This window comes from Membranihabitans marinus (genome assembly GCF_021729155.1).
Taxonomy (GTDB): domain Bacteria; phylum Bacteroidota; class Bacteroidia; order Chitinophagales; family Saprospiraceae; genus Membranihabitans; species Membranihabitans marinus.
In genome coordinates this window covers 1-115,343 of sequence record NZ_JAJQYA010000011.1, presented here as the reverse complement: position 1 = coordinate 115,343, position 115,343 = coordinate 1, and the positions used below count along the sequence as shown (strand labels likewise).

80 protein-coding genes (1 of these 80 running past the window's edge) are annotated in these 115,343 nt (G+C 38.0%); 43 read left to right on the top strand and 37 right to left on the bottom strand.

Features of this window, described 5'->3' with window-relative positions; translation table 11 throughout:
• The 5 genes from rseP to queG form a co-directional block, all read left to right on the top strand.
• Positions 1–968, top strand: the 3' portion of a protein-coding gene (rseP, locus tag LVD51_RS09210; RefSeq protein WP_236970933.1) for an RIP metalloprotease RseP. The gene continues 355 nt to the left of window position 1, outside the view; 968 of the gene's 1,323 nt are visible here — the last part of the coding sequence; its start codon lies beyond the left edge, outside the window; its stop codon occupies positions 966–968.
• A 57-nt stretch (positions 969–1,025) separates the two neighbouring features.
• Positions 1,026–2,897 (top strand): T9SS type B sorting domain-containing protein, encoded by a 1,872-nt coding sequence (locus LVD51_RS09205; RefSeq protein WP_236970932.1) that lies wholly within the window; start codon positions 1,026–1,028, stop codon positions 2,895–2,897.
• A gap of 379 nt (positions 2,898–3,276) precedes the next feature.
• Positions 3,277–3,843: a DNA-3-methyladenine glycosylase I gene (locus LVD51_RS09200; RefSeq protein WP_236970931.1), complete on the top strand. Its 567-nt coding sequence runs from the start codon at positions 3,277–3,279 to the stop codon at positions 3,841–3,843.
• Between the two features lie 17 nt (positions 3,844–3,860).
• Positions 3,861–4,844 (top strand): YheT family hydrolase, encoded by a 984-nt coding sequence (locus LVD51_RS09195; RefSeq protein WP_236970930.1) that lies wholly within the window; start codon positions 3,861–3,863, stop codon positions 4,842–4,844.
• Positions 4,845–4,862: 18 nt separating this feature from the next.
• Positions 4,863–5,786, top strand: coding sequence for a tRNA epoxyqueuosine(34) reductase QueG (gene queG / locus LVD51_RS09190; protein WP_236970929.1), 924 nt, complete (start codon positions 4,863–4,865; stop codon positions 5,784–5,786).
• Positions 5,787–5,850: 64 nt separating this feature from the next.
• On the opposite strand, the gene LVD51_RS09185 is transcribed toward queG, so the two are convergent.
• Complete coding sequence (locus LVD51_RS09185) at positions 5,851–6,582, bottom strand: DUF4197 domain-containing protein (RefSeq protein WP_236970928.1); 732 nt, start codon at positions 6,580–6,582, stop codon at positions 5,851–5,853.
• A gap of 153 nt (positions 6,583–6,735) precedes the next feature.
• On the opposite strand from LVD51_RS09185, the gene asnS reads away from it, so the two are divergent.
• Positions 6,736–8,169 (top strand): asparagine--tRNA ligase, encoded by a 1,434-nt coding sequence (asnS, locus tag LVD51_RS09180; RefSeq protein ID WP_236970927.1) that lies wholly within the window; start codon positions 6,736–6,738, stop codon positions 8,167–8,169.
• Between the two features lie 7 nt (positions 8,170–8,176).
• Here the strand turns inward: asnS and LVD51_RS09175 are convergent, their stop codons facing one another.
• From LVD51_RS09175 to LVD51_RS09160, 4 genes are all read right to left on the bottom strand, one after another.
• Positions 8,177–8,359: a hypothetical protein gene (locus LVD51_RS09175; protein WP_236970926.1), complete on the bottom strand. Its 183-nt coding sequence runs from the start codon at positions 8,357–8,359 to the stop codon at positions 8,177–8,179.
• A gap of 348 nt (positions 8,360–8,707) precedes the next feature.
• Positions 8,708–9,463 (bottom strand): succinate dehydrogenase/fumarate reductase iron-sulfur subunit, encoded by a 756-nt coding sequence (locus LVD51_RS09170; RefSeq protein ID WP_236970925.1) that lies wholly within the window; start codon positions 9,461–9,463, stop codon positions 8,708–8,710.
• A 106-nt stretch (positions 9,464–9,569) separates the two neighbouring features.
• Positions 9,570–11,570 carry a fumarate reductase/succinate dehydrogenase flavoprotein subunit gene (locus LVD51_RS09165; protein ID WP_236970924.1) on the bottom strand — a complete coding sequence of 667 codons (2,001 nt, stop codon included), beginning with the start codon at positions 11,568–11,570 and terminating at the stop codon, positions 9,570–9,572.
• 12 nt (positions 11,571–11,582) lie between these two features.
• Entirely contained in the window at positions 11,583–12,266 is a 684-nt protein-coding gene (locus LVD51_RS09160; RefSeq protein ID WP_236970923.1) for a succinate dehydrogenase cytochrome b subunit, read from the bottom strand.
• Positions 12,267–12,413: 147 nt separating this feature from the next.
• Between LVD51_RS09160 and LVD51_RS09155 the strand changes: the two genes are divergently transcribed.
• Positions 12,414–12,917: a hypothetical protein gene (locus LVD51_RS09155; RefSeq protein ID WP_236970922.1), complete on the top strand. Its 504-nt coding sequence runs from the start codon at positions 12,414–12,416 to the stop codon at positions 12,915–12,917.
• Positions 12,918–12,925: 8 nt separating this feature from the next.
• Positions 12,926–15,076, top strand: coding sequence for a ribonuclease R (rnr, locus tag LVD51_RS09150; RefSeq protein WP_236970921.1), 2,151 nt, complete (start codon positions 12,926–12,928; stop codon positions 15,074–15,076).
• A gap of 99 nt (positions 15,077–15,175) precedes the next feature.
• On the opposite strand, the gene LVD51_RS09145 is transcribed toward rnr, so the two are convergent.
• The 6 genes from LVD51_RS09145 to LVD51_RS09120 all read right to left on the bottom strand — a co-directional run bounded on the left by LVD51_RS09145 (position 15,176) and on the right by LVD51_RS09120 (position 20,775).
• Entirely contained in the window at positions 15,176–15,568 is a 393-nt protein-coding gene (locus LVD51_RS09145) for a hypothetical protein (RefSeq protein ID WP_236970920.1), read from the bottom strand.
• Positions 15,569–15,855: 287 nt separating this feature from the next.
• The gene (locus LVD51_RS09140; RefSeq protein WP_236970919.1) at positions 15,856–16,257 is read right to left on the bottom strand and encodes a hypothetical protein; all 402 of its coding nucleotides are present in this window, start codon (positions 16,255–16,257) and stop codon (positions 15,856–15,858) included.
• 12 nt (positions 16,258–16,269) lie between these two features.
• A complete protein-coding gene (locus LVD51_RS09135; RefSeq protein ID WP_236970918.1) occupies positions 16,270–17,016 on the bottom strand; it encodes a hypothetical protein in 747 nt (248 codons plus the stop codon).
• Between the two features lie 603 nt (positions 17,017–17,619).
• Positions 17,620–18,015 carry a hypothetical protein gene (locus tag LVD51_RS09130; protein ID WP_236970917.1) on the bottom strand — a complete coding sequence of 132 codons (396 nt, stop codon included), beginning with the start codon at positions 18,013–18,015 and terminating at the stop codon, positions 17,620–17,622.
• A 754-nt stretch (positions 18,016–18,769) separates the two neighbouring features.
• Positions 18,770–19,633 (bottom strand): lipoyl synthase, encoded by an 864-nt coding sequence (gene lipA, locus LVD51_RS09125; RefSeq protein WP_236970916.1) that lies wholly within the window; start codon positions 19,631–19,633, stop codon positions 18,770–18,772.
• A 347-nt stretch (positions 19,634–19,980) separates the two neighbouring features.
• Positions 19,981–20,775, bottom strand: a complete 795-nt coding sequence (locus LVD51_RS09120; RefSeq protein WP_236970915.1) for a hypothetical protein — start codon at positions 20,773–20,775, stop codon at positions 19,981–19,983.
• A 123-nt stretch (positions 20,776–20,898) separates the two neighbouring features.
• On the opposite strand from LVD51_RS09120, the gene LVD51_RS09115 reads away from it, so the two are divergent.
• Entirely contained in the window at positions 20,899–22,380 is a 1,482-nt protein-coding gene (locus tag LVD51_RS09115) for a sodium:solute symporter (protein WP_236970914.1), read from the top strand.
• Positions 22,381–22,383: 3 nt separating this feature from the next.
• Here LVD51_RS09115 and LVD51_RS09110 read toward each other — a convergent pair whose 3' ends face one another.
• The gene (locus LVD51_RS09110) at positions 22,384–23,205 is read right to left on the bottom strand and encodes a mevalonate kinase family protein (RefSeq protein WP_236970913.1); all 822 of its coding nucleotides are present in this window, start codon (positions 23,203–23,205) and stop codon (positions 22,384–22,386) included.
• A gap of 171 nt (positions 23,206–23,376) precedes the next feature.
• Here LVD51_RS09110 and mfd point away from each other — a divergent pair, with 171 nt between their 5' ends.
• The gene (gene mfd / locus LVD51_RS09105) at positions 23,377–26,781 is read left to right on the top strand and encodes a transcription-repair coupling factor (RefSeq protein WP_236970912.1); all 3,405 of its coding nucleotides are present in this window, start codon (positions 23,377–23,379) and stop codon (positions 26,779–26,781) included.
• A 49-nt stretch (positions 26,782–26,830) separates the two neighbouring features.
• On the opposite strand, the gene LVD51_RS09100 is transcribed toward mfd, so the two are convergent.
• The 3 genes from LVD51_RS09100 to dnaX are packed head-to-tail and all read right to left on the bottom strand — an operon-like array spanning position 26,831 to position 29,430.
• The gene (locus tag LVD51_RS09100; protein WP_236970911.1) at positions 26,831–27,553 is read right to left on the bottom strand and encodes a DUF6962 family protein; all 723 of its coding nucleotides are present in this window, start codon (positions 27,551–27,553) and stop codon (positions 26,831–26,833) included.
• Between the two features lie 48 nt (positions 27,554–27,601).
• Complete coding sequence (locus LVD51_RS09095; RefSeq protein ID WP_236970910.1) at positions 27,602–28,234, bottom strand: hypothetical protein; 633 nt, start codon at positions 28,232–28,234, stop codon at positions 27,602–27,604.
• 35 nt (positions 28,235–28,269) lie between these two features.
• Positions 28,270–29,430 (bottom strand): DNA polymerase III subunit gamma/tau, encoded by a 1,161-nt coding sequence (dnaX, locus tag LVD51_RS09090; protein ID WP_236970909.1) that lies wholly within the window; start codon positions 29,428–29,430, stop codon positions 28,270–28,272.
• 120 nt (positions 29,431–29,550) lie between these two features.
• On the opposite strand from dnaX, the gene LVD51_RS09085 reads away from it, so the two are divergent.
• From LVD51_RS09085 to murA, 6 genes are all read left to right on the top strand, one after another.
• Positions 29,551–30,273 (top strand): DUF4412 domain-containing protein, encoded by a 723-nt coding sequence (locus LVD51_RS09085; RefSeq protein ID WP_236970908.1) that lies wholly within the window; start codon positions 29,551–29,553, stop codon positions 30,271–30,273.
• 32 nt (positions 30,274–30,305) lie between these two features.
• Positions 30,306–31,556: a DUF819 family protein gene (locus LVD51_RS09080; RefSeq protein WP_236970907.1), complete on the top strand. Its 1,251-nt coding sequence runs from the start codon at positions 30,306–30,308 to the stop codon at positions 31,554–31,556.
• A gap of 188 nt (positions 31,557–31,744) precedes the next feature.
• Positions 31,745–32,572, top strand: a complete 828-nt coding sequence (locus LVD51_RS09075; protein ID WP_236970906.1) for a glycogen/starch synthase — start codon at positions 31,745–31,747, stop codon at positions 32,570–32,572.
• Between the two features lie 16 nt (positions 32,573–32,588).
• Entirely contained in the window at positions 32,589–33,923 is a 1,335-nt protein-coding gene (locus tag LVD51_RS09070; RefSeq protein ID WP_236970905.1) for a DUF4270 domain-containing protein, read from the top strand.
• Between the two features lie 20 nt (positions 33,924–33,943).
• Positions 33,944–34,588, top strand: coding sequence for a DUF4290 domain-containing protein (locus LVD51_RS09065; RefSeq protein ID WP_236970904.1), 645 nt, complete (start codon positions 33,944–33,946; stop codon positions 34,586–34,588).
• Positions 34,589–35,019: 431 nt separating this feature from the next.
• Complete coding sequence (murA, locus tag LVD51_RS09060) at positions 35,020–36,336, top strand: UDP-N-acetylglucosamine 1-carboxyvinyltransferase (protein WP_236970903.1); 1,317 nt, start codon at positions 35,020–35,022, stop codon at positions 36,334–36,336.
• A 9-nt stretch (positions 36,337–36,345) separates the two neighbouring features.
• Here murA and LVD51_RS09055 read toward each other — a convergent pair whose 3' ends face one another.
• The gene (locus tag LVD51_RS09055) at positions 36,346–37,320 is read right to left on the bottom strand and encodes a polyprenyl synthetase family protein (protein WP_236970902.1); all 975 of its coding nucleotides are present in this window, start codon (positions 37,318–37,320) and stop codon (positions 36,346–36,348) included.
• 324 nt (positions 37,321–37,644) lie between these two features.
• Here LVD51_RS09055 and LVD51_RS09050 point away from each other — a divergent pair, with 324 nt between their 5' ends.
• The 3 genes from LVD51_RS09050 (at position 37,645) to LVD51_RS09040 (ending at position 42,113) form a co-directional block, all read left to right on the top strand.
• Positions 37,645–38,619, top strand: a complete 975-nt coding sequence (locus LVD51_RS09050) for a hypothetical protein (RefSeq protein ID WP_236970901.1) — start codon at positions 37,645–37,647, stop codon at positions 38,617–38,619.
• Between the two features lie 119 nt (positions 38,620–38,738).
• On the top strand, positions 38,739–39,449 hold the full coding sequence (gene purQ / locus LVD51_RS09045; RefSeq protein ID WP_236970900.1) for a phosphoribosylformylglycinamidine synthase subunit PurQ: 711 nt from the start codon (positions 38,739–38,741) through the stop codon (positions 39,447–39,449).
• A 174-nt stretch (positions 39,450–39,623) separates the two neighbouring features.
• Positions 39,624–42,113, top strand: coding sequence for a protein-disulfide reductase DsbD family protein (locus tag LVD51_RS09040; RefSeq protein WP_236970899.1), 2,490 nt, complete (start codon positions 39,624–39,626; stop codon positions 42,111–42,113).
• 750 nt (positions 42,114–42,863) lie between these two features.
• Here the strand turns inward: LVD51_RS09040 and LVD51_RS09035 are convergent.
• Complete coding sequence (locus tag LVD51_RS09035) at positions 42,864–44,870, bottom strand: S46 family peptidase (protein ID WP_236970898.1); 2,007 nt, start codon at positions 44,868–44,870, stop codon at positions 42,864–42,866.
• 204 nt (positions 44,871–45,074) lie between these two features.
• Complete coding sequence (locus tag LVD51_RS09030; protein ID WP_236970897.1) at positions 45,075–46,157, bottom strand: formylglycine-generating enzyme family protein; 1,083 nt, start codon at positions 46,155–46,157, stop codon at positions 45,075–45,077.
• Positions 46,158–46,730: 573 nt separating this feature from the next.
• Here LVD51_RS09030 and LVD51_RS09025 point away from each other — a divergent pair.
• Positions 46,731–47,102, top strand: coding sequence for a DUF805 domain-containing protein (locus LVD51_RS09025; RefSeq protein ID WP_236970896.1), 372 nt, complete (start codon positions 46,731–46,733; stop codon positions 47,100–47,102).
• Positions 47,103–47,254: 152 nt separating this feature from the next.
• On the opposite strand, the gene LVD51_RS09020 is transcribed toward LVD51_RS09025, so the two are convergent.
• The 6 genes from LVD51_RS09020 to LVD51_RS08995 form a co-directional block, all read right to left on the bottom strand.
• Positions 47,255–48,352 carry a TraB/GumN family protein gene (locus LVD51_RS09020; RefSeq protein ID WP_236970895.1) on the bottom strand — a complete coding sequence of 366 codons (1,098 nt, stop codon included), beginning with the start codon at positions 48,350–48,352 and terminating at the stop codon, positions 47,255–47,257.
• A gap of 118 nt (positions 48,353–48,470) precedes the next feature.
• Positions 48,471–49,910, bottom strand: coding sequence for a TlpA family protein disulfide reductase (locus LVD51_RS09015; RefSeq protein WP_236970894.1), 1,440 nt, complete (start codon positions 49,908–49,910; stop codon positions 48,471–48,473).
• Positions 49,911–49,955: 45 nt separating this feature from the next.
• Complete coding sequence (locus tag LVD51_RS09010) at positions 49,956–51,425, bottom strand: RagB/SusD family nutrient uptake outer membrane protein (RefSeq protein WP_236970893.1); 1,470 nt, start codon at positions 51,423–51,425, stop codon at positions 49,956–49,958.
• A 34-nt stretch (positions 51,426–51,459) separates the two neighbouring features.
• A complete protein-coding gene (locus tag LVD51_RS09005; protein WP_236970892.1) occupies positions 51,460–55,092 on the bottom strand; it encodes a SusC/RagA family TonB-linked outer membrane protein in 3,633 nt (1,210 codons plus the stop codon).
• 175 nt (positions 55,093–55,267) lie between these two features.
• Complete coding sequence (locus LVD51_RS09000; protein WP_236970891.1) at positions 55,268–56,458, bottom strand: FecR family protein; 1,191 nt, start codon at positions 56,456–56,458, stop codon at positions 55,268–55,270.
• 210 nt (positions 56,459–56,668) lie between these two features.
• Positions 56,669–57,262, bottom strand: coding sequence for an RNA polymerase sigma-70 factor (locus LVD51_RS08995; RefSeq protein ID WP_236970890.1), 594 nt, complete (start codon positions 57,260–57,262; stop codon positions 56,669–56,671).
• A 929-nt stretch (positions 57,263–58,191) separates the two neighbouring features.
• Between LVD51_RS08995 and LVD51_RS08990 the strand changes: the two genes are divergently transcribed.
• The 6 genes from LVD51_RS08990 (at position 58,192) to LVD51_RS08965 (ending at position 62,162) form a co-directional block, all read left to right on the top strand.
• Positions 58,192–59,448: an NAD(P)/FAD-dependent oxidoreductase gene (locus tag LVD51_RS08990; protein ID WP_236970889.1), complete on the top strand. Its 1,257-nt coding sequence runs from the start codon at positions 58,192–58,194 to the stop codon at positions 59,446–59,448.
• A gap of 53 nt (positions 59,449–59,501) precedes the next feature.
• A complete protein-coding gene (locus tag LVD51_RS08985) occupies positions 59,502–60,059 on the top strand; it encodes a YeeE/YedE family protein (protein WP_236970888.1) in 558 nt (185 codons plus the stop codon).
• Between the two features lie 5 nt (positions 60,060–60,064).
• Entirely contained in the window at positions 60,065–60,391 is a 327-nt protein-coding gene (locus LVD51_RS08980; RefSeq protein WP_236970887.1) for a hypothetical protein, read from the top strand.
• A gap of 293 nt (positions 60,392–60,684) precedes the next feature.
• Positions 60,685–61,425 (top strand): hypothetical protein, encoded by a 741-nt coding sequence (locus LVD51_RS08975; protein ID WP_236970886.1) that lies wholly within the window; start codon positions 60,685–60,687, stop codon positions 61,423–61,425.
• Between the two features lie 24 nt (positions 61,426–61,449).
• The gene (locus LVD51_RS08970; RefSeq protein WP_236970885.1) at positions 61,450–61,737 is read left to right on the top strand and encodes a hypothetical protein; all 288 of its coding nucleotides are present in this window, start codon (positions 61,450–61,452) and stop codon (positions 61,735–61,737) included.
• An 11-nt stretch (positions 61,738–61,748) separates the two neighbouring features.
• Positions 61,749–62,162: a DUF6691 family protein gene (locus tag LVD51_RS08965; protein ID WP_236970884.1), complete on the top strand. Its 414-nt coding sequence runs from the start codon at positions 61,749–61,751 to the stop codon at positions 62,160–62,162.
• A 1,127-nt stretch (positions 62,163–63,289) separates the two neighbouring features.
• On the opposite strand, the gene LVD51_RS08960 is transcribed toward LVD51_RS08965, so the two are convergent.
• From LVD51_RS08960 to LVD51_RS08950, 3 genes are all read right to left on the bottom strand, one after another.
• Positions 63,290–64,096, bottom strand: a complete 807-nt coding sequence (locus LVD51_RS08960; RefSeq protein WP_236970883.1) for a sulfite exporter TauE/SafE family protein — start codon at positions 64,094–64,096, stop codon at positions 63,290–63,292.
• Positions 64,097–64,376: 280 nt separating this feature from the next.
• The gene (locus tag LVD51_RS08955) at positions 64,377–65,279 is read right to left on the bottom strand and encodes a class I SAM-dependent methyltransferase (RefSeq protein ID WP_236970882.1); all 903 of its coding nucleotides are present in this window, start codon (positions 65,277–65,279) and stop codon (positions 64,377–64,379) included.
• 161 nt (positions 65,280–65,440) lie between these two features.
• A complete protein-coding gene (locus tag LVD51_RS08950; protein WP_236970881.1) occupies positions 65,441–66,013 on the bottom strand; it encodes a uracil-DNA glycosylase family protein in 573 nt (190 codons plus the stop codon).
• Positions 66,014–66,397: 384 nt separating this feature from the next.
• Between LVD51_RS08950 and LVD51_RS08945 the strand changes: the two genes are divergently transcribed.
• The 4 genes from LVD51_RS08945 (at position 66,398) to LVD51_RS08930 (ending at position 70,183) form a co-directional block, all read left to right on the top strand.
• Positions 66,398–67,054, top strand: coding sequence for a porin family protein (locus LVD51_RS08945; protein WP_236970880.1), 657 nt, complete (start codon positions 66,398–66,400; stop codon positions 67,052–67,054).
• Between the two features lie 254 nt (positions 67,055–67,308).
• Positions 67,309–68,397 (top strand): serine hydrolase domain-containing protein, encoded by a 1,089-nt coding sequence (locus LVD51_RS08940; RefSeq protein ID WP_236970879.1) that lies wholly within the window; start codon positions 67,309–67,311, stop codon positions 68,395–68,397.
• Positions 68,398–68,679: 282 nt separating this feature from the next.
• Entirely contained in the window at positions 68,680–69,309 is a 630-nt protein-coding gene (locus LVD51_RS08935) for a CatB-related O-acetyltransferase (protein ID WP_236970878.1), read from the top strand.
• 190 nt (positions 69,310–69,499) lie between these two features.
• Positions 69,500–70,183, top strand: a complete 684-nt coding sequence (locus LVD51_RS08930) for a DUF4386 domain-containing protein (protein ID WP_236970877.1) — start codon at positions 69,500–69,502, stop codon at positions 70,181–70,183.
• Here the strand turns inward: LVD51_RS08930 and LVD51_RS08925 are convergent.
• Positions 70,180–70,770: a Crp/Fnr family transcriptional regulator gene (locus tag LVD51_RS08925; protein ID WP_236970876.1), complete on the bottom strand. Its 591-nt coding sequence runs from the start codon at positions 70,768–70,770 to the stop codon at positions 70,180–70,182. The genes LVD51_RS08930 and LVD51_RS08925 overlap by 4 nt on opposite strands.
• Positions 70,771–71,408: 638 nt before the next feature.
• Here LVD51_RS08925 and LVD51_RS08920 point away from each other — a divergent pair.
• Positions 71,409–72,353, top strand: coding sequence for a transposase (locus LVD51_RS08920; protein ID WP_236970875.1), 945 nt, complete (start codon positions 71,409–71,411; stop codon positions 72,351–72,353).
• A 275-nt stretch (positions 72,354–72,628) separates the two neighbouring features.
• On the opposite strand, the gene LVD51_RS08915 is transcribed toward LVD51_RS08920, so the two are convergent.
• From LVD51_RS08915 to LVD51_RS08900, 4 genes are all read right to left on the bottom strand, one after another.
• On the bottom strand, positions 72,629–74,083 hold the full coding sequence (locus LVD51_RS08915) for a Gfo/Idh/MocA family protein (RefSeq protein ID WP_236970874.1): 1,455 nt from the start codon (positions 74,081–74,083) through the stop codon (positions 72,629–72,631).
• 39 nt (positions 74,084–74,122) lie between these two features.
• On the bottom strand, positions 74,123–75,271 hold the full coding sequence (locus LVD51_RS08910) for an acyltransferase family protein (RefSeq protein ID WP_236970873.1): 1,149 nt from the start codon (positions 75,269–75,271) through the stop codon (positions 74,123–74,125).
• Between the two features lie 464 nt (positions 75,272–75,735).
• Positions 75,736–77,352: an FAD-dependent oxidoreductase gene (locus LVD51_RS08905; protein WP_394803165.1), complete on the bottom strand. Its 1,617-nt coding sequence runs from the start codon at positions 77,350–77,352 to the stop codon at positions 75,736–75,738.
• Positions 77,353–77,432: 80 nt separating this feature from the next.
• Positions 77,433–79,118, bottom strand: coding sequence for an FAD-dependent oxidoreductase (locus LVD51_RS08900; RefSeq protein ID WP_394803164.1), 1,686 nt, complete (start codon positions 79,116–79,118; stop codon positions 77,433–77,435).
• Positions 79,119–79,964: 846 nt separating this feature from the next.
• On the opposite strand from LVD51_RS08900, the gene LVD51_RS08895 reads away from it, so the two are divergent.
• The 5 genes from LVD51_RS08895 to LVD51_RS08875 all read left to right on the top strand — a co-directional run bounded on the left by LVD51_RS08895 (position 79,965) and on the right by LVD51_RS08875 (position 87,023).
• Complete coding sequence (locus tag LVD51_RS08895) at positions 79,965–80,408, top strand: hypothetical protein (protein ID WP_236970870.1); 444 nt, start codon at positions 79,965–79,967, stop codon at positions 80,406–80,408.
• A 466-nt stretch (positions 80,409–80,874) separates the two neighbouring features.
• Positions 80,875–82,056, top strand: coding sequence for an efflux RND transporter periplasmic adaptor subunit (locus tag LVD51_RS08890; RefSeq protein WP_236970869.1), 1,182 nt, complete (start codon positions 80,875–80,877; stop codon positions 82,054–82,056).
• 10 nt (positions 82,057–82,066) lie between these two features.
• Positions 82,067–85,228, top strand: coding sequence for an efflux RND transporter permease subunit (locus LVD51_RS08885; protein ID WP_236970868.1), 3,162 nt, complete (start codon positions 82,067–82,069; stop codon positions 85,226–85,228).
• Positions 85,229–85,233: 5 nt separating this feature from the next.
• Positions 85,234–86,625, top strand: coding sequence for an efflux transporter outer membrane subunit (locus LVD51_RS08880; protein ID WP_236970867.1), 1,392 nt, complete (start codon positions 85,234–85,236; stop codon positions 86,623–86,625).
• A 131-nt stretch (positions 86,626–86,756) separates the two neighbouring features.
• On the top strand, positions 86,757–87,023 hold the full coding sequence (locus tag LVD51_RS08875) for a hypothetical protein (RefSeq protein ID WP_236970866.1): 267 nt from the start codon (positions 86,757–86,759) through the stop codon (positions 87,021–87,023).
• A 152-nt stretch (positions 87,024–87,175) separates the two neighbouring features.
• Here the strand turns inward: LVD51_RS08875 and LVD51_RS08870 are convergent, their stop codons facing one another.
• Entirely contained in the window at positions 87,176–89,992 is a 2,817-nt protein-coding gene (locus tag LVD51_RS08870) for a glycoside hydrolase family 2 protein (protein WP_236970865.1), read from the bottom strand.
• A gap of 654 nt (positions 89,993–90,646) precedes the next feature.
• On the opposite strand from LVD51_RS08870, the gene LVD51_RS08865 reads away from it, so the two are divergent.
• The 4 genes from LVD51_RS08865 to LVD51_RS08850 all read left to right on the top strand — a co-directional run bounded on the left by LVD51_RS08865 (position 90,647) and on the right by LVD51_RS08850 (position 101,838).
• Complete coding sequence (locus LVD51_RS08865; RefSeq protein WP_236970864.1) at positions 90,647–93,610, top strand: SusC/RagA family TonB-linked outer membrane protein; 2,964 nt, start codon at positions 90,647–90,649, stop codon at positions 93,608–93,610.
• An 11-nt stretch (positions 93,611–93,621) separates the two neighbouring features.
• Positions 93,622–95,133, top strand: coding sequence for a RagB/SusD family nutrient uptake outer membrane protein (locus LVD51_RS08860; RefSeq protein WP_236970863.1), 1,512 nt, complete (start codon positions 93,622–93,624; stop codon positions 95,131–95,133).
• A 196-nt stretch (positions 95,134–95,329) separates the two neighbouring features.
• A complete protein-coding gene (locus LVD51_RS08855) occupies positions 95,330–98,521 on the top strand; it encodes a VCBS repeat-containing protein (protein WP_449566874.1) in 3,192 nt (1,063 codons plus the stop codon).
• Positions 98,522–98,550: 29 nt separating this feature from the next.
• Positions 98,551–101,838, top strand: coding sequence for a VCBS repeat-containing protein (locus tag LVD51_RS08850; protein ID WP_236970861.1), 3,288 nt, complete (start codon positions 98,551–98,553; stop codon positions 101,836–101,838).
• Positions 101,839–102,033: 195 nt separating this feature from the next.
• Here the strand turns inward: LVD51_RS08850 and LVD51_RS08845 are convergent, their stop codons facing one another.
• The 3 genes from LVD51_RS08845 to LVD51_RS08835 all read right to left on the bottom strand — a co-directional run bounded on the left by LVD51_RS08845 (position 102,034) and on the right by LVD51_RS08835 (position 107,812).
• Positions 102,034–103,671, bottom strand: coding sequence for a glycoside hydrolase family 32 protein (locus tag LVD51_RS08845; protein ID WP_236970860.1), 1,638 nt, complete (start codon positions 103,669–103,671; stop codon positions 102,034–102,036).
• A 63-nt stretch (positions 103,672–103,734) separates the two neighbouring features.
• The gene (locus LVD51_RS08840) at positions 103,735–105,741 is read right to left on the bottom strand and encodes an FG-GAP repeat domain-containing protein (RefSeq protein ID WP_236970859.1); all 2,007 of its coding nucleotides are present in this window, start codon (positions 105,739–105,741) and stop codon (positions 103,735–103,737) included.
• 52 nt (positions 105,742–105,793) lie between these two features.
• Complete coding sequence (locus LVD51_RS08835; protein ID WP_236970858.1) at positions 105,794–107,812, bottom strand: FG-GAP repeat domain-containing protein; 2,019 nt, start codon at positions 107,810–107,812, stop codon at positions 105,794–105,796.
• A gap of 381 nt (positions 107,813–108,193) precedes the next feature.
• On the opposite strand from LVD51_RS08835, the gene LVD51_RS08830 reads away from it, so the two are divergent.
• Complete coding sequence (locus LVD51_RS08830) at positions 108,194–108,670, top strand: hypothetical protein (RefSeq protein WP_236970857.1); 477 nt, start codon at positions 108,194–108,196, stop codon at positions 108,668–108,670.
• A gap of 223 nt (positions 108,671–108,893) precedes the next feature.
• Here LVD51_RS08830 and LVD51_RS08825 read toward each other — a convergent pair whose 3' ends face one another.
• Positions 108,894–109,988 carry an amidohydrolase family protein gene (locus LVD51_RS08825; protein WP_236970856.1) on the bottom strand — a complete coding sequence of 365 codons (1,095 nt, stop codon included), beginning with the start codon at positions 109,986–109,988 and terminating at the stop codon, positions 108,894–108,896.
• A gap of 442 nt (positions 109,989–110,430) precedes the next feature.
• On the opposite strand from LVD51_RS08825, the gene LVD51_RS08820 reads away from it, so the two are divergent.
• Together LVD51_RS08820 and LVD51_RS08815 are read left to right on the top strand one after the other, a co-directional pair.
• Positions 110,431–112,650 (top strand): ligand-binding sensor domain-containing protein, encoded by a 2,220-nt coding sequence (locus LVD51_RS08820; protein ID WP_236970855.1) that lies wholly within the window; start codon positions 110,431–110,433, stop codon positions 112,648–112,650.
• Between the two features lie 131 nt (positions 112,651–112,781).
• The gene (locus LVD51_RS08815; protein WP_236970854.1) at positions 112,782–115,208 is read left to right on the top strand and encodes a hypothetical protein; all 2,427 of its coding nucleotides are present in this window, start codon (positions 112,782–112,784) and stop codon (positions 115,206–115,208) included.
• Positions 115,209–115,343 lie beyond the last annotated feature (135 nt).

Here is a 115,343-nt window from a genome sequence, read left to right as displayed (position 1 = left end):
TGCTATGGCAGTACGGTTCTGAATATTTGCCGACAAGTGAGTTGAAATACGGTCTTCAGGTAGATAGTATAGGGATGGAAATGGGATTGCAAAATGGAGACAATATTATAGCAATAGGAGACAAGGAATTTGACAAATTTAATCCTGGAATTATTCGTTCTGAGATTGCCATCAATAATGCCTCTTCACTAAAAATATTGAGAAATGGGGAGGAGACTATCTTGCCCATCGATCCCAAATTTACAACCATTTTAACCAGTTACGACTACAAGGACGCCTATATAGTAGCGCCGAGATTCCCCGTAAAGATTGGAAAGGTAATTGAAGGATCTAATGCTGAAAAAGCAGGATTGAAGGTCGACGATGAAATTTTGGCCATCAACGGAGAGGAAACAGAGTTTTTCGATTCTTTTGCGAAAATCATTCGAAATCACAAAGACTCCAAAATTGATTTAACGGTTAGACGCGACAATGCTACTCAAACCATCACCGCTCAAGTAACTCCAGAAGGAACTGTAGGCTTTCAAAATTATGGATTGGACTACTTTTACAATTTCCAAACCGAAGAATATAGTTTGGGCCAGGCCCTACCTATGGGCGTAGTTCAAGGTTGGGATTTTCTTATGACCCAAGTCAAAGCATTTGGCCAAATGTTCCGAGGCAATATCAAAGCTTCTGATAGTTTGGGGGGGTTTGCCACGATATCAAAATTGTTCCCAAATGCATGGGATTGGCAAATTTTTTGGAGAAATACTGCCATTCTATCTCTTATTCTTGGATTTATGAACTTACTACCCATTCCAGCATTGGATGGTGGTCATGTAATGTTCCTACTCTTTGAGATGGTTACAGGGAGAAAGCCTAGTGACAAGGTGATGGAATACGCCACCATTGTGGGCTTTGTATTGGTATTGGGATTGGTATTATATGCCAATGGATTAGATGTTTGGCGCTGGTTAAAAGGATAAAGTATCGTTTTATAAAAAATATTCAGTATTTTTCACAGGAATATTTAAAATCATCCTGTGAAACCAAACATCGCCCTATTCTCAATGGTAATATTTACATTGCTGGATTGGACTATGGTATCTGCACAACAATTGTGCAATGGGACTTTGGGTGAGAATATTTTTATTGGTGGTGATTTTGGCAGTGGTCGAGAAAATATTATCCAGATCGATCCTCGCATTGCTCCGGGTTACAATTACACTACTTCCACTCCACCCCCTGACGGATCCTATACCATCACCAACAATATGGCCAATTGGATTAACAATTACGGTACATGGATCGCTATTCCAGACAACAGTGCCGATCCATATGGCTATATGATGATAGTCAATGCATCCTATACTCCCGGAATATTTTATGAAGAAACCATCGATGGCTTATGCGAAAACACCATTTATGAATTCTCCGCCGATATCATCAACATTGTAAAGCGGTCTGCGACTGGGCATTCACTGCCAGAATTAGAGTTTTTAATCAACGGGGAATTGCAATATTCAACAGGACCTATTGCCCAAGATGAAAAATGGAAGAAATACGGTTTCACTTTTGCCCTCAAGCCCGGGGAAAGTTCATTAAAACTAACCTTGGTGAATAAAGCTCCCGGGGGCACGGGAAATGATCTCGCCCTAGACAATATCACATTCAGACCTTGTGGAGGTTCTGCAAATATATCTGTGGATATTCCCTCGCCATACATCACTTGTGAAAACAGGACATCTCCGATCAACCTTTCGACAGATATCGATGATAGCGACTTGGTATTTCAATGGCAGTGGACCGAAGACCAAGGTCTGAATTGGAAGGATATCGGGAGCCTCAATCAAAAGATCCTAAACCACCAAAACAATCTTCCTGGAAAATACAAATACAGATTTATAACCTCTGGGTCTGAAGCAAACTTAGCCAACGAAAAATGTAGGACAGTTTCCGAACTACTTGAAATATCAGTCCATCCAGTATATTATACCCAGCTCGATACTTTTTGTGAAGGCAGTATTTACCCATTCAAAGATCAACTTATTAGCCAACCGGGGAATTATATAGACACCTTTACTTCAGGTGCAGGATGTGACTCCATTGTCCATCTCTCCTTGACCCAGGTTCCCCGTCGTTCGATTTCCAGTCAGTGGAATGCCATCGATCCCCTTTGTCACGACAGTTCAGATGGAAGTATCGTCATTCAGTCGGCCATGGGTGGATACCCTCCCTATAATTATTTTCTCAATCAACTCGAAGAGGATAACAATGGACGTTTTGAGGGATTAACATCAGGCAGCTATACGACTGAGATCATAGATCGATTTGGTTGCAGTCAACAAATAAACCACGACTTATCCCAACCCCTTGCCATGGAATTATACATTCCCCGTGATACGACGATTACTTTAGGGCAATCTCTACCTATTTATTTGAGGAGTAATTATGATTTGGGTGAAACCACATGGACTCCTGACATCTCTCCCATATGTAATCTATGTATTGACGACAGCATTGTCCCCACTGCCTCTACCACATTTACGGTTACCGCAGCCAATCACAATCAATGTGAAGTGACCAAGGAGTTTTCTGTAGAAATAGACAAAGACCATTTACCCATAAGCATTCCCAATGCATTTAGTCCCAACCGCGATGGCCATAATGATATATTCCACATAATTTCTGGACATCATCTCCTTCAAGGGCAAGTTGGCCTCAGTGTTTATGATCGTTGGGGCGATCAAATCTTTCATTCTCAAGTTCCGGTTTCAAATATAGACAGTGGAGGTTGGAATGGGAATATCGTAGATCAACCCGCGGATTCGGGAGTATATATATACAAGATTGAGCTAGAATTGATAGATGGCCAGGACTATATTCACACAGGGACAGTACAGTTGATTCGGTAGGGGCATTCATCTTATACGGAATACTTTTATAATTGATAAGCTCACCCACCTACGACACCGTGGACGTCTTCCTTCCCTTTTATTATCTTATTATTGAAAAATGTAATTTAATACTTATCAATTTAAATGCACTCTAGTCGCAGCACAGTGGCTAGCCCATCCGAACCCAGTGGTATCGGTTCCTTCACTACCCACGACACGGAGATCGTGGATCCTTCACCCGATGGACATTTAGTCGATTTGCCTATCGGCAACTTTATTCGGTTATCTCTACCCCAGCTTCCATACTTTCAAATATTTATTAAACTCCAATAGGAATAAACTAACTTTACTCCTTCTACCGGATAAAATATTTCATCCACCAAACATCTATTGTCCTATGAAAAACAGATGCCGATGGGCCCAAAAAAGTGAATTAGAAATCAAATATCACGATACCGAATGGGGTGTGCCCTTACACGACGATCAGTTATTATTTGAATTCCTAATCCTAGAAGGAGCTCAAGCTGGCCTGAGTTGGTCAACCATCCTTCAAAAAAGAGAGGCCTATAGATTGGCCTTTGACCATTTTGATCCTGTCCTTGTGGCCCAATACGATGAAGCAAAAATTAAATCCCTGATCCACAATACCGGTATTGTAAGAAATCGTTTAAAAATAAATGCTGCTGTGACCAATGCCCAAGCCTTCCTCAAGATCCAAAAAGAATACGGAAGTTTCGATCATTACATCTGGTCTTTTACCAATGGCACAACCATTCAGAACCACCGGCGTTCTATTACTGATGTACCAGCAACAAGTGTAGAATCTGAACAAATGAGTAAAGATTTGAAGAAAAAAGGGTTTAAATTTGTTGGACCAACGATATGTTATGCCTTGATGCAAGCAACTGGTATGGTTAATGATCACACCATCGATTGTTTTCGATATAGTGAATTACAAAACTAAAATTTTAAGATAATACAATGCCCATCCTTTCGAATAGCTATATACCCAAATACAATATTTTCCGTCACAACCACTTTTCTACCATTTACCCCAATTTGTTTAGAAAAGGTGAAATTCCCAAATATAGACGAGAAAGAATTACCACTCCTGATCAAGATTTTATCGACCTCGACATCGTCGACCAAGCCAGTCAAAAAGCCGCCATCATCTTGCACGGATTCGAAGGCAATTCCAAAAGACCCTATATGAAAGGTATGGTCAGTGCCTTGACCCAAGATCGTTGGAATTGCATAGCCATCAACTATAGGGGTTGTAGTGGTGAACCTAATAAGACAGAAAAAGCCTATCACGCAGGTGAATTAGAGGATTTATCCACTGTTTTACAACACGTGTTAAAGAAATATTCATTTACCGATATCATTCTGATTGGATTTAGTCTGGGAGGCAATATCGTACTCAACTATATAGGTAGACAACCACTAGACATTATCAAAGGTGGCATAGCCATATCAGCACCCATCGATATGGTAGGCTCACCAGGTCAGTTGGCTAAATGGAAAAACAGAGTATATCACAATCGCTTTATGCAAAATTTAAGGCAAAAAATGAAAGCCAAAAGAAAGATATACCCGGATTTGATGGACTACGACAAAGTATTGCGAGCCAAAGATTTAATAGAAATTGACGATCAATATACTGCACCAACCTATGGGTTTTCCGGTGCTGAAGAATATTACAACTCCGTGGGATCATTACCCTATCTGGAAAACATTAACATTCCCACCCTACTCATCAATGCGAGTAACGATAGCTTTCTATCGGACAATTGTTATCCCCATGATTTGGCCAGAGAAATGGATAAATTCTATTTACTCAATCCTCGATCTGGAGGCCATGTTGGATTTTGGCAGGCCAATAATACCTATTGGCATGAAGAACAATCAATGTACTTTATTCGCCAATATATAAGCAGTAATTGTCAGCAACCCTCTCTAATATAAAAGAGGAAAATTGAACATATGGATGTCAGCATAAGAACTCAAAAAATAAGAGAAAAAGCCTTGGACTTGGGCTTTTCTCTGGTTGGGTTTGTCCAGGCAGAACCATTGACTTATGAAAAAATTCGCTTACAAAATTGGTTGGATAAAGGCTACCATGGGGAAATGACTTACATGGAAAACTATTTTGACAAAAGGACTGATCCCACCCTCTTAGTTCCAGGTTGCAAGTCCATCATAGTTTTGGCTTATAACTATCACAATCCTCAAAAACAAATAGATCCAACCGCTCCTAAGATATCTCAATACGCCTATGGCAAAGATTATCACTATGTAGTCAAGGACAAACTCAAAATCTTAGAACAATATATTCATACTGAAATCCACCCCATTGAGGCAAGAGTATTTGTAGATTCTGCTCCAGTTATGGAAAGAGAATGGGCAAAAAAAGCGGGCATTGGTTGGATGGGTAAAAACACCCTCATCATCAATCCCAAAAAAGGATCCTACTTTTTTTTAGGCGAAATTCTACTCAATATTGATTTGGAATATGACCAAGCTATAGGCGATTATTGCGGCACTTGCACAAGGTGTATTGATGCATGCCCTACCGATGCGATTCAAGAACAGGGATATGAAATGGATGGCAGTCGATGTATATCCTACGCCACTATTGAATTAAAAGGAGAAATACCCAAACTATTTGAAGGGAAAATGGAAAATTGGGCCTTTGGATGTGATATTTGTCAAGATGTCTGTCCTTGGAATAGATTTGCACAAGCACACGGTGAACAAGCATTTCTGCCCTCTGAAGAAGTTCTCAATATGACTCAGGAAGATTGGAATGAATTAACAGAAACAGAGTTCAATAAACTGTTTAAAAAATCACCACTCAAAAGAACAAAATTCAAGGGAATAAAAAGGAATCTTGAATTTTTAAAGTGATTTCATCACAAAATTTATTGAACTCCGCCCAGATTATTAGTGCCTCACAGACACTCTTATATTATTACAATCCCAATTGTTTACCAATGCTACTTCCTCCCTCGTCTTGCTTGGCAAACACCTTCTTCATTATATCGGTGGTACGCATGGACACATTGTTTCTAATTCCCTCTTCCTCAACTTGAATTCTTTCAAAAATTGATTTCAAAGCCAATTCAGATATAAAACCATTGAAATCTGGATTTACTTTTTGTTTAAAGGGCAACTTATTGTACACATCAGCAATCTTATCCCATTCCTTTAAGGCTCCCACTCCTTGAAGATTTTCTTCGACAATAGGGCTAAACTCTCCCATCAATGGAGTATAAGTTTTTTCCTTTAAATAGGTAGTGGCCGCATCGTCTTGACCTCCCATCAAAATATTGTAGGCATCGGTAAAGGAAAGATCTGTAATAGCCGATTTGAATATTGGTAGAGAGGCTGCAACCGCTTGTTTGGTAGCTGTTTCTACTTTATCGGTGAATTGTTTGGTATACTCCTTTACCACAGGAACACTGCTCAAACTTTTGATAATATCCAAAGCTTCAGGTGGAATATTGATATCGCTACCGCCAGTCAAAAAACTGGGATCTTTCGAAAATTCTCGGACAGCTTTTTCCGCACCTTGAAACAAAGCATCTTTCAGACCTTGTCCTATATCGGCATTGGTCAATCCAGTCGATCCAGCCATTTCTTGCAATACATCACAAGATGCCAATTGCAGTACTAAACAAACCATGAGTATCTTCTTAATCATCTTTTCTTTATTTTATTTAATGTTAATACGTCTTATGTTAACGAAAATTACAACATTAATATATAATTTATTGAAAATATATATGAATCTCCCTCCTTTATTTCCCTAGCATTTCTGTATTTTTGCCGGACTAAAATCAACAAATTCTTTATTATGCAAAGAACGCGCATCGACGTTTTATTATCGGAACAATCTGTTGGACAAACAGTTGTAGTTAAGGGTTGGGTAAAATCATTTAGAAATAATCAATTTATTTCTATTAATGATGGTAGTTGTTTTGATAATATTCAAGCCGTACTGAATAGAGAAAATTATGATATTGACTTCCTAAAAACCATTACTCCAGGCACAGCTCTTAAGGTTGTGGGTACAATTGTAGCCTCTCAGGGAAGTGGACAAGCCATCGAAATCGATGTAACAGAGATAGAAATCTATGGCACGGCCAATGCGGAAACCTATCCATTGCAGCCCAAAAAACACAGCAAAGAATTTTTAAGAGAAATAGCGCATTTGAGATTTAGAACCAACACCTTTGGTGCGGTTTTCAGAATCAGACATGCCGTTTCTTTCGCGATACACAGTTTTTTCAATGATCGCAAATTTTACTACCTACACACTCCTATCATCACAGCTTCGGATGCCGAAGGTGCCGGTGAAATGTTTAGAGTAAGTACTTTGGATCTGGCGCAACCGCCCAAAACAGAATCGGGAGATATCGATTTTAAAGCAGATTTTTTTGAAAGAGAAACCCACCTTACTGTATCGGGTCAACTCGAAGCCGAACTGGGAGCCTTGGCCTTGGGACAGGTATATACCTTTGGACCCACTTTTAGAGCTGAAAATAGCAATACCAGTCGTCACCTCGCCGAGTTTTGGATGGTAGAACCAGAAGTGGCCTTTGCAGATCTACACGACAACATGGATTTGGCCGAAGCGATGCTAAAACATATTATTTCATACGTCCTTGAACACTGCCAAAGAGATTTGCAATTCCTCAATGACGAACAAATAAAAGAAGAGAGTCAGAAGCCTAAAAACCAGCGCTCTGAACTCAGCCTTATCGAGCGCTTACAATCTTGTATCGCCGACGATTTTGTACGCATATCTTACACTGAGGCCATCGAAATCTTAAAGAATTCTAAACCCAATAAGAAGAAAAAATTTAACTATATCATCGAAGAATGGGGAGCTGATCTCCAGTCAGAACACGAACGGTATTTAGTTGAAAAACACTTCAAAAAACCTGTAATCTTATTCGATTATCCCAAGGATATCAAAGCCTTTTACATGAAGGTCAACGAAGACAATAAAACCGTCAGAGCCATGGACATATTATTCCCTGGTATTGGTGAAATTATTGGAGGATCTCAAAGAGAAGAAAATTTAGATGTCTTATTGGCCCGAATGGAAGAAATGGATGTTCCTGCTGAAGAATTGTATTGGTATTTGGACATTCGAAAATACGGATCATGTCCCCACAGTGGATACGGTTTAGGATTTGAAAGAATGGTCCAATTTGTAACCGGAATGGGTAACATTAGAGATGTAATACCTTTCCCACGTACACCGGGAAACGCAGCTTTCTAAAAAGAAATTAAATCTTCTTTTTCTTGCCGGGACAGCTACCACAGTGCTTACCCGTTCGTTTGTATTTTTTACAACACTTCTTTTTCTTGCCACAGCAAGATGTAGACATGGCATTGCTTGACACTATGGTTAATGCAAAAAATCCCTCAGTGGTCTGAACGCCAAGATTTTGTCTTTTAGATTGCATCATAATTTTGAATTATTTATTTACGGTGCAAATCTAATCAAATAATTCTTATTTAGACTTTTTAAAGATAAATAATTAAAATTATCACCTTCAAAGGGTAATAAACACCACAATCCATCAACGATAGAAGGAAGGCAAAAATATTATAAGGAAGTAAAAGAGGTATGGATAGAGGAAATAAAAAGCCCTCCGAGTAGTTTTGGATAAATGAGATTAATTGAGAATAATATCATTTTCTCTCAGAGGACTCCGGTTCCATGGGATAAGAACAAATCTAAATAAATCTAACTATTCTTTTCCTAATAGAAATTATATTAACATAAGAAATTCCAATAATAGACGAAATATCTATTATTCATTGATTTCACTACTGGCAATAGAACTCTTTAAATACTGACGATTTAACCGCGCAATATTGGAGATACTAATTTCTTTTGGACATTCGATTTCGCAAGCTCCGGTATTGGAACAGAATCCAAAGCCTTCTTTGTCCATCTGTGCAACCATAGATTGAGCTCTGCGCTCCCCTTCTACCGCACCTTGTGGCAATAGGGCCAAATGCGAAACCTTGGCTGAGGTAAACAACATGGCACTGGCATTGGGACAAGCAGCTACACAGGCTCCACAACCTATACAGGCTGCAGCGTCAAAGGCAGTCGCTGAAATACCTTTTTCGATCGGAATATCATTGCCATCTGGAGCTTGTCCTGTATTGACAGAAATATACCCCCCTGACTGAATAATACGATCAAAAGCAGATCTATCCACTACCAAGTCCTTAACTACGGGAAAAGCATTGGCTCTAAACGGCTCGATCACAATAGTATCACCGTCTTTGAAATGCCTCATATGGAGTTGACAAGTCGTAGTAGCCTTTTGAGGTCCATGTGGACGACCATTGATGACCATACTACAAGCTCCACAAATACCTTCTCTACAATCATGGTCAAAAGCAACAGGATCCTTCTTCTCTTCGATTAACTGTTGATTTAAAACATCTAACATCTCTAAGAAAGACATCTCTTCGGTTGCATCTACTTGATAGTTTTCTATTTTCCCCTTGTCTTGTGGGCCATTTTGACGCCAGATTTGCAATGTTAACTTCATTTGATATTATTTGATCGTAAAGACAATTTTCATATTTATTATAGTACCATTCACACCAGATCAGTCAGCCTAGACGGAAGCAATAATCCATCCAGCCATCCTATATCTATTTATAGCTACGCACCTTCAATTCAACATTTTCAAATTGAAGTTCTTCCACGTGTCTTATCGGTCCAGATTCTTCATTCCATTCCCATGCTGCAACGTGAGTAAAGTCTTCATCATTTCGCATAGCCTCTCCTTCAGCCGTTTGATATTCTTCTCTAAAGTGACCTCCAGCTGATTCTTCTCTATTCAGTGCATCGAGAACCATCACTTCACCCAACTCCATGAAATCAGCTACGCGCAGCGCTTTTTCCAATTCGGGATTGTATTCATTCTTGTCGCCAGGGATGAATACATCTCTGTGGAATTCGGCTCTTAAATCTTGAATGAGTTTCTGAGCTTTTTTCAATCCTTCTGCATTTCTAGACATACCGCAGTACTCCCACATGATCAATCCCAACTCTCGATGGAAGGATTCTACAGATTTATTTCCATTTACCGCAAATATTCCATCAATGCGCTCGACTACCGCTTTCTCTGCCTCTAAGAATGCTGGACTGTCATTTTTCAATTTGGGCACTCGAATTTCATGAGACAAAAATTGACCTATGGTATATGGCAATACAAAATAACCATCAGCCAGTCCCTGCATCAATGCAGACGCTCCCAATCTATTGGCACCGTGGTCTGAAAAATTACACTCTCCTATGGCAAATAACCCAGGGACATTGGTCTCCAAATTGTAATCTACCCACAATCCTCCCATGGTATAGTGAACGGCAGGATATATCTTCATCGGAGTTTTGTATGGATCGTCACCAGTGATTTTCTCATACATCTCGAAAAGATTACCATATTTTTGTTCCACCACTTGCTCACCATATTTCAATATGGTCTCCTGATCTGGATCGGTAATACCGTGCTTAAAGGCTTCTGATTTACCATAGCGCTGTATCGCCGAAGCAAAATCAAGGAATACCGCAAGTCCAGTTTTATTTACACCATGACCACTGTCACAAGCCTGCTTTGCCGCTCGACTCGCAACGTCTCGAGGTACGAGGTTTCCAAATGCAGGATATCTTCTTTCTAAGTAATAATCTCTATCTTCTTCAGCAATATCTTTGGCCTTAAGCGAGCCATTGCGTATGGCTTCTACATCGGACTTTTTCTTTGGCACCCATACCCGACCGTCGTTCCGTAAAGACTCCGACATTAGGGTTAATTTGGACTGATAAGATCCAGATACAGGGATACATGTTGGATGTATTTGCGTATAACAAGGATTGGCCATCAATGCACCTTTCTTCACTGCACGCCATGCAGCAGTAACATTACAGCCCATAGCATTGGTTGAAAGATAAAATACATTTCCATAACCTCCAGTACCCAAAACTACACAGTGGGCGGCATGTCTTTCGATCTCACCGGTCACCAAGTTTCGAGTAATGATTCCTCTTGCTTTGCCTTCTTCTAATACCAAATCCAACATTTCGTGTCTGGTATGAAGCTCTACTTGACCAGTAGCTACCTGTCGAGATAAGGCTTGATAAGCCCCGATCAACAATTGTTGTCCAGTCTGTCCTCTGGCATAAAAGGTTCGAGAAACCTGAACCCCACCAAAAGATCTGTTGGCCAATAGTCCACCGTACTCTCTTGCAAAAGGAACACCTTGAGCTACACATTGGTCAATGATATTGGCACTGACTTCTGCCAAACGATGTACATTGGCTTCCCGAGATCTATAATCTCCTCCTTTTATAGTATCGTAAAACAGTCGATAGATACTATCACCGTCATTTTGATAATTTTTAGCAGCATTGATACCTCCTTGAGCAGCAATACTATGGGCTCTTCTAGGAGAATCGTGAAAAGTAAATACTTTCACTTTATATCCCAATTCACCTAAAGTAGCCGCAGCTGATGCGCCTGCCAAACCGGTACCTACTACGATTACTTCTATATTTCTCTTATTATTAGGAGCCACCAAATTCATGGTGCCTTTATAATCTGTCCATTTATCCGCCAATCGGCCTTCAGGAACTTTTGGATCTAATTTTTTCATTTCTTCCAATTGTTATTTTACGAAATAAATGTAAAGCGGTATCAAGGCAAAACCCAAGGGAATTAATATTGCGTATACCAAACCTACTGACTTAATCAATGGAGTATACTTAGGATGATTCCACCCCAAGGTTTGAAAAGCACTGGCGAATCCATGCTTTAAGTGTAAATAAAGCGCGATCTGCCCAATCACATAAATTGCTACGATCCACAATTGATTAAAGGCGATAGATACACGGCCATATAAATCCTTGACGGGATGATCATAACCATCGTATTTCACCATATCTAATTGCCCCATTTTCATTTTCAACCAAAAATCCCCCATATGCATCAATAAAAAAGCAAAAATTAATATACCTAAGATGGCCATATTGCGGGATTCCCAATTGGCAACTTGACCTTGATTACTTACATATCTATTTTTTCGGGAACTTTTATTTACTTTTGCAATTAATATTCCTTGAAATGCATGTAATAGGATAAAGAGATACAATCCATAGGATACCGTCTTTATTAGGCCATTGGTGGTCATAAAATAAGCGTAGGTATTGAACGAAAGTCCATTGTCATCGTTTAACAATTGTAAGTTGCCTATCAAATGAATGACTAAGAACACGATCAAAAACAAACCAGTTAAGCTCATAATTAGCTTTCGACCGATCGATGAAGTAAAAAATCGTAAAAACCAGTTCATATTACTATTTTAAATTATATTTATTTTCTGCAGCATAAAATTAAAAATTTGAACCTCTAAAGATTAAGAAAATAAAAACTATTCCACTATTTAGAACGCATCTAAATTTTTTTAACAAAAAACATTTACATTTAAACAAAGAAAATTATGGCTCAACCTACTCAAGTTAAAAAGTTTAGTCTCTTTTTAAATCTATTTAAACCAATAGAGCTACCTTTTACACTTCATTCAGAAGCCCATCACGATTTCAGCAATCAAAATAAAAGCATTCATCCTGAGTTATTAACAGAGTATATATCACCTTATATCGGGCAAAATGACGACGAATACACAGAATATATCCCATGCTTTTTATTGGACCAGCAAAAAAACTATATCGCAGTCGTTGTATGGAAAGCTGGATTACTGGAGTACGGTTACTACGTATTGACCTATAATAACGCTGGAGATTTAATACACAAACAAGTTATTGGAGGCATGAAATCTGATGGACAGCGATTATTGAGTAGAATAGCAATGATAGACGACGAAAAAAATATCCACATGGTGGAAGGCGAATTAAAAGACAATCAAAAAGATTACAATCCTCAAAAAACTAAAGAATATACTTTTAGTTTAAATGAAAAAGGCTTTTTAGAGCTGGAACATTAATACAACATATGAATAACAAAAAATATAAACGCAAACCCAAAAAGTTAACTACTGCAGATTTGCAAGACAGATTAAAGCGCAAGTTTTACAAAAACCCAACAAAGTCGTTTACGGCTAAGCAATTGATACACCTCGAAAAGTTATCCAACAACATCGATTCTGTGAATCACGCCTTAAGGCACATCAGTACAGAAGGCTATATTTCTGAACTCCGACCCGGCAAATACCAATTCAATAAAAACAGTGTGAAAGATAGTAGAGTTTTTGAAGGCGTAGTAGATATGACTAAATACGGTACGGCCTATATCATTACCGAAGAATTGGATTCAGACATTTTTGTACCGAAGAAAAAGGTTAAAAATGCTATGCACAATGACAGAGTAGAAGTCATGGTCATATCAAAATTGAAAGATAAATACACCGGTGAAATACTTAAAGTCATCGAACGCAATACCACACATTTCGTTGGGACATATCAGTCGGGACAATCATTCGGATTTGTCATTCCACAATCGACCTCAATACCGTTCGACATCTACATTCATCCCAATGACAATTTAAATGCCGTAGATGGAGATCACGTCATTGTCAAGATAGATCGTTGGCCTTCTAGCAGTAGAAAAAGCCCCATCGGCCATATTGAAAGAATACTGTCAGAAGACGATCGCAACGAAATTAGGATGCAGGCCATCTTGGCCGAACAAGGCTTTAGTGAAATATTTCCCGAAGAAGTAGAAGCAGAAGTATCGCAACTAAAACTAGATAGATCCCCCAAAGAAATGTCCAAACGTCGTGATATGAGGGCAGTGACTACATTCACTATCGACCCCTTCGACGCCAAAGATTTCGATGACGCCCTCTCATACCGAGTACTGGACAATGGCAATGTTGAAATCGGAGTTCATATAGCCGATGTAGCTCACTATGTACAACCCAATACCGCATTGGACAAAGAGGCATATAAGCGTTCTACCTCTGTATATATGGTTGACAGAGTCGCACCGATGTTGCCCGAAAAATTATCCAACGAACTGTGTTCATTGCGTCCCAACGAAGACAGTTTTACCTTTTCAGCGATTTTCGAATTGGACAAAAGCCAGGGTGTGGTCAAACAGTGGTTTGGAAAAGCCATTATCCACTCCGACTACCGATTCTCCTATGAAACGGCTCAAGAAGTGATCGACGGAGAGACAGACAATCCCTATGCGGAAGAACTGATTCAACTCAACAATATCGCTAAGATATTGCGCAAACGCAGAATCAGTAACGGATCCATAGAATTTGAATCCGACGAAATTAAAATCTTATTGGACGAAGCCAAAAAACCAGTAGCTATCAAGATCAAGGAAAGGTTAGACACCCATCTTTTGGTAGAAGAATATATGCTTCTGGCCAACCAGCAAACGGGTAGCTTTATGGCCAAAAGAGATAAACCAGAGGTCCCCTTTATTTATCGGATCCACGATTTGCCCGATGAAGACAGAATGCAGGACTTTGCCCTAATGCTTAAAGAAATGGGATTCCATTTCGCCACAGAAAACAACAATAGCATTAAGGATTCCATTAAGAAACTAAATGAAGTAGCCAAAAAAGACGATTCTTTTAAATTAGTACAACCTATGGCCATACGAATGATGGCCAAAGCAGTGTATTCAGCAGACAATATCGGTCACTTTGGTTTGGGATTTGACTATTATAGCCATTTCACTTCGCCGATTAGAAGATATTCTGATGTTATAGCCCATAGAATTCTATTTGCCAATCTGGACAAAGTGGAACGATATGACAAGGCGACCATCAATATGCAGTGTAAACACATCTCCAATCAAGAGAAGAAAGCCATGGAAGCCGAACGAGATTCCATTAAATACAAGAAGGCGGAATTTATTCAACAGTTTATAGGAGAAACCTTCGAAGGCATCATTTCAGGATTTATTGAAAAAGGTATCTTTATCGAAATCAAAGAAAATAAATGCGAAGGCATGATCACCTTTGACAAATTGGATGATACCTACTATATAGCCTCAAATAAATTGGAAGCAGTCGGCAAAAACACCGGCGATGTACTTAAATTAGGTCAACAATTGACCATAAAGGTGGTCGATGTAGACATCGACAGAGCAGAAATAGATATGGATCTCGTTCAAGAAGAAGGATAAATCCATCCCTAGCCACACAATACATTTAGTATTACTAATTATTCGCTTTATCTGTGAGACCTTCCTCATCAGAAAAAGCGAATACCTAAATCATATAAGTCATTTAAGATCTATCTTGAAAAAATTTTTTCTACCAAAGGAGTAAAAGTAAAGCATAACCATTACGGGCAACACCGAAAGATACCTAAACACCTCTACATCCGTCAAATACCATAATAAAATTAAAGATAGGGATATTGCCAAGCTATATGAATACCATGGATTCACAGATACATTTAAATATTGAGGATTTACTCTGTCAGTTGAATTAACTCTAAATTCTTTAGACTCAGCCCAATACATTTTTATAACTATTTTCACCCAATCCTCCTCTGTTTTCAAACTCAATAGTTTATTATAATACAATTTTCCCTTTTCTACACCATTCACTAAAACGGAATAAGACCCAAAAACATTAAACATATCGAAAGACCTTGATAATATGAGTTCCATATACTTATTTTTAAATATTTCAATAATAATGTGTATAAAATGCCATCCTCTTCATCTGCTCAATATTTTGTGATTCAATAGATTGAGATGTTGAGTTGAAATTCTTCTCGCCTAATTTTCAAATAGCTCCATAAAGTGCTTAAATGACTGAATGAAGTTGCTCTTTAGAGGAACCCGATGGACTAAATGTCCATCGGATGAGGGAACCGAGAGCTCTGTCTCTCGGCTAATAAAGCCTCCGTGTCGTAGGTGAGTGAGCTTATTAATTGCAATAGCAATTAGTATAATTACTCAACCTTATTTACCTCTATCTTGAAAAAATCCTTTCTCCCAAAAGAGTAAAAATAAAAATCAATCATTACTGTCAATACTACGAGATCCCTAAACACCTCAACATCTGTCACATACCATAGCAGGAGTAAAACAAGGCCCACAATATTGCCAATGACAAACCATTGATTAATGCCTACTTTTACATTTATAGATTTTTCCTCACCAAAGGAAGTTAAATCAATCTCCCTAGACTTCACCCAATCGATTTTAAAAGAAATGTTTTTTAATTCCTTCTCACTTCTTAAATACAAGGGCTTATGAATAGACAATTTACCTGCTTTATCCCCATTTAAAAAAACTGAGTAATGTCTAAAAATATGTAACCACTTCGGTGATCTTTCTATTACTAATTCCATAATACAAGGGTTTTAATTATTCCAATAATGATGGGTATAAAATGCTATGCTCTTCATTTGCTCAATACTTTGTGATTCAATAGGTTGATATGTTGATTTGAAATTCTTCTCACCTATTTTTTCAATGGCTTCATAAAGAGCTTGAGAATGGCCATAATTACTCAATAGACCTACTTCATTAATAAAGTTAGTGGTTGAAGTGTTTTGAACAATTCCCAAATTTTGATTTATCTTTTTCAGAGAATACAGCATTCCAAATTTCACCTTGGGATGATGTAAAATCCTTTTCTCAAATTCATCCATATTTTCCATGACTTCGACAGCGATATCATAAAATGACTCAATATCATCAATGTCAATATTGGAATCTATGGTTTTAGCTAATATTAAATTATGTGCTTCTCCAATATGAGCATACTCTGCTGTTACTCCGTCATTGTTTTCTGAGGGTAAAATAGTTTTTTCTCGCTTCTGCCGCGGTATAACTTCTCTTGGAATATCTTGACTATCTTTTTCCCTAACTGATCGATAAGCGGCCACAACTGCTCCCCCAACAGCGCAACCAATAGGACCACCACCGACCCAAGTAGCTAAACGACACCCTTCAATACCACCTCTTATATCTTCAGTGATACATGAATAGCATTTAGTAGAATCATTGTCTTGATTGACACTACGAATATCTACTTTAATTTTTTCAGATTCCCAATCCAAACCATCGATGTAATTCATAATATAGGCTTCGCTTACAGTATCCAAAAATTCAATATTCGTCTCTGGTTTTACTTCTACCTTTTCATTACTACAAGAAAATAACAGAATCGGAATTAATAAAATTCCTAAAAATGCAAAAAGGCGATTAAATGGCACTACATTTTGATCTTCCTTGAATTTTGGTCTTTAATTAAATAAATCATATTTATTGATTTTAAGTGAAATAATACTACAATATAATAATTTATTATTTATTTATAAAATTTACACCATGAAACTTCATAAAAACACTTAATCCAAGAATTAAACTATACACAACAAGAAAAACTACATTAACACAATACAACACACTAAATAATTACAATAAACACCATAATGTATTGCAATACATGTCAAATAATATTTAACGAAAATTATTTCAACATATATTTAATTAATTTGCAAAAAAAATCATTAACTCAAACACGCTCTATCTTAATTTCAACAATATAAATCAATATTTAAATTCATCAATTTAATACCTATGAAACATGTACTTTACTCAATTAAGATTTGAAATAGACACTAAATATTTATAATGAAAAAGAGAATAAAAAGCAGTCCACTTTACACTACCCATTTTAAATCTATTGCAATAATGGACATTTACTATTCAAAAATTTTAACATCAAAAAAATTATTCCGCCCCAAAGTCAAGTAATAAAATACAATGATGAATGGAGGAAATATTACAAACTTAAACCACATGAAATCGGTTAGATACCACAACAGCAAACCGACAAAACAAACCGTAGTAGAAATAGAAAACATTGGATTTAAACCTAGTCTGACATTTATTTTTCCGCGGTCTAGATAAGACTTTAAATCAATGTCATTCGAGGTGAGCCAATCAAACTTAAAAGACAATTTTTGACTATCTTCCTCCAAATTGAGTTTAAGTGGTTTTGAAAAAGATAGTATTCCCTTCCTTTTCCCATCGACACTAACCGTATATTTACTCGCAATATCGAACCAGTCTGGTTTTCTAAAAATAACTAATTCCATAATCCTAAGTTTATTCTATATAATGAGTTTAAATTTCATGGTATAAATCCGTCAAACATTTGGCACTAACAACTATATCTTGGTATTAAGTAAATGATGTTTACATTATTGTATAATACTTTAATGGAAAAATCATCAACTTTAAGCAACTACATTGGGGAATTTGCTTTCATAGTGTTTTGGGATTTCGCTTACACATCTTGTCTAATCATTGAAGAATAGAGCTTCTCAATACAGATTAATGATAAGAATAATATCACCTATAGAATTTAACGAGAGTTAACATCATCCAATCGTTATGAAAACAGAAAAACTATCCAGTCATCTTCCATTCTACTTTCAATATTTCATGAATAAGAAATCCGGCCAGGTAAAACATCCTTAAAGTGCAATTACTCAAGCATGGGCTACTCATTAAATATAGGTAATAATTATTAAAAAAGAGAAGATTTTTTGTATAAAATGAGAATTAACATTCGCGTAATTTACATTATATTACAATCAAAATTAACCATTCGCTTTGTTGCTGGATTTTCGCTATTCATCACACATAGCCAGCGGGGAAATACTCAGACCATAGTACAATAGAACAAAGCCTCCACAAGAAGGACATATCAATTAAAAATGTAATTCGTATAATACCCTAAATTGAATCAAATGTCAATACCGATCTGAACCATTATAACAAAAGATTGCTTACCTATTTATTGACAACGAATAGGTGAACACAAGATTCTTTGAGTACTTGGAAATACTAAATATGCCGCTCTGCGTGATAGGAAGACCGAACCAAAGGAGAACTCTCGACATAATCAAATCCACGTTTCAATCCTTCTTCTTTATAAAATGCAAACACATCGGGATGAACAAAACTAGCTACTTCCATATGCATTTTAGTCGGCTGTAAATATTGCCCTATCGTCATGACATCGCAGCCGTGTGCCACCAAATCATCCATGGTTTTCAATACTTCATCTTGACTTTCACCCAATCCTACCATAATACCAGATTTCGTTCGTTTTCCGAATTCTTTAGTGCGCAATATTTGATCTAAACTGCGTTGATATTTTGCTTGAGGACGCACCAAACGATACAATCTCTCTACCGTTTCCATATTATGGGAAACAACTTCTTGTCCACCACTAATCATTCGTTCCAATGCTGGCCATGTGGCCTTTACATCGGGGATCAATGTCTCTATCGTTGTCCCTGGACTTTTTTCCTTTACGGCTACCACAGTTTGATACCATATTTCCGCCCCGCGATCCTTCAATTCATCTCTATTAACAGATGTCAATACCGCGTGCTTTACCTGCATCAAAGCTATAGCTTCAGCTACTCGCTCGGGCTCATTGGTATCGTATTCGGGAGGTCTACCCGTTTTCACTGCACAGAAGGAACAGGATCGCGTACAGACATTACCCAATATCATAAAAGTCGCTGTACCCGCACCCCAGCATTCTCCCATATTGGGACAATTACCGCTTTGACATATCGTATGCAAATTATACTTATCCACCAACTCACGAACATTCCTATAACTCTCTCCGATCGGCAATTTGACACGCAACCAATCTGGTCTTCTCTTTCTTTTCTCTGTGATGGGCAATTCAATCATAATAATATCTTTACAATTTCCAATATCTAAAGCTTTATAGTAGATAGGAAATATTCTTTTAAAATTAGTATTAGCGTATAACGCAAGACCAAGACTTTGGTTTAAATCCCTTTCCAGATTTATACGCTTTAAACAAGGTCTACTTTCATCGCAAAGATACATAAAGATTCAATACTCTGTTGTCCTTGTCTCTAACCAAATATAAACCCTAGGAATACAGCCTTCTCATCATTCTTTCATCGATGTATTATAGGACTGTAGTATTATAGAAAAAACAGATCGAAAACCATAATCTTATGTCTATTGACTAAGATTATAGGCTTGTTTCGCTAAAATGATTTTATGAATTAATGTCTACGTCCAAATTGAACAGACACATAGAGATTGAGAAAGAAAGGTTTACTAGATTGATCCACCATTAAGGGTACGGAGGAAAAATAGAAATCCATCATTAAGCCGACTTCTGTCGCCAAGATAGTTTTAGAATCTTGTCCCCAATCAAACAATAATCCTCCTTGAGCATGGACTCCAGGCATGACCTTCATTTCGCCTAACCCCTTGCTAAATGAAGACTTCCCAAATATATTTTCTTCATCAAGAAAGGCTTCTCGAATTTCTTCCGAATATTTGATGTCTTTTAATTCTCTATTATAAAAACCTTGTTCTTCTTCGATGATTTGAATATAATAAGGCTTCAACATGCCTAAGGACACACCATATTTATAGGTATATCCGATCTGGACACTTTTTACCGTTGTCTTATCACTCCAATACACTCGTTTACCTTTGGACGCACGAGCTGTAAACAAGGAGTTTTGCTTTCCATAGCTATAATTCTTATAAAATCCTCGACTAATACTCGATTTCAGATTTTGAATACCACTACTCAATTCCTTGGGATGTCTTATTTGTCCTACTTCAAACTGAAAAAAGTCATTGGTGTAATAATTTGGGATAGTACCAAAACTATAGCCAAACTGGAATCCTACAGGAGAAAATTTAACATTCACTTGTCTGGTCTTGGTATATATTTCTTGCTTCGAAGGCTGAACCGGTTTAGGCCACCGAATAGCCTGTGCCGTGGCATCCACATGAATAGCCAATATTATAAAAACACCTAATATTTTAAGCAGCAACTTCATCCAATATACATTTATAGGTTCTTCAATTTAGTTAAAAATGTCTAGAAATTTTAGTTTTTCTTATATTATTTTTTCTGAAAAAGATATTTCTTTCTTATACATTAGCAGGAAATACAACATTTCATGATATCACCTACTGCTGTTTTAATTGTCATTGCAATCTATTTTTCTGTTTTGATTATTATTTCAAGAGTTACTTCCAGAAATTCCGGAAATGATGACTTTTTTATTGGTAACAGACAATCCCCCTGGTATGTTGTGGCTTTTGGGATGATTGGGGCAACTTTATCCGGTGTAACCTTCATAAGTGTACCTGGTTGGGTGGGTGATTCACAATTTTCTTACATCCAAATGGCCATGGGATACATCTTTGGATATATCGTGATAGCCTATGTACTTATGCCAGCCTATTACAAAATGGGACTGACATCGATTTACGGTTATCTCGATCAGCGGTTTGGCAACAGTAGTTACAAAACAGGGGCAGCATATTTCTTATTATCTAGAACCATTGGAGCTTCTTTCCGATTGTTTTTAGTAGCCATAGTTTTACAGCAGTATTTAATGGAACCATTGGGCATACCATTTTGGATAACCGTAGCATTGACTATTATTTTGATATGGGTATATACCTCCAAGGGTGGAATTAAGACTATTATCTGGACAGATACTATCCAAACCCTAAGTATTCTCATTGTTTTAATAGCCACTATAGTTACAATAATCAATTATTTTGATTGGACGTTAATGGATGCATACTCCGCACTTAAAACCAGTGATTACTCACAGGTTTTCTTTTTCGAAGGTGGCTGGTCCGATCCCAATAATTTTTGGAAGCAATTTATCTCAGGTATGTTTATCACTATTGTGATGACTGGTTTGGATCAAGACATGATGCAAAAAAACCTGAGCATCAAAAATATTGGAGATGCTCAGAAAAACATGAACACCTTCAATTTCGTCTTATTCTTCGTCATTATATTATTCCTAGTCATGGGGGCATTTATATATATGTATGCCGAAGCCAATGGCATAGGCATGCCGACCAGAATGGTTGGAGGGGTTGAAGTTCCTTCTACCGATTTACTCTTCCCCACTGTAGCCATGGAACACCTGGGTCCTGTGATAGGGATCTTATTTCTTATCGGATTGATTGCCGCTGCCTACAGTTCTGCTGACTCAGCACTGACTTCATTGACGACTTCATTCTGTATCGATTTTTTAAATTTTGAAAAAATAAATGACTCGGAAGTCGTAAAACTCAAAAAGAGAAAGTATGTCCACATCGCCTTTTCTCTCTTGATATTTATTACCATCCAAATCTTTTGGTGGATCAACAACGAAGCCGTGATCTCTGCACTATTTAAAGTAGCGGGATATACATATGGTCCATTATTGGGGCTATACACCTTTGGGTTTTTCACCAAACGATCGGTGAACGACCGTCTAGTACCCATTATTTGTATTCTTTCACCGGCTTTGAGTTATTTGCTTAACCTCTATTCAGAGTCCTTATTTAACGGATATATATTTGGATTTGAAATCTTGTTGGTGAACGGCTTTATTACCCTAATCGGTTTATTTGCCATTAGCAGCAAAAAATAAATATCAATAAGTAATTTTTAGAAAATATCCACCACCACCGGCTCCCAGCATCTTGATAATGGATCCTGATCGATGAAGTTCGTTCTCCCAAAGATTGGTCATGGTATTGGGTATCCAATCTCTAAACAGCTTGAATTGCAATTCTGAAAAATGGTGTAAATCATTATTTAACCGTTTCTCATAGCCTCCGACCACTCTTTGAATAATGCTATTATTGAGACTGGTCAAGCGCTGGAGACCGCGATCAAAACTAGAATCACTTTGGAGTTTTTCCTGAAAATGATTTATCCAACGATTGGCATTTCTCGTCAAACCAGTATCGATTAACTCAAATTGCCAATGTTCTATGGCTGGTAAAGAATGAGGATAGAGATTGACTTCCCGATCTTGAACCACAATAGGACAATTGTAAAAAATAGGAAGTATATCCACCCCACTACTTTTGCCGTGCATAAAAGATTCCATGTGTTTGCCCAAAGCCTGAACTTCTGCCGTTGTGGCTTTGAAAAATTTCGGAAGCCCATATCGATCCATAACAGCAGCTACCACAGCAGCTGAACTTCCCAAGCCACAGCCCATAGGAATATTGGACTCCAATCCCCAACCTCGATCAAGATCTTCCTTCATCCGAGGAAAATCAAAATACGGTGTCAACTCTTCAAATTGGACGAGGTGATGATAAAATGAAGTCAATTCATTGATGTCCTGACCTCCATCTACCCAAGTAGTATGAAATTGATGATAGGGAATGGCCAAAGCAGCTCCTCCTGTCAAAACGAGGTATTCTCCGAAGAGCAATAATTTGGATGGATATTTTTTTCGCACAATAGCGCGAAGTTAGTTAATTCAGATGATGAAATAGTTAGCTTGTACAAAAGAAGTTCTTCTTTCCACTAGAACTTTGACCATATTTATCTCTCAACCACCCCAACTCAATAATTAAACAATTTACTTACCTTCGCAGTTGTGTTTCCAAAATATAAAGACCTATAATACGTGGAAAATCTAAAACGTTTCCTTGACCAGTTCAGCCAAAATCCCAAAATAGATCAGATCAGTGATTTTATCGAAGGTAGTACAGTGGAAAATATTAAGTTGACTTCCTGTGCTGGAGGAAGTAAGAGTACCATTGTCACTAGCACCTATAGAAAACAAAAAAAACACTCTCTCTTGCTGTGCGGGGACAAGGAAGAGGCCGCATATATATACAACACCATGGAGGCCTTGTTACCGGGCAGCCCAGTTCATTTTTTACCCGATAGCTTTAGACAGCCGCAGAATTTTGCGCGTATCGATCGCAACAATTTATTGCTCAAAACTGAGACGGTCAACAAACTCAGCGCAGCAAGGAATCACGCTCACGTAATCGTCACCTATCCAGAAGCCCTCATTGAAAAAGTCGTAGCTCCCGCAACCCTTGAAAAAAATAAAATCAAGCTAACCATTGATGACGAGATCGATGCAGAACTCATCATCGAAGAATTGGTCACTTACGGCTTCGAACACGTAGATTTTGTCTATGAACCCGGAGAATTTGCCGTCAGAGGGGGTATCGTCGATATATTCACCTATGGCAATGCTTGGCCTTATAGAATCGAATTATTTGATACGACGATTGAGAGTATTAGACTTTTTGACCCCATCTCTCAACTTTCGAAGAAAAAAGTAGAATCGATCTCTATCGTTCCAGATATACAACGCAAGGTAGAACAAGACGATTGGACTTCCTTTTTTGACATGATAAGAAATGATGCCATCATTTGGCATTTCAATTATCCCTTGTTTTGTTCTCGTTTACAGCAAACCTATGATCTGGCGTTAGACTTTAAAAAGGAAATTGTTAAATCGGATTTCTCAGAGGATGTGGTCAGCTATTTTAAAAAAGAAAAATATCTTGAACCCAATTTTATATTAGATCAGATCAATGAATTTCCCGGCATCTATTTTGAAACAGGATTAAAACTAGACATTGAATGTCAACAGACCATAGCATTTGACATTGAACCTCAAAAGAGCTTCAACAAAAATTTCACCTTATTAATCGAAGATTTACAAATCAGGTATTCAAAAGGTTATAGTCTCTATCTGTTCACCGATAGCGAACGACAATCCAGTCGACTGGAAGGCATATTCAAAGATTTGCAAGCAGGAGTACCTGTTCAGACCATCTTGACCGCACTGAATGAGGGTTTTGTAGATCACGAGAGAAAAATGGTTTGCTACACGGATCACGAAATTTTTCAACGATTTCATCAATACAATCTCCGCAAAGGATTCAACAAGAGCAAGGCCATTACTGCAAGGATGCTGAAGGAATTGCAACCCGGAGATTTTGTCACCCACATCGATCATGGAGTGGGAAGATATTCGGGATTAGAGAAAATAGATCTCAATGGTCAAGTACAAGAATCTATTCGAATTCTCTATCGCAACAATGATGTATTATATGTAAGTATTAATAATTTACATAAGATATCAAAATTTTCGGGCAAAGACGGGACAGAACCCTCACTCAATAAATTGGGCACGGATACCTGGACCAAGATGAAGACCAAGACCAAGAAGCAAATTAAAGATATCGCTTCTGAGCTTATCAAACTTTATGCTCGAAGAAAGGCCTCAGAAGGCTTTGCCTGCGCTCCCGATGATTATTTACAACACGAATTGGAGGCCAGTTTCTTTTACGAAGACACCCCTGACCAAGAATCTGCCAGTATTGCTGCCAAAAACGATATGGAACAAAATCACCCCATGGATCGATTGGTTTGTGGAGATGTTGGATTTGGCAAAACAGAAATTGCCATTAGGACGGCATTCAAAGCAGTAGTCAATGGCAAGCAGGTAGCAGTATTGGTGCCTACGACGATATTGGCACTTCAACACTTCAAGACTTTTTCTGCTAGGATGAAGGATTTTGACGTCAAGATAGACTACGTCAATCGATTTAAATCGGCCAAAGAAAAAACCGCTATTTATAAAAAACTGGCGGAAGGACAACTCGATATTGTGATTGGCACCCACGCCATCCTCAATAAAAATATAAAATTTAAAGACCTTGGTTTATTGGTCATCGATGAAGAACAAAAATTTGGGGTAACCGCCAAAGAGAGACTCCGAAACCTCAAAGTCAATGTAGACACTTTGACCCTTACAGCTACCCCTATACCGAGAACCCTTCAATTTTCATTGATGTCGGCTCGGGATCTTTCCATTTTGCGCACTCCTCCACCCAATCGTCAAGCCATACATACCGAGATTAGAATATTCAACAACGATTTGATCAAAGACTCCATCTACTATGAAGTGGATCGCGGAGGCCAGATATTTTTTGTTCACAACAGAGTGAAGAGCCTTATGGAGATGAAGGTCTTGTTGTCCAAACTCTGTCCAGACATTGACATAGCAATAGCTCATGGACAGATGGAAAGTAAAATCCTAGAAGATACCTTGGTCAATTTTATCAATGGACAATACGATTTACTGCTGTGTACCAATATTATCGAAACCGGACTGGATATCCCCAATGCCAATACCATCATCATCAACAATGCCCACCAGTTTGGACTCAGTGATCTTCACCAACTTCGCGGAAGGGTGGGTAGATCCAATAAAAAAGCATATTGCTATCTCTTCTGTCCTCCGCTATCGGTTTTGACATCGGAAGCGAGAAAAAGACTAAAAACCATTGAAGAATTTTCCGATTTGGGCTCTGGTTTCGAGATCGCTATGAGAGATATGGACATCAGAGGAGCTGGGAATCTATTGGGAGCAGAACAGAGTGGGTTTATATCTGAAATAGGATACCAAACCTATCAAAAAATACTTGAAGAATCCATCCAAGAACTGAAAGAAACAGACTTTAAAGAACTCTTCCAAGAAGATCTATTAAAGCAAAAAGAATATGTACGAGATGTAATTATAGAAACCGATATGGATATGTTAATTCCCGATGATTACGTCAACCAAATCAGAGAAAGACTAAGCCTTTATACGGCTCTAGACCATTTGAAAAACGAAAAAGAATTGGATCAATTTAGCAGCGACCTCCAAGATCGATTCGGGAAATTGCCTGTAGAAGTTCAGCAACTTTTTGAAGGATTGAGACTGCGTTGGTTCGCCAAGACACTGGGATTTGAAAGAATCATTCACAAGAACAACATTATGAGATGTTTTTTCCCATCAGAACCCCAGTCCATATACTATGAATCATCGACCTTTAAACATATCATGACAGCGGCCGCCACACAGAGCAAAAAGAAAAAGAAAGTGACGGTAAAACAAGCTAAGAACCACTTATTGTTGGTAGTCAATGACATTGTGAATCTTAAATCAGCCAGAATATTTCTCGAGGAATTAGAAGCCGTGGCCAATCCAAGTCAAAAAGCAGCCCTTCCTCAATAAACCGCAATGGACAATGATTATTTAGTCAAGCCCAATATTGAATTTGATATTACACAAAGGGAGATGGTTGCAACATTTTACTAGCAGATTTATAGAGAAAATAAATGCCCAAATACATGAAAATATGAGACATATCTACGTGGTTAAACCAAATACTAATCCCCCACTGGGCTGCGAAAAAAACTGAAGCTAAAAAGGTGGCGAACACGGACAGCATCAGCTGAATATGAATACTTCGAGCAATATCGGATCGATACCCCTGAATACTAATGCCCAATACGTATATCAACATAGCAAACCCAGAATGAATGGCCACATATAAAAACTTTATATTCGCAGCTGTCATATAGGCTACAGCCATGGTTTCAAGGATTAATACCACCAACATAATATTGTACACTGAATCCGGCAAAATATTCTTATTGAATCTAAGTACAATATAGGCCAAAATACTAGATGCCAACATGCTTAAATACCATCCGGGCAACTTCCACAATTCATCAAAAGCATACATAAAACCGTGGGTAATAATACCTCCGAGCAAAGTAGACCATCCCATTAACATAAAATATGACCGCCATAAGGAATAACTTGAATCTCCAGTATTAGTGGACGAAAGTCGAACATATATATAGAAACAATAAGCCGCAACAACAATATTGGTCAGCGTAGTCACCGGTTGTTCCACCAACAATGACCCTAAATATATCGACGGTTGTTCTGCGAAGAATACAAGAGAAGTGAGAACATTAATCAAAGCAAAGAATGACATAATTTAATTTCGAGTTTTTTGGGTAATCATTTAATATGCCATTAAGCTTTAGTCGTTATCAACTTTAAGATTCAATTTTTGGACTAATTTTGCCAAAGTAGAATTTTTAGCTAGCAATGCATTGTATTTATCTTGGGTAGTAATCAAGCTTACCTCGTGCACAGTAGATGCCGCGGATGTAGAATCTATTTCAAATTCAATTTCCAAAATATGGGGACTGGCCGTCGATCGAATTTCTTCAAACAAATCCCTTTGTTCCACTATCGATGATCGAGCCAATTGCGAAGTAACCACGACCTTTAAGTTCATATCATTAAAGATCAATTTGGCATCTTTCATAAAAACAGAAAGCGAGGGCGAAGGATGATTTTCTCTAAAGTTTTTCCAGACCTCTATCACTTTTTTCTGTAATACTTCGGCGTCTAAATCCTTCTCTTTTTGATTGGCCTCTTTTTCAAGGTCGGCTTTTAGAGCACTTAAATTGCCCAATTGTGGCAATTTCTTTTTGGATTTACTTTTAGACGAAGTACTTGGTTTTGTTTGATTGTCCCCAGAAGGAGGTTGTCTTTGAGGAGTTTCACGCTCTGGTTTTTTATCGGCATTGGCCCTATTCTGAGCTGGTGTAGTAGACGGAGTTGTTTCCCGATCACCAGAGTAGCTTGGTCTATTTTCTTGGGTCACATTATCAGTATTTTCAACAGGTGTTGGAGTACTGGCTAACTGACTGGATTTAATTTTTTTTTTACTTCAACCCCATCTGATTGTTCTGTTTGAAGAGAATGTTTATTATTGAAATAAGCCATTTTCATTAAACAAACTTCCACGTGCAATCGCTGATTTTGAGCGTGTCGATAATCGACGTCACAGGCATTGGCCAAATCTAATAGTGTCAACACAAAATCGCGAGGAGCCACCTGAGCTTGGGCTTCGTATTTGGCCTTCAATTCTGGGCCAACTTCGACCAATGAAGAAGTGGAGTTCAATTGTATCATTAACAATTGTCTAAGGTGTTCCTGCAAGCCCATCAAAAATACGTGGGGATCAAAACCTCGTTGTACGATGGTATCGAACAAGATATATGTGGCAGCTAAATCTCCGAGGATCAACTGATCAATTACTTGAAAATAATAATCGTGATCCAATATATTTAACTGACTAATGACAGCTTCATAAGTCAGATTGCCATCGGCAAAAGACACAATACGATCAAATATAGACAGAGCGTCACGCAAAGCTCCATCGGCCTTAACGGCTATTGTATTTAGCGCTTCTACTTCAAAGGACAAACCTTCACTATTGCATATTTTTTCCAAATGACTTACTATATCAGCTATCTGAATACGCTTAAAATCATAGATTTGACAACGCGAGAGAATGGTTGGCAATATTTTATGCTTCTCCGTAGTGGCCAAGATAAATATAGCATATGAGGGAGGCTCTTCCAAGGTCTTCAAAAAGGCATTGAAGGCACTCTGAGACAACATGTGCACCTCATCTATAATATACAATTTATACTTGCCATCGCCAGGGGGTACTCGGACTTGTTCTATTAAGTTTCGAATATTGTCCACTGAATTATTTGAAGCCGCATCCAATTCAATGATATTCATTGAATGGTTTTTTTGAAAAGACACACAGGGCTCACACTGACCACAGGGCTCTACATTGGGCAATATATTTTGACAATTTATGGTCTGAGCAAGAATCCGAGCAGCTGTAGTTTTACCTACACCTCGAGGACCACAAAACAAAAAGGCATGAGCCAACTTCTCTTGTTTGATAGCATTCTTCAAAGTTTGAGTAATATGGCCTTGCCCTACAACATCCTCAAATTGCAGTGGTCTATACTTTCTAGCGGAAACAATAAATTTATTCATAATATATCACGCAAAGATAATTAAATTCCTGTTACTATAAATTTGATTTGGAATTGAAAGCTAAACAAATTATCGCATTCAAAAAAAAAATATATCTTGAGGTATCAAAATCATAAACTCATGACAGGATTCAAACTTAAAAACTTATTTACCCTTCTATTTATTGGAATATCAACCCTAGTTTTTTCCCAAAAATCATTTGACGAAGCCACCTTACAGTGGGCCGTCACCAAGTCAAATGCCACCACTGACCAAGGAGCACAAGCAGTAGAAATGATTAAAGATTTGGAAGTAAAATGGACTTTCGATGAAAATAATTTAGCCGGGTCAATGAACATGGGAAGCATGATGACGACAAAATATTTTTTAAATAAAGAGGAGGATTACAGAAAAATATACATGGTGATGATGGGGCAAAAATACCAGGCCAACCTAGACCCTGAACAGTTTGAAAGAATAGCCGCTGGCATGCAGAGTTTCTCCGATCAATCATTCGAATTAGACCCCAGTGATACCAAAAAAATTCTGGGATACGACTGTCAGGCCGTAGTAGGAAAAATATCTCAAAATGGTCAGCACGGAGATCTCAAAGTATATGTAACCAATGACATTGAATTTAAGGGTTCGCTTTCCCAATTTATTTCGACCGACATCATAGACAAAGACGGAAATACTATAAAGGGATTTCCTCTAAGTGTAGAAACGATTTTTCCCGGTTTTGGCTACACTTTACAAATTATAGAGTTAAAAAACAATATCGACAGAGAAATGCTTAAGGAACCGAAATCATCGGAATATAAAACGATGAATCCATCGATGTTAAAACAACTCACAGGACAATAAAATAAATTACCCCAAAACAGAACAAAGAGCAGATGAAGGCCATATTCACCAACGATGCAATTGTATTGGGCATATTAATTACTGTCTTAGCTTTGGTATTTTACACATCTAATTTAAAACACCGGGGATGGACCAGATTTTATTCCATATTTCCCCCACTACTCTTGTGTTATTTTGTCCCCGCCATTATGGTTTGGCCTTTGGGACTGATTAGTGATGAAGATTCCAGTCTATACTATATGAGTTCGCGTTATTTATTACCTGCGGCGTTAATTTTGCTCTGCCTCAACATCGACTTCAAGGGTTTAATTAATCTCGGGCCAAAAGCATTGATCATGTTTTTTACGGCTACTATAGGTATTGTTATTGGAGGACCATTGGCCATTCTGGTATTGCATTACATTTCCCCCAATTTAATAAGTATCTCACCAGATGAATTATGGAGAGGAATGTCGACCATTGCAGGAAGTTGGATAGGTGGAGGAGCCAATCAAACAGCGATGAAGGAAATCTATGACGTCAGCGATACCGTGTTTAGTTCAATGGTGGTAGTCGATATAATAGTTGCCAATATATGGATGGCCGTTCTCCTGTACGGGGCGGGCATTTCCAAAAAAATCGATGTTTGGCTCCAAGCAGATGCTTCAGCTATTACTGCCTTGAGAGACAAACTCGACCAATATAGGACATCCATAGAAAAGGTGCCGACAACTGCGGAAATTTTCGCCTTACTAGCCGTCGCTTTTGGCGGAGTGGCAATAGCCCATGCGGGTTCGGACCTCATACTACCTTGGATGGAAAATCACAGAGAATGGTATGCCGCCCACAATCTTCACTCCTTGATTTCTGGTTTTTTCTGGTTAATTGTCATTGCCACGACCTTGGGTCTGGGACTATCTTTTACAAAATTCAGGAAACTAGAAGGATTGGGTGCTTCAAAATGGGGCTCTGTGTTTATATATATATTGGTAGCAACCATAGGTATGAAAATGGATTTTCAAGAAATATTAGCCAATCCCAGTTTATTCCTTTTAGGAGCCATTTGGATGTTGACCCATATTATTTTACTCTTAATAGTAGCTAAAATCATAAAAGCGCCATTTTTTTTCGTCGCTGTTGGATCCCAAGCCAATGTTGGAGGGGCAGCATCTGCACCTGTGGTCGCCAGTGCCTTCAGCCCTTCGCTCTCTGCAGTAGGGGTCATAATGGCTGTAATGGGTTATGCCTTGGGGACTTATTTCGCAATTGTTTGCGCCCTTTTAATGCAAGCAGTGAGCACATAATCAAGAAAACAGGTAGTCCTATTATTCCTAAAGTTTACGATCTATAGATGGCAATAATAGTGGAAATAAGGGCATTCTAGAATTGAAAAAGACGACCAATGTACTAAAAATCCACTAATAATAAAATACTAGCTAAATTTTTTGTATTTTTGCAACCGCTTTAAGTTATTTGATAAAAAGACGGGATAATGAGTAAGAAAAAAGTCTTGATCGTTACTCAGGAAATGGAGCCTTATACAAATCTGAGTATTGTTTCAAAAATTGTACGACAACTACCTTCATACATACAGAAAAATGGGATGGATATTCGAATCTTGATGCCAAGATTTGGAACCATTAATGAACGCAGGCATCGATTGCATGAAGTTGTTCGTTTGTCTGGTATGAATATTATTGTGGATGAAGATGATTATCCACTAATAATTAAAGTAGCCTCATTACCTGGAGCTAGACTACAAGTCTACTTTTTAGATAATGATGAATTTTTCCGAAGGAAAATGATCTTTGAAGATAAAGAGGGGAAACCTTTTATTGACAATGCAGAAAGAATGGTATTCTTCTGTAAAGGGGTAATGGAAACCGTTCGAAAGTTTGGTTGGCCACCGGATATTATTCACTGCCACGGCTGGATGACAAGTTTGGTACCACTTTACCTTAAAAAGGCATATAAAAACGACCCTATATTTAGAAACTCAAAGATAGTGTATTCAATATACAACAGTCCGTTTGAGAAGAATTTGGAAGATCGATTCATGGAAAAAGCTTCGATCAACAACTTGGATGAAGGAGATTTAGAAGCCTATGTCAATGGTCAAGGTCTAAACTTACATCATGGGGCATTGACTTTTGCCGATGCGACCATATTAGGGAAACCCGAACTCAAAGATGAACTTTCAGATTTATTCGATGACAAAAATCGTCCCATATTTCTTCCAGAATCGGAAGTAGTAGAGGAAGTACTTTCGGAATACATGGTATTTTATAAGAAATTATTTGAAGAAGAAACGCCTGAATAAGGTTCTAAATTCCTTTATGAAGACATTCAATATTTTTTTGGCCTTTATAGGCTTGGTATTTTGTATTTCTTGTACAAAATTTGAAGATGTAGGTTCTGATTTAGTTAGTGATGGTCAATTTACTATTGTTACTGACACTTCATTATCTGTATCTTATCAAAATGTAGAGCGAGATTCGTTCTTGGCCTTCCAAATCGATTCGGGTACCTTCACTCCGACTCAGCATATGGTCGCTCTTTTTGACGATCCTATCTTTGGAAACACCAAATATGTGATGAACTCGCAATTGGAATTGGCCTTAACTAGCTATAATTTTGAAGGCGCTGAATTTGATTCTGCCTTCTTTTATCTCGCTTATGATACCACTTTCACCCCTTATGGCAACTATAATCAAACACAGACTATTGATATATATGAAATAGACAGTGATTTGCCAAATACTATATACACCTCTGATCAACATCCATATAAAAATGAATTATTGGGTAGTCTAACTTTTATTCCAGCTCCCAATACCTATATTGAAATAGATTCTACGACGTCATTAGATCCACATATTAAAATACCACTGAACTCCACTTTTGGTGAAAAAATATTGTCATTGGACAGTGCTACGACATCAAATGTTATCGACTTTACCGATGCTTTCAATGGTTTAGCTATTGTTCCAAGAGAAGGAAGCTTTGATGGTGCTATTAAATTTGATATCTCTTACTCCATTAGCGGTATAAATATCTATTATCGTCAGGATGATACTACAAAGCTTGCAACGATGCAATTTAGCAACAGAGTGCCTCACTTCAATACTGTAAGTCATGATCTTACTGGGTCTATAGCAGAGGACATCATTACTAACGATGTGGACAATCCCGAATATCTACTATTACAGCCGGGTAATTTAGGCGTAAAAATGACATTCGACGATTTATCCACTCTACAAGGTAAAATCATAAATAATGCAGAATTGGTTTGGGAAATAGCCGGACATCCGCAAGATGATACCGCTACTTACGACATGCCGTTTGACGTTTTTATGACCACCAATGATAACTTTGGCTCAAGGACTTATATCTCTGATATTACCAACTATTTGTCCGATAGTCAATATCGATTGTTCTTTGTAGGACTATTTCAAGAAAACACAGAGAATACAGGAGCTAAGCTATCCTATTACATGAATATTACCGATCAAATGCAGCGTATTGTGGACGGTATTGATGAAAATCAATTATTTATTGTCAATACACCACAAGATGTCAACCGCATTCGTCGTTCTGTTATATATGGTCCAGGGATTAGTGATGCAAAATTGCGACCTAAAATTAAAATCTCTTACAGTACCATTAATTAATTTTCCAATCTAATTTACAGATGTATAATTTTCAATACAATACCATTAATCAGGCCATTAGGATACCTGAATATGGACGACATGTACAAAATCTTATTGACTACGCCACAGAGATCGAAGATCGAGAAGAAAGACAAAAGGTAGCAGAGCGCATAATAAAAATTATCATCGCTCTTTCCAATGATTCCAAGAGCAATAACGATTATATCCACAAAGCTTGGAAACACTTGTTTTACATGTCGGAGAACAAATTAGATGTAGATTTACCAGAAGGTATTGAAATCGGCAACACCCAAGACCTGTTTACTCACGAGACTCTGGACTATCCTCAAATGGATATCAATTTCAAACACTATGGTCAAAATGTACAACGAATGTTGGACAAAGCCATAAAAATGGAAAATCCAGAACACAAGGCCGAGTATGTCAATCTAATAGGTTCATATATGAAAATGGCTTATAAGACATGGCATAAGGAACAGTTTGTAAACGATGAGATTATAAAAAACGATATCCAAGCCATTACTCGTGGTAAGTTAGCCGATGTATTGTCCAATACCAATTTCGATGCATTGACTTATAAGAAGAAAACTCCGACCAGACCCCAACATGGCTCTTCAAAAAATCGCAACAACCAAAATAATAGACGACGTAGAAAATACTAGTCCTTTTGGTTTTTTCTGATTTTTTATCTCGATTTAGGTTTTTCATTTTCAAATACTGTGGAGTAATACATCTATTTACACCTCAATAGTGAATCTGTCATTCGTGTACCATTTCTACTAATATTATAAGGAAGATTACCGAAATGCAATTATCCCAACCTTCATGGGTTTGTCGTAAATTATAAGAACTGAAATACATTTGGTATAATAAAGCTCCAATAAACAGGTAATTACATTGTTACAGCCTATTATCAGTATCGCATTACAGCAATAATTTAAGAGTACCTTCACTACAGCCAAGTGGTATCCGATGTAAAATTTTAATAAAATATAATATCTTTACTTTCATTTTATATTATATTTTATCTTAATTAGTAGCAGATTGAAAAGAGGGCAATTTCTCTTTTCCCAGAAGAAATAAATACAATTACATGCAACCCGAATCTTTTATTGTTCAAGGCGGTCATACACTTTCAGGCACTATAACACCACAAGGTGCAAAAAACGAAGTATTACAAATCCTAAGTGGGGTTTTAATGACGAGTGATAAAGTGACTATTTCAAATATTCCTCAAATAGTTGATGTCAAAAAAATGATATCCCTACTCAAAGGGTTGGGTGTAAAGATTGAAAAACTGTCCGATCACAAAATATCATTTCAAGCCGACGATTTAAATTTAGACTATTTGTTTAGTCCCGATTATTTTGAAGATGCCAGACGGATTCGAGGTTCGGTATTATTGATAGGACCACTTTTATCACGGTTTAAAAAAGCATATATACCCAAACCAGGTGGGGACAAGATTGGGCGAAGAAGAATAGATACCCATTTGAATGGCTTCCTCAAATTGGGTGCTACCGTCGAATACGACGATGTCCAAGACAGCTATTTCTTGTCGGGACAAAAGCTTAAGGGCAATGATTTATTAATGGATGAGATATCGGTAACTGGTACCGCAAACCTAGTAATGGCAGCTTCGTTGACACCTGGAAAAACCACGATTTACAACGCAGCATGCGAACCATACGTACAACAGTTATGTAAAATGTTGGTTAGGATGGGTGCAAACATTCAAGGCATTGGATCCAACCTACTAACTATTCAAGGTGTAGATGAATTATCTGGTACCGATCATGAAATTTTACCTGACATGATTGAGATTGGTAGTTTCATAGGAATGGCGGCCATGACACAATCAGATATAGAAATAGCAGGAATCAATCCACATCAATTGGGTATTATTCCTCAAACCTTTGAACGAATCGGCATCCAATTGGAAATTGAAAATGATATCTTGAAAGTATACGGTAGTCAGCCCTATGAAATTCAAAATTTCATAGATGGATCCATCCTCACCATCTACGACAGTCCATGGCCGGGATTCACCCCTGATTTAATGAGTATTATATTGGTGGTAGCCACTCAAGCCAAAGGCAGTGTCCTTATCCATCAAAAGATGTTTGAAAGCAGACTATTCTTTGTAGACAAACTTATCGATATGGGAGCTCAAATCATCCTTTGTGATCCTCATAGAGCAACCGTTATAGGCTTAAATAGAGCGAACCAACTCAAAGGCATAGAAATGAGTTCTCCAGACATCAGGGCAGGAGTATCGCTTCTCATCGCAGCTCTTTCCGCTCAGGGAGAAAGTATCATCCACAATATTCAACAAATAGACCGAGGATACCAGCATATAGATACAAGGTTGAATCGTCTCGGAGCCAAAATAGAGAGAGTCGTTTTATAGCTAAAAAGTCTATAATTTACGGGAGCCAACAAAGTCAGCCAATTGTTCTAAGGAAGATTTGGCTGGATTGTCTTTTATGACAGATAAAGCATTCTTGGCTTTATCCAGACACTCATACATTATTTTTTCAGTGTATTCAATGCCTCCATTATCCAAGACGCATTGTATAATATAATTGACTTGAGATTTCTTTTTCTTTCTCTTTTTAAGAAGCCGAAGAATCTTCCTTTTCTCCCTAGTATCAACCTGTTTTAATGCATGTAATAGAGGAAGAGTAATCTTCTTTTCTTGGATATCATTGCCCGTGGGCTTACCAATTTTATTATTGCCGTAATCGAAAAGATCGTCTTTCATCTGAAAGCCAATCCCTATCCAATGCCCATATTGATACAGCGCTTCTATTTCTTCTTCGTCTTCGGTGACGGATTCAGCTCCAGCTTTACAGGCGGAGGCAATTAGTGAGGCAGTTTTGCGCTCGATAATATCAAAATACTCAGGTTCTGTAATATCGAGTTTCCTGGTCTTTTCTATTTGCATTAGTTCTCCTTCACTCATCAGTCGAACTGCGTTAGATACCGTTTCCAGTATATTGTAGTCCTTGTTCTCTACAGCCAACAACAAGCCTTTGGACAACAAGTAATCGCCGATTAGGACAGCTGCCTTCTTTTTCCAAAGTGCAAACACACTAAAAAATCCTCTTCTTTCCAGGGCATCGTCCACTACATCATCGTGTACCAAGGTAGCCGTATGCAACAACTCAACCAAACTAGCAGCTCTATAGGTTTTAGGAGAAATATCCCCCAAAGCACGTGCGCTGAGCAGCACCATCAAAGGCCTGACTTGCTTGCCTTTGTGTTTGGTTAAAAAATGAGTTATGCGATTTAATAAAGGTACTTTACTGCGCATGGAATCGCGAAAAATGTCCTCAAAGATTTGCAATTCAATCTTAACTGGAATTTTAATATCGTCTAATGGTTTTGCCATATTTTATTCTAAAAGATCTTGCAAGATAGAAAAATTAAAATAGTCTTTCACTCGAATATTATACACATAATCAAAATAAATCCCATGGATTTAATTACTTTTGTTTTAGCCCTAAGAAGACCTATTATTAAAACGCCATATTAGTCTATTGAATATCATCATTTTTGACTGCAGTGAATTGATAATTTGGATAGCCCTAGGGAGGTTACGAGCATAGTTTTGAATATAGTTAATAAATGTATTGTATTATAACTATATATACAATGTTATTAAAGCACTTTCAAAAAATTTAAAACCAAGTACTTTAAACTTTAAATTTAAAATTTGCTACAATTTTTTCGAGAAAATAGAATCTTCAATTATGTCTTTGTTCTAATTTACTTGATCGGCATACGGCTTTTTACCTTTTTTGAAGCTTATGGCCCTCTTGTAGACCAGGACTCTGCAGCCTTTTACTTAATCGGTGAAATTAATGGATTGTCCCCGTGGTTGTATAAATCAATTTCTATTTTGCTGTTATTCTACCACATAGCCTATATCAATCGACTGGTAGGGATCAACAAATTGGCCATTGGAAATTCTCTCTTTCCCGGTATTTTCTACATTCTATTGATATCGATTTTCCCCGACATTCATCCTTTGAGTTCGGTCTTAATCGGCAATACTTTTTTAATTATTGCCATATTCAATTTATTCCAAATCATCCATAGAAATCAACGTTCAAAACGGATGTTTAACACGGGTTTCTTTATCTGCTTAGCTGGATTTTGCAACATAGAATTTCTTTGGTTTTTTCCATTCTTCATACTCGCAGCCAACAGTTTAGTGGCCATTAAGAATAAAGATATTTTATTGTATGTCATCGGATTGATGCTCCCCATCTACTTTGTACTATCGTATTTGTTGTTAAAGGGAGAATTAACTGAATTTTTTCAGGACTTTATCCTACAATTGAAATATTTTAAATACCCATTTGTATTCGCTAATTACGGCATTGTAAAAGTGGGCTGTTTGGGTCTACTTACCTTATTTATCTTTATTTCCTTTAATAATCTGGTGAATCGAACCAATATATTTGTGCGAAATAAGCTCAACTTTATTTTCTATGTATTGACTTTTGGATGGATAGTATTCGCTTTAGCAGGAAGTGTTACGCTACAGGATACCATGGTGTTGACCATACCATTATCCATATTGTTGGGCACCTATTTTCTACAAATCAACAGACACAACATCTCTGAAAGCTTTCACTTTCTCTTGCTCTTAATCGCCCTAATGTTTCAATATTTCCTAGTATAATTATTCCCACTTGGATTGAATTTCATCTGATGAATATCGAGAATAGTCCTTGAATACAGAGACAAATTATTCGGTAATTCATGAACTTAATACTACCTTTGTAAAAAATTATAGATCATATGAAATTTGGTGTAATCGTTTTCCCAGGGTCGAATTGTGATGATGATATGGTGCATATCATTGGGCAGGTTTTCAATCAAAAAGTTGAAAAAATATGGCATAAGGAAACAGAACTTCCCAATTTTACTACCGAGGATTGTATTATTGTGCCTGGAGGTTTTTCTTATGGCGACTATTTGAGAAGTGGAGCTATTGCAAGATTTTCACCCATCATGAATGCCGTCATCGAACACGGTAACAACGGAGGATTGATATTCGGTATTTGTAACGGTTTCCAGATATTGTGTGAAGCTGGCTTGTTGCCCGGTGCTTTGTTGAAAAATAATCAACAAAAATATATTTCTAAAAACATTGTACTTCGGGTAGAAACCAATAAACGAAGATTGACTCAATATTGTCAAACCAATGATTTATTGACCATGCCTGTGGCTCATGGAGACGGAAGATATTATTGTGATGCCGAAACTCTGCAGTCTTTGAAAGACAACGATCAAATATTGTTTCGATACAGTAACTCACAGGGAGAAACTACTGAAACTGAGAACATCAATGGCAGTATCGAAAATATTGCTGGGATCTGCAATAAAGCCGGGAATATATTTGGGATGATGCCACACCCTGAAAGAGCTTCAGAACAAACCGTCGGTTTAACAGATGGACAACAATTGTTTATGAGCCTTATGGAATTAAAACTCGAAACTGCAGTTTAGTCTCCACTAAAACATAAAACACCTTCCACATACCTTGTTTTTAACGCTATTTTTTAGATTTAAAAACAAAGTCATTAATCTACCGTTAAACTCTGATAGTCTGAGCTTTTAATCAATGTAGATTGATTAATTTTGCTATTGATTTTCATCAGACATCCATATATTGATATCACTATGCGAATTATAATCTGTTGTATTCTCCTTTATTGTCATTCTTCCTTATATAGCCAGATTTTGGAACCCGTCAAATGGTCCACAGAGGCCACTCAAATTTCGGAAACGGAATGGGATCTTATATTTACTGCAGATATTGATAACGGTTGGTATGTGTACAGTCAATTTTTAGACGAAGGCGGACCTATACCTACTACCATTCATTACGACACAGACAAAGGTTATTCCCTCATAGGACAAAGTGAAGAAAGTGGGCACGAAAAAAGTGGGCACGATGCTATGTTCGACATGGATGTGACCAAATTTAGTGACAATATGATGATCGTTCAACGAATATCCATAGAAGAAGGATTGTCTACCCTATCGGGACAATTGGAGTATATGACATGTGACGATGCCAGATGTCTCCCTCCTACTATCGTTGAATTTTCATTCAATCTAGATTCTGAACCTTCTCTTACTACAGATGAGAGTAGTCTTTCAGACACAGAAGATGATATTAAAATACCAGCCAAATGGACGGGGAAATATACACAACTAGACAATGGACAAATCGAATTGACCTTTACCGGAAGTATTGATGAAGGTTGGTATGTCTATTCGAGAAACCTGAGGGACGACGCCGGCCCAGTACCAGCCACAATAACCTATGAAAGTGAAGACCTTCGAATAATAGAAGAAAAAGAAAGTGGCCCTAATATAAAAACTGAGCACGATGAAATATTTGAAACCGAGGTAACCAAGGTATTTGATGAAATGGTATTGACCGATATAATTTCTATCCCAGCTAATACCAAATCTATTAAGGGAATCCTCGAATATATGAGTTGCTCCAATACCGAATGTGTATTCCCTCCACCTGTTTCCTTTGTAATCGATGTGGAAAAACAAATGCTTACGATAATAGATGCCAACGGATCTGACTCAGATTTAACGGCCTCTTCTAAAGAAAGTCAGGGAGCCTTAATGGCATACTACAATCTCGACCCAACCATCATGGACGATACCGATATTGAGAATTGTTCATACAGTCAAGGTAGTAACGATGAACCATTATCAAAATCTGGGAATGGTAAAATCTTCTTTCTGGGATTCATCGGTGGACTTATCGCATTGTTAACTCCATGTGTATTTCCCATGATTCCCCTAACCGTGAGTTATTTTACAAAAACCAATTCATCCAAAGCAGTAGGGATACAGAGAGCGACCATGTATGGCGGATTTATCTTTTTGATTTACCTTCTATTAAGTCTTCCATTTCATTTTATAGACAGCATTAATCCCGATATCCTCAATAATATTTCAACCAATGTAGTTTTAAATATTGTTTTCTTTATTGTATTCATTTTGTTTGCTTTTTCATTTTTCGGCTATTATGAATTGACGCTACCATCGTCATGGTCCAATAAAGTAAGTCAAGCGGAAGGCATTGGCGGAGGTGTTGGAATATTCTTTATGGCCTTAACCTTGGCATTGGTATCCTTTTCATGTACAGGACCTATCTTGGGTTCACTGTTGGCTGGATCGCTAAGCTCCAACGGAGGTGCTATGCAATTGACGGCTGGAATGTCTGGCTTTGGTTTGGCATTGGCTCTGCCCTTTGGACTATTTGCCGCCTTCCCTGCAGTACTAGCCAAACTCCCCAAATCGGGATCATGGATGACTACGGTAAAAGTAATTATGGGTTTCTTAGAATTGGCTTTGGCCTTTAAATTTTTATCCAATGCCGATCTGGTCAAACATTGGGGATTATTGAAAATAGAAATCTTCCTCGTTATTTGGATTGTCCTTGCCATTGGATTGGCATTGTACTTATTGGGAGTATTTAGATTCCCACATGACGCCAAAGTGGCCAATGTCGGAAGACCTAGAAAAATATTGGGAATTCTTTCCCTAGTTATTGCAGCCTATCTCCTCAGTGGTTTTAGATACAATGAAAATACACAGACCTTTACTTCGCTAAAGCTCTTAAGTGGTATAGCTCCTCCTGTAGGGTATAGTTTACTCCACCCCAATGAATGTCCCAATAATATCAATTGCTTTAAAGACTTGGAGGCTGGAATGAAATATGCCAAAGAAAACAACCTTCCTGTGATGTTGGATTTCACTGGCTATGCCTGTGTCAATTGTCGTAAGATGGAAGAACACGTTTGGCCGGATGCAAAAATCACCTCGATTTTACAAGATGAATTTGTACTGATTTCTCTATATGTAGACGACAGAACGCCATTGACTGAGGAAGAAATGGTAAGTCTACCCAAACACAACGGCGGAGAAAGAACGCTTAAAACCGTAGGAGATAAATGGCAATTCTTTCAGACTGAGTTTTTCAAAAACAATTCACAACCTTTCTATGTATTGATGGACAACGAAGGTCAGTTGTTAAACAAACCAGTTGGCTATACCCCTGCAATCGATGAGTTCCAGTATTTTCTAGAATGTGGTTTACAAAACCATCAAAGTAAAGTACCGTCATTGGGCTTGCAATAGGATTAGCCTCCGAGATAAAATTTAAGAAGGATTGGCAGCGCTATAGATCAATAGACAGGCATTTATACTGATCAGTATAAATGCAGTCTCGTCGCAGCACAGTGGCTATAAACCTATCGAATTACGTTGCAGTCACGCCGAGGTGATCGAATGAAGTACGAAGTACCGTAGACCGTAAATCGGTCTACGAATGACCGAGCAAAATGCACGACTGAATAAAGTTGCTCAAATGTCCCCCGCTGGCGGGACTGCCTGAAAGGCGGGGGTGGATAAAATAGAATTGGTACCCGTAATAATTGTTCGAATGTCAGAAATCAAAATTTTGATAACAACATTCTGAGGATTTTAAATACTTGATAGAAATTGAAAAAGCCCTGAAGGGGCGTAGTCTAATAGCCGTGGGTGACCGAATGCAGCTCACAGAGCCAAATGCCTACTAAAGGCATTTGATGAGGGAACCGAGGGATTATTCCCTCGGGTGGGTGAGGTGTATAAAGCATCCAACAACATTGATTTGGCGGACTTTTTGCATTGTCAATTTTCTGACACGTATAGATCATATCTTTTCATTCCCTGTAATGATATAATAGGATAGATTGGGCAAAAAGTGTGACAAATCCATGAGTATCACCATTCACGTTATCATTCAAATTACATCAATCTGAGATTTTGATCTGGAAAGATGTTTGCAACCTATTTACCAGGTAATCTTTTCAATATTAAAATATCAATTTGTTGGCACATCCATCTCTACAATCCCAATTCTTTTAATATTCGATCTGCTCGATAAATATGTTTCAATGAAGCGACAATACCACCAGCATGTACACTTACAGCCCTATTTCTAGTTTCATCAAAGATAAAATTACCGGGTAACGATTCAATATTCCCATCAAATATTAAACCTACCGCTTCTCCTTTGGCATTGATAATAGCCGATCCGCTATTGCCCCCAATAATGTCATTGGTCGATACAAAGTTTAGAGGAGACCTCAATAAATCCATACTTGGATTCAACCATTTGGAAGGCAAGTCCCAAGGAAATTCCATTTGATGACTATAATATCGATTGTAAAGCCCAAAATAAGTAGTATATATGGGAGACACTGTTCCATTGTAATTATAAGGCTTGACTACACCATCAGATATTCTCAATGTGAAAGTAGCATCAGGAGGCAATTGATCTCCCAAAACTTTAAATGCCGCAAATGAAATTTTTTCATTTGCTTGAGATATTTCAGCTTGATATTTTTGATTGAACTCCACATTGCGATGATAATCCGACATCAAGGTTTTGGTCAATTGGATCAATGGATCCTTATCATATTTTTTCCCCTTGCTTTTTAACCAAGAAGCTGTTTTCTTTGGATTGTTGAAAAATGTAGAAGTCAAAATTTCATCAGCGGAAACCGATTGAAAAGAGGAAAATTTACTGTAATCATCAATTAAAGCTTGCAAATATTTACTTTGTCCCTCGAACACATCAGGCAACTGTTCATTAATCTCCGCCTCTAATTTTGACCTGGTTGAATCAGCTGTTTCTTCATCCATGTAATCGTATACTTTATGAATAAATCCCGTGATTTTCCCTCGATAGGGACTTGGGTTTAATAAGGTAGAATAAGCCCCCATATTCCCCAATTTAGCGTAAATGCTATTGAGTTTATCCCATGGATTGTTGTCACTGGTAAAATCAGAAGCTGTCTTACTTCGAATATCTTCCTCAGCTGCCTGCTTCCGAGCCATGTATTTTTCATTATTCAATCCCTCCAATATACCAGTATAGGCTTTTCGGGCATTGTCCAAACTAAATATTCGGTTTTGAATATGTGGATCACCGGTTTCTTCATACTCCGCCTTTAACACCTCTACACTACTTCGAATAAAAGTAAGTACCGCAGGAATACGCACATCTCTATCGTACTCCAACTGAGTCATGGTACGATATCTCTCCGTTCTGCCAGGATTACCTATTACAAATACAGGATTGCCCTCTGCGATACCATCTGGATTGAAGGGGAAATAATGAGCACTGGTATTTAGGGGATTACCCTCATCGTCATATGCCCTCCAGAAAGTAAAATCGAGATTGTATCTAGGATAAGTAAAGTTGTCGGCATCTCCACCGAAAAAGGCCAGTGAGTTTTCTGGAATTAATACCAATCGAATATCACTAAACCGCTTATATCCATACATAGCATATCGCCCACCACTGTAATATGTCACCAATTGCAAACGCAAATCCGACCATGAGTCTTCTTCTTTATATGCAGCCATCAGGGCTTTTTCCGCCTCCTCTTGACCTTTTTCTTCGATAAGGGCTTTCATTTTCTGAGTAACATCTTGTGCACGGATCAATTGATCGACAAATAAGCCTTCGGCCTTGCGTTCATCCATTAAACCGCGAGCGTAGAAACCATCGCGATCAAAGTCTTCCCCCTCTTGCTGAAGGTCAGTCACCACACTGCGAGAGCAATGATGATTGGTCATTATCAAACCGCGCTCGGAAACAAAAGAAGCAGAACAAAAAGTAGAAAATCTAAGGGCAGATTGCCGCAGTTTATCCATCCATTCTTGATCCCAAGAAAGATTATAGGTCGAATTGAAATATTCTAAAGGAGCATCCTCAAAAGTCCACATTCTACCAAAATCAAAAGCCGAATAATTTTCATTCTCTTGACCTAGGACTTGATTGGATAAAGTCGTACAAATCAACAAAATAAAAATCAACAATCTGGTTTTAATGATATGCAACATAATTCATAATTAATAAGATGAATAATCCTAAATTTAATACCAAATGGATTGGTATAAGATTCATATGGTTAATAATAATTGGACATTAAAATAGTCAAATTAAAAGAAATAGGAATGGGTTTTTATCGCTATTGCTGATAAATTAATAAAAATAATCCAATATAGAGTAGTTCGACATTTGAACTTAAAACGATGTACCCTATTTTATCGGTCTTTCACACATCTAAAACCAGTGTGATTATAACTCGATTTTTCATCGCCCTTCATCCGTCGTGACACTCTATATCCACTGCAATAGGAATCATTACACAGAAAGGATCCACCTCTGAGCACACGTTTTTCAATAAGGGGTTCATCGGGATCTAGACTTTCTTTAGGCCCTTTGGGATCATATGCGATCTCCCTATCATTTTGCATTTCATAAGATTGGAAATGATACAAATCACTACACCATTCCCAAACATTGCCCGACATATCGTAGAGCCCATACCCATTGGGAGCAAAGTGCCCTACAGGTGCACTGGTGTAATATCCATCATCTTCGGTATTTTCAAAAGGAAAAGATCCCTGCCAATAATTGGCATAAATGGCATTGTCCTCATTGAGCTCACTGCCCCAAGGATAAACTACATTGTCTTTTCCCCCCATGGCCGCCCATTCCCATTCCGCTTCTGTGGGTAGTCTCTTACCTGCCCATTGGGCATAGGCAGCTGCATCTTCCCATGAAACGTGAACAACTGGCCAATTTTCTTTGCCCTCGATAGAAGAACCAGGACCTTCTGGCATCCTCCAATTGGCGCCTTTGGTCCACGCCCACCAATACCCTGGATTGTTTAGAGGTACAGGTCCATCGGTCGGACTAAATACCAAAGACCCCGCTTTGAGCAATTCAGCATCTGGCTGAGGTGTACCTGGAGGTAATTGTTCTTTCATTTCATTCCAGTCGATATCCTTTTCGGCTGTGGTTACATAACCTGTGGCTTCAACAAATTCGGCAAATTGACCATTCGTCACTTCAGTTGCATCCATTAGAAAGCCATCAATACGCACTTTATGCTTTGGGTACTCATCCTTGTCGGCTTGATCGCTATTCGCCCCCATTTCGAATTCTCCTCCTGGAATCTCGACCATCTTGCCCACGAGGGCGTCGACGTCCACACTAGAAGTTATGATTCGTGCCTTGGCCTGAACGACCTTTGGAAGGGTCTTATTATCTTCTTTTTTTGTCGATTCCTGACAAGACATTACCACAGCCAATATGCACAATAGAATACCAGTATATTTCATTTTTTTCAATCTTTTTGACAGCTAATCATTTGAATAGACAATATCAATAATATAAAAAATCATCTTAAAAAACAAGTCTATCCACAATTGGGCCGAGGCCTCAATCAATTTCAAATGCAATATAAATCATCTATTCCCAGAAATGACATGATTTTGAATAAAAGCACTTACAAGTCACATTTATTCTATTAATAATTACAAAATTATCGACATCATTTGGCAATGATCCATAATACTTCCAGAAAGCAATAGAACAGCTCGAATTCAAAACAAAACAAATCATTAATAATCCATTGAATTAAATATTTATTTGTTTCATCAACAATTGTACTTTACAATCTTGAAAAAATGGCAAAGTCCAAAGCAGTATTCAACTTGTTTTACAAACAAATATTTAGTAGAAATTTCAACTTTTACACACCTTTTGTGAGATTCTGTCACAAAGACCAACATATTGCAAATAAAAAGCCAAAAAACAGTACATTATGTTTTGAATTTAATAAAAACAAATACTATATTCACTTAACATCTATCAACCGAATCATAAACTATAACCAATATAAATCTTAACCCATGGAATGGTATTTTAAAGTTTTAAGACAATATAACGATTTTAATGGAAGAGCAAGAAGACAAGAGTTTTGGATGTTTGCCCTAATCAATATGATTCTTTCGATGGGAGCAACCATGGTCGATTATATTTTTGAACTCATCCTTCCTTTTGGTCTTTCAGGCCCTATTGCAAGTTTGTATTCATTGTTTGTTCTTATCCCTACGATCGCTGTAGCAGTACGAAGACTACACGACATAGGCAAGAGTGGATGGATGCTGTTGGTTGCTTTAATTCCTTTTATTGGATTTATTTGGCTCATTGTTCTGTTTGTTAGAGAAGGTGAACCACAAGAAAATAGATACGGTTACGATCCAAAGGAACAATTGATCTAAAGATCAGTCCAAAGTCATTTCATTTTATATAACGCAATTCCTATCCATAAAGTACATCCCATGGTATATGCGAGGTTGGAATTGCAGCTCTACAATAAATCAACAGATAACCGTCAATTACAAACGCAATTGATATTACTTCCACACTAGCCTTACTCTGTACGCACGGTAATGGCTTTTCCGTTCTTCGCAACCAATAAAAAATGAGTATATGAATTCAGCGATTCCAATTCACCGGTCAAAGGGATAATAGTCTTGCGTTTTTCATCATCCAAAACCGAAAGGAGTTCACTCTCATACTCTTTCCAAGGGATCTTGGTTTCAATCTCGTCTAAAACGATGATTTTTTGGTGTTTTTTCCCCCCTCTCATCTCCGAATTTTGATATAAAATAACTCCTGTAGACAGATCGATATTCGCTTCTTTTTCCAATAAAGTAGCTAATCGAGGCTCATCGTCGTAGATGGCATCGATATAGGTATGACTTCTACCTAGAAACAAAAAGAAATTGCGAGCCTTTCGCTCTTCCATTATTCGCTTTACGTTATCGGCCATATGAAATTCCCGATCCCCTCCGTAACCAATGGCTTGATTGTGTAATACATCATTTAAAAATTGAAAGTCTTGTTTGCTAACCAGAGCTTTCAATTCACCGATGTGTTCTCGTAAAATAGATTTAGTTTTTCTCGTCCATGCCTGATCTTTTTCTGTAGGATATCCAATGGTGTAATTTTTAAAGAAGGCATCTGATCTAATTTCTGCCATCATTTCATCTACCCATTCTGGTTTTTCCTTTATCAATCGCAAAACCGAATAGATGGCATATCCCAAGGTACGGGTTCGATCAAAATCAACACCGATGACTACAAATTTCTTTTTCTGGTCTTTATTGTATTCATAGATAGCCTGCCAGCATTGTTTCCACTCCACATAAGATCCGGCATTGATGGTATAATTTAAATGTTTTTCATTACCGGTTTCCAAATATTTATTGTAAAAATAGGCATCAGAGGGACCTGCTTCCACCATAATCGAAACCAACTTTTCTTTTTTATGTAAATATTTCACCATTTCCTCGAAGACTTTAGGGCCGACAGCAGAGGTGTGATTTTCACCGATCATTAAAAGGTTTTCGCCCTTTTTATCGAATACCTTTTTGGCATATTTAATATTGGCGATATCGTTTTGAGTGAAGCCTATCTGGGAAATAAATAATAATAAGAATACAGTGTATTTTAGTAGCCTATCCATTTTAGAAATTATATTAGAATCAATGATAAAAAAAATGGACGTCCAAGTAAATCAACGATTATAGCTGGACGTCCATTCATAGGATTATAAAAAAAATCGATTTTTGGGTATAGTCAGTCTAATTTGCTAAAGTCTGATCAAATAGTGTTTTAATTTCAGAGCCACTTGATGGGCGAGGGGCATTAGAATCTACAATTTTACCTTCATCATCGATGAGCACAAATCTAGGGATCATTCGAATATTGAAAGTTTCATTAAATATCTTCTTATTGTCTGGATCTACCCAAACCAAGTTTCCTTCCATATCATTCTTCTCGAGATAAGTTTTCCACTTATCCTTTTCTGCCTCAACAGAAACACTTAAGAAAGTCAAATTTTTGTCGTGGTATTCCTTCTCCAATTCTGCTAAACTCGGAAACTCTGCGATACATGGTTTACACCATGTCGCCCAAAAGTCAATGTAAACATTCTGTCCGATAAAGGATGAAAGTGGTTTTTGTTCTCCTTCAGCGGTAGTCAACATAACTTCGGGCGCTGGACTACCTGGCAACATCTTTTCGAACTTGGAATACTTTTCCTTGACCACATCTACCACATCGGGGAAGGGACAGCTTTCGTCAAATGAGCGATAAATCTTTTCATCAAAATTACTTTTCAGGGAGTAAGCCATATACACGTATAGGTCTTTGCCACTCAATTCATTTTTTAAAAAATCGATATAGGCAAGATCGCTGCCTTTTTCTTTCTCCAACTCATATTTATTGGTCAAAAAGAAATGAACATAGCGCAAATACGGCAATCCCTTGTTTTCTAATTCTGGTTCTATCTCTACCGTTTCCACAAAATCGTAAAAATTATCTGGTAGTACAGGAGCTTTACCCTTATTGAAACTCGTATGGCCCGATGGATAATTCATTTTTCTAATGATTCCATCGTTGTAATATTCGTACTTAAAGGTCTCATACAAATGATCACTTATGTCCAGTTGATTGCTCATAGAATCCAAAAAACCCATTCTAGTAGTTAACAAGCTATCTTGGATTTCAAGATATTCCGCAGCTTCTCGCTTGGCGATAAATGCATAATTGTTTTCCACCCGTTGTGGATAGGTGTCAAATGTAAATACATTTTCATTGACCAAAACATTGTTGTCCACACCAGTCCCAGAAAAAGCCAAAGTTCCCTCAATGTCATCGAGATCAACATTGACAAATATGCTGTCACCCGGTTCTACGTATAGATGTACATAACGATATACTCCTCGAGATTCCAACATAATTTTACCGAAATCCAATTTCCCCAAAAAAGGAGTGGACATATCCATGGCATAGGTAAAATACCCAGTGGAATCAATTTCGATAGATGTAGTTTCTGTGCTCTTAAGCATATCAAAAGCATCGTAGATCAATTTAAATTCCTCCTCGTAATAGTGTTTTATTTCTCCGGTAATCACTGTCCTCTGAGGTTGATTCGATTCAACACTTGTCGAAGAATCACATGAAGAAGCAACAAAGGCTAAAACAAAAAACGAAGAAAGAAGAAAGATTATATTTTTCATTTATCAGTTTTTATTTCAATCATAGATAATACGATCAATATTCGCTTATCGTTGATTTTGTTCTAATTCAGGATTCAATGAAATGTATTCGTAATAAATAGGCCATACCAATTTGGCATCATTGGCGGGCAAGGATATCACTTGATCTCCCAATTGATGCTGCACGGATAAACCCAATCGCTTAATGTCAAATAATCTCAAATCCTTGCCGTAGAGCTCTCGTCTTCTTTCCAATAAAACTTCGTCTAAGATAGCATCGTCGTTATTGCCAAAATCCGAAGCAGTAACCGCAGTATAGGTACCGGTCTTAAACCGATGACTTCTGATGGTATTGATGTCCTCCAAAGCTGAGCTTCCATTGCCCAATCTCGCATTACACTCTGCTCTGATAAGATACATTTCCGGTGTAGCAATCGACAGATAATCGACATTTCCATCGGCATCTACGGAATAACGATGACTAGCATCGGTAAATTCATAGCTTAAATAGGGCTTGAATATTCTACCTTGTTGGTCAAAACCATCAAACCAAAGTGTTCTTCTCAAATCGTAATTTTCTGTCAGTGCTGTATCAATTACATTGAAATCAGGGTATAATTCATTAAAGGAAGCTGAGTCCAATATCATGTAATTTCTCAAGTGAAAACCTTTAGTGGTTGTTTTGTGCAGCAACATTTCCATATCATTGGTTCTAGAGATTCCTATTACATTATCAGAAATATCTACTCCTGTATATATTTCATTGTAATCGTATAATGTATTGCGAATCGACAAGGATTTATTGGCCATTTCTAAGGCTTTTTCATATTCTCCCTTGTACAGGTATGTTCTAGCTAGTATAGCATAGGTCGCTACTTGAGTAGGTCTATGGCTAACTTGTTGAGCTACATCAGCGGGCAAATCATCAATGGATTCCAACAATTCTCTTTCGATAAAATCATAGACTTCTTGTACCGATGCTCTTTCCAAACTGGGAAGGGTAACGGGATTGGAGATCAAAGGAACGCCCATATCAGATGCTGCTGTAGCACTAGAATAATGTTTGGCATAGACATTGACCAACATTAGATAGGCATAAGCGCGGTGAACGCGGGCTTCTGCGATCAATTGATTGCGAATCTCTTCACTTCCTTCAGCATTGTAAATTTCATCTAAGATATTGCTCGCCAAAGTACTGATGTAATAGGCATTTTTCCACATAACATCAGTGGTCGCTCCATCGGGAAACCAAATTTCTGAATCAAATTGGTATAGGTGTTTGACGTGTAGGGTCTTCTCCTTCCAATTTTCTAATTCTTCCATAGACACTTGGACATCATCGGTCAAAGCATCGACAAAAACCGAATTTTGAGCCAAATTATTGGTATACCGAGTATCGGCATTGTCCAAAAGCAATCTAAAATCACTTACCGTTTTGGCAACGATAAGTCCCTTGGGCAATGGATCCAAAAACTCATTACACGACAGGGTTGTTAAAAAAATGATACCGAATATATAGTTGTATAAATTTTTCATTTTTATAGAATTTTGATATAATAAGATAGGCTTATTAAAGTCCGATTTTTAAATTAACCGCATAAGTAGGTCTGTCCCTCAACACATTGTAGTAAGCAGAATAAAGGGATGAACTATACTTCGGAAACTGAGGATCGACGCCTTCTTTATTGGCCAAGAAGATAGGACCTAAGTCTCTAGCTTGAACTTGGATCTTCACATTTTTTACTCCTTTAATGAAATTGCGTGGCAAGTTGTATCCCAAGGTTACATTCTGAAGTCTTACATTACCTGCATCCAATATAGAATTGGTGTTGTATTCAGATAAATAATCATTGGTCAATGTTGTCAAATAATTGCTCACTCTAGTATCCAAAGAATACATAGAAGCTGTTTCATTGTCAGCAGGTGACTGCCATCTATCCACTAATAAATCAGTATTAAACGTAAAGAAATTTCTAAAACTCTGATAATTGTACAAAAGACTTCTCGGAGGAGTGTCTTTAAAGAATTTGTGACCAAAACTATACAATACTCTAGCAGTAAGTTCAAATCTGGCAAAAGAAACTGTATTGCTCCAAGAACCAAAATGCTTAGGGCTTCTCTGTCCGACGAATTTAAACAAGTCATCGATATCTGATGAACTGTAATTGATATCGGTAACACTGGTTACCTCACCTTGGTAGATTACCTGTGGCAAACCTTCATCGCTAAATCCAGCCCATTCGGCTACGGCAATATAGTCTCTAGGTTGTCCGGCCACTGGATTGAAGTATGCCAATGCTGTATAGGTAGCCATATTGCTAGAAGATGTTTTGACATTATCCACTACGTTTTTGTTGTATGAATAATTCAAACGCGTTTGCCATTTTACTTTTCTATCGATGACCAATGCTGATAGATCCCATTCAACTCCTTTGTTGGTAATGTTACCCGTATTCAAGGTCGCTGCATCGTAATAAAACCCATAAGTAGGATTTACTTTGATATTGGTCAGTACGTCTTTAGATTTTTTATTGTAGAATTCAATTCCCAATTCCAAGCGGTTTCTAAGCAAAGCCATATCAAAACCGAGATTGTAATTAGATGTTTTTTCCCAAGTCAATCCTGGATTTGGTGTACTTAAGACTGCAGCGTATTGCAATTGATTCACTGGATCTACCCAAGGAGTACCATTGATGTATGGACTGGCATTTTTGTCTACGTGACCATTCCAACCATAAGATATACGAGCTCTCAAATAATCGACAACTGGGAGGTTAAAAAATGCTTCGTCACTGATGGTCCAACCGGCACCAACAGACCACTGAGGCAATTCTCGATAAGAAGCTGATCTTCCGTAAAGATTGGTTTGATCGAGTCTAATACTACCGGTAATATCGTATTTTCCTAAGTAGGTATATATTCCATTTCCATAATAACTCACAAATCGATCGTCTCGCCCAGTAATTCTCACACTGGTTTTGGGTACTGTAGGTATAGGATGAATACTACCTCTCCATTCATTGTCACCAGTCAATTTGGGATTGATATCATCTTGAAAGTTCAAACCAGTAATTTGGGTCAATGCTTGTGGGTCATATCCATAGTATCCGTAAGGCATACTTTCATATTCGTCTTTTTTAATCTCCATACCCCCTAAGGCTCGGATTTCATGGTCGCCGAAAATCAAATCATAGGTCGCTTGAAACCTAGCGTCATGAGATATAAAATCAGATTTTCTTTCGTACAACATACCTCCGGCAGGTACTGGGAAACTGCCATCTGGACGTGCATTTTCATTGACGGAGTTTCTCACATACCAAGTCTCTTCGTTCATGTAATTGCTCACCAATGAATGATTGTTTTGGAATTGATAAGATCCCGATACTTCCAGACCTTTAAATGGTTTAAAAGCCACTTTGGTATTCAATCTCAAGTTGTTGATGTTTTCAGTATTGTCCTGATTATCGATTTCTCTCTTCAAGTTCCAATCCCAATCATATGGCAAATTATACTGTTCTACCAAATCTCTACGTTTTTGCGTAGGTACATCGTAATAACTGTCGTCGTAATTTTGCTTAATCATCGTCAAATAATCTCCATTGTCATCCAATATTCTGGACATTTGAGGAATATTATTGATTTCACCAATGGCTACTCCATTTTCTTCTTTTTTCATCAAAGAAAAATTGATTCCAAAAGAAAGAGAGAACCAATCTACCGGTGTAAAGTTATTGGAAATGGAACCCAAAACTTGTTGATCGACATCACCGATGGCTGCTTTGTCACTTTGTAGTGCCATGACGGAAGCTCTCATGGTATTGTTGGCGCTGGAAATGTTGTAAGACAGATTGACTTTCTTACTCGTTTCCATATTTCTATAAAACAAATCTGTAAATTCATCCCTAACATCGATACTGGACAAAGCATTTAATTGAGCATTGCCTTCTTGTTCTGTGATCTCTTCTGCCTTCATTTGTAAAAGCACGTCAATAACTTCTGGAAATTCGTAACGCGGTCTGTTGAATGAAGACAACAGGGCATCGAAATAGGTATTTTCCAAAAACAGTGACTTATAGATTTCGATAGACTCTTGTCCAGTAGCGAAAGGGATATCGTATAAGTTGGGTTGAGGTCGAGTAATATAGTCTACGGATACATTGAAAGACGATCCTTTGACACCAGATCCATCTTTGGTTTTGACTACGATGACACCATTGGCTGCCTGAGCACCCCAGATGGAAGCCGCTGCAGCATCCTTCAACACGGTAACACTCTTCACATCATCGGGATTAATGGTCGACCAAGGATCTACACCTTCAGAAGATATAATAGGGAAACCATCGACAACAATTAAAGGAGAGTTGTCGCCCAATGTACTCTGTCCTCTAATGAGAATACTTCTACTTCTCTCTGTAGATGGGCTTTGATCCTGGTTGAAATTGGGTTCAAACATCAATCCTGGCACCAATCCTTCCAATTGATCTTTCACACTCAAACTCGTAGTTGTTTCCAATTCCTTTTCTGTAGTATGACTGAAAGATCCTGTTGCTCTCTCTTTGGGCAATGAATAATATCCTGTAACGACTACTTCTTCTAGGGTTTCGGTGTCTTCCTGCATGACCACATTAATATAGGCTTTGCCATCTACAGGTAATTCTTGGAAACTATAACCGATATATGTAAACAACAATACATCTTCATCGGCTATGTCATACAATGTAAACTCACCGTTACTACCAGTGGCTGTACCTTTGTATTTTCCTTTAACGACAACGTTGACACCAATAAGTGGCTCTCCGGCTTCGTCCTTTACTTGTCCGACGATAGAGTCCAATACATTGGCCGCCAAGGCTTGAATCCAAGCCTCTTCTTTTTCCTTGAGCATGGATTCAAATTCGCGATCGACCTTGTCAAACAAAAAGATTTGGCGATCGATAATTCGATATTCGGTATCGGTAGGCTCGAAAATAGTGTTTAATACCGATGCTATCTCCGCATTCTCAATATTCAATGAGATGGTGCGAGATAAATCGACATCCTTAATCTTGTAAACAAATCGGTACTCGGTATTAGACTCAATCTCATCGAGTAAGTTTTCAATACTTACATTTTTAAGATCTAAAGAGATCTTATCTTGAGAGAATCCAGTCTTTGCCTGAAGTCCAAAAAATGTACAAAACAAAATCAAAATACTTAGTTTCATCCTCAAATCTATTTTTAAAAATAATAGATACAAGCTTCTTGTGCTATGAAGAAGTTTTTTCATAATTTTAAAGTGTTTAAAGTGTGGTTAGTAGTTTATTTTCAAATCACATGTTTACAATCGGAAAATGCGTCACCATTTTCCGATTTTTATTTTTACAATATTTTTTATCACATTATTTAATGACTAATCTTCCATTTAGTCTTTCGTATTCAACATTATAAGTCATCTTCAAATAATCCAATATCTTATCCAATGTCACTTCACCAAAACTGGCGTTAAATTTTTCTAAGGCCAATTCTTGATTTTCATTTACTATTTCAACATTAAAGTGCCGCTCCATTTTCTTCAGCATATCTTCAAAGGTCATATTTCTAAACAGGAGTTCTCCCTGAACCCATGAAGTATATATATTGGTGGATACCGGACGAATAAATACATCTTTGTTTTCCTTATCAAAACTGCCCTTTTCTCCCGATTTAAGGATATAATCAGATTGAGTCTCTATACTATCAACAAAAAGTTGAACCGAACCCTGAACCAAGACTACATTGGACTCATCATCCTCCGGATAGTTGGACAGATTGAAGGTGGTACCCAGAACCCGCACATTTAAATCGCCGGAATGCACGATAAATGGTAAATCTCTGTTTTCAACAACATCGAAATAAGCCTCTCCAATAACAGAAACCGACCTTTCCCCTTCGGTTTCCAAAAAGCGAATAGGATATTTCAATTGGGTTCCCGCATTGAGATCTACTTCAGTACCATCAGAGAGAACGACTTTAAATCGCTGACCATAAGGCACGGTTAAAGTATTGTAGATGAGTTGGTCCATCTCTACCCCTCCTCCGGTATAAGACAAACTATTCAATTTTTGCTCTCCTAAAGTTCTTCCCTGACCATCGACAATACTTTTGTTGGTATTGGGTCTAATGATTTCTATCTCTCCATTGTCCAACTCTAGGGTAATAAATTCTTCTTTAGTGTTCTGATCTTGCCCCTCCTCATGAGTCATGGTTTGATTAGAAACACTAGTTTCCAAATTAACATAATACAGCAAACCGCCTATCGATGATGCCAGCAATAAAAAGGCTGCAGCATAACGCCAAAATATGATGGGTCGTGTTTTGGCTTTAGGGGCTGAGAGATTGGCCTTCTTTAATATTTGTTTAAAAATAGAGTCGCCATCGTGGAAGTCCAAACTTGGATCATTTTTTAAAATTTCCAACACCTCCTCAACCTCGGGCAATTCATCTGTCCCATTGTGCTGGCGAAAGTATTGAACGACTGCTTCCAATTCTTCCGAACTGCATTCGTCGTTTATATATTTTAATAATAGCGTTTTAATGTCTTCTGTCATCATCAAATTCTTTCATCGATCAATGAAAATCGATTGAATTATATAAAATGTAAAACTGCCTTCACGATGGCATTTATCTTCATTTCAGCAGAGTCTATACTAACTATACACAGCTAATCAGAAAAAGTACCATAGCAGTTTTAAAAAAATATTAATTTTTTAGGTAAAAAGTAAAAATGTCAAATTTGGACAGAGGTCAATCGGCATCTTTTTTCAAGACAAAAAAGGAAGAGCAATTAAGAGTAAAGTGATGTCACCATTGACTCGTAGAAAGTCGCGAATGGTTTTCAATGCCATGCTCATTTGATTTTTAACCGTAGTTAAAGAAATATTCAATTCTCGGCTGATTTCTTCGTAACTTTTGTCTTCATACCGCGACATTTCAAATATTCGCTTGCGCTTAGGTGGCAACTGACCTATGGCATCCAATCTTATTTTTTCGAAATCTCTATCTAAAATGGCCATTTCTGTAGAGTTCTCAAAAGTGGGTTTATGATAAAATACAACTTCACGTAGCTTTTGATCAGACGCAGCTTTACGCAATATATTGAGGGTGGTATTCTTGGTAATGGTAAATAAATAAGAGGTGAAATTGGCGTCGGGATTGAGTTGCTCTCTATGTAACCAGACTTTTAGAAAAACATCTTGAACAACCTCATCAGCCAAAGCCTTGTTCTTAACAAAGCTCATGCTATAGGCAAAAACATCCTTACTATAAGCATCGAACATAGCCCTAAATGCCCTTTCATCAGACTGCTTAACAGCCTTGATGGTGGTAGTATTGATATTTGTTTTACGTAGAGACATTCAATGTTACCCTTTTATTTATTAAAATTTTATGCCTCTTCCATTTGTATTCCGTATTCAAAATTAATAATTAATTCACATTTATACAATATATATTTTCAAATCCAAACTATATGTTAAGTCTTTTACCATATTGAGTAATCATATCATCGATTTTTCACAATAATATTTGCCAACCCTTTTAATACAAATTCATATGGGCATTGACCGGATCCTCCAAACAATCGAGATTTAAACGATTGAGAATGTGGAAGGTGTGCACAATAGTTTTTAATTTTTTGGATAAAATAGCAACCTATAATCTTCATTCGATTAATACCCAATCAATTGATTTTTATAAAAAAATAGATTAATCGATTATTTCACGAAAAATTTGACCAAATATAAGCATCGATTGATATAATTGGGGGAATAATGGCCAGTCAATATTCTAGAAAAGTCAGTACTTTTATTTGCGAGTAGTTTTTCCCCATCTGATAATTGATATTTTTACTCCCTAATAAATCCAATAGATTCTTGCTCCCCCAGCATTATTGGCAGATTTGCAACTATGTTAACACAAAAAGCATCCGTGGAACCCAAAAGAATTGTTCGTAATAATCTTATCTGACATCCTCATTTTTATTGGCTATCCATAGGACTATTATGACTAGACTATTTCAATAATTTACCACATAAACCCAAAAAATAAACATGGTTCAATACGAAAAATCAATGGTCTAAAAAACCAATACCTACAGCACTCAACAGCAATGACTACCACTGACTACTACACAAAATTTCACTTGCTGAATCTGTTGGGCAAGAATTTCTATTTTTGAGAACTAGGATAAATTATAGGATTTCGAAAAATTTCTTTAGGTAACTTTTGTTACAAATTAATAAAGGGGCTAGCTATACTTTTACCGTCAGTAATTAAAAGTAAAAGTATGAAGACTCAATATCAAATAGCCATCATCGGCGGAGGAACTGCAGGCATAATGACGGCTTCTCAACTTTTGAACAAGGATAGATCTTTAGACATTGTAATAATTGATCCAGCCGACACACATTACTATCAACCGGCATGGACATTAGTAGGTGCTGGCACCTACGATTTTGATAAAACAGCAAGACCGATGAAAGACCTAATCCCTCATGGAGTGGACTGGATCAAAGATGCAGTAACTGAATTTCTGCCATATGAAAACAAAATTAAAACCCACAAAGAGCGAACCATTACTTACAATTACCTCATCGTGGCTCCCGGTTTGGTCAATGACCTATCTCTAATAGAAGGATTGGAAGAGGCCATAGACAAGGGGACAGTATGCAGTAATTATATAGATCCCAAATATACCTGGCAATGTATAAAAAATTTCAAGGGAGGAAATGCGGTATTCACCCAACCAACAACTCCAATCAAATGTGGGGGTGCACCACAGAAGATAATGTATCTAGCAGCCCATTATTTCAGTAAAAACAAAATAAAAAATGCCAATGTTGTCTTTGCCACTCCGGGCACTGTGATTTTTGGGATCAAACAAATTGCCGACACCTTGATGAAGGTTATCCAACGGTACAATGTAGATTTTAGACCGCAGTATTCTCCTGTGAAAATAGATTCTAAAAATAAAATAATACACTTTAAAAGGACCTCTGTCCAGAAAAGCATTCGTCCCTCCCTCAATAGCAATGACGAAGAAAACCACGAGGATGTTTCCATGGTTGAAATGCCCTTTGATTTCTTGCATTTGGCACCACCTCAAACAGCTCCCCAATTTATCAAAGAATCTATTCTGGTAAATGAGGATGGATGGTTGGATGTAGATATCCATAGCCTCCAGCACAAAAAATTCACCAATATATTTGGATTAGGTGATGTTGCCGCTTTACCCACTGCAAAGACAGGAGCAGCAATACGCAAACAGGTCCCTGTAGTCGTGGACAATATTATTAAAATGATCCGTGGCCAGGAAGCCAACAATAGAACCTATCAAGGATATTCTTCATGTCCCTTAGTAACCGGATATGGTAAAATGGTTCTCGCTGAATTTAATTACAAAAACGAATTCACCCCTGATCCTAAGCTTAAAATGATGATGATTTCAGACAGTTATCGGGAACATTGGCGATTATGGATACTAAAAAAGTATATCCTACCCTACCTATACTGGAATAAAATGATGAAGGGTAAAGATGTATAATACCCTATGAATTTATAAAAATTTACTTCACAATTTAATATTCAATTTTTAATATGGAATGGATTTTAGCACCATGGCCGTGGTATATCAGCGGACCATTAATAGCCCTTATTATGTTTACCTTGCTATATGTAGGTAAAAATTTTGGTATGTCTTCCAACCTCAGAACCCTTTGTACGGTTTGTGGGGCGGACAAAACCTGTGAGTTTTTTTGCTTTGATTGGAAAGCCCAACGATGGAATTTACTGGTAATGACTGGTACCGTAATTGGGGGATTTATTGCCGCCCAATATTTGTCCGAACATCAAATCCCTGACCTGAACCCCAAAACCATTGAACAACTTCAATCCTTGGGGATTGAAAGTGTTGGCACAGATTATTTACCCACTGAAATATTTGGGAATCAGGCTTTTTCGTCACCAAAGACCCTCGCCCTACTACTTATCGGTGGATTATTGGTAGGTTTCGGTGCTCGTTATGCAGGGGGATGTACTTCTGGACATGGTATTTCAGGCATTAGTAACCTTCAATGGCCATCACTTATAGCCACTATTGGATTTTTCATTGGTGGATTGATAATGAGCCAGTTAATTCTTCCTTTAATATTTTAATTCTCATGAAATGGTTTACAGTTTTTTTGACTGTATTATTCCTCTTTCAAAATCTAGAGGCTCAGGATAACTATGATGTAGATCATGGTCAGTCCTTAGCTTCACTAATGAAAGGAGGGCAAACTAGCGGTCATATCCGCAATTATTTCATGACTACCATTCACATCGATGGTAAGAACTATTATACCGATGCTTTAGGAGGGTTGATCAACTATAAAACAAAGGCCTATAAGGGATTTCAACTTGGAATTTCGGCATCTTTCACTTTTATACCAATTGCATTTATAATTGTCGGCTATATTTCGATTTATTTGATGTTATACATCGTTTAAAATACTCGCCGTAGCTACGGCTATGCCTGTGTTTTTAGCCTCGTCTAACTTCAAATTCTCTCAAAATCTTAACCGACATTACAAAATACATTTGGTATAAGGCCTTTTCTTCTGACTTAAATGAGATCGATCCGGCTACGGGAAAGTCTTCAAAATGGGAACGAGAATTGTACGACATCAATCACATCAACCGCTATAAAGATATTTCCCGTTTGGAAAAATTATACATTGAATACAATTTTAATAACATCAACCTTACGTATGGCAAAATACCAATTAAAAAAACTCCTTTTTTGAACAGTAGCGATGGAAGGATGATATCATTTGCCTTTAGTGGGGGCTGGCTACATCACTCTACTTCGGGATGGGTATTTGATGGAGCTTGGATAAATAAGGTGTCGCCTAGATCCATGACGGAATGGTTTACAATAAAAGAGGCCATAGGGTTAATCGACAAGGGATATCAGCCCAATGGTCACATAACCGAAATAGCCAATCATCATTCCAGTAGTGGTATTGGATTGGCACATGTGGGCAAGAAAGAAAATCATTGGAATATTGATTTATGGAATATTTATCTAGATAAAACTATAAATACCTCTTATTTCAGATTAGAATATATGAAAAACAAATGGCAATATGGTCTGATATATACCTTTCAATCACCACTACTCTATCAAGAAGGTTTGAATTATGATAACCGATATATTCAACCAGATGAAAAGGGGCGAGTATTAAGCCTTATGGGGCAATACTGCGTTCACAATACAAGTATTCAGATAGCCTATTCCAGGGCTTTTAATTCCGGTCGGTTTTTATTTCCAAAAGAACTAGGACGAGACCAATTTTATACTTCAATGAGTCGAAGTCGCCTCAATGGATTAGGAGATATTCATGTATTCAAAACAGGATTAGAACATGGCTGGAAGAATCTAATTGTAAATCTAGACGCCGCCACATTGCTGGGTACTGATATGAAAAATCTAAAATACAATAAATATAAAATGGCTGATAATACGAATTACATTTTATAATGACGGAAAAGATTTCGAGAGTATTTGAAGTTTGACGAGGCTAAAAACACAGGCATAGCCGTAGCTACGGCGAGTATTTTAAACGATGTAAAACTTCTAATAAATCGAAAGATTACCGTCAATTATAAATGTAATTCGTATAATTTCCAAATCAACGCCCAACTCCACTATGACTTTACTTCTTTTTTTGAAGGTCTCAATGTAGAGTTACTCTATGTATGGAAAGAAAATATAGGTAGTGATCTAACTCAGTGGGCCGATCAATCCAGCAATTATCATCAAATTAACTTAAAAACAAATTTTAATTTTTAAATACTCAAAAAATGAAGAGCACAATCTATTTATTTATAGGAATAACTTTCGGTATCATCATGTATAAATCAGAGGCAGCATCATGGTTCAGAATCTATGAAATGTTTCATTTTCAATCTTTCCACATGTTTGGATTGATGGGATCAGCGGTACTGGTCGGAATTGTATTGGTACAATTTATTAAAAGAAAAAAACTGGTAGACATTAATGGTCAACGCATTGAGATCGCAGATAAGGCCAAAAGTATTCCGAGATATTTAATTGGGGGAATAATTTTTGGTTTGGGCTGGGCATTGGCAGGTGCGTGTCCGGGACCTATGTTTGTATTGATTGGGGCTGGTTATTTTCCAATGATGATCGTAATTATGGGAGCTGTACTCGGTACATGGTTTTACGGCCTCCTAAAAAACCGATTGCCTCATTAAAATCCGGCAATCTTTTTATATGATATAGAATTCACATGATCCATTGCAAGACCATGCATGAGATCAACCCTTTCTATCCATATCGTAATTGATGGAAAGGGTTTTTTTATCTATACCCATTGCAATTATGCTATTCATTAAACCCAGTCGACTATTATCCTAAAATTGTAAAGGCAAAATACTGTTGTTGAAAATAAATAACATTCCATCTCAGCTAGGATTAATTCATTTCTTTCACTTCGATTCGGCAGTGAATTGCCACTCTGCTCCGGGTAGGAAAGTCATTGTGCTGCGACTTGGTATTAATAAAATAACGGCGAGGAACCAGAGCCACTGGTTTTCGGCAAACTCAATCTAATATAACAATAGAAAAGTCCTGAAGGGACGAAGTAATTCTCTCCTATTGACAAGAAATATCCATACCCTCTATTAGAAATTATAAATGATGTGGATTGTATAAATGCATGAATGTTCATGCTCATGGATTTGTCACACTTTTTGCCCAATCTATCCTATTATATCATTACAGGGAATGAAAAGACATGATCTATACGTGTCAGAAAATTGAAAATGCAAAAAGTCCGCCAAATCAATGTTGTTTGATGCCTTATACATCTCACGCACCCGGAGCACAGTGGCTCCGGTTCCCTCGTCATTGATCCATTTAGGATCAATGGTGCTTTGCTCTTCACTCGGTCACCCACCCGAAACACGGAGGTTTCGTTTCCCTCACCATTGATCCATTAAGGATCAATGATACTGCGCATTTTGTTCGGTCATCCTCATCAAAGGTCGATTTACGACCTTTGGTACTTCGTACTGCATTCGGTCATCCATTGAGGGTATTTGGTCACTACGTGACTTCATTCAGTTATATTCAGTCATGGTCGTTCATCCTATGAAATGAATGTCTCCCTAGAAAAAAGTCCTGAAGGGACGAAGTAATTCTCTTCTATTGGCTTAAAAATCAACTCTTTATTAAGCAATATGACAAAAAAAATAGTATAGTTCAGACTTTAAAGAGATGATAATTTCTCTGGTTTATGAAGGGTAGAGCCGTGCAGAATTAAGCAGAGAATTTGGTCTAAAATTAATTCCTGATTCAAGATGATCATTAGGATACCGTATTAAGACAAAAATAGCTCTTTAATCAAAATATAAATACCCATGATCAGAACAAACCATCCAAAGCCAGTCTTTAATTTACTTCCTTGAATTTTTCTAGATAGAAAAATTCCGATAAAAATACCCAATACAGACAAAAATGTAAAAATCAACAACAAAGTCCAATTAATCACTTCATTGCCCTGCAAATCACCAATAAAACCTAAGAGAGATTTTGCCGCAATAATAAATAGGGAGGTTCCCACTGCCAATTTCATAGGCATTTTGGCCAGGAGCACCAAAGCAGGAATTATTAGAAAACCACCACCAGCACCTACCAAGCCAGTAAGCGTACCTACCAGACTGCCTTCCAACAATATTAAAGGATAATTATATTCAATTTTTGCATCTTCAGAATTATTACAATTTTCACAAGGGCGAATCATGGAAATCGAAGCAAAAATCATTACAACAGCAAATAGAACCATTAAGGCTATAGATTTGGTAACTTGAAAATCAGCGATGGTAAACACAACATCGGGAATCAAAGGAACTAAGAAAGCCCGGGTCAGATATACTGCCGCTATAGATGGAAGTCCAAATATAAATACCGTCTTAAAATCGACCTTTTTTTGCAAAGCATTTTCCACTCCCCCTACAATAGAAGTAGTCCCAACTACAAAAAGAGAGTAAGCCGTAGCCATCACGGGCTCCACTGACATTATATAAACTAATATAGGAACGGTAAGGATCGAGCCACCACTTCCAATGAGGCCAAGGGAAATTCCTACAAAAATAGCTAAAATATATCCAATTACTTCTGCTGCCATATCGATAGTGTTTTAAAGATTATGTAAACAAATGTAAATGGTAGGACTATGGGAGATAGTAACTTTTGTTACAGAGAGGCAATTAATACCAATATCGTTAGCCTAAAGCAATAAGAATTACAATTAAGTAAAAATTTGATAACAAGAGATCATAAATAATGAAGCCAATTCCCTGCATCCATTTTTCACAGGTTATAACCCCATTTGGAATATCCAAACTGCCTTCAATTTATAGAACCCAATTATCGTCACAAAATATAAGGCTAAAGTCTACAATAAACTATTTTTGAATAGTAACCATCATTCTCATTGGAGACGGTAGAATTCGATGGGCCCATTGGTCCATTTTCCGCCAGATTCGATAGGACCATTTCCGAGTCAATGCATAAATCCTCAATTTCGAACCATATTTATTAGAAAACAAGTGGATCTTATGGTTGATCCCACGGGGAAGATATTTTTTAATAGAAACTTCATTAAAAGAGTGTAAATGCCCGTGAGCTGGGGTTAGGTGATTACAATGAACACATAGATGAAGGGCGATTTTTTCATCATAGGGAGTGGTAATAATTAATCGCCCCCCCTTTTTTAAGGCAAACAGTAGTTTTTCAATAAATTGCCCCGGATGACCTACGTGTTCGATGATTTCAGAGGCCACAATACAATCGACACTTTCTGGGGCCAAAGGCAGGTGAAAGACATCGGCGATTAAACCAAAATGATTTTTATGAGGCAGGTCTGCTAATGCTTTTACCGGATTTACGGAAGAAATATCCATGGATATGACTTGGACGGTATCACTAACCAAGTTTTTACTTAGCCAGCCATTGCCACACCCTACATCTAGGACTACCTTTGCTTCCTTGGGGATGGCATGGAGGATGGTTTGATTAAGGCGATCCTTTTCAGTTTGATCGACTTGACTTTCAAAATCCTCAAAATAGTTAAATGATTCGGCATCCTTTTGATAGTGATGACTATAGTCAAAGACCGTGTTTTCTGTCTGATGAATGGGACTAGACATTGTAGTCTGTTTTTGTCCAATGGGCAATACAACCGGTATACTTTTCAAGATTTCAATCCTAAAATTTTCTGCATCTTGAGGTCCTATTCCCTGACCTGATCCATCTACAATCAATGGATTTTTGGAAGTTGGATGAACTAATATTTCGAAAAGTGACATAATTATATTTAGCGCTAAATAAATGTATATTTTATCTAATACCAAATACAAGGTAGACAATGTTTTTGAATTAGGAAATGAATGAATTATGGATAGTTTAATACGGCAAGCTAGGTATGGGCTCAAATTAAAAACAACATCAATGTAACATTTTTATGAAATTATCGAAGGATAGTTTCCACCCTATTTCGCAGTTGGGGAAGAACGGTTTCATCAAACCATGGATTTCTAGCCTTCCATATATTGTTTCTCGGAGAAGGATGGGGCAACACAAAATATTGGGGTAAATATTCTTCAAAGTGTAAAACTGTATCGGTTAAGTTTTTTTTGGTCTTATTTTTCAAATAGTATTTAAGGGCATATTGACCGATGAGGATGGTGAGTTCTACAGAGGGCATTTCATCCCACAATCGTTGATGCCATAGAGGGGCACATTCTTTTCTAGGTGGTAGATCCCCAGACTTCCCTGTACCAGGATAGCAAAATCCCATGGGAATCAGCGCTATCTTATGGGCATCGTAAAAAGTTTCCTTATCTATCCCCAACCAATTCCTTAAGTTATCTCCACTTTTATCGTCCCAAGGAATACCAGATTGATGTACCTTTCGTCCTGGGGCTTGACCAATAATCACAATCTTGGAATGAGTGCTGGCCGTCAAAACTGGACGGACTCCATGTGGCAAATAAGACAAACAGTGTACACATTTGCCAATGTCAGTCAACAATTCTTCCATATTAGATTCTTTAGATTTAAAGTAATTCTTCCTCCAAAATAAGAAAAACCTTCAGAGAACAATTACGCCAATAACAAATGCACTCAGAGCTTTGTATTCTTCTACTGTGAATCAGGTTGTCCTAAATGGACTTTACTAGCCCTCATAATTATGAAATCATTACTCCATTTACGCCCTTCCTGATTCATAATTGGAACAATCTACTTACCAAAGGAAAGATGGAATAGAGCCAGTCAATTGCGAAAAACAGAATTTAATTTAAGTGAAATAAAATATGTAAAATATCCATTTTCCCTGTTTTCTTAACCAAAGTCAATAAATAGAAAATCTTCATACTCTAGTTTTGCATCATTGTTTATAACCAAACTATTAAATAATATAATCATGATACGAAAATTTTTATTTATCTGCCTTTGTCTAAATTCCATGCAGTCATTTGCTCAAGAGTCTTATTTGGACATTTTAATCAATTACACTCCAACTAAACTCCATTATGGCAACAACCACAGTGAAATTAAAGACTTTAGGGATGAACTATGGGGATGGCAGATAGGAGCTACTTTCCAAGGGGGTATCACACCTTATTTCTCTGTAGTGCCAGAATTTTATTACATGGAGAAAGGAGGACGCTTAGATGGATCCAATGCATCGGGGATTGAAACCACCAAAACCAGATTCCACGTCCTAGAATTGCCCATATTGGCTCGGCTACACTATTGTCATTTTTTCTTAAATGCTGGGCCATCTATTTCTCTTAATATGGCTGGAAAGATCCACACAGCTGAAACGGAAGAAAGTCCATCGAGATCTTTTAAGATGCCATTCAACAGTGGATCTGAGGGATACAAAAGATGGGATGCCGCTTTGCACTTAGGTGCTGGATATGAATTTAAAATTAAAAATTCTAGAATCATTTTAGATGTGAGATACTATTATGGCTTGGTAAATATGGTACAAACTGGTGAATTGTATAATCGATATTTCAATATCAATCTATTGGTTTCTAAACCATGGAAAACTAATCCATTTATTAAAAAATAAGTCATTAAACATCTCATTCCAAGAGATTTCAACCATTTTTAAATTCACTCTTCAATGATTTTACTATCTATTTTAATCTCCATATTGCGCAATCTTCTCAGTGGTCAAATGAACCCTTTCATTCAAGGACTTATCATCCATATTTTAGAGATCTTCATATGGCAAGAAAGTCTGCTTACTAAAGCCATCCATTTCATAACCCTCTAATTACCTTAGCCTTAACAAATCAATTTCAATTATTAAACAATGTATTAATGTCAACCTATATAAAATCTTTAGCAACTATCAGAATGACTATTATCCTATTTATGGTCACGTTTTATTTCTCTTGCAGTAAGGATGATATAATGAGTCTCCCCATAGAATATACCAATCCACATGAATTGTTATTAGACTTGAAATTTAACGGTACGGTATTTATTTCTAAAAACGGGCAAACCCTACTAAAGCGGGGATATGGTCAATCCAATAGAGAAACAGGAATAGCCAACGATATCCAAACCCAATATAGAATTGGTTCTGTCAGTAAAACTCTAACTGGTATGGCTGTAGTCCAATTGATGAGAGACGGTCTGATTAATGATTTCGATCAACCTATAAGTGACTTTGACCCCGACTTTCCACTAGGGCATCTGATAACGATTAGACAATTGTTAAGCCACCGATCCGGTATTCCAGATTACTTGGGCGGAGTAGAATATCTAGCTAAAGCTGGGAGTTTCTTTAGCCCTGAAGATATTTATGACATTATCTCAGAGAATATAGTAGAGAATGGTCTCTTGTTTTCACCTGGGGGAAAAACTCAATATTCCAATTCCAATTTTTTAATCGCTGGTTTACTCGTTGAACATTTAACCAACACTTCATTAGACCAATATATTGAGGAGCATATATTACTTCCATTACAGATGACGGCCACTGAAATAGGACAAAATGAAATAGATAATCCCCTTCACGCACAGGGTTATAATAAAGAAAAAAATGTATCGTCCTACCCTATGAATATTGCTTTTGGAGCTGGAGATTGGTCGAGTAATGTAGAAGACATGGCCCTTTATTGTGCCGCTGTCATGGGAGACAGTTGGTTTACGCCTGCAGAGAAAGCTGAAATCTTCGATGTAGAAGTCAGCGAAGGGAATACAGGATTTGGACTGTCTTGGTTTAAATCCAACATCGATGGAAAATCCTTTTATTGGCATGGAGGAGATATTGATGGGTTTACTGCCCTAATAGGATTCACTCCAGAAAGCAAAGGAATAATAATCGCATTGTCCAATCAACAAGATGATACGGGAAAATTGAGAAATACTTTGATAGAAAAAATAGTCAAAGCAGAATTTTAATTAATTCACTGGCGGTCTTTTCCAAATTCAAGAGTATAGTTCGACGGCATTATTTGAATCTATATTACAAAAAAACAATGATTTAATACAAAATGAACATTTCCATTAAAATCACTAACTTTTCGGAAAGTTCTATTCATTCTGCCCATGGTTTTAATCACACTATATCACAATATTCTATTTTACATTGATCTTTATAAAAAATGTATTACAAGTGGAGACAGGAATGAGGAGATTTAATAATATTGACATTAGCCATTTTTACACACAAAAATTCAACCGATGACTGGACCGAACAAAGACGCCATTTTCCCTCTAAACCACCACAAAAAATTGTGTTTCCTCAAAAATATAGTTAAGAATCCCAATATCATAGTCGGGGACTATAGTTACTATGATGATTTTGAAGACGTATATAATTTCGAGAAAAATGTAAAGTATCATTTTGACTTCCTAGGGGATCAACTCATTATTGGAAAATTTTGCATGATTGCATCGGATGTAGAATTTATTATGAACGGTGGCAATCATCTAACTGAAGCCATATCTGCCTATCCATTTGCCATATTCAATAATGGATGGGAAAGCAGTATGGATGGAAAATCCTATCCTCACAAAGGCAATACCATCATTGGCAACGATGTATGGTTAGGATATAAATCGACCATACTTCCCGGCATTACCATAGGAGATGGGGCGATTATTGCGGCTCACACAGTGGTAACCAAAGATGTACCTCCCTATTCCGTAGTAGGGGGCAATCCGGGTAAGATCATTCGGCGACGATTTTCTGAACCATCGATTGAAATCTTATTGAAGTTGAAATGGTGGGATTGGCCGATCGAAAAAATCACTCAACATGTTAAGTTGCTATCGAGTGACAATGTATCCGAACTCTCCTCTCTTATTTGACAGATAAATCAAGGTGGATTTAATGTTTCACCATCTGTCATAGATTACTTACTATTCCCATTACGCATTAATGTGTAGACTTCTATAATAATTCATAGAGGCAGACCACTATTCCCTATTCACAAAGGAGACAGTTCCTTTATTAGTATGGAATAATTAGCAAAAGATTCACTCATTAAACCACAAAATCATGAAGAAACAACATAACTTCTTTCGTCTGGCCGGCATTCTCTATTTCATTGTAATTATATGTGGAATATTCGCCGAATTATTTGTTCGAGGCAGTATATTCCAAGCAGATGATGCGGTCTCTACGTATCAAAACATTGTCGATTCAAACCGAATCTACCTCTATGGTTTCATCAGTGACTTAATCATGCAAACGGCCTATCTTTTATTGCCTATGGTGCTATTTATGTTGTTCAAACATATTGACCAATACATTGCATCCACTATGATATTCTTTGTTATGATAGCCGTTGCAATCATGTGTATAAATATGCTCAACCACTACGCTCCTATTATATTGATTGAACAAGGCCAGCTCGTTAAGGGTAACGATGTTATTTCACTTCAGAATCAAATTGTATTTTATTTAACCATGCACGAAAAAGGATACCACATTGCGCAGATTTTCTTTGGGTTGTGGTTGATGCCTCTTGGATATTTAGTCTATCGATCAAAAAATTTCCCTAAATTCCTTGGTATTTGTTTAATGCTGGGATGTTTAGGATATCTAATCGATTTCGCAATTTATTTTCTTAGTCCGAATTTAAATCAAATTCTTACATCATGGATTACATTACCGGCAGATATAGGAGAGGTGGGCCTATGTTTATATCTATTATTTCAATCTAAATCAAGGGCAAATTAGATCTCAGTATTTACCGATTTTGCTAACCGCTTACGGATCCGACTTAATGATTCTGGTTTAATTCCCAAGTAACTAGCGAGTTGATATTGGGGTACTCGATTTATTAAGTCAGGTCTATTTTTCAATAAATCTTTATATCGTTCTTCCGGTGTTGATTTAACAAATTTGGCAAAAGCTTCTTGGCTATCTACGAAGTCTTGTTCTGTAAGCATTCTACTTAATGATTCCAATCTTGGATTATCTTTAAAGAATGCCATTTCATCCGGGGCATTACAGACTGCGGCCTTGGTTTTTTCCGTACAAGCCAAGAAGTGTTGAGCTGTTGTTTTCTTTTCTTTGACGAAATAAGAGGGAGTCGATTGATTTTCGGTATAAAAATGGGTTGTCTTTTCTATTCCATCTTCTATATAATATTGTCGAATACACCCTTCAATCACAAAATAGGAATGAGTAGCTAGATCTCCTTCTCGGATGAGGATACTTCCTTTGGGAAATGTTTTTATGGAAATACACTGAAGTAAAGCGTTGCGTTCTTCCTCATTTAGGGTAATAAATTCTGATAAATAATCTAAGATTTCATTTTCCATAATTAGGATCTCTTTTTAATTAGAATACAGCCAAAGTGATTGGTTAAAATCTGACACAAAATAATAAAAAATGAAGAAGGAAATGGTCATGATGGGTTTACTACTTATCGAAGGATCTTTAAAATAAAGTTGGAGGCATAATCCAGCTATTTAGATTGAATAGTATCCTAGATTAAAGAGAATAAGACGGATGAGATATTGAGATATTGAGATATTGAAAGATGGTGAGTGTAAATTTAAGTCTGGTAATAGGATAAAAAAATAATCTATGTTTTATCTCGACGGTAAATTCATCAGTCTGATATTTTTAGTAAAGGTTTAGAAGCGGGTTAAGGTCCTCTCTATTTCTGTGTTATTTATCCTAAATCTTCAAGACCTGATCTATATGGTTTCAGAGATGATACATCGGAGGATGCAAGACGAATTATTAAATGGAAAAGACACAAGGTATGCGTCATAGAATAAGGTTGAGGAATTGGAGGTGTAAAAATGTAAGTCAAAGTATTGAGTATGTGGTAAGGTTTGGGAAATGGCAGAGGAAGGGTAAGTGGTAGAAATCGATGATTTACAAGAATTATGCTTCACACATTTACATCACAATATATTTTTTCGTATTTTAAGGAAAAAGCATAATTATTATGGAAGCAATATCAAAAACCTTGTCTTTTTTTGACTTCCAGCAGCAATTTCCTGATGATGAAAGTTGTTTGAAGTACCTCTTTGACAAGAAATGGGAAAACGGTTATCAATGTCACCATTGCAAACGCAAAAAGTACTGTTCTGGAAGAAAGAAATACAATCTCAGGTGTACGGCTTGCGGTTATGTAGAATCGCCGACAGCCAACACATTATTCCACAAAGTAAAATTTAGTTTGATGAAGGCCTTTTATATCGTGTATTTTGTTTCTACGAATAAACGGGGAATAGCCTCAACTGAATTGAGCAGAAAACTCGATTTAAGACAAAAAACATGCTGGCTTTTTAAGCAAAAGATCATGCAATCTATGGGCAGTAGGAAGAAATATCGGATGGCTAACGAAGTCGAAATTTTAATCTGTGAATTGGGTGTTAATAACGTCATTGAAAAAGGGGAGAAGGTAGTGAAGAAGAAGCTAGCCGTGCTCGCCCATGAAAAAAAAGGCAGTGGACGGGGCAATACCTATGGTCACAGAGTAAAAAATCTAGGTGCGAAGGAACTTAGAATTATTTTCAATGATCACGTAGCCAAGGTGGCTCCCATTAAAACGACGGGATGGGTAGGGTTTAGACCTCTTCAAAATGAATTTACTAGGATGACGCCAGTCTTACCCAATAAAGGTAAACGTCCTTTAGTGATGCCTTATCGGATCGGTTGTGGTCTATTGCATTGGCTGAGGGGAATCCACGGTCATGCTGAACATTTACAGTATTATATGGATGAATATTTCTTTAGACTGAACCGAAGTGACATGGAGGGCAACTTGTTTTATCACGTGATTGAGCGGATGATGAAGCACGAGCCAAGGACATATCGCGATATCGTGACGCATAAGCCTAAAGCTATGTTTTCTGAAAAACCTCAGGTTTTATCTAGGTCAGCCTAATCCACAACTAGGTTTAATTCGCAAAAAACCACCCTGAAATTTCAATAATACTTGTATCTTCTAGATAACATTCCCTAAAAAGACAATCTTATAAAGAATTTTCCTTTTTAAATCAACACTCACAATACAACTTTATCTCAAACACCATGAGATGATTAATATAAAGCTTCAAAGATTATTACGAATTACATTTTATCACCCCTCAACTCGGACCGCATAAACAAAAAAGGCCCGATCATTGACCGAGCCTTATTTTATCATCTATTACTTACAGATTACCAACCTGTACGATAGTCTCGTTTTACAAACATATTGGCAGGCTCAAAGTTCGTGACCTTCATATTTGGTCCATCCCACTTAAGCGTAATACCTCGTCCTGGATAATCATAATCATCTTTCTTACCCTTCACAGGAACTCTATAATCGTATGATCTAATGGCTAAGTTACCCATTAATACAGATTCAGTCAATGGCCCAGCTACTGAGAATGGAGAACTCAAAGCTTCATACTTGTCACTACCATATCCGGCAATACAGGCTTCTACCCATTGCGCTTGATGACCTCCTGCTCCACCTTCAACTCTGGCTATAGTCTCAGGTATATTAATAGCGTCTGTCAATGCTGTAGGCAATAATCTAGGATTTCTACCATAAGTTCCGCACATCATCTTACCTCTACTACCCTCAATAATTACTCCATTGCCACCATCACCCATTACTTCATTGGGTCCTAATTCGGCAGGTCTAGATGGTTGAATACCACCGTCCATCCAATGAAACTCAACATCAGACTCTTTACCTTCAAATTTCAAGGTGATATGTGAAGAAGGAGGACAACTCTCTGGGAAATATCCTCTTCCAAAATTACCCACATATACACTTCCTATACTACACTGTGCCTCGGTAGGATATCCCAAGTCCAAAACTCTAAATGGAGGCTCCATAATGTGACAAGCCATATCACCTAAGGCACCTGTACCATAATCCCACCATCCACGCCAGTTGAATGGCACCAAGGTATCAACATAATCTTTATATGGAGCAGTACCCAACCACAAATTCCAATCTAACTCGGAAGGAACTTTAATCGTCTCTTTTGACCATGGAATACCCTGTGGCCAAACTGGACGATTGGTCCAACAATATACCGTATGGGCTTCCCCAATAAGACCGGCATTATACCATTCCATCATCTTGCGAACACCATCTCCAGATGAACCTTGATTTCCCATTTGAGTAACCACCTTGTATTTATCAGCAGCCTCAGTCAATGTTCTAGCTTCATAAATATCGTGAGTCAAAGGCTTTTGTACATATACATGCTTACCCATTTCCATAGCCTTAAGAGCCTGAACAGCATGGTTGTGATCTGGAGTAGAAACCGTTACCGCATCGATGTGCTTGTGTTCCTTGTCCAACATTTTTCTAAAATCCTTATAATATTTTGCGTTCGGATACTTATCAATGGATCTTTTCGCTTGTCGATCATCTACATCACATAGGTAGGCTATATTGGCTTTGCCACTATCATAAGAACTATTTAAATCACTATGTCCTTTACCACCAGCTCCTATTCCGGCAATATTTAGTTTGTCACTTGGCGCCACAAATCCTGGCCCTCCAATTACATGACGAGGCACAAAATAAAATCCTGCAAGCGCAGTGGCACTCGTTTTCATAAACTTCCGTCGGTCTGATGCCGAACCGGGGTTTAAGTTTTCATTTTTCATGTTGTATTACTGTTTAAATTATGATAAATTATTGCTGTATTATACTTTAAAAAAGATCTTCTTTTTATACAGGAAATACAAAAGACCAAACTCCAATAACAGTACAAAAAACTGCAATAAGAAGGACTGCATTTCCGGACTCCCCATTTGAATAAAACCATTAAACAAATAGTTGGCCGTATATTTAAAATCAATTAATCCCGTTGCCAAATAAATAAAGATGGAATTTATACCAATAATTTTAAAAAACTTGGTCCATCTTTTAAAATTCCAAATATCGATAACTAAATAAAACAAAGACATTAATAAAAAATTAATTCCACCTGCTACTAATATAAAAGAGCTAGACCATAAGTGCTTGTTAATGGGAAAATGTAAACTCCATATCAATCCCAATACAATACAACCACTGCCAATCACAGACAAATAAGTCAATTTTTTATAATCTGTCCACTCTTTAATCCTCAAAATATATGCCGTAATTCCTCCCATCAATACCAAGGCAAGGGAAGATATATGTTCGAAATAACCCAGTTCATCAAAATTCCCATCTTTCAATCGCCCTGGAACAATGATTCGGTCAATAAAACCAGCCATGTTGCCTTCTTGAGTCAATACTCCCGGCCCATAACCTGGAACCGGTATAAACAATAAAGCAATCCAATAAAAAATCAACAAACCACCTATCCATGTAACTTGACCGCGAATGGAATAATTCATCATTATTAAACAGGCAAAAAATCCTGTCACACCAATTCGACCCAATACACTGACATATCGAATTTCTCCCCAATCAAAATGCAGTGGGTTGTTCTTAAAGATGATACCCAAGATACTGAGGACGATCATCCTTTTAAAGGCTTTTTGATATATTTCTTTAGTTGACTTCCCTTTTTTCTTTGAAGATGCAATAGAATATGTCAATGATACTCCAACCATAAAAAGGAATAATGGCATAATAAGATCCTCCATCGTCAACCCATGCCATGGCACGTGTTTAAACTGTGCAACCATCCAATCCAATGAGGTCAAATTCATCGCCTTAATAAAGGAAGCTATCAAACCAGTCCCTCCGATAATTAAGAACATATCAAATCCTCGCAATGCATCGAGAGATTCTAATCTTTGTTTTGTCGGTGTTGGGGAAGGTTGTGCATCTGCAGTAGATGTTGTAGGATGGTTTGACATTGTACTAAGGTTGCTAATTTTAAATACACAATATAATAAATTACAACTTATATGTATTGCATTATTTGGTCTACCTAGGATAAAACCCAACAATTTAAAAACTGCTTTCTTTGGAATATTAATCATTTGAAAGATCAATCATATTTCATCTTCAGAGAGAATCAATAGAATCCTAACAAAAACACATCCTTCCAAACTATTGTATTACAACATCATACAACAGATATAAATCAAAACAATTCGGTTTCAACAGATGAAAAACTCATTAAAAATCACTAAGCTGTGAAAATATAAAAGAACTCAAATATCCAGTTCCAGTTTTTTAAATAAAATATATAATTCTCCAATATTTTCAACAACAGCAGTAGTAAAACATCATTATTGATGGTTTTACAATGAAAAAGCGCCCCACTAATTGAGTAGTAGAGCGCAGTATTATATTCAATGAATTTAGAAATTCGGGCTTAATTTAGAGTCAAAATCTGTCCCTTGGCTTCCAATTCACTCCTCAATTTATCGTATTCCACATCTTGTACCGCTATGCCTTCATCAATGGCCATTACAGCTGCGGCAGCAGCAGACTGTCCCAATATCATAAACACAGGCTCCATTCGAATGGAACCAAAAGCTATATGGCTTGAAGATACACATACCGATACCAAAAGATTTTCACATTCCTCCTTCTTGGGCACTAATGAACCAAAAGCAATTTCATAGGGCCCATCTGTTTTCACACCTATATCTCCTTCATTTTGGACAAAACCGTCGGACTTTACATAACGCTGTACATTGTGTGAGTCCATAGTATACGACCCCATACCAATGGATTGCGGAGTCGGTTTTCTCTTCAAAAGTTCGTTTTCTGTCATCACATATTCCCCGATCATACGTCTAGCTTCTCGCACGTATATTTGATGAGGCCAGTGACCATTATCTTTAAACTCATCCTTGGACAGGCCCCATTTTTGCATTTCCGATCGAATATCTTCAGGCACCCTCTCATCGTTGGCTACAAAATACAATAAGCCTTTTTGATAGTCTTCATGCTCCTTGATAATCGCTTTCCGATCCTCATAACTGGCCTCGGGATAGTCGTAATTCATACCAATATTGTCACTGCTAAATGGTCCGTGATTATTGGTATCAGTTTTGTAATTGGGCAGAGGATCAAATTTTCTAAACCAATCTTTTCTCCCCGTTTCAAACATCCTAGCCAACAATTCATACTGAAATGGATCGTAATTGTCCGGCTTGGGAAATGGCATTCTATTGGCTTCATGATTGGTCATACAAGTTCTAAAACAATATGCTTGAATCTTATTGTCTCCACTGTGTTTTTCCCCAGGATCTTCAGCAGAAATCTTGGGCAATAAACCACTACTGGGATCACCGGGAATTACATAGGGTGAAATATCTGACTTAAACCAATGATCGTGATGCAATACACCGGTCTGCACCCCATTCCATTCTTCTCCATATACATCGCGTCCTTCTCTTCCTACGTGATAACTCACCCCTGCTGTAGCCATTAAATCACCTTCATAAGTAGCATCGATAAACATTTTACCGATGTAGGTCTTTCCACTCAATGTGGTGATTGATTGAATTCGACCATTGTCCACCTTCACCCCACTCTCTCTATCCAACCACTCATCGCGATCCACTCTAATCTTATGTTCCAAAATCAAATCTTCATAAATCTGCTCTGCTACATGGGGTTCAAATATCCACATGGTTCTATTTTCTCCGTCAATAGCCGGCGTGCCTTGACCTTTGTTGCCATACTCAGATTTTGGCTGCCATTTCCAAGCTTCTTCCTTATTATAATGCTGGTACACTCGATGATAAAAATGTCGAGCCAAACCACCAATTACGGCCTTGTTCCCAGTATCTGTCCACCCCAAACCACCAGAAGTCAATCCTCCCAAATGGAGATCTGGTGACACTACGATCACAGATTTTCCTGATTCCGCGGCTTCTACTGCAGCAATAATAGCGGATGAAGTCCCACCATAAATAATTAAATCTGCCGTATTCCCATCGGAGATTTCATCATTCGCATCACTGCATGCATTGATCATAAGACCAATAGCAAATAGACAAAAAGGAATAATTTTAAAAAGTATCCTATTGCTTTTCATATTAAAATTTTTAGTATTCATTAAAATCGTTGACCGTCCTTTTTCAATTGATTTTTCAATCCCATGTATGGCAAATCTTGAACCGCACAATGGCCATCAATGGCCATAGCAGCCGCAGTGGCAGCAGATTGACCCAAAACCATAAATACCGGCTCCATTCGAATAGATCCAAATGCAATGTGAGTAGAACTTACACAGACCGGCACTAAAAGATTTTCACATTCTTGTTTTTTGGGCACAATTGATTTATAGCTAATTGGATAAGGTTTAAAACCATGAGCTTCTACATTGCCCTCATTCTGAACATAACCATTGGCATCTACATAACGTTGAACATTGTGAGAATCCATACCATATGCAGCCAAGCCAATGGCATCATTGCATATCACCAAAGCTTCACAATTGCGTTGAGTCATTACGTAATCACTGATCATCCGTCTAGCTTCCCGTATATACAATTGCTGTTGCCATCCGTCAGGACTTTCAAACTCGTCCTTTGTGGTACCCCAACGCGATGCTTCATCGCGAACTTCCTTAGGTATTCGAGGATGATTGGCCAAGGTCCACATTAAACCTTTTTGGTAATTTCTATGCTCTTCTACGATTTTTTCCCTCTCCTCATAAGAGGCTTCTGGATATTCGTAGTTTCTCCCTATATAATCGGTTGAAAAACCAAATTTGTTATTGGTATCTGTTTTTCTATTCGGCATGGGTGAGTTAATCCAAGGCAATAGGGAATTGCCATAGCTATACATATCCCGAATATCTCCTTTACGCGCCTCATAATTTCTAATCAATAATTCGTAATTGATCTCGTCATAATTTCCTGGTTTTTCAAAAGGAATCCTATTTTCTGGATGATCGGTTAGACACATTCGAAAACAATAAGCCTGAATTTTTTTATCACCTGCACCTTCCAATCCTGGCTTTTCATTGATATTGGGCAAAAGTCCACTGCTCTCATCCCCTTTGACTACATAGGGATCAACACCTTGTACAAAATTGTGATTATAAGCATTGCGTGAAACCAGTCCGGTCAACGATCGATTTATCATATTGGCCTGAACACCATTGAGCGTCTCGCCATATTCCTCATTGCTTTCTCGTCCTACGGTATAAGACACACCTGCTGCTGCCATTAAGTCGCCTTCGTATGTGGCATCCATAAACATTTTACCTCTATACACTTTTCCACTTTCCATAGCTATAGACTGAATACGACCGTTGATTTTATCTACTCCACTACTTCGATTCAATCGTTCATTGTACACCAAATCGATCTTCTCTTTGGCCATCATTTCTTTATATACGGTTAATGCAGCCGATGGCTCAAATGTCCACATCGATGCTTCTCCACTTTCCGTTCTCGTTTGTCCTCCATCTTTATACTCCGATTTTTTTTGCCACTTCCAACTACTCGGTCTATCATAGTATTTTTTGATATTTTCATAAAACTCCCGCGATATTCCTCCTATCGCAATCTTATTGCCAATATCGGTTTGTCCCAAACCACCTGTAGTCAATCCACCTATGCGATTACTAGGTTCAATTAACAATACCGATTTGCCCATACGCGAACTTTGGATTGCTGCTGCAACACCGGCGGAAGTTCCTCCATATATTACAATATCATAAGAATTACTTTGAGCATTTACCATAACAGTCAACACCATGAGTAAAAATAAATTCATCAATTTTTTAAACATCACTATTTTATCCATTTCTAAAACACCGTTTATACTATTAAACTATTTATTTTTTTATATAAGTTTTCAAAATCCGCTTTAGCAAACCTCTCAACAATGGTCTGAGATTATACAAAAAGCTGGACAAAAAAATCCTTCTACCTATGTCTTAAATCTCCATAGAGAACCATCTTAATTTACATTTTACAATCGTTTTTTCAACCTCATTTCAATTCTGAATTCTCGGTCGTCGATACATTTCAATAGATAATTTCCAAACTTTCAAAATGCTACCTTTCAAATTTAAAATCCAACAATTAACACCTATTAAATATTTGGGCAAAAAGAACAATTGTAAAACTTTTACCCGCCATCCATATTCCGCCTTGAATATATAAAATAATTTCAACCATTTAACCATCCTCCATTTATTGTTTTGACATTGCCATATACCCAAGCCTAAAATATTAAAATCGTCGCTATTTATGATTTTTGGAATAAAAATTCAATCGACTTTTTCTGTAGAGCACAAAATGAACAAAATCTCAAAACAAAACAATCATAAACATCATAAAAGACAAGTGAAATCAAGGCATTACACTCTATATATCAATAATTTAAACAACCACAAACCATTTATTTCGTAAAAAATATTTAACCAACCTGCTAAATTTTATAATTTATCCCTTTAATAAAACTACTTATACACCTCAATATACACCATGTTAGAAATAACAATTTTTAATAAAATCGACTTTTAAATTTTAATATTTAACACAGGTATTTTATCTTCGGATTGCGCTTCTCGAATTTTTATGAGCAGCAGCAGGCAAAGTCAATAATTAATAAAATAAAGGTCTAGGATATATGTTAAAATTATACTTTATTATTCCAGTATTATGTCTTTTATTTCTCGCCTGTATTACCGATACCGACACTTATTTTAAAGAAGATCGATTAGCTGGGCAGTGGATAATAGAAACTATCACCTATACCAGCAAAGGTTCACTTAAGGAAGAAAATCTCCCATCACATCTCAGTAACATTGAAATTGATCTTTACCTAGATGGTCGAATTCATTACAAAACTCCAGACAAGGATGAATGGGGAGATTGGGAAATGCACTACCTAGATGTATGGAGCCCATATTACAAAGAAGCTAAATATCAATTTATCACCAATCTCAAAAATTTGCCAGAAAATCCACATACTGAATTAACTGGATATATTTACAACATTACTTCTCATCATTTTGAACTTCATATGCCCAATGACAAAGGAAATTTAAAATACTTTTTCAAGAAAAAATAACTACTAAGGCTGAATTGGTCATAATACAAACCTAGCAAACCTTTATTTGATTATGATAATCGAGTAATAGTAATTCACCAATTGGCAAATGAGATTGTTCTCTATTCAAAAACATCCTCAATTTACAAACTAAGGACATTTTACACATTATTGGAAAACATCGGTCTTTTAAGTTAAAAAAACAATTCAAAAGGGCATATAATTTTTATCTCGGAAAAATGAAGATCGTTTTACAATATAGCTGAAAATGAAACATTTACAAAACATTAACAATAGAAGACAAAGTGTTAATGTTGAAAAATTATAGCTGACAGATAAAACCCTTTGACGACCATAATGTTTACCTTTGATCTTGCAAAAATTAAACATTTTTTTCCATTTGGAAGTGTCAAAAAAATTTAATTTTTTTAAATTAATTTGAATTCCAATATGATGTCATTGACCTTCATAAAATAGAATATATAACATGAAACGAATTGGAAATTTTCCTTTTAATCATCTACTAACTTTTGGCTTTGTTTTTCTTCTTTTATCCTGTCAGTCCAACGAAAAAATAAATACTCCTAGTCAAGCTCCATCAATCCCCACTTATCCCGTGATTGAAGTTCCTCAGCGAGACATCAGCAGCAAGGATGAATACCCTGCCAGCCTCGAAGGTGTTGAAAATATTGAAATTCGAGCTAAAGTAGATGGCTATATTCAGCAAATATACGTAGATGAGGGTACTGTTGTTAAACGAGGACAACCGTTATTAAAATTAGAGACCCAAACCCTAACCCAAAATGCCAATGCTGCCGAATCTTCAATAAAAGTTGCCGAAGCCCAAGTAAATATAGCTCAAGTGGAGGTAGATAAGCTAAAACCATTGGTTGACAAAGGCATTATCAGTGATGTACAACTTAAAACAGCTGAAGCCAATCTCGCTTCTGCTCAATCCCAATTAGAACAAAGTAAGAGCAATTACAAAAGTGTATCAGAAAATATAAGATACACCAATATCGTCAGTCCAGTAAATGGGATAGTCGGCGCACTGCCCTATCGAAAAGGTAGCTTGGTAGGCCGATCTGAAGCCATGCCACTGACTACAGTATCCAATATTAGCAGCGTTTATGCTTATTTTGGAATGAATGAAAAGGACTTTTTGGATTTTATCGAATCGGTTCCCGGTGACAATGTAGAAGAGAAAATCAAATCGATGCCGGATATAAATTTAACCTTAGCCAATGGCAAGCCCTATGCCCACAGTGGAAAAATAGAAACAGTAACTGGACAAATAGATCCACAGACCGGAACCATAAACTTTAGAGCGAAGTTTCCCAATCCAGAGAACCAACTGCGAACGGGGAGCAGTGGTATTATATCCATACCCAAACATTACACAGCTACTCTATTGGTTCCAGAACGATCTACTTTTGAAAACCAAGGACGAAAATTTGTATTTGTATTGGGACAAAACGACTCTCTGTATTCAACACCAATTGAATATATAGACATTGTAGATGGAGCCGTTCTCGTATCACAAGGTCTTAAAAAAGGCGATAAAATATTGGCTAAAGGAGTAAGTAAAGTACGAAACGGAATGGTTATCAAACCGGAAATAACAAAATTTGAAGACCTCGCCAACACCATTGATCCAATATTCAAATAAATAATAATCCATGCTCAATCAATTTATAAATAGACCTGTCTTATCGACAGTCATATCCATTATATTAATTATCCTGGGTGTTTTGGGTTTGTCCACATTGCCCGTTACTCAATATCCAGAAATTGCTCCCCCAACTGTAAGAGTTACCGCTAATTACCCTGGAGCCAATGCTCAGACCGTACTCGAAAGTGTCATCATCCCCATCGAAGAAAAAATCAATGGTGTTGAAGGAATGACCTATATGACTTCTAGCGCTGGAAATACAGGAACAGCAACTATTGATGTATTCTTTGAACAAGATGTTGATCCAGATATTGCGGCAGTAAACGTACAAAATCGCGTATCTCGAGCCAATGCATTATTGCCTCGAGAAGTTGTTCAAAGTGGGGTCATCACCCAGAAACAACAGACGAGTTCCCTCATGTATGCAGCCATCTATTCAACCAATCCCGATTACGATGAAAAATACATAGACAACTATATCAACATCAATGTCATCCCGGAACTTCAGAGAATAGACGGAGTAGGAGAAGTCAATACATTCAGTGGAAAAACCTATGCCATGAGGGTGTGGATTAAACCCGATCGTTTGGCTGCCTATAAATTGGCACCTACCGACGTCATAGCAGCCATTAACGAACAAAGTTTGGAAGCGGCTGCGGGATCACTCGGTGAAAATGCTGGTGAATCCTTTCAGTACGTACTGCGCTATCCCGGTCGATTTAAAGAAGCCAGTCAATATGAAGACATTATTATTAAATCCCTTGACAACGGTCAATTTCTAAGATTAAAGGATGTGGCTGATGTAGAATTAGACGCTTTATCCTATAGCACCAAAGCCATAGCCAACAATCACCCTGGAGTTAATTTTGGAGTGTTTCAAACTCCTGGTTCAAATGCCCAGGAAATCATTCTAGAAGTTGAAAACCGATTGGAAGAATTGCAAAAGGAATTTCCACCAGGAGTGAAATATCTAATCAATTTCAATGTCAACGACTTTCTAAGTGCGTCCATTGACAATGTTATACACACCTTAATAGAGGCCTTTTTGTTGGTGTTTTTAGTGGTATTTATCTTTTTACAAGATTTTAGATCCACTTTAATCCCGGCCATTGCAGTCCCTGTCTCCATCATTGGTACTTTTTTCTTTCTCAATATTTTAGGATTTTCCATTAACCTATTAACCTTATTTGCCCTCCTCCTCGCTATTGGGATTGTTGTGGATGATGCAATTGTAGTGGTGGAGGCGGTTCACGCCAAGATGGAAGACGGTGTTGAAGATGCCAAAGAAGCGACCCAAACTGCTATGAGTGAAATAGCTACCGCCATTATTTCCATAACCTTGGTAATGGCTGCGGTATTTGTTCCCGTAACCTTTATGAAGGGATCGGCTGGAGTATTCTATCAGCAATTTGGGGTTACCCTTATTATCGCCATTCTAATTTCAGCCGTCAATGCATTGACCTTGAGTCCTGCACTTTGTGCTATATTTTTACGCAAACATGCAGAGAAAAAGAAAAATGGACATCGAAGTTTTTTCCAACGGTTTTACGACGCTTTCAATATGGCCTTCAATGCAATGCGGGATAAATATGTGAGAATACTTGGAGTCCTTATTAAATTCAAATGGATCACCGGCGTTTTTATTTTACTTGCCGTTGCTTCCACTCTATGGTTCAACGAAAACACTCCATCTGGTTTTATTCCCTCAGAAGACAGAGGGGTAATATTCGTCAATATCGAATTGCCAGAAGGGGCTACATTTGATCGCTCATATGAAGTTATCGAAGAACTCAATGGCTATATCAACGAATTGAAAGATGTCAAAGGGAAAACCGTTATTGCTGGTCGAAACTTTTTCTCTGGAGGAGGAGGTTCATATGCCATGGGCTTCATACTGCTTAAAGATTGGTCTGAGCGACAAGATGAATCATCATCTGTGAATGGTATTATCAAACAATTGAATCAATTGAGTAGCAAAATTTCCGATGCTAAAGTTATTTTCTTTACTCCTCCTAGTGTTCGAGGTTTTGGATCTGCTGACGGTTTTGAAGTTCAGTTGCTGGATAGAACTGGTGGTAGTTTTACAGACCTAGACGCAACAGCTAGTCAGTTTGTAGGTGAACTCATGCAAAATCCGGAAATTGCTTTTGCCTCCAATCCATTTAGTACCAAATTTCCTCAATATCAAATTGATGTCAATGTTCCTAAGGCCAAAGAAGCCGGTGTAAGTATCAATTCTATACTGACTACCCTTCAAGGATTTATTGGGGGATATTACGCAGCCGATTTTAGTCGATTCGGGAAGCAATACCGGGTCTATGTGCAAGCTCCACCATCAGATAGAGCCAAGATGGATGATTTAAACAAAATGATGGTTAAAAACGATGAAAATCAGATGGCGCCCATTACAGAGTTTATCGATCTCGAAAGGATTTATGGTCCACAATCAGTGAATCGATTTAATCTTTTCAATTCTGTAGCTATATCAGGTCAAGCAGGACCGGGATTTAGTTCTGGAGATGCTATCCGAATAATTGAAGAAACTGCGGCCAAAACATTACCTCAGGGATACGATTTCTCTTTTTCCGGTATTACTCGTGAAGAAATAGCATCAGCAGGTCAGTCTTCCATCATTTTTGGACTCTGTATCGTATTTGTTTTCTTCTTTTTAGCAGCCCAATACGAGAGTTACTTATTACCTTTTTCGGTATTATTTTCTTTACCAGTTGGTATTATGGGGGCATTCTTCTCTACATGGGTTATGGATCTTGAAAACAATATATATTTTCAGATAGCCCTAATAATGCTAATCGGATTATTGGCGAAAAATGCCATACTGATAGTGGAATTTGCCAGACAACGGAGATTGCAGGGATTGTCATTAACTGAGGCCGCATTAGAAGGTGCCAAATCGAGATTACGCCCCATCCTAATGACTTCATTTGCCTTTATTCTGGGGCTGTCGCCATTGGTTTTTGCCAATGGAGTAGGTGCCGTGGGCAATCGATCCATTGGAACTGGAGCTGCAGGAGGATTATTGATAGGAACCGTCCTCGGTGTCTTTGTCATTCCCGTTTTATTTGTCGTCTTTCAATGGTTGCATGAAAAAATTTCAGGTAAGCCCAAAGCAGTAGAATCCCTTAAACAACTTAGTCAACAAGAAAATTAATATTCATGCGAAACTATTTCGTACTATTAACCTTATTGTCCTTTTTATATAGCTGTAAAATCACAGAAGATTTCTCAGAACATCGTCCCGAACCATTAACGGAGACCTTCCCATGGTCTGAGTACAATATCGATACTTCAACCATGGCCAATATGACCATCGATGAATTTTTTAAGGACAGCCTTCTTCTAAACCTTATTGAAACAGGACTAGAAAACAATTACAGTCTAGCCATGGCTATGCAAGCCATGGACATCGCCAACGCCTATTATCTTCAAGGAAAGGCCGCTTATTTACCCAATGTTGATGCCACTCTTCAACCGAGTTTTTTAAAGAATTCAAACAACTCTCAGTTTGGATCCTTCTTAGGAGGAAATAAAATTGTTCAATCATACCAACTCGGCGTATCAGCCTCTTGGGAAGCTGATATATGGGGCAAATTAAAGGCACAAGAAAGCAGTTACTTAGCCGACTATCTCGGGGTTGAAGCTTCTGTTAAATGGGCTCAAACCACCTTGATTTCCAATATTGCATCCCTGTATTTTCAACTAATAGCCCTTGACGAGCAAAAGAAAATTACTGAGCGCACCATTCAAAATAGGAAAAAGAGTATTGAGACCATTCAAGCCTTGAAGGATGCTGGATTGGTTACCGAAGTAGCAGTAAAACAAACTGAGGCGCAACTCTATCAATCACAAGCCATCTTAGTAGATCTCAACAAGGAGATCCAATTAAATGAAAATACGTTAAATGCCTTATTGAGTAGACCATACCAAGTCATTGAAAGAAGTGAAATCGACCAGATTGACCTTCCCATTGCTTTGACCATAGGAATTCCTGCTCAACTGTTAGAAAACAGACCTGACCTTAAAATGTCAGAGTATAATATTCGATCGACCTTTGAATTGACCAATGTGGCTCGGAGTTATTTTTACCCCAGCCTCAATCTTACGGCCAGTACGGGTTTTGAAAGTTTAGATATAGCTAAATTACTGAGTCCCAATTCAATTTTTGCCAATTTAGCCGCAGGATTGACCCAACCTTTGGCCAATAAAAGAGTGAATAAAACCAGATTAGAAGTCTCAGAACTTCAATATCAACAGGCTATATTGGATTACGAGAACCAATACATTTATGCCGTTAAGGAAGTTTTAGACGCCCTAACCAATGCAGATGCCGCAGATGAAAAACGCAACTACCAAGCCATGGAACTCCAAGCTCTATCGGAGGCTAGTGAATATTCTACTGAATTATTAAACTATGGTCTTGCCAATTACTTGGAAGTCTTAACAGCTCAAAATCAAGAACTTTCAGCTGAATTAAATATTGTATCGTCTCAGCTCAACAAATGGTCGGCCGTCATATCCCTGTACAAGGCTTTAGGTGGTGGATGGTAGATTTTAATACCCCAATACATTTATAATTGACGGTAATATAGTAATTTATTGTAGAGACAATTCCCCTCCTCTGGAGGGGTGTCAGTTTACTGACGGGGTGGTTTATTAATTAATACGAAATACATTTATAATTGGCGGGAATATTCGGATTTATTGCGGTAGAGACGCAAGATTTTGCGTCTCTACACCCTAAAAATTTAATAGAAATTACGCCACGACATAGTGACCTCCTCACCCACCCGGAACACGGAGGTTTTGGCTCCTTCATCATTGACCGATTTACGGTCAATGGTTCTTTCCTCTCCCACCCAATGCGCGGTGGCATTGGTGCCCTCATCAAATACCTATTGAGGGTATTTGGTCACTATGTGACTTCATTCAGTTATATTCAGTCGTAGCCTCGTCAAACGGCCAACCCTCCCGTGAGACTGAGCTCACGGCTCCCTCGCTGAAAGTCGATTTACGACTTTCAATGCTACGCATCCTGCTCAGTTGTCTCGAAATCTTTTCCGTCATTATAAAATATAATTCGTATAAAAGGCAACTTCGCTCAGTCATTTCGGAAATCAAACCACAGTTTTATAGGATAAAATTCATCTCCTCCATGTTTAGAATAAAATCCTTTATGTCCTAATGGTCCCAATTTTTCTGGATTTTTAAACTTAGTACCTATTGCCGGGATTTCATACAAAAAGGAAATATCTCCCTCTGGAAATGGAGGATGAATATTGCGATTGGCCAATTTCGGAGCAGCCGGTGTAAACAATTGAAAAAACAGATTAGGCGTGCCAGAAACAATAGTAAATTCAGATTCTGTATTTTCTAAAGTCATCCAATACAAATCTCCATGGTAGCCTTTAAATTCGGGATACAATAAATCGTTGAAACTCTCCCCTGTAATGGTATTGTTATAAGCCTTTTGAAAAATCCCCATATTATAGCTACTGTTTCTATTTTTCCAAACTCGATATGGGCCCTTACCCATCCATCGAACTCCTGTGCATTTTTCTTCAGGATAATTAAACGACAATCCCAAAAACTCAACATCGATGACCTTCTGCTGTAGCCCACTGGCCTCCATATACAACAATCCATCCACATCGAGCTTCCATATCACTCGGTCTGGATAACCTTCCCTATCTATTTGAAATACAAAAGAACCCGTTTCATCAAAGGACCATTGATGACCAATTATTTCCGAACTGATACCAGCCGACACAGGGCCTCCATTAAAAGAAATCTCCTTCCCCTTATTTGTCACAGTCAATAACTTACCCGAATTCTTATCCAGTAATATCTCTACATTATTGGCTTTCGCCAAAAGGGTATTTTGAGATTCGGTCACATGAACTTTCGAAATAGCACTTTCCACAGCTTTACTACCCTGAATCCATTGAGCCGCTTTTTCTTCAGGTTGCAATACCGGCCATGACCATGTATACAATTCACGACCTTCATGATCAACGGCTGTAAATTCAAAGACATCAGCCTTTTGAAGTGCATTTCCGAGGTTTAAGCTCACCTTTACTGCTTCACCCGGTTCGGCATTAGGCGACTTTATCAGTCCTTTTCCAACCACTTCTTTCTTCACACTTCCAACATCTGAACGCAATGCCCTCCAAGTAAAACTACATTGATTTAAATTGGTATAGAAAAATTTATTTTTTAGAATAAGTTGACCGTTCCACTTAGTATTTATCGTTACTGGATCTATTTGCACAGGAGACCAAATCTCCTTTACCGTATAAAAACTAGCTTCTTTTTCCCGATGAGGTCCCAGTATACCATCTGGTGCATGATTGCCATCGGCATCATAGACCTTGCCCGGTAAATCTGTTCGCAATACCGCCTCATCAGAAAACACCCAAAGAAATCCCCCTGCCAGCAAAGGACTGGACTCGTAATTCCTCCAGTATTCTTCCAAGCCGGCACCAATACCTCCATCATAGAGACCATGCAACAACTCCGTCGCCATAAATGGATCATTACCTGCCACCTTTCGACTAATTCCATACCTATATTCGGGATAATGATGACTATCTACTCCATTTCTCAATAACCACGGATATATTACAGGGCGCTTCTGAATATCGTAATAATTAAACCACTTTTCATTGGCCATATCCCAGCCACCTTCATTACCGTGATTCCACACCACAACACTGGGATGGTTCTCGTCCTTCAATATCGTTTCCGCAATCAATTGAGGCCCAACTACCGTATCGTAACCATCTTGCCAACCTGTAACCTCATCCAATACAAATAATCCAAGCGAATCACAAAGTTCCAAAAATCTTTCATCGGGAACATAGTGAGACATACGGACCGCATTCATATTCATATCCTTCATCAATTCAACATCCATTCTATTATTCTCATCACTTAAACATCGACCTGTTTCTGGCCAAAATGAATGCCTACAAACTCCCTTAAAAACAACTTTTTGGCCATTGACATAAAAACCATCGTGTTTCCTAAGTTCGACCGTTCTAAATCCAATTCGCTCTCGAACAACATGTAACACGCGATCTCCATCCTTCAAAGTAATCTCCATGGTATAGAGGTGAGGGTGTTCGGGATTCCAAGATTCAACATTATCAAACTTCCCTTCAATAGTATGGCTATCCTCTCCTTGTTTTAAAGAAAACACCAGACCCTGTCCCAATTTCTCCTTTCCATTGACATCATAGAGGTCGACCTCTACATCGTAAGAACCTGCAGGTTGATTGAGAGAAATCAAGGCCTCAAATTCTCCTTCAGCCTTGGCATGAATGGCCGCTCTATTCATATGAATTCCGGGCAAAACCTCCAAGAAAACCGGTCTAAAAATACCGCCAAAAATCCAAAAGTCAGCCCGTCGCTCTGCTTCATTCACCGATTCATTTTCGGAATGCTTGGCTACATCAACCTCCAAGAGATTAGAACTACCATACTTGACCAAATCTGTAATATCATATTTAAATCGATAAAATCCCCCTTGATGTATGGGCCCTGCTTGAACGCCATTGATTTCCACTTTAGTGTCCGTCATGGCACCGTCGAATACTATATTGATGGTTTTACCCCTCCAATCCTCAGGAACCTCGAAACTGGTTTTATACAAGCCGTGCTCTTGACCCAATTTTTTGTTTTCATCTTTCCAATCATGGCCATAATTATAGGTCCCAAAACCCTGTAATTCCCAATTAGAGGGCACCTCAATAGTCGACCACTTCCCACTGTTGCGTCCATCGGTACAGTAAAAGTCCCAAGTTTTTGTATGATCGGCATCTACACCGGAGAGATACACTATTTCAGTATCTTGAGAAAGCGCTTGCAAAGTTTGCAACAAAGCAATACAAAAAATAAAAGCCCTAGTATTCCACATGAGATCAATATTTTAATAAGAATTCACATTCAGAGACAAAATATAACAGCATTTTAACAAAATGAGAAGTAAAGATCAAATAATAGGCAAATAGGGTTATTTTATATCACTGAGATTGCCACTAATCTTTTGCAGACACCATAATAACCACCCAATCCCGTGACACCTCCTACCTAACTCAAGATCACCTAAGACGTATTAGTCTATACCGACAAAATGAAATTGTTCAATAAACAAAATAAGCCCCAGCACATAAGATTATTTCAAGAAGAAAATATTACAAACTATTGTTTTCATTGCAACACACTAATCCCCAAAATCAACCATGTGTCTTTAAAATATTAAATACAAACGTATTCATAATTAATTAAATAGAACAAAACTATCAAAACAAAAACAATAATTAACAATTAAACATTTATAATAAATAAAAATACAACAACAGCAAGAAAACAAATTAACTAAACCAACTTACTAAAAACACAAATACAATTCAAGTTTATTTTCAACACCATCAAAACTAAAACGTGATGCTTATTAGATTTTAAATATATTTTTACCATTATTTTTAGATTTACCCAAATTATAAGTATATTTATTCTATAACTCTCTAAAAAACTCACCAGCTACATCTACTCATTAAAGAAATTGATCATGAATGGTAAAATTTTAAAAATTTTCCTCATTCTGGCCTCAATGCTTACCTACACCTATGTTCAAGCACAGGTAAGTGGGACCATTACAGATGCCGAAACAGGGGAAATACTCATAGGAGCCAACATCCTTATCAAGGGAAGTAGCACGGGGACGGTAACGGATTTTGACGGAAGGTATAGTATTGATGCTCAACCAGGCGACATCCTGATCTTTTCCTACACTGGATATACGTCCCAAGAAATAGCCGTCGATGGCAATGTTATCGATATCCAATTGGCTTCAGGATCAGAATTGGAAGAAATTGTAATTGTTGGATATGGATCGGTTAAAAAATCGGATTTAACTGGAGCCGTCACAGCACTCAAATCCGATGACTTCAATACCGGCATGGTCACCTCGTCAGATGAATTGATGCAGGGCCGTGCTGCAGGAGTACAAATCACTACATCAAGTGGAGAACCAGGTGCTGCCACCAACATAAGAATTAGAGGAACTTCTTCTGTTTCCAGCAGCAATCGCCCCCTATATGTTATCGATGGATTTCCACTTTCCGGCAATGATGCTAGCTCCGGTACCAGTAAAACAGAACTGGGAGAAGCTGGATCGAGAAACCCTCTCAATTTCTTCAATCCTGCAGATATAGAAAGTATTGACATCTTAAAAGACGCTTCAGCTACTGCTATATACGGATCACGTGGAGCCAATGGAGTTGTTATAATCAAAACCAAAACTGGGGCTGGTAGCGGATATGGAGGCTTTGAATATGGTTACTCATTAGGGATTAGTCAAGCTTCATCGACCTATGACCTCCTAGACCGAGAAGGATATCTATCTGCAGCTGCAACATACAATACCCAATTCTCTGATGGAGGAGCGGATACGGATTGGCAAAATGAATTACTGAGAACGGCTTATTCACAAAACCACTACCTCGCCTATGGCAATTCCGACGAAAAAGGCAATTATAGATTTTCATTCGGATACCTCGATCAACAGGGCGTAGTAAAAGAAAGTGGATTGGAACGATATACTGTTCGTTTTAATGGCAATAGAAAAATCTGGGAAGAGCGACTTATCTTTTCGTCTCAAATTGCCTTGGCAAGCATACTCGATGACAACGTTCCAATCACAGACAATTCTGGAGCCAATGGAGATCTTCTAGCTGCAGCCTACATCCTCAACCCCACCTTGCCAATCAAAAAAGAGGACGACACCTACAATCAACTCGGCACCGACCAAATTAATCCAGTAGCCCTTTTAAACCTCAGCAATGACTACACCAATACCCTAAAAGTAATTGGAAATTTTTCAGCCGACCTAAAAATAACAGATGATTTAAACTTTAAAATTGTCGGTGGCATTGACAGAAGTATTTCTACCAGAAAACAAGCCTATTCTAAAGATCTATTCATTTTGGGATTACAAGATCAGGGTGCGCTATTTACCGGAGAAATAGAAGAAAATAATAAGTTATTTGAATCCTACTTCACCTACAATAAAGACTTTACATCAAAAATCACTTTCAATGGACTATTGGGATACTCATTTCAAGAATACAATTATATAACGAAACAACACCTCTCAAAAGGATTTCGTACATCAGATCCAGATTTGATGATCAACAACGCCGCTGCTTGGGACAATGTCGATGGCAATGTAGTCAATGTAAATTCATCCAATGAAACCGATCAATTACAATCCTTTTTCGGGAGAGCCAATCTAAGTTTTGATGGCAAATATTTATTTACTGCAACACTTAGAGCAGATGGGTCCACAAGGTTTGCAAAAGCCAATAGATATGGATATTTTCCTTCTATAGCATTTAAATGGAGACTCCTCGAAGAGGGATTTCTACCCAATGCTTTTTCAGATCTATCTCTGAGATTGGGCTATGGATTAACGGGCAATCAGTCCATCCCTCACAACATATATCAAGTACGACAGCGCTATGAAGATTACGAAATCAATGCGGCTGGTGATGTTTCAGAGGGCGAACTCGTAAACATCTCATTCAGCAATCCCGATCTAAAATGGGAATCCACCCTGCAATACAACCTGGGAATAGACTATGGATTCCAAAACAATAGAATTTTTGGATCTATAGATTATTACTACAAACAGACCAATGATTTATTAATAAAAGTAATTGCAGCACAACCGGCAGCATCAGAATTTGTATGGCGAAATATCGATGGCGACATTATCAACTCAGGAGTTGAGTTTGCCATAAATTACATCATTATCGATCAACCAGATTTTGAATGGGACATCAATGCCAACGTTGCCTACAATGACAATCTTGTGAAAAATTACAACGGCATTCTCAATACTGGAGAAATAAGTGGACAAGGACTTACTGGTGCCTTTGCCCAACGGATCGCCAACGATCAACCCCTGTATTCCTATTTCCTAAGGGTATTTGACGGTTTCGACAACGAAGGGCAATCCATTTACCCCAATGGTGACGTTCAAGAATTTGTCGGTAAAAGACCGCTACCCAAATACTTGGCTGGACTTAGCAATACCTGGAGGTATAAAAACCTATCTTTAAAATTGGGATTTACAGGACAATTCGGGCATTATATATACAACAACACAGCCAATGCCTTATTTACTGCAGGTTCCCTTGCAGGAGGAAGAAACAGTACTACCGATGTAGTTACCAATGGAGAGTCCAAAACCAATGCACCTGATGTATCTACACGATTCTTGGAAAAAGGAGACTTCGTTAGACTCCAAAACCTAACCTTATCCTATTTATGGCAACCTAAGACCGACTACATAGAACGAATTAATTTATACGCCACAGGGCAAAACCTATTTGTAATCACGAAGTACACAGGGCTAGACCCAGAAGTTGACACCAATAAAGCCCTAGAAGGAATTCCTTCGGCAGGAATCGACTACACTTCTTACCCTAGAGCTACCACTTACTCAATTGGCGTAAATATCTCATTCTAAATATGAAAACGATGAAACATATAATATTCAACATAGTCATAGTGGCAGGGATATTCAGCTTTTCTGCCGGCATTTATTCCTGTACCGACCTCAATGTCTCAGAAGAAGACTCAATTGTTTTGGAAGAATTAGGAGGCGGTTCCGTTACAGGCGACCCTACTGCCCTACTCAGCAGTGTATACGGACGACTTTATCATATATTTCAAGAACACACCAGAGTTTTCTGCCTCCAAGAGCATACCTCAGACGAATTGATCGCACCAACCAGAGGTACCGACTGGGGTGACAACGGTATATGGCGGGTTCTACACGCACACTCATGGGATGCTACCCATCAATACAATAGAGAAACCTGGAACGAAATCAATAGCCAGGTATACAATTGCAATCAAATCTTGGCATTTAATCCCAGCGCTCAAGAAAAAAGTGAAACCCTTTTCTTGAGATCTTGGCTTCGATATCACGTAATCGACTTATGGGGCCAATTACCCAACAGAGAAATCACTGATGGAGTAGATGTCAATCCCATAGTATACAATCGTTCCGACGCCTTCGACTTAATCGAAGCTGATCTTTTGGAAGCCATCCCCAATCTGCCCAATGGCATTCCCGGGTCTATGAGGCCCAAAGCCACAAAGGCAGCGGCCTATGCTTTGCTGGCCAAACTCTATCTCAACAAAGCCGTTTACAAGGCAAGCAATCCAGAAGGACCTTATACATTTGAAGCCAGCGATATGAATAAGGTAGTAGAATATTGCGACTTAATTCGAGATATGGGATACAGCCTTTCCGATAATTATTTTGATGTATTCTCTGCACTCAATAATGAAGAAATTATATTAACCACTCAACAGAATGGTACTCCTTCCAATCGTTGGAATATGACCTTACACTACGGCCAAAATCCGTCTGGTTGGAATGGATTTACCACACTTTCAGATTTTTACAACTCATTTGATGCTGCGGATCAACGCATCGGATCTCCTGCCTTAAAAGATGGCAGTGAATTTTCAGGCGTGGGTAGAGGATTCCAAGTCGGTCCACAATTCAAAGAAGATGGATCAGTACTAATAGACAATAGAACTCAGATTCAATTAAACTTTACTCCTGAAGTTCCTCTTTTGGGAGCCACGACAGCCAATGGTATAAGAGTCATTAAATACCACCCTTCCGATGCTGGTGAATATATATTATTGAGATATGGCGACGTACACCTCATGAAAGTTGAAGCCATTCATCGCGGCGCCAGCAATGGCGATGCCTCTGCCCTCGATCTAATCAACGAATTGAGGACATTGAGGGGCGAAGATGAATTATCTACATTATCTGATGAAGAAATATTGGCCGAACGAGGGCGTGAACTTTATTGGGAAAACTGGAGAAGATCAGATCAAATCAGATTTGGAACCTTTTCTAATCAATGGCAGGAGAAAACTAATGAAGACAAATACAGAGTACTATTCCCCATACCCCAACAAGCATTGGACTCCAACCCCAATTTTGTGCAAAATGCTGGATACTGATGAATTAATCAACAACGAATGGCAAATAGACATCGATTCATAGATGTCTATTTATTTTACATAAGATGAAATGTCTAAACCCAACTTAAAAAAAATGCAAAACCACCATTATGTCATTTTTTGCATAGGTCTGGTTTCCATATGGAGCTGTCAACCTGCTGTGACCGATGAAACACCATCGACCTTGTTTCGACAAATGCAAGCACAAGCCCTTAATATCGATTTTCAAAACACCATAACCAATACCGATGAACTCAACATTTTTAAATATAGAAATTTTTACAATGGCGGTGGAGTAGCCATTGGAGACATCAACAACGATGGATTATCAGACCTCTATTTTACGGCCAACATGGGTCCCAATAAACTTTATCTAAACCAAGGACAGTGGCAGTTTGAAGACATTAGCCAAAAAGCTGGTATAAGCCTCACTGACAAATGGAGTACTGGAGTCGTCATGGTAGACATCAATGCCGATGGCTATTTAGATATTTACGTATGCAATGCAGGTTATGTCAAAGGAAAGGACCAAAAAAATGCATTGTTTATCAACAATGGTGACTTAACTTTTACGGAATCAGCCGCTATATACGGATTAGACGACAACGGATATACTACTCACGCCGCCTTTTTTGATTACGACAAAGATGGCGACCTAGACGCCTATATCCTCAACAATAGCTTCATTCCAGTCAATACTTTAAATTTTTCAAACAAAAGAGATTTAAAAGCATCAGACTGGCCGGTAAAAGAATTTTTAAAAGGAGGAGGAGACAAATTTCTAAGAAATGACAATGGAATATTTGTGGACATCACTAATGAAGCTGGCATCTATCAAAGCCTCATTGGATTTGGCCTAGGCGTGACCATCGGTGATGTCAATCAAGATGGCTATGAAGACATTTATATATCCAACGACTTTTATGAGCGAGACTATCTCTATATCAACAATCAAACTGGGGGATTTGTCGAATCTCTAGAAGACTACTTCGAACACATTAGTCACAGTTCTATGGGGGCCGATCTCAGAGATATTAATAATGATGGTTATCCAGATATTTTTGTATCCGATATGATGCCTAATGAAGAATACAGAATAAAAACAACTGCCAGTTTTGACGACGTCAATCTCAGAAAACTCAAATTGTCCCAAAATCTCTATCACCAATACATGCACAATACCCTCCAAATCAATACGGGAGAAGGAAAATTTAAAGATATCGGTTTTTACTCTGGCACTGCGGCTACTGATTGGTCTTGGGGAGCCCTATTGTTTGATGCCGACAACGATGGGTGGTCAGATCTATATGTCAGCAATGGCGTCTATCACGATGTAATTGATTTGGACTTTATGGACTTTTTTGCCAACGAAGTCATGCAACAAATGGCTCTTACCGGCCAAAAAGAAGATATGCAAATCATCATCGACCACATGCCTTCCATCCCCCTTAACAACCCGATGTTTCGCAATATCGATGGTCTCTCATTCGTAGAAACTACAAAGGATTGGGGTCTCAATCAAAAAAGTTTTTCTAATGGGGCTGCATATGGCGATCTGGACAATGACGGCGACTACGACCTTGTAGTCAATACTATAAATCAAGATCCGCTAATCTACCAAAATCAAAGTCAACAACCGGCCTTATCTATAAAAATAAAGGGTCATTCCGACAATCCATTTGGGATTGGGACTAAGGTCTATGCCTATACCAAAGATAAAATACAGTTTTACGAAATTCAACCGAGCCGAGGATTTCAATCTTCAGTAGATTACTCCGTGCTTTTTGGCCCAATCAACAATCGACTACCCGATTCAATTATCGTCGTTTGGCCAGATCTTACTCAACAAACCGTAACTGAAATCAAAGACTTCCACCTTACCATTACTTACCAGGCCAACCAACTGCCTTGGATTTCTAGAACCAATAGACCTATAACCACAGTATCAGACCATCAATACTTCCGACCACATATAGAAGATGACTACACCGACTTTTACCATGAGAGGGGATTGTATCGCATGGTTTCCAAAGAAGGTCCTGCTGTTGCGCAGGCAGACATCAACGGAGATGGTCTCTTGGATATATTTATTGGAGGAGGTCACCACCAAGCTGGACAATTGTATTTAGCCCATAATGACGCATACACTGCAGTATCTTCACCTGCCCTTACCGAAGATGCAGCATACGAAGACACTTATGCCATTTTTGAAGATATTGACTTAGATGGAGACTATGACTTAATCGTGGGATCTGGCGGCAATCACCTCCCTCCTAATCACAGCTTACTTGTAGATCGAATATATCTCAATGATGGTCATGGAAACCTCAGCAAAAGCGATCGAATGCCCATTGCTGAAGGCATGAATACAGCCACCATCGTCAGCTGGGACTACGATGCTGATGGAGACCCTGATTTATTTATTGGTTCAAGGTCGGTCCCCATGCATTTTGGTTACTCCCCGCTCCACTTTTTGTTAGAAAATGATGGTCAGGGTCATTTTAAAGAAGTATCACAAACCAAGGCCAACAACTTTAAAGATTTAGAAATGGTAACTTCTGCGCTATCGATAGATCTCGACAACGACAGCAAAAATGAATTAATCGCTGTAGGGGAATGGATGTCACCTAAAATATACTCTTTTTCCGATGGTCTAATCCAAAACATTCCTCATTCATTGGATTCATTGTCCGGTTGGTATTACTGTGTTGAATCAGGAGACATAGATGGAGATGGGAATACAGACCTCATATTGGGAAATCACGGCAGCAACTCCTATTTAGAATCTCGATCCCAAGGCCTATGGCAATTGTGGATCAATGATTTTGACAACAATGGCTTTGTCGATAAAATTTTCACCTATGAACAAAACAACAAACAAATACCCATGCACCAAAAGAGAGATTTAACCGATCAAATCATTTCTCTTAAAAAACAAAACCTAAAACATATCGATTACGCCAATCGAGATATAACAGAAATATTGGATCAAAATCTTCTCTCCAAAAGTAAAACATACAATACCAATTACCGAAAATCATATATAGCCAAAAACCTTGGTAACTTTCAATTTAAAGTCATTGAATTGCCGACTGAAGCACAACTATCTTCTATTCACGCGATAATGATTAAAGACATAGATGACGACAGCGACTTGGATATAATAGCCGCTGGAAATGATTGCCAGATGATACCACAGCTATCAAGATTAGATGGCAACTTTGGTTGGATTTTGCGCAATGAAGGAAGAGATGAATGGAAATTTATACCAGAACGTGAGACGGGAATACGGATAAGAGGAGAAGTAAAAAAAATACTGGAATTGGAAAATGGTGATTGGGCCTTTTTTATCAACAACGATAGTCCTGCTATCTACCGAAGACCATGAGATTTCAGACACAATATAAAATTTTAATCTTGCTAGTCATTAGCTTGACACTTCACAACTGCCAACCTAGTGAATCAATAGCACCTCCTATACATTTCATATTACATGAAGCGGACAAAACCGGCCTCGATTTCTCCAATGATTTGCCCATTGACACTTCTCTCAACATTATCAATTATATGTATTACTACAATGGAGGGGGACTGGCAGCGGGAGACTTCAACAACGACGGTCTAACCGATTTGTTCTTTACTTCCAATTTGGGCACAGACGCATTATACCTCAACCTTGGCGATTTAAAATTTAAGGACATCACTTCATTGACTGGTTTAGGAACTGAGGAAAATGGCTGGAGTACTGGAGTAGCGATTGTAGATATCAATGGAGATGGTTTATTGGATCTATACGTTTGCCAAGTGGGAAAATACAGACATTTGAACTCAAAAAACAAATTATTCATTTGCACCTATATCGACGACAACGACATTCCTCATTACGAAGACCAAGCCCAGGCCTACGGATTAGACTTTCAAGGATTTAGCACCCAAGCAGGTTTTTTTGATTACGACCTAGATGGGGACTTAGATATGTTTTTAATGAATCATGCCCTTCACCACGATGGAAAATTCGATCGAAGGGAAAAATTTTTGAATCAGCAACATTCATTGTCTGGCGATCGCCTGTACCGAAACGACGGCCACACCTTTACCGATGTCACCCAATCAGCCGGCATACTGAGCCACGGCATAGGCTATGGTCTGGGATTGTCCTTCAGCGATGTAAATGCAGATGGATATCCAGATATTTATGTCGCCAACGACTTTCATGAAAACGACTATCTGTATATCAATCAACAAAACGGTCAGTTTACGGAAGAATTAACCAGACAATTGATGCACAGCAGTCGATATAGCATGGGTACTGACATAGGTGATCTCAACAACGACGGATGGCCAGATATTTTCACCTTAGATATGTTGCCTGAGAATGCCGACATTCTCAAAAGATCAGAAGCAGAAGAGTCCTACCACACCTATAAATTTAGGTTGGATTATGGGTATTTTCATCAATATCCCATGAATAGTTTACAGATCAATCAAGGCAATAATTCATACAGTGAAATCGCAAGATATAGTGGGGTCAATGCCTCGGATTGGTCGTGGTCACCCATTATTGGAGACTGGGATATGGATGGATACAAAGACCTCTTTATTTCCAATGGCATTCCCAAACGAATGAACGATCTCGATTTTCTAAACTACATTTCCAATTTAGAACTGCGCAAAGACCTAGACATTCACCGAGTAAGAATGGAAGATTTAACTATGATAGAGTCCATTCCGGAAATTAAAATCAAGAATAAATTTTATGCCAACCAAGCCGACCTTAGATTCATCGATCTCGCCCCAACTATTGACAACGATCAAAACAGTTATTCCAACAGTGCAGTAATGGCCGATTTTGACAATGATGGTGACTATGACATAGTCACCAATAACATCAATCAATTGGCATTTCTCTATGAAAACACATTCGCCGGCGAATCTATCTCCATTCGATTAGAGGGAAGCAAAATGAACCACTTCGGTATTGGAGCTAAAATCTATTGCTACAGTAATGGAGACTTACAATACCTCGAACACTACAATACCAAGGCCTTTCAATCCTCCATGATGACTCCCCTTCTCTTCGCTAAAAAAGGAAATATAGATTCTGTAATTGTCGTTTGGCCAGGGGGACAATATGAGAAAATGGAAAATGTAGAAGGTGGAGAATTGCTTTTTCGATATAGAGAATCCCTGCCGTATAAATCATCACATCCCAAATCCACTTCCAATCTCGAAGTTCAAGAAGTTAGCCATCGCTTCAATCTCGACCTCATCCACCATGAAAATCCATTTATTGAATTCAATCGACAACCATTGATACCTCATTCTACTTCTGACTTAGGACCTGGATTAGCAGTTGGAGATATAAATGGTGATGGACTAGACGATCTCTTTCTTGGGTCGGCCAAACACGAAAGTCCCAGCCTTATGATTCAACAGCCCGATGGCAGTTTTAAAAACATGACAGAAGAATCTCTACACCTAGATGTTCGTTGTGAACAAGTGGATGCCGTCATCGCAGACTTTAATAATGATGGTCACAACGATTTACTAATAGGAAATGGCGGCAATGAATTTTACCTCGATTCTCCAGTCAATACCCCACAATTACTCATCAATGATGGCCATGGAAAATTAATAGAAAGTCCCCTAGCCTTCCAGGATATTAGGATAACCGCTTCCAATCTAGCAGTAGCTGACTACGACAATGACAATGATTTAGATGTGTTTATCGGAGGCCGAGCCATTCCTTACTATTACGGCGAAATACCCACTTCATATTTATTGAACAACGACGGAAACGGTCTATTTTCTGCGGTTGCTACTTCAACAGATTTGGATTCCATTGGAATGGTCAAAGCCAGCATTTGGCATGATATTGATAAAGATGGCGATCAGGATTTACTCGTTGCCGTAGAATGGGATGGAATATATCTATTTACCAATAACAATGGATCATTTTCTCAATCGATGATAACCGATAAAAAAGGATGGTGGAATTTTATAAAAGTTTTCGACTACGATAACGATGGCGATTCTGATATTTTACTCGGCAACCTCGGACTCAATAGTCGACTTAAGGCCAGTGCAGACCAACCCATTCGAATGTATTATGGAAATTTTGGGAATAGTGCAAAAAAACTGCCCATCCTTACCTACTATATAGGTGGGAAGGAAATCCCCTTTTATACCGTCATGGACATCATCAAACAAATACCCAGCATAAAAGACAAATTTCCACTCGCCAAAGATTTTGCTCAAGCCTCCATTGTTGACCTCTTGGGAAAGAATGAGATCAATAACAGTAAAATATTTGAAGCCAATTATCTGAGTAATGCCGTTTTGATCAACGAGGATGGCCACTATCGGCTTCAAGATTTACCCCCACTTTGTCAATGGACTCCCTATCACGATGCTGTAGTCGCCGACTTCAATAGCGACGGGAATAATGACTTTTTTATGGTGGGTAATTATTTTGGCAACAGTGTTCAAATGGGGAGATACGACGCAGATTATGGAAGTCTAATGATTTGGAATCCCCAAGGGAGTAAATTCGAAAAAATGAAACTTTCTCAGCCCATCCTCAAGGGACAAGGTCGCAAAATAAAAGCCATCACCATCAAGGGAAAACCTTATTATGCAGTCGCTATGAATAACGACAGTTTAAAAATACTAGCCATTGCTAATGACACAACAGGTCATCATTAAAGGATTTTTGAGAATTCTATTAGCTTGTGGACTTATCTTCACCGAGGGTTCAAAACCACAATCACCATCATTATTAGCAGAACTACAATCAATTCTATCCTCAATTTATTCTATATCATCACGAGTAATCCCAAATACTTGATCTCATATAAATGCTTGATCAGAATCAAATAAATCTATGCCTATACTGTTATATTATTTTTTATAAATATTATTCATTTCATATAAATTCAGAGATTTTATTTCACTATCTCCGCCCCTGGATTCTACCGATACACCGAGACTATCATTGAGCCCAGGAAATACACGTGCCGACACACATTGTTTCCCATTGACAAATACCTCAACAATACTTTTATCAATAAAAATTCTCAATTTCAAATTTTCGTCACTTCCCAACAAAACTGGAGCGACCTCTGGCGGTCGATGATTAATATCCGACAATACGGAAGAATGATCGGTATCTAAACTAATCAAACTATACCGCATTTTTCTGTATTGTTCAAACTTTGGACTTCCCCTTTTATATTCAAATCCTTTGTACAGCCCCTTCTCTTTGTAAAATGAAATTTTAGTATATTCAGATTGATCGGCAGATCTCAAGACCTTAAGTTCAAATGATTCTGCATCCTTGACGTCGATCTCTGTCTCTATTTCTATGGCATTGCCCGATATTCCCTCTAGCAATATTTCCCGATTGGCCGGAATCATTCGAGATGAAATATTCTTTTTGAATTTTCGCAGACTTTCGATGTCACCAGCGGGCTCAATAACCACTTCATCGTATCCTTTTAATGTAAGTCTTCGCGGCAAAGACATAATCTGATCCCAACCCCTGTTTTCTTTTCCCTTATTTACATTAAAAATGACAATAATACCACCTTTCCCATCTGGACTGGCCGAAGGGGCATGCAATCCAGAAGGCCTAGAGGCTCCAAAATTAAACTTACCATGTGATGTAGCTTTAAAAACATCATTATCCGTATCGTAATCACCCAATAGATATTGACCTCCTGAATTGTGACTAAAAAACAACAACATATGTCGATCTCCAATAGGCCAAAAATATGGACAAGCCCCATCGTCCCCTATTTGAGTAAATCGATCTCCCTCCACAAATTCATGCATATATTCCCAATCGATCAAATTCTTTGATCGAAATAAATAATGAGCTCTTACCGGTTGATCCATAGGCTGCAAATAGGATTGACTCCCCGATAAGGAGTAATAATACTCTCCTTTTTTCCATATAAATGGATCAAATATCTTATACTCTTTTTCACTAGTATCGGGGATAGGAATAACGGCTTGATTGGTCAGTTTATCCCAATTCAATAACAAATCATCATCAGAGATAGCCACCATATTACCTACTTCAGTACCGTGATACATAGCGATGACCCGATCCTTTTCGACCAAAGTAGATCCCGAAAAACAAGCGTGTTCAGGACCGGGATAAATGGCATAAGGCAAATCTCGCCAATGCAATAGATCTTTGCTTACAGCATGGCCCCAGTGTTGTCGTTTATCCTCCGGCGGATAACCTTGATAAAACAAATGCCAATTACCTCTCCAATAGCACAAACCGTTGGGATCGTTCAATCTATTCTCGGGACTGACAAAATGATAGGTTGGAAGATGGACATCATTGGCCAATTGAGCTCTCGATTTTGCAAAACGCAATACCAGAGGATTGGTTTTCAACATTTCTTCCTGGGCAGTCGCTTCGTCAGGAAAAACAAAATATGGCACCTTTGATCTGTTATCCACTTCTTGAGCCACTATAAACGAAGCGCATAGAACAAGCGCACTTAAAACAATCAGAATTCTCATTTTGTATTTATTCAACATTAGAAAGGGTCTAAATTCATGATCTCACTAGAGATCCAGTAAATCCTATCGTTTAAAATATGGATACTTAGCTGCTTCTTGCTTGCCTACAGTGGTCATGGTCGTGGTTTGCGCTTCACTACTTCGCTCCCAATAATAGACTACTCCGGTTTCCGTACCCACCAACAAATCGAGGATACCATCTCTATTAAAATCCGAAACCACTGGACCATCGGTATGGCCCATCATGGTACGAGATACCACTCTACCCATATACTGGAGGACGATTTTACCATCTTTCCGTCCCACATTTTTCATCCAGTCCACAGCCGGCTTAGAAGAAAACACTAAATCTTCTAGTCCATCACCATCCCAATCCGCGAAGGTAATCTTCAATCGACCATGACTGGAATTAATCCGTTGATTGAGTAAAATAGGTTGGCCAGAAGGATCTACAAAATCTCGCTGAGGGTGGCCCAACTTCAACATCCCATCCTCTTTAAATCGGGGATAGACTACAAGATATCCCTGATAATCCAACATCACCAAGTCCATTAAATCATCACCGTTAAAATCCATCATATAGGGGGAAGTCCGCCACGGCGCCAACAACTCATTGCCTTGAGAAACTCCTGGCGTCCAAGCAGGTTTTTGAGGTTGTCCCTCCCATTCTACTTCAATGGGCACTGGAGCTACCAAATCAGCTTGACTGCGGCTGCCATTATTTTTGACAAATACAATATTGCCATTGTGTTCATTGACCAATAGATCTGGTACATCATCACCATCCCAATCCCCTACATCTAGAGTAGTGTATCCCCAGTGAGGATCTTCTGTATTGGGCAAAGCCTCTGTGGGAATTATACGCAATGGTTGACCATCGACTTCTAACATTTGGGGCCGATCCCATCTCGGAATAGCGCCTCCCAGATTTTTGACAAATAGAATATCTCCCGCTCCATTTCCCGTCACGATATCATCGTATCCGTCATTGTCCCAGTCAAACACTCTAGGTGCTACTAATGCGCCTAAATCCAAATATTTAGCTTTTTGTTGCAAAAACCGTGGTTGCATAAATTGGGGCATTCCATCGATGACCTTCCCTGTGTTTTTAATAAAGGAAACTTTTCCTTCTTCATCTCCAGCAATAATATCTATATAACCATCTCCATCCAAATCAACAGCGCGCAATTTGGTAGCATTTCCATACCGCGTATACATCTGAATATCTTCACCCTCATAAGTCAATTTCCGACCAGTAGTAAATCGGTGTTGTTGACGATTTCCCTTATTCTGAAAATACATTATCTGAGCAAATGGCATAATGGCTACATAATCGAGATCGCCGTCATTGTCATAGTCTGCTAAAGGAACTTCTAGATACAATTCCTTGCCCAGGATTTCTCCATTTTCCATCAATATGGTTTCTGGATCATTGTATTTAGGATCTTCATTACTTCCTACATTTTTAAAAAACAATAAATAGTTCCCAGTATTCGCAGACAATCCACAGACCAGATCGTAAAGATCATCCCCATCAAAATCTATCATTTTCCAGGTATTGTTCCCCGTTCCTTCTACATACCCTCTTGGTGGAATGGACAAGGTCGTATTTTTCCAAAATACATTTTCCGGAACGCTCTCATACATTTTAAGTGATTCATTTACCCGATCGGGAGTCAATACATGGATTTTACCTTCCACTTCAGACACTGCAAAATATTTGCCATCATGTCCCAATCTAAATCGATCACTGGACATGCGGTCACCCTGTCGGTAAACAGGCATATCCACATTGCCACTGATGTTTTCAAAATAATGGACTCCAGACTCCACATAACTACCGGAAGCAGATACCAATAAATCGAGATCGCCATCACCATCAAAATCCATAGGCATGGGCACAGATTTAAATCCCACATCTAGATCGACCAATAAATCTGGATTATTGTATCGCATTTTCTCTACTCCCTCACGATATCTATGGTCACCAGGCCCTTGTTCTACCGTCTGACTGCATTGGGTAAATAAAGTAGTGGACATAACCAGTGTAAACAAATAAAATAGTCTCATTAAAACATTAACATTATAGTTGATTAATATACTTAATTTCTTCTTTTCTTGATTAGCGTTTAAAGTAGGGATAGCTAGCTGGTTGCTGTTTATCAGAAGTAGTCATCGTCGTTGTGCCATTGATATTGGATCTCTCCCAATAATACAAAACCCCTGTCTCGGTGCCCACCAACAAATCGGGGATACCGTCCTTGTTGAAATCCGAAACCACAGGACCATCGGTATGTCCCATCATGGTTTTGGACACCACTCTCCCCATATATTGTAGGACCATTTTACCATTTTCCATTCCCATATTTTTCATCCAATCCACAGCTGGCTTCGAAGAAAAAACCAAATCCTCAAGGCCATCTCCGTCCCAATCGGCAAAGGTTATTTTTAATCGACCACTACTTTTGTTTTTCAATTGATTCAATAAAATTGGGCTTCCATCAGGGAATACGATATTGCGCTGAGGATGATGAAGCAGTAATTGTCCGTCCTTTTGGGATCGAGGATAAACAGCCAAATAACCTTCGTGATCCAACATAACTAGATCATTCAAACCATCTTGGTTAAAATCCATAATAAAGGGTGAAGTCCTCCACGGTGCCAACAATTCATTCCCGGTAGCATTTCCCGGTGACCAAGTAGGTCTTAACGGATGTCCCTCCCATTCCACCTCCACGGCTTGGGCTGGAGCCAATTTAGGTGATTTTTTACTCCCTATATTTTTAAATAAAACGACATTGCCATTATGATCATTGGCCAAAATATCGGGAAGCTTATCTTCGTCCCATAATCCCACATCAATGGTCACATAGCCCCAATGGGGTCTCGAAGTTCGAGGGTTGGATTCTGTCGGAATGATTCGAATCGGTTGACCATTTACTTCCAGTAGTTTGGGTGCATCCCAAGAAGGTATCAGTCCACCTAAGTTTTTTACAAACACAATATTTCCTACCCCATTTCCCGCGACAATATCTTCGAGACCATCTCCATCCCAATCATATACACGCGGAGCAACAATAGATCCCAAATCCACAAACTTAGCCTCCTGCTGTAAAAATCTCGGGGGCAAAAATTCAGGCATGCCATCGACCATCCGGCCTGTATTCTTTAACCAAGATACCTTGCCATCTTCATCCCCAGCAACAATGTCCATATAACCATCTTGATTTAGATCTACACTGCGCATTCTGATGGTTCCTCTGCATTCAAACTGTATAGGTTGGCCTTGGTATTTCAACATACGTCCGGGCTCCAATTCATTTCGAGTACCGGCATCCTTGTTTTCGTAGTAAATTATATGAGAATATCGGGTCGTTCCCATATAATCTACATCGCCATCATGGTCATAATCTGCCAAAGGGACATCCATGTCGAGATACAACTCATCAGCGGGCAGCTCTGAGGTCTGCATTTTAACTTTAATGGGTGATTGATAATCTGGTTCAGCATTTGTACCTATATTTTTATGAAAAAACAGGGCTTCTCCTTTATCAATGGATTGAGCCGACATCAAATCATAAAGGCCATCGCCATCCCAGTCCAACATTTTCCAGGTACTTTTTTCATCGGGCATAACATTTTGGATAGAATTGGGCATATCCCTTTTCTTCCAAAAAACATTTTGTGGCACATCTTCATAGATTAAGAGCTTATCTTTTACTCGATCCGGGGTCAAGACATGTGTACGTCCTTCCACCTCAGAGACCACAAAACAAACTCCTTCGTATCCCAACCTAAAACGATCAAAAGACAGTTTTTCCCCAGCGCGATAAATCGGCATATCCACATTGCCGCTTATATTTTCAAAATAAAAAACTCCACATTCCATATACGCTCCAGAAGCAGACACCAACAAATCGATATCCCCATCGCCATCAAAATCCATGGGCATGGGCACAGATTTAAATCCCACATCTAGATCTACCAGTAAATCAGGATGATAATAACGCAATTTTTCAACTCCATCGCGATAGGGTGAAAGCTGAGTGTAAATATCCTTTGTGGAGGAACAACCATTCAACAAGGCCAAGGCTATGGCAATAGCACTGAGAGAAAATAGAAAATGAGATTTTTGAAACATATCGAATCCAATAAAAGATTAAGGTAAAAAGGATTAGAGTAATTGCAATATTAAAAATTCATTCGATTTAAAATAATTTTATTCAAATAGATGCATACAAAGGACAATATTCTATCAAACAAAGCAAATAGAATATATTACTCTTAATTATCAACCACCTCAAAACAATCAGATAAGATATACAATGCTAGATATTCCCTTCATTCCACTTATCCCTATACTTGGGAATTAACAATCCATCCTTCTATTAAAAAATTCGCTTCTACCTATATTTTTTAAGTAGAAAAATCGTTTATTAATTACAATAAAGTGCATAAATTTTTGTACTTTACTATTATACATGCTAAACCACCAATATTGATCACTTCAAAATCTTGGTTTATGAAAAATCTAATTGTTTTTTCTATCGGCATGCTGTTCGCCAGCCTTATTATAATCTCTTGTCAGAAAAATAAAAGTCAACCCGATGTTCTTGAAGGCCATGCTTATTCTGTAGATGCTTTTTTTAATAAAATGAGCAAGCTTTCACTGAAATCAAAATCAGACAATGTTATCCATATCAACTATCTGTGGAATCAAACAGACCGAACCATCACCTATTTAGGTTCAGAGGAAAAACCAGCAGAAACAATGATATTGGAAACTGCCGACGAGAGAAAAAATCAAATGAAATTGTCTCCAAAAACCTACATAGTATCATGTTCAGGGGATACTTACGAATGGGAACAAGGCTGTGAAGACAAAGCTTCATGCGCTGAAGTTTTTGAAAAATGTTTTAAAGAAGGTGGCGAAACCAGTCTTTTAAAACATCAACTTATTTACGCTCCTCAATTCCGCACTTTCTATCTTCATATTTGATAGCAGCTTATTTTTATCAAAAATTGAATAATCAATCAAGCTTAGGAAAGGCAAGTTGACTAGTTAAAAAAACAGCATAAACTTCCTAGAACGCTGATTCACCGAGCATTAAAACCACAACGGTTATTATCCCAAGAATAAGTCAACATTACCATCCGGACGAATAACAAACTATTCGTCCGGATGCCTTATTCCAAATGATTTTGGTCTAAGATTTTCTTCCCTATTCCGGGAACAAAGACTTATCTATATTAGGAATAACCTTTAGGGCATTTTTGTAATACAGTTTTTTCAACACTTCATCATCCAATCCCAGACCGTACATTTTCCAAAAGGCATGATATCTCTTGTAATAGGGGAAATATTCATCTTCGGACTCCAACACCCTAAAATATGTGTAGTATTCTTCTGGGTTCCACGAATCTTTTCCAAACATAATCCGATCTTGATACTTCGTTAAAAATGCTTTGGCAAAACGCGGTTGTCGACCCAATTCAGCAATGACGGCTCCGATTTCCGAATACATATTGGGAAATTCATCCATCAACTTACCCAATTGGGCAAGATCGTTACCATACCAGCCCAAATGTGCATTGATAAACTTGGTGTTTTTGTGTTTCCGAAAGATATTGTGTTGTTCATCGATAATGGTCTGCCATGGAGCAGTGGTCGCATCCTCACGCTTACGCCCCGACCTCAGTTTCAACTCCAACCATCTTTCGTTTTGATTGTCATGGGGCGACCAAAATGGCTTTGGATCTGCCGAATGAATAAGAACGGGGATTCCCAATTCTCCACACTTTTCCCAAACGGGAGCTATTCTTTCATCATCGATACGCACTCTATTGCCCTGGCTATCCTTATTATCCATTCCAAAACTCTTGTACACTTTTAATCCATTGGCTCCCATGCGAACATCTTCTTCCAACTGCCGAACTGCATTTTCAGTCCACCCTTCTACATCAACATTATTGAAATCGATATTGGTAAACACAATAAAGCGATTGGGATAATTCTCATTAACATTTTCCAATCCTTTTTTCAAATGGTCTTGACTGCCACGTCCCCGACCAGAAAGATTGACCATGACCTTCATATTGAGATCGTCCATATCTGACACTAAAGTACTCAAATCCATATCAGGCATTCTAAACTGATGATTGTGTACATCGATAAATGGGTATTTGGCTTGAGTGTATATTTTACCTGGAACCACTAGAGTAGAAGGGGGATCGTAATCCTCAAAATCCATCTTTTGAGCTAACGATGCTTCAACCACAATAAAAATAAAACTTAGACAAACAAAGACTCTTAACATAATTAGATGTTTAATGGATGACGCAATACATATCTTACTTTAAGTAAACTTCCTCCTTTAGAGGCAACAACAATGGCTTGAATCATAAACAGATACAAGTACTAAATATACCATATTATATTTTGTTCACTCTCAGAATAATTTAACAAGATAAGATTGTATCGGGAATAGACAACAAGTTGGAGAGTATATTTCTCGAGGTATTAGTAATTTTGCGATGCGGATTGTGAAACCTCTAAGTAAAAAATTATTATACGAATTCCTTAGAAATCATTGAATTTCGAAAATTAAGATCTAATCCCAATTAACCTAATTGGAAAACTGAAAGATAAGAGTTAGAGCTGTGATATAGTCACAATTGAAATGATTTAATATAACAGATAATTGTATAAATACTTTATTGGAATTAGGAATACAATATCTTTTAATTTAAAAATACGTTATGAAGAACCCTTTATTGTTATTGCTATTAATGACTTTGGCAACGATTAGCTTTGCTCAAGACAACACACGAAACCACCCCCATGGAATTCCCGACAAGGCTTTTTTACAAGACTGTAGCATCAAATACGATCTTGAAGACAAGGATATTCAATTATACCGTGTAGTATCAGACAGAAATGGTTATATCCAATTGTTGTCATCTCAAGGCCTATTGCGACCTAGACCAGGACAATTTTTATATCCGGGAACTTTGGTGACCGACGTACAAGACAAACCAACCTCCGATAAAAACATTTCATCTATATCGATCTATGAAAATCAATTGATCTATCTGGACGACAAGGCCGTATTCAGCAATGCTTGGGCGGGCAAACTTTATTCCAAACACAAGATGGCCAATGCCAATATTTTTTCTGCAGGTAAAGATTTTGAATTCTTAATCTCCGACGGAAAAAATTTGAATCTATTACTCGATTCCAAAACCTTGTGGAGTGGTACTTTGTCGCAAGATGAAGTGATCAGCATAGAATACGATAATGAAAATAACATATTCTGGATTTTGGGTAAATCTACCCTCAATACTTTTTCTCCAACCCAAAAAGTATTAAAGCAAGTTTTCAAAGGTTCGAATTTAACCTGTATGGAATGGTTACCAGGGAAAATCCTTGTCGGTACAACCAACGGGTATTTTGAGTTTGACACAAAGGCCAAACGACAAGTCGGCGAAATCCAACAAAAAATGCCATGGACAGAATTGACTAGCATCCAAAATATTGACGGAAAAATCTGGTTTGGATCCACTAGAGGTGCCATGTCATTAAAGGAAGATGGCCGATTTAATTACTATGCTTCCAAAAGATGGCTCCCTTCAGATAGTGTTATTGATATTGCGAAAGGTCCTGAAAATTCTGTATTGATCCTTACTTCTGGCGGATTAGGACAAATAGTTTTCAAAGAAATGACCTTGGCCGACAAAGCGGAGTTTTTTGACAAACAAGTCAGAGAACGCCACATCAGAACAGGGTTTAATGCCATTTTATCTAATATGAAAAATGGAGATTTGACCACGGGGACGATGAAAAATTCAGACAATGATGGTCTATGGACATCGATGTATCTCGGTGGGGAGGCCTTCAGATATGCAGTTACTCATTCAGAAGAAGCATTGCAGAATGTCAAAGAATCATTAGATGCAATGGAGCGGCTCTACACTATCAATCCTATGAACTCTGGATTCCCTTCCCGATCATTTCAGAGAGCGGGATACAATGCAAGCAGTAAACCGTGGCGAGCGACAGAAGATCCTGAGTGGGATTGGAAATCTACAACCAGCAGTGATGAAGCAATCGGACATGTTTTTGTTTTTGGAGTTATTGCCGAATTGGTTGATGTAAAACCAGTAAGGGAAAAGGCCATTGAATTGTTAGATTTACTAATGCAACATATAGTGGATAATGACCTTTACCTTGTAGACTTCGACGGCAAGCCAACCACTTGGGGGCGATGGCATCCCGACTATGTCAACAATTTCCCTACCTCTGTAGGAGACCGTAAACTCAATAGTTCAAATATCATAGCCATGCTACAATCGGCCTATTATTTTACAAAAAAGGAAGTGTACAAAGAAAAAGCTTTTGAACTCATCGATGATTACGGGTATCTCGAAAACCTTATGAGACCGATGGAAGAAATAGGAAGGGCTCCGAACCAAGCTGATGATTGGAGTAAAATGCTATCCAGCAGATGGAATCACTCTGATGATGAAATGTATTATATGGGGTATTGGGGACTTTACCGATATGCTTTCAACGACGAATTAAAATCTAATTACCGACAAGCCATTATAGATCACTGGGAAGCCGAACGACCGGAGAAAGATGGACTTTGGAACATCATGACGGCTTTGGTAGGAGATGAAGATTTTGATTTCGAAAATGCCATCTGGTTTTTACAAGAATTTCCATTGGATTTAATCACATGGACGGTAAACAACAGCCATCGTAAAGATATTGAAGTTTTGCCAGCCAATTTTAGAGATCAAGCTACCAAAGAAGTTTTACCACCAGATGAATTAAAAATCCGCCAACACAATGCCAATCGATTTGAACTAGATGGAGGCCAAAATGGGACACGAGAATACAGTGCTGGAGATTTATGGTTGTTACCCTATTGGATAGGGCGATATCTAGAGGTAATTGGAGAGCCTGTAAACGACTAATGCATTTAGTATAAATTACAGAGGTAGAGCGAACAACATTTTTAATTCAAATTATCTATTCATCTTATAACATAGAAGGATAGACGTAAGTGGCTAAGGCAAATATTAATCTTTACACATAAATCACATACATGAATAAGACAGCGAAACGAATACCATTTTTATTATTCTCTTTATTTCTCTATACATCTATGGCCTATACACAAATGGTCAACTTAACTGGGGCTTCGGTGGTAAGCTCTCATACGAATGATAAAGTGGTATTGAAATCCATTGCCGTCTTAAGTGAAGAGATTGAAAAACGAAGTTCAATTCAGTATCCCATCCTTGATAAATGGTCAAACTCTATGGATGAGACTATTATTATTGGATTAGAAGAAGATGTAAAAAACCTTCCGAAAAATCTACAACAAATGGTTGCCAGTCTACCCTCCATAGATAAAGAAGGGTACAAAATTGCCGTTGATGCTACTACCCAAAGTGTTGCCGTCATTGGGGCAGATGCTAGGGGTATTCTATATGGTATAGGAAAATTATTGAGAAACCTAGAAATGAGAAAAGGGGAAATACTGATAGCTGATGATTTTAGTATTTCCTCTTCTCCTACTTACCCGATAAGGGGACATCAATTAGGTTATCGTCCTAAGACCAATGCCTATGATGCTTGGAGCCCTGAACAATATGATGATTATATCAGAGACTTGGCCATTTTTGGTGCCAATAGTATTGAGATCATGCCTCCACAGACTGACGATGATTTTCAAAGTGTTCATATGAAGTTACCATCTATGGACATGATCGTAAAGCAATCAGAAATCTGTGATTCATACGGATTGGATGTTTGGATGTGGTTCCCCAACTTGGGATCAGACTATGAAGATCCAGTAGCCGTACAAAAAGAATTGGAAGAACGGCACAAGATATTCCAATCTCTTCCTCGACTCGATGCTCTTTTTGTACCTGGAGGTGACCCAGGACATTTGGAACCAAATGAATTATTTGATTTTCTTAAAAAAGAAGCAGAAGTCCTTCACAAATCCCATCCCAAGGCTAAGATATGGGTATCTCCTCAATCTTCTAAACCTACAAAGCAATGGTTTGAGGATTTTTATTCTCATGTCAACAAAAAGTATGATTGGTTTGGGGGAGTTGTTTTTGGTCCATGGGTCAAAACCCCATTGTCCGAAATCAAGAAAATCATAGGCCCTGATGTAGCGATCAGAAGGTATCCAGATATCACCCATACTGTCAAATGTCAGTATCCAATCCCCAATTGGGATTTATCCCTAGCCAACACTTTAGATCGGGAGCCCATCAATCCAAGCCCCATCGATCAAAAGATCATACACAATTCACTGGCCAAATATGCAGACGGCAGCATTAGCTATTCGGAGGGTATCAATGATGATGTCAATAAAATGATTTGGAGTGATCAAGATTGGGATCCAGAGACTCCGGTAAGTGAGACATTAACTGAATATGGTCGGTACTTCATTAGTCCGGATTTAGATGAGGAAATTGCACAAGGGCTTTTGGGATTGGAAGCCAACATGAAAGGTTCATTACTCGGTAACGATGGTGTATTGAGAACCTTACAACAGTGGCAATCCATTGAAGCAACTGCTACAGCAGAGGTATTAAGTAATTATCGTTTCCAGCTGGCTTTAATCAGGGCTTATTTTGATGCTTACCAATACCGTAGATTGATGTATGAAACAGAATTGGAACAAGCGGCAAGGGATATTTTGCTTTCAGCTCCAAAGATTGGTTCAATAAAAGCTATAGAAATGGCCAGTGAGACTTTGGCGAAATCTAGGAAGACCCCGATACAACCAGAATGGAAACAGCGATGTTATGCACTTGCCGATTCTCTATTTAACAATATTGGTGCACAGCTAACTGTAGAAAGTCACGGAGGAGTTAAAGGCAGGGGTACTTTTATCGACAATATAGATATTCCCCTAAACGACGTTCTCTATTTATTGGATCAATTTTTAGAAATAAAAAAACTCAATAGCGAAGAAGACCGATTGGCGGCCATTCATACAATTCTTCATCGCACCGATCCTGGTCCAGGTGGTTTTTACGACAACTTTGGATCTCCACGCAGTTTGTCCAAGGTCATATCTGAAGTTTCTTGGGAAGAGGATCCGGGAACTTTGATTTCTCCTAGGGTTAGTTTTGGAGTAGGTCTTAACGGAGAAAAATGGAAGAGAAAAGTAAAAAGTATGGGTTTTGAGGGAAATCCATGGCCTTTGGCTTGGATGAATCATGTGACTACTCTATACCAACAGCCTTTAGAAATAGAGTATGACCATCTTGATTCAAAGAGTAAATACAGTATTCGGATTGCATATACTGGTAGATTTAGAGCGATCATGAAATTGGAGGCGGATGGTATTTTGGTTCACGATTATCTTAAAACTGGCAGTCAACCTATATATGAATTTGATCTGCCTATGGAAGCTGTACGCGATGGCAAGGTAAGGTTCAAATGGACTTGTAGTGAAGGTCAGCGGGGGTCACAGGTATCGGAGATCTGGTTGATCAAGGAATAATACGAATTACATTTATAATTTATAAGCTTACCCACCCACGACACGGGGGTCGTGGTGCCCTCGTTGAAGGTAGATTTACTACCTTCAGTACTTCGTACTTTACTCGGTTATCTTTCGATTTATTGTAGAGCCGCA

What these genes read in the sequence shown, in the direction of transcription:
- LVD51_RS09175 (WP_236970926.1), bottom strand. Translation starts at nt 8,359, where the DNA reads ATGATGCAATCTAAAAGACAAAATCTTGGCGTTCAGACCACTGAGGGA.
- LVD51_RS08840 (WP_236970859.1), bottom strand. Translation starts at nt 105,741, where the DNA reads ATGAGACTATTTTATTTGTTTACACTGGTTATGTCCACTACTTTATTT.
- LVD51_RS09140 (WP_236970919.1), bottom strand. Translation starts at nt 16,257, where the DNA reads ATGGAATTAGTAATAGAAAGATCACCGAAGTGGTTACATATTTTTAGA.
- LVD51_RS08870 (WP_236970865.1), bottom strand. Translation starts at nt 89,992, where the DNA reads ATGTGGAATACTAGGGCTTTTATTTTTTGTATTGCTTTGTTGCAAACT.
- LVD51_RS08895 (WP_236970870.1), top strand. Translation starts at nt 79,965, where the DNA reads ATGTTAAAATTATACTTTATTATTCCAGTATTATGTCTTTTATTTCTC.
- LVD51_RS08955 (WP_236970882.1), bottom strand. Translation starts at nt 65,279, where the DNA reads ATGTCACTTTTCGAAATATTAGTTCATCCAACTTCCAAAAATCCATTG.
- LVD51_RS09085 (WP_236970908.1), top strand. Translation starts at nt 29,551, where the DNA reads ATGACAGGATTCAAACTTAAAAACTTATTTACCCTTCTATTTATTGGA.
- LVD51_RS08960 (WP_236970883.1), bottom strand. Translation starts at nt 64,096, where the DNA reads ATGGCAGCAGAAGTAATTGGATATATTTTAGCTATTTTTGTAGGAATT.
- LVD51_RS09040 (WP_236970899.1), top strand. Translation starts at nt 39,624, where the DNA reads ATGCGAATTATAATCTGTTGTATTCTCCTTTATTGTCATTCTTCCTTA.
- LVD51_RS09185 (WP_236970928.1), bottom strand. Translation starts at nt 6,582, where the DNA reads ATGATTAAGAAGATACTCATGGTTTGTTTAGTACTGCAATTGGCATCT.
- LVD51_RS09015 (WP_236970894.1), bottom strand. Translation starts at nt 49,910, where the DNA reads ATGAAAAATATAATCTTTCTTCTTTCTTCGTTTTTTGTTTTAGCCTTT.
- LVD51_RS08990 (WP_236970889.1), top strand. Translation starts at nt 58,192, where the DNA reads ATGAAGACTCAATATCAAATAGCCATCATCGGCGGAGGAACTGCAGGC.
- LVD51_RS09115 (WP_236970914.1), top strand. Translation starts at nt 20,899, where the DNA reads ATGATATCACCTACTGCTGTTTTAATTGTCATTGCAATCTATTTTTCT.
- lipA (WP_236970916.1), bottom strand. Translation starts at nt 19,633, where the DNA reads ATGATTGAATTGCCCATCACAGAGAAAAGAAAGAGAAGACCAGATTGG.
- LVD51_RS08935 (WP_236970878.1), top strand. Translation starts at nt 68,680, where the DNA reads ATGACTGGACCGAACAAAGACGCCATTTTCCCTCTAAACCACCACAAA.
- LVD51_RS09065 (WP_236970904.1), top strand. Translation starts at nt 33,944, where the DNA reads ATGTATAATTTTCAATACAATACCATTAATCAGGCCATTAGGATACCT.
- LVD51_RS08835 (WP_236970858.1), bottom strand. Translation starts at nt 107,812, where the DNA reads ATGTTTCAAAAATCTCATTTTCTATTTTCTCTCAGTGCTATTGCCATA.
- LVD51_RS08845 (WP_236970860.1), bottom strand. Translation starts at nt 103,671, where the DNA reads ATGAGAATTCTGATTGTTTTAAGTGCGCTTGTTCTATGCGCTTCGTTT.
- LVD51_RS08900 (WP_394803164.1), bottom strand. Translation starts at nt 79,118, where the DNA reads ATGTTTAAAAAATTGATGAATTTATTTTTACTCATGGTGTTGACTGTT.
- LVD51_RS09035 (WP_236970898.1), bottom strand. Translation starts at nt 44,870, where the DNA reads ATGTTGCATATCATTAAAACCAGATTGTTGATTTTTATTTTGTTGATT.
- LVD51_RS09005 (WP_236970892.1), bottom strand. Translation starts at nt 55,092, where the DNA reads ATGAAACTAAGTATTTTGATTTTGTTTTGTACATTTTTTGGACTTCAG.
- LVD51_RS09010 (WP_236970893.1), bottom strand. Translation starts at nt 51,425, where the DNA reads ATGAAAAATTTATACAACTATATATTCGGTATCATTTTTTTAACAACC.
- LVD51_RS09055 (WP_236970902.1), bottom strand. Translation starts at nt 37,320, where the DNA reads ATGGCAAAACCATTAGACGATATTAAAATTCCAGTTAAGATTGAATTG.
- LVD51_RS08815 (WP_236970854.1), top strand. Translation starts at nt 112,782, where the DNA reads ATGAATAAGACAGCGAAACGAATACCATTTTTATTATTCTCTTTATTT.
- LVD51_RS08940 (WP_236970879.1), top strand. Translation starts at nt 67,309, where the DNA reads ATGTCAACCTATATAAAATCTTTAGCAACTATCAGAATGACTATTATC.
- LVD51_RS09165 (WP_236970924.1), bottom strand. Translation starts at nt 11,570, where the DNA reads ATGAAAAAATTAGATCCAAAAGTTCCTGAAGGCCGATTGGCGGATAAA.
- LVD51_RS09120 (WP_236970915.1), bottom strand. Translation starts at nt 20,775, where the DNA reads ATGAAGTTGCTGCTTAAAATATTAGGTGTTTTTATAATATTGGCTATT.
- LVD51_RS09030 (WP_236970897.1), bottom strand. Translation starts at nt 46,157, where the DNA reads ATGAAATATACTGGTATTCTATTGTGCATATTGGCTGTGGTAATGTCT.
- LVD51_RS09020 (WP_236970895.1), bottom strand. Translation starts at nt 48,352, where the DNA reads ATGGATAGGCTACTAAAATACACTGTATTCTTATTATTATTTATTTCC.
- LVD51_RS08950 (WP_236970881.1), bottom strand. Translation starts at nt 66,013, where the DNA reads ATGGAAGAATTGTTGACTGACATTGGCAAATGTGTACACTGTTTGTCT.
- LVD51_RS09025 (WP_236970896.1), top strand. Translation starts at nt 46,731, where the DNA reads ATGGAATGGTATTTTAAAGTTTTAAGACAATATAACGATTTTAATGGA.
- LVD51_RS08825 (WP_236970856.1), bottom strand. Translation starts at nt 109,988, where the DNA reads ATGTTAAGAGTCTTTGTTTGTCTAAGTTTTATTTTTATTGTGGTTGAA.
- LVD51_RS08885 (WP_236970868.1), top strand. Translation starts at nt 82,067, where the DNA reads ATGCTCAATCAATTTATAAATAGACCTGTCTTATCGACAGTCATATCC.
- LVD51_RS09100 (WP_236970911.1), bottom strand. Translation starts at nt 27,553, where the DNA reads ATGTCATTCTTTGCTTTGATTAATGTTCTCACTTCTCTTGTATTCTTC.
- LVD51_RS08890 (WP_236970869.1), top strand. Translation starts at nt 80,875, where the DNA reads ATGAAACGAATTGGAAATTTTCCTTTTAATCATCTACTAACTTTTGGC.
- asnS (WP_236970927.1), top strand. Translation starts at nt 6,736, where the DNA reads ATGCAAAGAACGCGCATCGACGTTTTATTATCGGAACAATCTGTTGGA.
- LVD51_RS09070 (WP_236970905.1), top strand. Translation starts at nt 32,589, where the DNA reads ATGAAGACATTCAATATTTTTTTGGCCTTTATAGGCTTGGTATTTTGT.
- LVD51_RS09155 (WP_236970922.1), top strand. Translation starts at nt 12,414, where the DNA reads ATGGCTCAACCTACTCAAGTTAAAAAGTTTAGTCTCTTTTTAAATCTA.
- rnr (WP_236970921.1), top strand. Translation starts at nt 12,926, where the DNA reads ATGAATAACAAAAAATATAAACGCAAACCCAAAAAGTTAACTACTGCA.
- LVD51_RS08880 (WP_236970867.1), top strand. Translation starts at nt 85,234, where the DNA reads ATGCGAAACTATTTCGTACTATTAACCTTATTGTCCTTTTTATATAGC.
- LVD51_RS08920 (WP_236970875.1), top strand. Translation starts at nt 71,409, where the DNA reads ATGGAAGCAATATCAAAAACCTTGTCTTTTTTTGACTTCCAGCAGCAA.
- LVD51_RS09075 (WP_236970906.1), top strand. Translation starts at nt 31,745, where the DNA reads ATGAGTAAGAAAAAAGTCTTGATCGTTACTCAGGAAATGGAGCCTTAT.
- LVD51_RS08910 (WP_236970873.1), bottom strand. Translation starts at nt 75,271, where the DNA reads ATGTCAAACCATCCTACAACATCTACTGCAGATGCACAACCTTCCCCA.
- LVD51_RS08945 (WP_236970880.1), top strand. Translation starts at nt 66,398, where the DNA reads ATGATACGAAAATTTTTATTTATCTGCCTTTGTCTAAATTCCATGCAG.
- LVD51_RS09195 (WP_236970930.1), top strand. Translation starts at nt 3,861, where the DNA reads ATGCCCATCCTTTCGAATAGCTATATACCCAAATACAATATTTTCCGT.
- LVD51_RS08965 (WP_236970884.1), top strand. Translation starts at nt 61,749, where the DNA reads ATGAAGAGCACAATCTATTTATTTATAGGAATAACTTTCGGTATCATC.
- LVD51_RS08980 (WP_236970887.1), top strand. Translation starts at nt 60,065, where the DNA reads ATGAAATGGTTTACAGTTTTTTTGACTGTATTATTCCTCTTTCAAAAT.
- LVD51_RS08855 (WP_449566874.1), top strand. Translation starts at nt 95,330, where the DNA reads ATGCAAGCACAAGCCCTTAATATCGATTTTCAAAACACCATAACCAAT.
- LVD51_RS08925 (WP_236970876.1), bottom strand. Translation starts at nt 70,770, where the DNA reads ATGGAAAATGAAATCTTAGATTATTTATCAGAATTTATTACCCTAAAT.
- LVD51_RS09145 (WP_236970920.1), bottom strand. Translation starts at nt 15,568, where the DNA reads ATGGAACTCATATTATCAAGGTCTTTCGATATGTTTAATGTTTTTGGG.
- LVD51_RS09080 (WP_236970907.1), top strand. Translation starts at nt 30,306, where the DNA reads ATGAAGGCCATATTCACCAACGATGCAATTGTATTGGGCATATTAATT.
- LVD51_RS09170 (WP_236970925.1), bottom strand. Translation starts at nt 9,463, where the DNA reads ATGAAGTTAACATTGCAAATCTGGCGTCAAAATGGCCCACAAGACAAG.
- LVD51_RS09160 (WP_236970923.1), bottom strand. Translation starts at nt 12,266, where the DNA reads ATGAACTGGTTTTTACGATTTTTTACTTCATCGATCGGTCGAAAGCTA.
- LVD51_RS08905 (WP_394803165.1), bottom strand. Translation starts at nt 77,352, where the DNA reads ATGATCAATGCATGCAGTGATGCGAATGATGAAATCTCCGATGGGAAT.
- LVD51_RS08830 (WP_236970857.1), top strand. Translation starts at nt 108,194, where the DNA reads ATGAAAAATCTAATTGTTTTTTCTATCGGCATGCTGTTCGCCAGCCTT.
- LVD51_RS08995 (WP_236970890.1), bottom strand. Translation starts at nt 57,262, where the DNA reads ATGTCTCTACGTAAAACAAATATCAATACTACCACCATCAAGGCTGTT.
- queG (WP_236970929.1), top strand. Translation starts at nt 4,863, where the DNA reads ATGGATGTCAGCATAAGAACTCAAAAAATAAGAGAAAAAGCCTTGGAC.
- murA (WP_236970903.1), top strand. Translation starts at nt 35,020, where the DNA reads ATGCAACCCGAATCTTTTATTGTTCAAGGCGGTCATACACTTTCAGGC.
- LVD51_RS08915 (WP_236970874.1), bottom strand. Translation starts at nt 74,083, where the DNA reads ATGAAAAATGAAAACTTAAACCCCGGTTCGGCATCAGACCGACGGAAG.
- LVD51_RS09000 (WP_236970891.1), bottom strand. Translation starts at nt 56,458, where the DNA reads ATGATGACAGAAGACATTAAAACGCTATTATTAAAATATATAAACGAC.
- dnaX (WP_236970909.1), bottom strand. Translation starts at nt 29,430, where the DNA reads ATGAATAAATTTATTGTTTCCGCTAGAAAGTATAGACCACTGCAATTT.
- LVD51_RS08985 (WP_236970888.1), top strand. Translation starts at nt 59,502, where the DNA reads ATGGAATGGATTTTAGCACCATGGCCGTGGTATATCAGCGGACCATTA.
- LVD51_RS09130 (WP_236970917.1), bottom strand. Translation starts at nt 18,015, where the DNA reads ATGGAATTAGTTATTTTTAGAAAACCAGACTGGTTCGATATTGCGAGT.
- LVD51_RS09200 (WP_236970931.1), top strand. Translation starts at nt 3,277, where the DNA reads ATGAAAAACAGATGCCGATGGGCCCAAAAAAGTGAATTAGAAATCAAA.
- LVD51_RS08820 (WP_236970855.1), top strand. Translation starts at nt 110,431, where the DNA reads ATGAAGAACCCTTTATTGTTATTGCTATTAATGACTTTGGCAACGATT.
- LVD51_RS08865 (WP_236970864.1), top strand. Translation starts at nt 90,647, where the DNA reads ATGAATGGTAAAATTTTAAAAATTTTCCTCATTCTGGCCTCAATGCTT.
- purQ (WP_236970900.1), top strand. Translation starts at nt 38,739, where the DNA reads ATGAAATTTGGTGTAATCGTTTTCCCAGGGTCGAATTGTGATGATGAT.
- LVD51_RS08860 (WP_236970863.1), top strand. Translation starts at nt 93,622, where the DNA reads ATGAAACATATAATATTCAACATAGTCATAGTGGCAGGGATATTCAGC.
- LVD51_RS08930 (WP_236970877.1), top strand. Translation starts at nt 69,500, where the DNA reads ATGAAGAAACAACATAACTTCTTTCGTCTGGCCGGCATTCTCTATTTC.